The organism is Paenibacillus sp. FSL H7-0940 (assembly GCF_037979415.1).
Classification (GTDB): domain Bacteria; phylum Bacillota; class Bacilli; order Paenibacillales; family Paenibacillaceae; genus Paenibacillus; species Paenibacillus amylolyticus.
This window is the reverse complement of record NZ_CP150280.1, coordinates 4382744-4498086: the sequence shown is the minus strand read 5'-3', so window position 1 is coordinate 4498086 and position 115343 is coordinate 4382744. Positions and strand designations below refer to the sequence as shown.

Genomic DNA, 115343 nt, shown 5'->3' with positions numbered 1-115343 from the left:
CGGTACTCATCCTGATCCTGGACATATGGCATTACAGGGCTGTGATGTTGCAGAAGTTGAACCGCGTCTAACGGGCCGGGAGTATGTTGATTTTTGCCTCGACTTTTGCCGTCGTCATCAGATTGATGTGTTTATTCCACGCTGGAACATGCTGGACATCAGCAGACATATCTCCCTGTTCGAAGAGATCGGTACACGGGTTATCGTATGCTCGGACACGGAATTGCTGGAACAATTGATGGAGAAAGACCGGTTCTATGAATCGGTGCGTGAGAAGGGCATTATGGAGATTCCGGATTATTTCACGGTCAGTAATGCTGCACAATTCCAGCAAGCCTATGAGGCGCTACGTGCACGTGGACACGATGTATGCTTCAAACCATGTAATGGTGAGGGTGGTATGGGATTCCGAGTGATTAATAATGAACGTGATCCGTTGCAGGAGTTGTTCGGATACGCGCTTAACTCCATTTCGTATGAAGATGCCCTGCGTGCGTTCTCTTCTGCTCCGTCCTTTCAAAATGTCATGGTGATGGAGGTACTGGAAGGATATGAATACAGCATTGATTGTCTTTCGGATCGCAATGGGAAACTATTAACGGCTATTCCGCGTAGAAAAGAAAGAGGACGTTTACGCTTGCTCGAAGAAAACGAGGAATTGCTGGCGATTGCCCGCAATGTGGCAGAAGTATATCAGATTCCTTATAATTTTAATATACAGATGAAATATCGCAAGGATACACCGAAGCTACTGGAGATTAATCCGCGTATGTCTGGTGGGTTGCACATGTCTTGTCTGTCGGGCGTGAACTTCCCGTATCTGGCGGTCAAGTCTGCACTTGGCCATGATATTGGACCACTACATCCGAAGTTTGGCATATTGGGTAGTCATATCGAACAACCATTTATAATCGACGTTCAGAAGGTAAGCGGAGTACACCACGTCTAGCTGAGAATTTCCCTCAACATTGACACCTTCTGGATGGTTTTTTTACAATACGGATATGTGTTGTTAAGGCAGGAGGACAAGTAATGTTACGGAAAACGAAGATAGGTATAGGCGCATTGGTCGGTTATGGTCTCGCGGCGATCTCGAGTCCCTTTCTACCGGATGTCATCACGTGGGCAATTCCGGCACTGGCAACTGTGGTCGGAGGATTGATTCCTTCACGTTCCACGCCACGTACACAGGTCCAGGGTTCGTCATCAGCCCCTGTACCCATAACAGATATCGGAAATGAATCATCCCGCTTGAATGGTGGACAAGCACCGAGCACAGTGCCAACAGGGGCACGAGAAGCTTCTCTGGCAGAGCCCCAACCGAGCTCCACTTCCGCACAACATGCGGGCACAGAACAAGCGAAGCCTTCCCGGACTGAACCAGATCCTGTATTTGATCCGGTGATTGAATACCTGGAAGTTCTGGAGGATATGATCATCTCCGAAGGTCAGAAGAACGAGCTGGATAATGAGATCGTGGAGAAATCATTGGCGTTGTTTGCCCGTTTGCAGCGTGTGATTCCTTCCCTTCAGGAGCTGAACAACGGGGATATAAACCATACGGTGCGCAGACTGATTTTGAAAGACCTGAACGGTTTTATTAATCCATTTTTACGTTTAAGTGGAGAAGCCAAACGCAATAATCGGCGTATGCTGCTGAATGGTCTTCGAGACGTGGATTCCAAGATATCGGATATTGTATCAACGATTGAACATAAAGACTTAATGGAGCTCCAGAACAAAGCGGAACTAATACATCAACGGTATAACAGCTCTGAATTATAGGAGGGATTGGCATGGCAACGGAATGGGCTCAGTTGAAGCAGGAAGATGAGCAACGGATTAACCAGGAAGCAACACAGCTTATTCAGAAAGTGTCCCAAAGTGATCCGGCTCACCTGGATACCTTAATGGATGATATCGGCAAGTTGGGCGTGAAAACACAAGAGAGAGCAGGGCAGACTCTCAAGTTGCTTGATCGTCCAGTCAATGAACTGATGTCCGGGAATCGGGCAGAGGTATCCAACATGATCCTGAAGCTCCGTGATGAATGTGAGAGTTTGCAGCAGAGTAAAAATGTGAGTTTTGTCGGGAAGTTGTTACGTAAAAGCCCGCTGAAAAACTACGTATACCGTTATCAATCTGTTCGCACGAACATTGATGCGATCATTAACGGGTTGCGGGACGGCAAGGACAACCTGGAAGAAAGCATCGTGAACATGCGTCAATTGAAACGTTCTTCCATTCAGGAGATCTACAATTTGCAGACCAAAATCTCTTTTGGTAATCAATTGAAAGCATTGTTCGAAACCGAGATCGCCAAGCCTGAGAACGAGAATCGTAAAGCACATCTGGAGCGTGGGTTGCGCAAAGTGGTAACACGTACCCAATCCATGACAGAGATGATCATGCTGTACAATCAGGCGATCGCAGCTACGGACATCATTAATGATAACAATGACAAGCTGATTGATTCAGTGAATAACGCCATTGATAAAACAGCGAATCTGATCACCGTTTCGGCTATGATTGCAATGGCACTTAATGATCAGGAGAAGGTCATTTCTGCTGTGGAAGCTACGAATAAGACGATTGAAGATCAATTCAAGGAAAACGCCAGATTGTTGAAGACAACGACTGAGAAAACAAATGAACTGTTGTCCAAACCGGCCATGTCCCTTGAAGCAGTCAATCAGGCGATGGGTGATCTGATGTCTGCGCTGGATCTGTCCGAGCAGTCTAATCGCCGGATCATCGAGAGCTGTAATGACTATACCAACAAGATGACAACACTTAACGCCAAAATGAGCGATCGACTGGGTCTGGAAGGGCCGAAGGCTGCTGCCATTCCGGAGAAAAACAAACCGGATTCCAGTGCATTAGGATCTTTCCTGGATTAGGGTAGGACTCGCTGCATGTCGTATCGAGATTGCTACATGGTTTTATTTTCAACGAGGGACGCCGAGTGCGTCTCTTTGTTTCATTTATTTGATAGAATGAAGGTAAAATCTGGGGTTGTACAAAGGAGCTTGCTGAACATGCTGGACTTTTCATTCGAGATTATTGATGAGACCAAGATTAATATTCAATACAAATATGGCAGTGAGTTCTTTAACTTTAACCTGTATTATGCAAACGGGGAGTGGACGCTGCATCCATTTGACGGCATACTGATCCAAAACCGTGAAATGTGCAGTCTGATTGTATCGGAGCTGCTCCGTAACAAAGATTTTCATGTCATGTTGGCTAAAGAGAAAATCATCTTATCCCAATTACGCACCAGTGTTAACCTCCAGTCCAATGAGCCGGATGAATGGGTTGCAGATCGAAGAAACGCAGATTATTCCAGTCCTGATGATGAGTTGATGGATTACATAGGGAACCACAGTTTCGAAGACATATTACAGCTTGAGCAAGAACAGATTGAGGCCAGAGTGCAATTCTTCCAACAGATTATTCAGAGAATGTTTATGGAGGGACTTGGACCGGAAGATGCTGATTTTATCAAAGTTCAGGCCGTGATTCGGATATATAAGGAGACATACGATCGTCTTGGTGAGTTGAATGATCATAATAGGGGTGATCGTGGACGCAGAAGATGGTAGGATGTAAAGGTGAAAAAAAGGTTCATCAGCCATAGGCAGATGGACCTTTTTGTTCTTCTGATATTCAAGGGAGATGAATGGTTTGGATATGATCGGTATGCATAATTAAAGAAGTCCCATCCGCTTCTACCAACGCAAGCAAGTGGCTGTCTGCATTTTTCAATAACCCTGCTCGGTAAGGTTTGCAACCGAGGTTGAGTACAACAAGTTCACCTATCATTTTATGAAGTTGCTGATCGAGTGTACGGGAGAGTGACATGGACGAAGGTTGCATAGGGAAATGTTGCTTACTAAGAGAATAAGGTGTGCTGTTAGTAGGGGAAGGAATAATATATTTCAGATGATTAATGGAAACATAGATAGAATGATATAACGGAGAGTAGAACATAAAGTAGTCATTCATAATATTTGTAATATAACCATGCAATGTTTTCCCTCCGATGGAGATTTCACTGAAACGTCCACGGGCGTTCATCAGCATTTTGCGGTAAGAGATGTTGGTGTGATCCATCTCGGGGTCAGGTGTTGGCAAAACTATACTTGAATCATCTGCCGTATTGACATGCATGGATTGAACATGATGAAGTGGAATATACACAAATCGCTGATTTCCATAGACTACAATCAGATCCTGACCTACATCAACGATTTCACCCTGGATCGGTAGTTTACAGCCAGACAGCTCCAATTCGACGGATTTACCCAGCCAATGAGTAAGAAGTTCCACAGTATTCCTCCTCTCAATAGAGAATAGATGTCCAAATATATAGTGAAATTAGGCTAACAATTAGACTTATTGGTATCACAATAAAGGTAACTTTCATATACTGTTTCCAGGAGATTCGAATATGATGGGTCTTTAATATATACATCCAAATTAACGTTGCCAAGGTGCCAATAGGCGTCAGCAAGGCTCCGATATCACTTCCCAGAATGTTGGCAAGATACGCAAGATGCAGTTGAGATTCACTTAGTGGAAGATCTGTAACAGCAAAGGTCCCAATCATGACGGAGGGCAAATTGTTGAATAGATTGGAAAGCAGAGTGAGCATTAACCCCGACACAGCAATGATGCTGGCATTTCCTCCTTCTATTATAGGTTTCATCCACTGAATGATCGATGCGGTCATGCCTGCTCGGTGAAGACTATCCACAATAACATAAATGCTGAAGGCAAAGAGTAGAATGTGCCAGGGCGTTTGTGTTATCACATCTTTGAGTCCAGTCCGGGTGCGATACCAACGCACAGCGAGCATGAGAATAACACCAGTGATTGCAACTACCTCCATACGTATACCGACTTGCTCAGCTAGAAAATATCCTGCACGGATAAATACAACGATACCAATACAGACACGGAACAGCCACCAGTCTACTTTATTCTCGGATTCAGTTGTCTGCAGCGGATGATATCCTGAACCTGATGAAGACTGCAGGGATACAGGGAAATGATGAATAACTTTGGGAATACTTCTACGAAAATAATAGAACAGTAGTACAGTCATCACCATGATCGCAAGCATGGATGGCACAAACATCATCTGAGTATAAGTATTCAGATTTAAGCCAACCATTTGCAAAGCAATCAGATTAGCCAGATTACTAAGTCCAATTGGCGCACTGGAAGCCGTGGCGATTAGAGCACCGGAGATCAGGTAGGGTAACTGTTGATGCATTTTCAGACGAAGGATAGAACAGATTCGAATAATGATCGGAGTTGTGATCAGAATACTGCCATCATTGTTGAAGAAGATGGTCATGAGAAAACAAAGTAATAGAATTAGCCAGAACAATCGAAAGCCGGAACCTCTTGCTTTCTCAATCATATTCAAAGCGATCCAGCGAAAAAAACCGATGCTATCTAGAATAATCGACATGACAATGGTAGAGAGGATTGTTACGGCTGCACCAGATACGATCCCGAAGATTCCAACTATGTGAGCATAGCTGCTCACTCCAGTTAAAATAAGAAGAAGGGCGCCAAGCGAGGTGGGTATAGATTCATTCAATCCGCCAGGACGCCACATCAGGAAAATGACAGTGATGATAAAGACCCCGAAGGTTAACCACAACTGGTAGTCAGGCATTTACTGTGATTCACCTCCCAGGGGGAGAAGTCCTGACGAAGCCTGAAGCAGATGTTCATGGGATGGAGTGGGCCTTCCGGGTGTAACGATCCAGTAAAAAGGCACACCAATCAAGACTAATGCGACGAAGATCAACATGATAATTCCCCCCTTTAAGCTGGTAGATAACTTAAGTTGTCAGTTTATTTTATTTACTTCTTTTTACCGCCGGATTTGTTACCACGGGATTGATTGCCTTGGCAACCTTGGCAACCTTGATTGCCTCGCGACTTGTTGCCACCTGATTTATTGCCTTGGGATTGGTTGCCTTGAACTCGTTGCCCCTGAGAACGATTGCCTTGACTGCTCCGCGACTTGTTGCCGCCGGACTTATTCCCCTGAGCTTGGTTGCCTTGAGCTGCTTGGTTCCCTTGAGAACGATTGCCACGCGACTTGTTGCCTTGAGCCGCCTGATTACCTTGGGCTGCTTGGTTTCCTTGACTTTTATTATTACTGCTGTTGCTGTTGTTGTTGTTCCCACCACCACGTACGAGGGATACAGATTTCACATGTTGCATCGGAATACGAACAATCTCCTGATTTTTCAAAGTCATGATCAATTGGTTCTGGTTGGCATCGGCCAGGATGCCTTCCACTTTTTCAGGTCCTCCCCGGTTAATCTGAACACGGCGGAAGCGGAGTGCTTGCATAACGCCCAAAAACGTGTTGGAAGGAATAGGGTTCCCCATGGTTGCATTTCGGTTACCACCGGAACGGCCTGTATCTGTTATGCTTTTGACATGTGATTCATTAACGTAGACAATCCCTTCTTTGCAGTTCATTGCCATGTAGTCCATGCGTACGTCCGTAAGTGTACCTTGTATTGAATCAGGTCCTCCCCGGTTAATCTTAATCTCTCTTCCCAACAAACCTCTTATTCCTTGACCATTCATAGACATTGTGTTTGACCCCTTCCATGATATAAGTTCAGATGGACAGAAATGGTGGATGTAATTATGATCCCTTCCATTCGTCATTCGTGTCTGTCTGTAGTTTAAGCATATGTGACATGCTTCTTGGAGGGACTAGCCAGTTAACTATATTTATACCATTTCGGCTATAATCTATGAAAATGATGTAAATTTATAGATTAATAACTCGGTTATTCCGCATTATGACAAGTGAATTTGGATGTGATAAGTATCAGGACTGTGCATTCGCCCGTACGACTTTCTGTGCATCTGCATAGGATGATGTAAGAGCCTACGGGCGAATCTTACAGGTATTCGAAAGGCGGATGGAAATGGCTCTACCTGTCTACCATATCAGCTTGTCTCCAACCGAATATCAACAGTTAACGTCCAATATATGGTCAGAGACGTTTGTGAACAGCACGATGCAGATGGACGGTAAGCCGTTTCCGATCCGGCTTCGATACCGTGGAGGACATACACGCGGTTATCCCAAAAAATCATTTGAGATTCGTACATCCAGCCGAACGTATCATTTTAATGCGGAGTATGATGATCCTTCGTTGTTGCGCAATGCACTTTCTTTTCGTTTTTTTGAGTCGATTCGTGTACCCGCACCGTCTACACAACACTGCGTACTCTATCTGAACGGGCAGCTTCTGGGTGTATACCTGAGGATCGAAGGAGTGAAATCCTTCTTTTTTCGCCAACGGAAAATCCCTGTGCGCAGTATCTTCTATGCGGTGAATGATCATGCTGGTTTTATGATAAATTCGAATTCCTCTTCAACAAGTACCGATCTATTGTCAGGGTACAGCTTAATTCGTGGTAAAGATGTGGATCGCACAAGGCTACGTAACTTTATTCAGCAGTTGAACATAAAGTCCAGGCTGGAATTGTTTCGTTTTTTACAGTCGAGGGTGGATACAGACAATTATTTACGCTGGTTAAGTGGAGCTGTGCTTACAGGGAACTTCGACGGATTTCATCAGAATTACACATGGTATGAGAAAATCAAAAGCGGTAAATATGGCATCCTGCCTTGGGATTATGAGGGTACTTGGGGGAGGAACTGTTATGGAACACGAGTTGACCCCAATCTTGTTCGTATTCAGGGGTATAACAGACTTACAGGACGATTGCTGGCATTCCGCAGTCTCCGTCAACAATATAAAAAGCTGATGCGGCAGCATCTGATGAAAGCTTTTACAGAGAAGCGAATTATGCCCTTGGTGAATCGGTTGCACAATGAGATTCGTGAAGATGTCAACAAAGATCCTTACATGAAATGGCCCATGGATGTATTTGCAGGTGAACCGGAAAGAATTCGCGAATATGTGGTGAAACGTCGGGAGTATCTAAGTGAAAAACTACATCAGCTGTAAGCACTTAACTAGCGTGGGGAAGGGAGACCTTCCTTTTTTTACTGCCAAAATGAAGAGAAGTTTATTGTATTGGGAAAAGTAGGGTAATAAGAATAGAAGCGGCATTGTAAAATACGCTATAATAACCATATGTGTACATAGAAATGATTACATATTGGACGCTGTGGAGAAAACAACATGTCTAATGGAGGCTCTGAGCTGGAACGTGTTATCGGTTTAGGGTGCTCCGAGCCGGAGGAATGCTTATGATCAAGCTGTTGTACTACTTGAAGAAGTACCGAGTTGCCGCGATTGCAGCCCTGGTCATGATGTTAATTGAGCTTGCGGTGGAGCTGGCTCAGCCTTATCTGATCTCCAAGATCATTGATAACGGGATTCAGCAGGGAGACCTTTCTGTCGTCTGGTTGTGGGGCGGTGTGCTGGTTGGCAGTGCTGTTGTGGCTTTTGCTGCCGGAATTGCGAGTTCGTTCTTTGCATCCCATGCAAGTCTGGGGTTCGGATACGATCTGCGGGAGAAGTTGTATGAGAAAGTGCAAACGTTCTCTTATGCCGTCTTTAACCGGTTCGCGACGTCGTCCCTGATTACCCGATTAACGGGGGACGTGACCCAGGTTCAGGACACCGTCTTCATGAGTCTGCGCTTCATGACACGTGTGCCCCTGGTGGTGATTGGTAGCATGATTATGGCAGTAATCGTGAACCCGAGGTTGGGTCTGCTGCTGGTTGTCATGGTGCCTGTACTGCTCATTGTTGTAGTGTGGATGATCAAAAAGGCAGCGCTGCTGTTCCGCAATGTGCAGCGCAGACTGGATGCCGTCAATGGAGTCATCCAGGAGAATCTGACAGGCATTCGGCTGATCCGTGTCTTCGTACGGATGAGCCATGAGATCGAACGCTTTGCCGGATTCAGCGGCAAGCTGATGAAAGGCACCATTTCCGCGCTGCGCTTGACGGAGACCACGATGCCGTTCATGCTGCTGATGATGAACGTTTGTATCATCGCCGTGTTATGGTTTGGACGAGTCGACATTGCCTCCGGTAATGCAACCGTGGGTGAAGTGGTCGCGGTGATTAACTATCTGCTTCGCACAATTGGTGCCATGTCTGCGTTGTCATGGATTCTGGTGACCTTCTCGAGAGCAAGCGCTTCGGCGCAACGGCTGAATGAAGTGTTTAATACGGAGGACACGTCGGAGACTGAACAGATGATATCAACGTCTGCACCATCTGCTGGATCTATGAAATCTTCACATTTTCCGCAATCTGTATACCCGGCGAAGAAACAGCGCGCTGTGCAGGGAGCGGTTGAATTCCGCAGTGTAGGCTTCAGTTATCCGAATAGTGAAATTACAGTACTGGATAACATCACATTCACGGCAAAAGCGGGGGAGCGTATTGCCATTATGGGAGCAACTGGCTCAGGCAAATCCTCGCTGGTACAGCTCATTCCGCGGTTATACACAGAAGATCAAGGAAAGGTACGGATTGATGGTGCCGATGCATCAGAGCTGGATCTGTCCATGCTGCGTGGTGCGATTGGTTATGTGCCTCAGGAGGTTGTCCTGTTTACCGGTTCCATACGGGAGAATATTGCCTGGGGTCAGGAAGATGCTACCTTGGATGAGATCGTGGAAGCCGCGAAGCGCGCGCAGATCCATGAAACAATTGAGAATTTACCAAACGGTTATGATACATTGCTGGGTCAACGGGGAGTGAATCTCTCCGGTGGACAGAAGCAGCGACTTTCCATTGCACGAGCACTGGTACGTAGACCAAGAATTTTGATTCTGGACGATAGCACAAGTGCGCTGGATGTGGCTACAGAAGGCAGACTGCTCGATGCGCTGGAGGAATTGTCGTGTACCACGTTTATCATCACCCAGAAGATCAGTTCAACCACTTCGGCGGACCTGATTCTGCTGCTTGATGATGGACAACTCATTGGGCAAGGAAAACATGAAGACCTGATGGAGTCGTCAGAGCTGTATCGTCGAATCCATGAATCACAATACGGGGAGGGTGCACAGCATGTTCAAAGCATTCATTGAGCCTTTCCGTCAGCCACCGCCTCCGATTGATCCGGAGACGTTACGATCAGGTGGTGGTCGCAAACCCAAGGCACGGGCGAAGAACTGGTCAGGTACGCTAGGTCGTATCTGGACCTATCTGGCACGTCGCAAGGTTAAGCTGTCCATGGTACTGTTGATGGTGTTTGCCAGCTCCGCACTCGCTTTGCTTGGCCCTTACATGGTAGGGGTGGCCGTGGATGATTTCATCGCGGGGGAAGCCGGGGCAAGCTGGACTCGGTTTCTGATTGGATTAACCGCAGTGTATGTCTTGTTCTCTCTTACATCCTGGTTACAAAATATATGGATGATCGAAATTGCACAGGAAACCGTGTTCCGCATGCGGTATGATCTGTTCTCCCATCTGCACAAATTACCGATTCCATTCTTCGGTAAACGCCAGCAGGGGGAGATTATGAGCCGGGTGACCAATGATATCGAGAATGTCAGCGGTACGTTGAACAGCTCGGCGATCCAGATCTTTTCAAGTGTATTAACGCTGCTCGGAACGTTTGGGGTTATGCTCTGGCTCAGCCAGTTACTGACCCTGCTTACCTTTATCGTTGTGCCTTTGATGGCCATCGGTATGCGTTGGATTACGCGCAGAACGGGACCGCTCTTCAAGGAGCGGCAGCGCAATCTCGGTGAACTTAACGGTTACATCGAAGAGACTTTATCCGGGCAGCGGATCATTAAGGCATTCTCCCAAGAGGAGCGAGTGATTCGCGGTTTTGAGGAACGAAATACCCGCATCCGGATCTCCGGTTTCTGGGCACAGACGATCTCTGGTTTTATCCCGAAACTGATGAATGGATTGAATAACCTGAGCTTTGCGATTGTGGCGGGCATCGGTGGTATTCTGGCGATTCAGGGTTCGGTTACGGTCGGGGTGATTATTATCTTTGTGGAATATGCCCGTCAATTCACTCGTCCGCTGAATGATCTGGCGAACCAGTGGAATACGTTATTGTCCGCGATTGCGGGGGCTGAGCGCGTATTCGAGGTGCTAGACGAAGATGAGGAAGCGAAGGATGAAGGGGCAGCGGTATCTCTGGACAAGGTAGAGGGAGCCGTTCGTTTCGACAAAGTATCCTTTGGATACGATGAAGGGCGTAACATTTTGCATGAGATCAGCTTTGAAGCCAAACCGGGGGAGATGATTGCCCTTGTGGGTCCGACCGGAGCGGGGAAAACAACATTAATTCAGCTGTTATCCCGTTTCTATGATCCAACAGGTGGCACATTAACGGTAGATGGACGCGATATGACCACCATTCGGCGTGAGAATCTGCGGTCACATATGGCATTTGTACTACAAGATTCATTTCTGTTTCAGGGCACGATTCGGGAAAATATTCGGTTTGGCCGTCTGGATGCAACGGATGAAGAGGTGGAAGCAGCCTCCCGGCTGGCGAATGCCCATTCCTTCATTGTGCGAATGAAGGACGGGTACGACAAAGTGCTCCAGGCCGATGGGAGCGGCATTAGTCAGGGGCAGAAGCAACTACTCGCCATTGCCCGGGCAATCTTGGCAGATCCATCGATACTCGTACTGGACGAAGCGACGAGCAGTATTGATACTGTTACAGAGATCAAAATTCAGGAAGGGCTACAACGCCTGATGCAAGGCCGTACCAGCTTTGTCATTGCCCACAGGCTGAACACGATCCGTCAGGCCGACCGGATTCTGGTGCTGAAGGATGGGCATCTGTTGGAGCAAGGCTCGCATGATGCCCTGCTGGAACAAGGCGGTTTCTACAGCGAGCTGTATTACAGTCAGCTACGTAAAAAGGCGCAGTAGTCATTTTGGATAATAAGTGACATGTATTAGAAAACTTGTAGGTATGTAAAAAGAGCAGGGATGAGGGCACGATGCTCCTCAATTCTGCTCTTTTTGCATATTCCCTTGAAGGAAAATGGAAAACGGAACTGTGATTGTATGTTAAAATAAGGATATATTGGAATAGGTCCGTTTTTGGACGGTTGCCAGCGGTTTTGAAGCATGAGAATGAATTTTTACACGTATGCCTGTAGTCAGTCATGTGATGCATTAAAAGAGAGGAGGGCAATGCGGAATGGAATTCAAATTTGGGAATGCTGCTATTCTTCTACCCCCTGTTCACATTATTATTATCGCAATCATTATTATTTTCATTCTAGTAAGGTGGAGCAAGCAGTTAGAAACAAGACGTTTTACGGTTTTCTTTTACTTTTTGATTAGTACGTTCATTACGCCAATTTATTCTCAAAGTACAACAAATGGTGTCTTTGAGCTATGGATCCCCGCAGGGTTTATTTTGGTTTTCTTTTATTTGATTCGTAGCGAAAGATATCATCCATCTAAAATGAAAGCGAGTATCTTAGGATTTTCAATAGCATTATATCAGTTAATCCTTCAATATGTCGGATGAAGGGACAGGACAGGGTAGGATAGGATAATTCAACAAGAACAAGTAAGCAATAGGTTGAAAACAAAAGAGCAGATCCTGATCACAGGACCTGCTCTTTCTCATTTAACTTCCGATAACTTTCCAGTTATTAGCCTGCTCCACCGTTAACGGCTGGTGTCTGCGGATGTAATCTTCCACCAGTGCGGCCATGTCCGTGGCACCTTCGTGCAGTACCTTTTTGCCCGGATACATTGCATAATCCCCGCCGCCAGCAGCGCGGTAGCTGTTCATCACCACAGAGTACATGCCATTCATGTCCATTGGCTGGCCTTCATGTTCCAACTTCACAACTCGACTGCCTACAGGTTGGGAGATATCCAGCTCGTATTCCATGCCAGCCCACATATCGTAATTATAATGTTGGGGTTTGGGCTCCATATAAGCCGGATTGACTGCCACCTCGCCAGAAGCATTCACTTCAAAGTAACGAGCCGTTTGTTCCAGTGCCTCCCGGATATCCTGACCACTCAGCTCCAGTACCGTCAGAGTATTAGGATAGATGAAGTTGGATAACACGTCCCGAACGGTGATGTGACTCCCGAAACCGCGAGCTTCTTCACTCAGCATGGCGGTATTGGAGAGCTGCGCTCCAGTCGCTTCCATCTGCACTTGATGTACAAAAGCAATGAATGGATGTGCCTTGAGTCGCAGAGCCGTAGCATTGGTGATGGATAAATCCCCAGCCACCTCACCAATGGGTTGATCAAGCCATGCTTGTGCCTCAGTTTCCAGCTCTTCCGTCAGTTTCATGACGGTTGCATTAGGTTCAACCTCATGATGTTCATCCAGAAGTAACAACCGAGCCTGCTTATCTGTAATCTGCCACTTGCCGCCCGATGATTGTTCCAACTGAACGGTTACATGCCCCGCACCATTTCCACTGAATCCCGGCTGAATGACGGTTACACCATGAATATTAGCGGTAAGCTGACGATGCTGATGTCCGGTAAGCAGCACATCGATGCCTTCGATGTCCCGACAGATGGCATAGCCTTGATTTTCTCCAGTTAATCGTTCGGTGGGCTCGCCTGTCTCCAGATCACTCTCAAATCCACCGTGATAACTCACAACCATTACATCTGGTTGTTCATGATCGCGTATATAGCTAACCCATGTACGAATGGTCTCCAAGGCATCAAGGAACTGTAACCCCTCAATATTTTTTGGATGCTCCCAGTTCGGTATGTAGTGCGTAGTTGCGCCCAAGAGGGCTACTTTGACACCCGTAGACAAGGTTTTGATTAGATACGGAGGACCGAAGGTAGGTACATCTGGTTGCTCATCTTTTACAATATTGGCAGACAGCCAGGGGAAATTGGAAGCTTCAACTGCTCCGCGCAACAGATTCTGACCATAGTTAAACTCGTGATTGCCCATCACCGCAGCATCATAACCGAGTTCATTCAGTACCGTTATGAATGGATGAACTTCGTTTTTGGAAACCTGTGAAGCTGCATAGGAGGCCAAGGGTGATCCTTGCAGCAGATCCCCGTTATCCACCAGCATCAATTCAGGAGAACGTTCACGTTCCTTACGAATCAGGGAAGCCAGCAGGGCAAGCCCAGCGGGGCGGTAGGCATTGGTATTGTAATGAATGGGACGGATCGCCCCGTGCAGATCACTGGTATACAGAATATCGAAGCTTGCCGTATGGTTTGTGGATGTCATTTTACAATCTCCTCTAATATATAAGTTCAGATATATGGAATTACTATAAAACGGAGAAGAATGAATAGCTTGAAGAACCGAAGTATGCGCCGTTATCTCCGATGTTCTTCCTATATCTTCAACCATAATGAGCCTATTCTAACAGATACAAGTCGCGCTGACAGCCTGACAGGAAACTTTACAAAACTCCAAATTTCGTTTCACATCGCGCTAATATTTGGCAACTATAGTAGATAAGTACTGAAAAATAGAAACTCTTTGGAGGGTGTTCGTTTGAAGAAGTCTGCTTTATTTTTACCATTGTTGATTTTGGTTCTGTTTCTGAGTGCTTGTGGGTCTAGCAGTAGTACAACAGGTTCGGCTAACGGGGATAATGCGAGTTCGAATGCATCCGGTACGTCTACGGCAGAGACAGAGAAAGTTGTCGAAGGTTATGTGCCAACTGAATTGACGGTTCAATTTGTTCCTTCCCAGAATGCAGATACGCTTGAAGCTAAAGCGAAACCGCTGGAGAAGTTGCTTGGTGACAAACTGGGCATTCCGGTAAAAGTCAGCGTATCCACCGACTACAACACAATTATTGAAGCAATGGCGTCCAACAAAGTAGACGTAGGTTTCTTGCCTCCGACAGCTTATGTACTGGCTAAAGAAAAAGGCGCTGCGCAGGTTATTTTGCAAGCACAACGTTTCGGTGTAAATGATGAGACAGGTGCTCCAACCGAAGAGTTGGCGGATTCCTATAAATCCATGTTCATTGTGAAAAAAGATTCGCCGATTCAGTCCATCGAGGACCTTAAAGGTAAAAAAGTCGCTTACCAAAACGTAACGTCTTCCGCAGGTTATGTATGGCCAGCAGGTCTGTTGCTGGACAGAGGCATTGATCCATTAAAAGATGTAACACCTGTAACGTTGAAAGGTCATGACCAAGGTGTTATCGCTGTATTAAACGGTGACGTTGATGCAGCAGCTATTTTCCAAGATGCCCGCAACACGGTAGCTAAAGACTATCCGACTGTATTTGAAGATACACGAGTACTGGCGTTCACTGAGCCTATTCCTAACGATACCATTGCCGTTCGTACAGACATGAATGCAGATTGGACTGCGAAGATCAAACAAGCCTTCATCGATATCGGTAAAGATACTGAAGGTCACCAGATCATCAAAGAAATCTATACGCATGAAGGTTATGTAGAGTCCGATGATAGCAAGTTTGAGATCGTTCGTCAGTATGGCGAAAAAGTGAAAGGTGAATAATTCTGATCCAAAAGTAGTTTGGGATCTGTTCACTTTGTAGTAGCTTTCTTGGATGGGAACAGCTTAATCGTAGCAATGGACAGGCCAGTTCAGCGTGATCTACGCTGCGCTGGCTTGTGCCATTATAGCAAGGACTCATGTATGGTTGATCATTATGAATGAAAGAAGGATATTGTCATGATTGAGCTTCATAACGTTACCAAAACTTACGCTAACGGTACCAAGGGCCTGGATAATATTAATCTGAAATTTAAGCAGGGTGAATTCATTGCTGTTGTGGGTCTGTCCGGTGCGGGTAAATCAACACTCTTACGCTCCATTAACCGACTGCACGACATTAGTGAGGGCGAGATTCTGATTAACGGAAGTTCCATCACGAAGGCACAAGGCAAACGGCTACGCATGATCAGACGTGACATCGGCATGATTTTCCAGAGTTTCAATCTGGTAAAACGGTCCAGTGTACTACGTAACGTACTCGCTGGACGCGTTGGATATCATTCCACCATGCGTACCATTATGGGTCGTTTTCCAAAAGAGGATATTGAACTGGCATTCACTGCGCTGGATCGTGTGAATATCTCGGAGAAAGCTTATTCCCGTGCAGATCAGTTGTCTGGTGGACAACAACAGCGTGTGGCTATTGCCCGTGTACTGGCACAGGAAGCAAAAATCATTCTGGCCGACGAACCGGTTGCTTCACTTGACCCGCTTACAACAAAACAGGTCATGGATGACCTGAAACGCATCAATCAAGACCTTGGGATTACGACCATCGTCAACCTTCACTTTATTGATCTGGCGAGAGAGTATGCGACCCGTATTGTCGGATTGCGAGCAGGCGAGGTGGTCTTCGACGGCCCGGTAGAAGAGGCAACGGATGAGCGCTTTGCAGAAATTTACGGCAGACCAATTCTGGCTGACGAATTGTTGGACAAGCAGGCTGTGCATGAGCAGGGAGAAGTTGTGGTATGAAGGGGCAGTCCAACGTTCCACTTCAGAATTCAGGCGGAGTGGGGAAGGAACCTGGTTCCAGCCCGGCTCAGGTTGTGAATCGCCCAAAACCGCCTGGGCGTACGAAACATTTGCTCACCTTAGTGATCATTCTGCTCCTTCTGTGGGCCAGTGCCAAGCAGACGGATGCCAGCTTCACGGAGTTGTTTGAAGGTTTTCCCAACATGCTGGATCTGCTGAAGGAGATGTTCCCGCCCCGGTGGAGTTACTTTGATAATATCGTGCAAGGCATGCTTGAAACGATTCGAATGGCCCTGATTGGGACAACCATTGGTGCGATTATTGCGATTCCAGTCTCGATTATCTGTGCCGGTAACCTGATGCCAAGTCGCTGGATCTACTATCCAGCGCGCTTTCTGTTGAACCTGATCCGGACCGTGCCGGATCTGTTGCTTGCTGCTTTGTTCGTTGCTGTGTTTGGTTTGGGGCCAATCCCCGGAATCTTGGCACTGGCTGTGTTCTCGATAGGTCTGATCGCGAAGCTGACGTATGAGACGCTGGAAACCATTGATCAGGGGCCGCTGGAAGCGATGACGGCTGTTGGTATGAACCGAATTCAGCTCATTGTATATGGCGTGGTGCCGCAACTGGCTGCCCAGTTCACATCCTATGTGCTGTATGCCTTTGAAATTAATATACGTGCTGCTGCCATTCTGGGACTGGTGGGAGCCGGAGGGATTGGACTCTACTATGAGGCCACACTTGGGTTCCTGGAGTATGACAAGACCAGCGTAATCATTCTGTTTACCCTCGTCATTGTTCTGGTCATTGATTATGTAAGTACTAAGCTGCGGGAGAAATTGCTATGATGAAAAATGAAATAAGCCGCATCCGGCCTAAACCACGGAAGAACCCGCTACGCTGGGTCATTGTGTTACTGTTAATCCTTGTGTATGTCTGGGCGCTTGCCGGTGTACCGTTTACTGGTTTCAAGGAAACTGCCGCTCAGATTATGAAAGCCATTGTAGCCGGAATTTTCTCGCCGGACTGGGAGTTTGTATATTTGCCTGAGGGAGAAGACCTGCTGCGGGGATTGTTGGATACGCTGGCAATCTCTGTGTTGGGTACCGTGATCTCAGCTGTGCTCTGTATCCCGTTTGCATTCTGGTCTGCCCGTAACATGAGTGGGCATCGTTCCATCTCGGGTGCAGGCAAAATGGTACTCAGCTTTATTCGCACGTTCCCTGAGATTATCATGGCCTTGTTGTTCATTAAGGCAGTAGGTCCCGGGTCGTTTGCAGGGGTACTCGCCCTTGGATTGCACTCCATCGGCATGTTAGGCAAATTGTACGCGGATGAAGTTGAAAATATCGACTACGGCCCATCCGAGGCGCTACTTGCCTCCGGAGCCAATCGTATGCAGCAGTTGTGGTTTGCCATCCTGCCACAGGTTATGCCTGGATTCCTGAACTATACATTGTATCGGTTCGAGATCAATGTACGTTCCGCGACCATACTGGGGGTAATCGGAGCAGGGGGGATTGGTACACCACTGATCTTTGCATTGAGCACCCGGAACTGGCCGCGAGTAGGTATAATCCTGCTGGGTATTATCGTGATGATCACGATTATCGACTTGATCTCGGGTTATATTCGTAAGAAGCTGGTGTAGCGTTAATGTGGCGTTATGAATATATTAGATGATAAATTATGATAAGTTGATAGCGTAAGAAGAGAGGGCTATTCGGTGCCAGAATATTGGCAGGGGATAGTCTTTTTTGGTGTCTGCAAATAAACAACGGTGCATTCTTGTTGCTCAGCTAACCGTTGAGGAATAAGAGTGTTCCAAGAATATGTTTAAAGATGATTGAATTATTTTCCAAATCCATGTAATATTAATAGGTTTCTATATAAAGGGAATTAAGGATATTAATCAATACTCCTCTTAGATATCCATATTAAGAAGTGAGTTTTCAAAAGGAAGGTGACCTATGGAATTATTTCAATATATATGGATTGGGTTTATGGTACTCCTATTACTGTACAGAATGATCTTTCAGAAGTTTAAAAAACATAACAGAGAAAATATTGGACTCAGTGCAATCCTGATCATTTTCACGGGAAGTGGTTATATGTTTGCACAGATGAACTTGATTTTTGTCATTAGTGTCATCGCCGTGGCCGTTTATTGTGCTGTATGGAACAGCATTCTATTTGTTAGAAATGGATATGAGCCTGAACGTTTGAAATGAACCCGTTCTGCATCGGCGATAAAGAATTTAAACAATGTAGCATAGCCTTGCGGGAACTGTGCTAAGGAACCTGAGAGTCCCTATTTAGCCTTATAAGGCATCACTGGAATTCTAACGAATCGTAGTGGCGCTATTTGTTGCGTTTTGCCCGATTTAACCCTTTGGCAACTGAAATGTAGTTAAATAGCGATGCTGAGGTTCGTTAGATTTTAAAATTCGGCCCAAATGGCCGAATAAGATCTGTCAGGTTCTTTAGCACTTAGGAAGTGTCTGGAAAGGCTGAAGCGGCATAACTATCATTAGTGCTGCAAGTGTCTACTTTCTGGGCAGAGGTTCTACATGCACGATTGTCAAAAAAACGTGACTACTTCACCCGTTTCACCGATATATGTGCTTTCAACTAAAAAACCGAAACCATGTTGCCCTGTGAATCAGGCAATGTTGGTTTCGGTTTTTTAGTTGCTTGGTTAAACGTTAGGCTTCTTTACTGAGACTTAACTAGCCAAAGGCAATGCTTTGGTAACTTGAACCGTAATTGTCTCGGTGCTGGTTACGCCTGCAGCGTTGATCAGCTCTGCACGGTACGTATACGTTCCGTTAGCGCGACCCGACAATTCAGTTGTAGCACTTTGGGAAGCTGGTGTTGCTGCGTTCAACGCTTGTGTATCAATCAATACATCATTCTCATAGAGACGGTATTCGGTTGCATTTGTACCCCACCAGAGGTTCATGGATACGTTATAGTTGCCGTCACCATCCCAGTTGTTTTGGGACAATGTAGCTTTGCCTGGAGCAGCATTGGTTACTTGTACTGTCAGAACGTCACTGCGTGTTGTGCCTTTGTCATTGGTCAGCTCAGCTACATAAGTATACGTGCCGTTGGCTTTGCCTGTAATGGCGGTTTTGGAGGACTGAGCCGATGGCGAAGCCGCAGTCAACTTCTGTGTATCAATCAGAACGCCGTTCTCATACAGTTTGTACTCAGAACCATTTTCGCCCCACCAGAGGTTCATGCTTACGTTGTACGAACCTTCGAACAGGCCAGTGGTATATCCATTATCAGAAGAAAGCACCGGTTTACCCGGTGCTCCTGCAGCTGGAGTGGAAGGCACTTCGCCGCCACCTTGCTCTTCAGCAGGTACAAAATCATTCAAACTTCTAGGTTTCAATTGATATACATCTTTGAAAATAGCGGAAACGCCTGTGATATCGATTTTGTCACCAGCAGCATAAGGGAAGGAAGTCTCCGTCACACCTGTACGGGTGTCTACACGGATGTGTGTGCTCGTTCCATCTGCTACTACCGCGTCGAATTCAAAAGATCCAACGGGTGTAGCACTGATGATATTCTCAATCGTTACATTTTTCAATTGAACCAGTTGACCTTGGTTCGCATCTGTAATTGCAGTAACCTCGATTGGAGTAGGTACGGAAGCCGTACCTGTTTTCTCAATCGCAACGATATCGGTAAGCTCGAACTCGCTGTTATAGATGGTTGTTGCTGCTGTTACTTTCACCTTGTCACCAGCATGGAAGCCGCTAGTGTGCTGGAATACGTAGATTCCGGCAGTTTCATCTTGAAGATAGAAGGCTTGTCCACCAAATGCACCTGGCTCTGTCGTCACAACACCTTCGATGGTTACGGTAGTGCCAGCAGCTTTGGTGCGTGCTTCAGCAACTGTGATAGCTGCTGGAATCGGTCCTTCTTCTTCCGGAAGCTGTTCTGCTGGCACATTGCCAACAGTCACGGCATTGGTGATCAGGTTGCTGCCATTCAGACGCAGACGCAAGCTTGCAGCGCCAGTTGTACCCGGTTTGATACGGACGTTCAGATCTTTGATCCCGCGACCTTGGCTGTCCGAGGTTACACTGAATGTGGAGCTATAGCCGTAGGAAGTTGGCCAAGTACCACTTTCATTCTGGATCATGGCTACCTGTGTTCCGCCAGTCAGATAGATACCGGCACTATAACCGGATACGGTTGTGTTCGGAGCCATGTTCTCCACAACTACACGAATCTGGAAGTCTTCTGCATTCGGAAGGGTATCCTGTTTCACGAAGCTGTATGCAGCGTTCGCGCTGGATGCAGGTCCACCGTACGAACCAGCCTTGAACGTGGAACGATCGTACCACTTATATCCGGCAGCAGGCGCGGACCAAGGTTCAGCCTGTGGTTCTGTGGAAGCAGCCGGCTCTTCGAATGGCAACAGCGCTGTAGCTGTGTCCAGTTCAAGTCCGTTCACTTCAGTTAAGCTTGTGTAGTTCTCTTGTGTAGCGAGCCAGTTTACGGTGTTCACGAGCAACACGGCATCATCGGCTTCTTTAAAACCGTCATAAGTTGTTTTGCGTGTGCCTGTCTCTTCACGCAAGTATTTTGGTGATGCATCTTCTACTGGAGAGGAGTCACCGATGAAGGCAGCTTTACCTGCGCCCAGCTTGGATACAGCCACGTAAGGACCTTCTTCAATCCCGCCACCGTTGTAGACACCTTGGTCCACCGCGTTATTCCATTTTGCGTTGGTTTTTGGCAGGTACACAATACCTTTTGCCTTTTCCGGATCGGTGATTGCAAGTGTTGAACCGGCGTGCATGGCTACAGCCGATACCCCTTCTGTGATGCCAAAGGCTTGATCTGCCGGTACAACGATATTGGCGTTGATATCGCCAAGTGCGTTATAGCGGAAACGTACGCCGAAGTTATCGGACAACCAGTCCGAGCCGGTTACATTTTGCATCGCTTCAGAATTACGCTCATCGGTGCTCATACCTTTGGCCGGATCTTCGAATGCTCCCCGACGATAGCCGTTGATGACTTCAGAGCCATCCCAGCGGTTTTTATTACGGTCTGCATTATAGTGATCTCCAACAAAGAAGATGCTGCCGCCCGTTTCAACATATTGTTTCAGTGCTGCTTGTTCGGATGTTTTGAAAGGAATTTGAGGCTCTGCAATAACGAATACGTTATACTCTTTCAGATCATCATAGGTAAATGGAGTTGTCTTGCGAAGTTCTTTGACATAGTAACCATCATTCGCGAGTGCATTCCCGAAGTCGGAGAAACCTCCATCAATGACCCAGTCTGCAGCTCCAGCCGTTTGGCCGTGAGAGTTGTCGAACAATACTTTTTTACCTGCATTTTGGTTCACAACCTTTGCCTGGATGAACGGTGCCGGGTCTGTCGGTCCTTCCGCATGAACCGATGCATCTCCGTTCCATAATCCGACCTGAAGCGGCAAAGCCATGGACAATGCCAGGAGTGATTTTAAAAATACTCCTCGCATACCTGTTAATTTACCCAACCAAATCCCTCCCAAATATTAGTTGATTCATGAGTTCGTCCATATTCTACCACATGAAAATCTCACATAGTCATAACAATTTGTAAAAATTAACTCGATATTTGTAAAATTGGGTCTTTTGACATATACATAGGTATTTCGGTCCCGTCATAATCCATCCAATTCTGCGTGCATATTGATTTTACGCAAATAAAAAGCCATCTCTTATGAGATGACTTTGGCCCGAATCCGATTGACGGCATGGAAGACAGAGGATTTAATCATGCCTTCACTGCGATTCACCAGCTCTGCCGTTTCCTTAATGGAGTATCCATGGATGAGGCGAAGTTCTAATATTTTACGATGTTCGGTGTTGTTAATATGGGAAACAAGATCATGAACACCTTCGCTAATTTCAAGGTGGGATGTATCGACGTGATGGGTAGGTACCTCCAGACGGCTGTCTCGTCTGAGTGTACGGGTTCGCCTGCGGAAGCTGTCCATCGCCAGGTTACGGGCAATGCGTTTGAGATAATAGAGAATGCGATCTTCAGGGATATCCACGGTAACGTTCATTAGTCGAATGAAACAATCCTGTGCCAGATCTTCTGCATCTTGCGGTTGTTTGACGATATGGGATAGATACCTTGTGATTTCTGATTTATAGTTGATATAAGCATCATTAATTTGTGTGCTGTTCATATGATGTGAATCCCCCTTGGATACAGATCAGGCTTGGGTCCGGTCTGGTATGAGTCTCTTTATGATCCAAGTATATCGGGTGGTTGTTTCCAAAAGGTTCAGAGTTGTATCGGAGTTGTAACATTTCGTGCTTCCCTCTATTCAAGCATACCGCTTGGGATACAAAATAAAGGCAGATGAAGGAAATTCATAGAGCAGGGAGATTACGAAAGTATCATGAGACAAAAAGAGATTTTAATTATTGAGGACGAGGAGTCCATTCGCGATATTTTGTCCTATTCGTTACGTAAGGAAGGATTTGAGATCAAGGAAGCAGCTACGGGAAGAGAAGGTCTGGATCTGCTTCGGGATTCGAAGCCGGATCTGATCCTGCTGGATCTGATGCTGCCAGATATGAGCGGTTTTGATGTGTGCAGGCAACTATCTGTGAACTCCAAGATACCTGTCATCATGATCACTGCGAAGTCGGACATGCTGGACAAGGTACTTGGCATGGAGCTTGGGGCGGATGACTATATCACGAAGCCTTTTGATATCCGTGAGGTGGTTGCGCGCATTCGGGCGATTTTTCGCCGGATTGATCTGATCAGCGAGACACTGGAGAATCAGTCCTATGAGGTGGTAAGGCTAGGCAAGCATATTGAGATCCGCAAGGATGAACGGGAAGTGTGGAAAGACGGGGAACGGGCAGGACTCACGAATAAAGAATACGATCTGTTGTTATTTCTCGTGACCCATCATCGCAAGGTTCATACACGTTCTGAACTACTGGACAAGGTATGGGGATTTGATTTTGCAGGGGACACTCGAACGGTGGATATTCACGTGCAACGGATTCGCAAGAAACTGGATAGTGGTGTGCAAGGCATTTCGATGATTGAAACGGTATTCGGTGTGGGGTACAAACTGAATATTCAGGTACAGACATGAAGTGGACGATCCAGTTCAAAATGGTGGTGCTATTCTCGGTCATTGTCTTTATCGGATTCTCCGTCCTGCTGATTCTGTCCAATAAGGTAGCTCAGGAGAATATGTACCGGGAAGTGCATGAGGATATGGTGCAATCCAAAAGAAATCTGGACATCGCGCTGAATCAGTACTTTCTGATACATAACAAACGCATGAGCAGAGACTCGCTCGAAGCAGGAAGTCGCGAGCTCGCGGAGCAGATTGGATCAGCCGTTGGTGGGGAGATTATAGTATATCGCCCCGATGCTTCGCCATACGGATCTGTTGGCAGCGAGGTTAACGTCGCTAAGCGGTCTGACCATCCTGATGTGGAGGAAGCCATACATTCCCGAATTGCTTACACCACAGTTGTGGATAAGGGCCATGTCACAGCCAGTCTGTCCTTCCCGCTCCAGATGGATCAACAATTGATTGGAATCGTACAGATGAAGAAGGACTATACGGAGTTGTTCAAACGCAACCTTCGTTTTCAAAATACGATCAAGTTTTTTGCAGCGGTTATTTTCGTATTTGTATTTATCGCATCCATCTTTATTTCCCGGAAAATTACACAACCCATCCGTGTACTGACAAAACGTTCTGCGGAAGTGGCCCAAGGAAGTCTGAATGCGGACATTCAGATTACAACCAAGGATGAGATCGGTGAATTGGCTTCAAGCTTCACCGTCATGATTGATCGGGTTCGGGAGCAGATTGATGTGATTGAGCGAGAGCGGGACGAAGTGAAGCAAGTACAGGCGAGAAGCAAAGTCTTTTTTGACAATGTGACGCATGAATTGAAGACACCCTTAACGACGATTCTGGGATACGCCCAGATTTTACGGGATAACGGATTTACCGATCAGGACTTTTTTGACAAGGGCATGAATTATATCATCAAAGAAAGCCAGCGTCTCAACACGATGGTTGCGGATATTCTGGAGGTCTCGGTCTCCTCTGCGGTCATTCAGGCATACCGGTTCGAACGTATCGATATATCAGATATTATTCGTGAAGCTTGTGAGGATATGTCGATTAAGGCGAGCAAGTACAATATAGGCATTCACTATGAGCTAGAGGAACATCAGTATTTACAGGGAGATCGGGATAAGTTGAAAGAGGTCTTCCTCAACATCCTGGATAATTCGGTCAAGTACAGTGATGTGAACTCCATTATCGAAGTACAATCCTTCCGGTTAGGTGATTCCATTGCTATTGTGATCCGTGATCAGGGGGAAGGAATCGGTGCAGAAGCGCTCCAACATGTATTTGAACCCTTTTACCAGGATAAAGGAATCAACAGGGCCGAGAAAGGCAGTGCCGGGCTGGGGCTGTCTATTGTGAAGAACATCGTTGAGCGTCATGGAGGAACAGTGGAGATGAAGAGCATCATGCGGGAAGGGACACAAGTGAATATCAGTCTTCCGGGGGAAATGAACGCATGAAACATCCTGGATTTTGGCGTAAAAACCGTGACAGATTGATGCTGTCAGGGTTGTTGATCGCATTTGTCAGCGGAATTTTCGGGATTGGGAGCCTGTTCAGTCTCGGAAATCTCAAACCAAGAACGGTGATTTTGCCAAGTGAGCAGTTCAACAGCCGTCTGGCACCACCACCGAGCAGTACGATTCAGATCGAGTCGGCTACCAAGATTCCAAATGACTTTGCGATCTTTGATTTTGAAGTGTTAGACCGGAATACGATTATATTTAATCAACCGGAATTTTCCTATTCAGGGCTCAAACTGTCTCTCCTGCATCTGGATGATAAGGAAGTGAAAAACATTGCGGCTAATACGGATTACGGTGTAACGATCAGCCCGGATCACAAGAAAATCATTTACTCCCAGTATCGGGCAGGTCAGACGCAGAAGACAACGTATGAGTATATAATACAGAGCGGGGAACGTCGCAAGCTTCCGTACGACAACTCGTATTATCGAGTGTTTGTAGGGAACGAATCCTACATCGGTCAGGATGATCTGTTATTTAAACAAGTTGATCTGAGCCAGGGGACGAGTCATGTCATCTACACGTATGAAGAGCTGATGAGCATGTTCACAGGACCAAAACAAGGGAAAGGTTCGAGTGATACGTTTATCGTTATGGATGTGTTGCAGGTCAGTGAGGATCACCAGCAGTTTTATATACTGGTGATGCTGAAAGACAAGTATGCTATCTATCGTGTATCGCTTGAGGATGAGCATGAAGTGAAGGCGTATGCTGCAATGGAGGATATTCAACAGTACAAGTTGCTGAAAAATGGTGACATGCTCATCCAGGGAACGATGAATAAGGTACAGGGGCTGTATCGGTATCATGCAGCAGAGGAGCAGTATGATCTGTTATTACAAGGTTCGATCTGGAGTTTCGATCTGGATGCAGATGAATCCCGAATAGCTTACTTTTTCCCGATGGACAGTCAGAATCAGAAGAATGAGTTGCATGTTGCCTACCTGAATGACAGCAAGATTTCGTCGGATACGGTGATCTATCGCAATATTGATAACTTCATCAGTCTGAAATGGAATGACGATGAATTATTTGCTGTGAGCAGCTCAGTGGATAAAAGTGAAATGTACCGCTTTAGTTTCAGAGCCTGGTAAGCTGCGGAAGGTATACGAATATAAGACCTTGGTCTGATGGAGCGATAGCTGCTCTGCGGACAAGGTCTTTTTGTTATGACATGTTACAAGTTGGATACAACTCGGGCCAGCCCGGATACATCTCCACCCTATAATGATAAGGGAATGTGCTACGCGAATCTTTTTGAACAACCTCTGTACATATTTAGCAAGTAGAAGGGAAGACATGTAGCAATGCTTCAAGTTGAACAATTATCCCATTCGTTCCGCAATGGCCAGGGAACCGTGCCGGTGCTTCAGGATATCAACCTGACGATTGGAGAAGGCAAGATGGTAGCCCTGCTGGGCAGTTCTGGTTCGGGTAAATCCACACTGCTGAATCTGATGGCGGGGCTGATGAAACCCGATCAGGGCAAGATTCTAATTGCGGGACAAGATATTGTACGTTTCAGTGAAAATCGCCTGGCTGAGTTCAGGCGCAGTCATATCGGGTTTATTTTTCAATCCTATGAACTGCTGTCCAATCTTACGATCCGGGAAAATGTAGAATTACCCTTGGTGTTTATGGGGATAAGCCCTTCGAAACGCAAAGCAAAAGCATTGAAGCTGCTGGAACAAGTGGGACTGGGTGAAAAAGCAAACTTGTTCCCGTCCCAGTTGTCGGGCGGTCAACAACAACGTGTCAGTATTGCACGTTCGCTCATTACCGAACCCTCGGTGATCTTTGCAGATGAGCCAACGGGAAATTTGGATACTGAGACGGAGGAAGAGATTATTGCGATTTTGCAGCAGCTTAACCGGGATATGAATACAACCTTTGTCATTGTGACACATGAAGCAGAGGTCGCGGAGCAGATGCAAGTTGTGCTTACACTGCAACATGGAATATTGGTTGAAGAGGCTGTAAGGGAAGTTTGAGGCAAAAGGAGAGGAAATGTGAGAATACGGGATGTAGCACGTATGGCCTGGGGACAGATCATTCGCAGAAAAATGGTCACACTGCTGTGCATGATGGGGTTGTCCATCGGTTCTGCCGCCATGATCATTGCACTTAGCGTGGGGCAGTCCGTACAGACCTATAGCGAGAAAACATTGAACGACAATTACAAGATGAATGAAATCACGATTACGCCCAATGAAGGCATACGTACTGGGAACGGCAAGGGGAATGGTCAGACATCGAAGTTTGAACGGGGAGCATTGACGTTGGAAAAGATTCAGATTATCCAAAGACTTCCTCATGTTGTTGCCGTGGCTCCCATGTTAAAGCTGGATTCGCTGGAAATGGTGCTTCCGGATGGTCGCAGCACGTATGTTGAGGTCATTGGTACCCAGCTGGAGACCCTGGGCGGGTTTGGATACAAGTATGCTGAGGGACGTGGGGCAGAGGATGGTCGTATGGCGGTAACCAGTTATGGGGCTGCATTTGGACTCGTGGACCCCAAAGTAACTCAGAAGTTATTCGAGCAGTTGAATGCTGATCCATATAACAACGAGCTTTTGGAGCAGTTTACGGAAATGTCAGCGAAGCAGGATCAGTTGGTTCAGCAGCTGGTTCAGTTCCGATATGAAGATTATGCGAATGCGAGCAAAACCAAAATGAGTGGTTCTATACGTGTGTCTGGAGAGTTGACGAAGCCTTCCAACATGGATGAGATGAGCGCTCAAAACGATAAAAAAGTATATCTGCCGCTCGATACAGCTCGTGCATTGCAGGATGAGCTTGGATTACAGCAGGCCGACAGCAGTGTGGCCAAGCATCTTAACTCGGCTCTGGTCAAGGTTGAGGATAAACGTTATGTATCCCAGGTGGAAGAACAGATTAAAAAGCTGACGTTAAACACACAGAGTAATCTGTTCCAAGAGGAAGCGATGGCAGGTCAATTGGCGATGTACCAAAAAGCGGCATTGGGGATCGGTGGTTTTATCATGCTGCTGGCCTCATTATCCATTATTGTAGCGATGATTATGTCTACGCATCAGCGTCGTAAACAGATTGGTGTGATGAAGGTGCTGGGCGCAAATCTGTGGCAGATCCGTCAGATGTTTATTACGGAAGCAGCGATGCTTGGATTAATGGGCGGCGTGGCTGGTGTGGGGATCGCCTTTGCTGCCCTCGGCGGGGTGAACAGTCTGCTGGCGAGTCAGATGGCAGATCAGATGAATGGTCCGATGACCGTCGTTATTCAGCAGTCGGCTCTGCCACTTGGCATCGTTTTTGCTATTCTGGTTGGCATTGTATCAGGTATATATCCGGCAATCAGCGCATCTCGGACCAATGCATTAACTGTGATCAAATCAATGTAATTTTATCAGCGAAAGGGAAATTGGGCACATGAAGAAATGGATTAAAATTATCATCACCGTTGTACTTTTGGCAGGTGCAGTGTACTGGCTGTATGAAAAGTACAAGCCAAAACCGGAGGCGCCTATAGAGATTCCACCCCCGATTACCTTTGATGTGACACAGGAAACGATGACGCAAACGATACAGGTGAAAGGGAAATCCGTATACACCGATCAGACGGATATCTTCGCTCCGTATGCTTCCAACATCAAGCAGTGGCACGTGAAAAGTGGTGAGCAGGTGAGTAAAGGCGATATCCTGTTTACCCTCGATACTTCCACGTTACAAACGGAAGTAGAACAGTTGCAGAGTGATCTGGAGAAAGCTCAGCTGGAAAACAAGATGAATCAGGTTACCCTGGATCAGGCGAATATGAGTGAGACCCTTGGCGTGACGGAAGAGGAGCGCAAGAAGGCATTTGCAGATCGGGAAGGTAAACGCCTGACGAATGAATTGAATCAAAAAGCATTGGTCCTCAAGGAGAAGGAGATACAGAAAAAGCAGGCAGTAATAAGTAAGTCTGTTGTGTATGCTTCCGCTTCCGGTATATTTCAGATGAATGAAGAGGATAGCAAGACACGTGCGGTGACGGAAGGACAGCTGATCGGGTCGATTACAAACATCAGCAAACTGAAATTTATGACGATTGTTGGTGAGGAAGAAATGTTCAGGCTCAAGGTGGGCATGCCAGTTAAGGTGCGAATGACAGCGCAGAAAGACCTGCAATTCACCGGGAAGGTAAGTAAGGTGTCCAAATTCGCCCGCAAGAGTACCGATACGGACCTCAAGCAAGCTTCACAGTTTGATGTGGTCATTGATCTGAAGCCTGACGCCAGAATGTATGGAGGCGTGAGTCTGGAAGGCGATATCGAGACAATGCGGAAGGATAAAGTGACGGTAGTGTCAAGCCTCGCGATCATGCGGGATCAGACCGAGCCTTACGTACTGTTAGACAAAGGCAATGGACAGACCGAGTCGCTGACGATCCAGGCTGGAATGGAATCGGGGGACAAGACAGAAGTAGTTAGTGGCTTGAAACCGGGAGATATTGTCGTTTTGCCTTAGATGTAGGAATATAAGAACAAGACATTATATGTAATGACTAGCTAGACGAACGGTTAATTCGGCATTGTAAAACACGAGGTTCATTGTGGCAGATTGCCACGATGGACCTCGTGTGTCTTTTGGAGCAAGGGATGTCCAGATTCCTGCCTGAATTATGGAAAAAAATATAATTAAATTTATATAATTCAATTTACAGTAAAATTTACATGTCGTATAATCAGAACATAAGGAGGTGGCACCGAACATAATGTTTGTAGATGGATAGGCGAAGACCTTTTTTTTAACCGTTTAAAGAAAGCGCTTACCCAATTTAGGATTCAGACATCCCATAAGTCATTTTTCACACTTCTTCATGTCTAACACACGTTCAACCACACCCACCATATTATACTCATTCACATGATTCGCCCTCACACACCATTTGTTTGCTCAAGATTCCAGTGATACAACCATTTCTTTTGGAGGTGATACAACCAACTCATCCGAACGTTCTCTTCGTGCTAAGCATCATAATGACACAGAGGATCAGACATGAGTACAACCCAATCTAACTAAAGGAAAGGTGGAACTATGAAGACTAAATTGAAAACCAAATCGAGAGGTAAGAAGATCCTGCGCAAAGGTGTAAAGCAAATGTTGGCAGCAACGCTGCTCGCGGCGGGGATTTTCCCTGGACTGTCTCCAGGCTTGGCTCAGGCGGCTGAAGCACATGTGGATAATCCATTTGTAGGGGCAACGGCCTATCTGAATCAGGACTATTCAGCTCTCGTGGATACATCCATTGCACTGACCAACGATGCGTCGTTGAAGGCCAAGATGGAGACCATCAAATCGTATCCAACCGCAGTATGGGTTGACCGGATTGCTGCAATCTATGGCGGTACGGACAACGCTGGTCGCAAAAGTGTAGAGCAACATCTTGATGCCGTTCTCGCTCAAAAGAAACCGGGTACACCAATCACCGCTTCATTTGTTATTTACAATCTGCCCGGACGGGATTGTCATGCACTTGCATCAAATGGTGAGCTTCCACTAACACAGGCGGCACTGCAGACCTATAAAACGGATTATATTGATGTGCTCGCAGATATCTTCGCAGATCCGAAGTATCAGGATATTCGCATTATTGCTGTCATTGAACCGGACAGTCTGCCTAACCTTGTGACCAACCTGAGTACACCAGCTTGTGGTCAAGCCAGCTCAACAGGTATCTATGAGGCGGGTGTGAAGTATGCATTGGACAAGCTGCACGCCATTCCAAATGTGTACAACTATCTGGATATCGGCCACTCCGGCTGGCTTGGATGGGATAACAACCGTTCTGCAGCAGTCGCGCTGTATACAAGTGTTGTGCAAGGGACAGCCGCAGGTCTGAGCAGTGCAGATGGCTTCATTACAAATACAGCAAACACTACACCGCTGGGGGAGCCGAACCTGTCTAACCCTGATCTCAATATCGGTGGACAACCGATTAAATCTGCCAAGTTTTATGAGTGGAATCCTTATTTTGACGAAACCGATTTCACTGCTGCGCTGTATGCCGATTTCGTACAAGCTGGCTGGCCAAGCAGTACAGGTTTCCTGATTGATACTAGCCGGAATGGGTGGGGCGGGGTGGACCGTCCAGCATCTGCTACGGGCAGCAACATCAACGATTATGTGAACTCCGGACGTGTAGATCGCCGGGAGCATCGGGGGAACTGGTGTAATGCCAGTGGCGCAGGTATTGGTGAAGCACCTAAGGCTGCACCAGGACCAGCGCATCTGGATGCTTATGTATGGGTGAAACCTCCGGGTGAATCCGATGGCTCCAGCTCCGAAATTCCGAATAACGAAGGCAAAGGTTTTGACCGGATGTGTGATCCAACCTTCACAACTCGGGATGGTGTATTAACAGGTGCATTGCCTAATGCTCCGGTATCGGGTCACTGGTTCCATGATCAATTCGTGGCACTGGTGAAAAACGCATTCCCTGTACTTCCTGCAAGTAACGGTGGAGGCAATCCTCCGGGCGGAACAACAGCTCCGGCAGCACCAGCAGCATTGACGGCTTCTGCCGGTAACGCTCAAGTCTCCTTGACGTGGACTGCTTCTACAGGGGCTACAAGTTATAGTGTGAAGCGGGCACTGAGTGCATCAGGTCCATTCACAACAGTTGCAGCTAATGTAAGTGGAACATCTTACAGCAACACCGGCCTGATCAATGGTACAACCTATTATTATGTGGTAACGGCAACAAATGCAGTAGGTGAAAGTGTTAACTCTGCAACAGCAACAGCTACACCTGTTGCAGGTGTAACGGCGCCAGCTGCACCGACTGCTCTCACAGCAACTGCAGGCAATGCGCAGGTGAGCCTGACGTGGACAGCTTCTACAGGTGCAACAAGTTATGATGTGAAACGCGCGCTGAGTGCAACAGGTCCGTTCACAACGATCGCGACGAATGTGAGTGGTACGTCCTACACCAACACTTCCCTGACGAACGGCACAACGTATCATTATGTGGTAAGTGCAGTGAATGCAGCAGGGCAAAGTGCCAATTCCGCTGTAGCTTCCGCGACACCTCAAAGTGTCGTTGTACCAACGAGTGATCTTGTCGTGCAATATCGTGCTGGAGATACCAATGCTCAAGATAGCCAGATCAAACCGTATTTCAACATCAAAAATCTGGGGAGTACTGCTGTGAATCTGAGTGATCTGAAGATCCGGTATTACTTCTCCAAAGAAGGCTCGGCTGCGATGGATTCTGCCATCGATTACGCTCAAGTTGGCGGAGCCAATATCCAGCGGACCTTCACAGACTCGTATGTGGAGCTGAGCTTCACATCTGCCGCTGGCAGCATTCAGGCTGGTGGACAGACTGGAGACATCCAGCTTCGCATGTACAAAACAGACTGGTCCAACTTTGACGAGACGAATGACTACTCTTTCGATCCAACGAAAACATCCTACCAGGATTGGAATAAGGTAACACTCCACCAAGGTGGAAACCTGGTATGGGGTATTGAGCCTTAAACTTTATTTGTAACTGTCTTAACCGCGATCCTCAGTGTGTTAGAGGATTGCGGTTTTTTGCTATGCTTTACAAGAGTCATTCTAGATTGAAGTTCTCACATGAAAATGTATTTAGAATCGCTTGAAGATCCGTAATTAGGATGTGAGAGCGGATATATTAAGCTGGGCTGTCCTCTGGCCATGAAAATGATCCGGGAGCAGCCCTCTTTCTTTTCTAACGAACAGAGGGCACGTTATTTAGTTGAGTTGATACAGTTGAAAATTCTAACGAATCGTAGACACGCTATTCAGTTAATTTGGGTGGATTTTGCCCCGTTTAGACCCGGTTTGGTCCAAATAAGGTTGCTGAGATTCGTTAGGATTCGTTGTTGGAGTTTAACGCCCCAATAGGGTGTGTGAGATTCGTTAGAAAAAACTTGGCGGTGAGCTTAAATCCTCCTTCCGACTGAAGCGTCATCGGGTTGATTTTCCATATGACTCCTAAAAACACTGATTATTGATCGTTTTGGTCGGATATTTGCCTAGGGTCTGTCAGGCAGGATGTCTATAATAGAACCCGATGGGCGGGATCGCCTCGCTCGGATTGGAAAGAGAATGGAAGGGGGACCGAACTCTGGTAGTCGGGCAAGCTGATTTCTCTTTTTTAATTTTGTAAGCGTAATCATTTCGGGTCGAAACCTTCTTTCGAAGAAGGCCTCTATGAATTATCGAACGTCTAATCATCATCGACGTGTACAAGCGTTACCCATTCTGTCTCAAGGAGCGTGAAGGTGGATGAACTCAGAAACAACAGCGCCGGTACATAAGGGATCGGTGTCAGGTCGGCAATCCGGTCGCAGGAAGGCTCGTATGCCACTTGCAGCCAAGGTGCTCTCTTCGGCACTCAGCGTAGCTTTGCTCATTGGAGGAACAGCTGGCGTTACGGGAGCGGAAGCTTCGAACGGTAATGGGGCGACGGAGGCTGGCCTGCAATCACATAAGGGGGGCAGTCACGTGAAAGAGATTCAACTGGAATATCTGGATCGGGGACTGGTGGCTGCATCGACATCTGAAGGTGTTTTTCTCAGTTGGAGATTGCTTGGTGACGAGGCCACAGGGTATAGCGACAAAGGGCTGACAGGTACGGACTTCAACGTCTATCGTGATGGCAAAAAGATCGCTACTGTCACCGACAGCACCAACTATGTAGATGCCGCGGGCAAATCGTCTTCCCGTTATGAAGTGGCAGCGGTCAACAAGAAGGGCAAGGAGAGCAAACGCAGTGCATCCGTCAAACCTTGGGCGAACGGCTATGTGGACATTCCACTGCAAAAACCCGCTGATGGCGTGACGCCTGCGGGAGAAGCTTATACGTATTCTGCCAATGACATGAGTGTGGGTGATGTGGACGGGGATGGTCAATATGAGTTTTTCGTCAAATGGGACCCTTCCAACGCCAAGGACGTATCGCAAAAAGGGTACACAGGTAAAACCTACATTGATGCTTACACCTTGGACGGTCAGTTGTTGTACCGGATCGATCTTGGGGTCAATATCCGTGCAGGTGCTCATTATACACAGATGCTCGTTTACGATTTTGACGGAGATGGCAAGGCCGAGATGATGTTTAAGACCGCTCCGGGCACGAAGATTATCAAATATAACAAAAAAGGAAAAGTAACATCCGAGAAGTACATCACGCTTCCCAAGCAGGATCGCAAGGCAGGGTATTCGAACGAAGATGATTATCGCTTGAGTGCTGATGGTTACTACGATCATGTGGTGGATATGTTCAGAAACTGGCATAAGCACGATGAGGTTGTGAAGGGGAACTGGCCTGCGACATTGGAAGAAGCTTTTGGAATCGAGAAAAAATATAATTACCCATTATCTCAGCAGGATGCCGAGAGTCTGGCCGACTACTTCATTGATGTGTACGCTGTAGAACGCAGTAACCGCAATGAGCTGCGCAAGTTTGAAGGTTTTATCGTGGATGGACCCGAGTACGTTACGGTATTTGAAGGTAAATCGGGCAAAGAGCTGGAGACCATCCCATATGAACCTGAGCGTCATGATGATGGCCTGATGTGGGGCGATTATGCGATGGCACGGATCGAACCGGGCAATCGGGTGGACCGTTTCCTGGCAGGCGTGGCGTATCTGGACGGCAAGAAACCGTCTGCAATCTTTGCACGCGGGTACTATACACGTTCAACGATGGTTGCCTACAATTGGGACGGCAAGAAACTGAAAAAGGAATGGAAAGTGGACAGCGGTTGGACGCCGATGAAGAACCCATTTAATGACGGACCGCACGGCGTAGATGGTACAGATCCGCAGTACGGCTCCATTACAACTCAGGGAGCGCACTATTTCAGTGTGGCGGATGTGGATGGTGACGGCAAACAGGAGATTATCTATGGCTCCGCCACGATTGATCATGACGGCAGCGTGCTGTACAGCTCCACAGACCTGATGCCAGCCGAGAGTGCTGCACCGGGAACGATTGCCCGTCTGGGTCATGGGGACGCACTTCATGTGGCAGATATTGACCCGGATCGTCCGGGACTTGAGATTTTTATGGTACACGAGGGTGGGCCTTGGGCGCCATATGGTTATTCCCTGCGTGATGCGAAGACCGGAGAAGTAATCTATGGTGGGTACACGGGGAAAGATACCGGTCGCGGCATGGTGGGTGATGTTGATCCGACTCGCCGTGGGCTGGAGACATGGGCTGTAGGATTATGGACAGCTAAGGGGGAGAAAATCAGTGATCAGGCTCCGGGCACAAATATGAATATCCGCTGGGCTGGTGATATGACGACACAGATCGTTGATGGTGCGATTGATGTTACACCAACCATCAAAGACTGGAATCGTGGCACGGTGCTGACGGCAACAGGCACATTGACTAATAATCATACGAAAGGTACGCCTTCTCTCGTGGCTGATATCTTCGGGGATTGGCGGGAAGAGATGCTGGTGAGAACCACGGACAGTTCCGCGATTCGTATCTATCTGAGTACCGAGAAAACGGACCGCAAGTTGTACACGCTGATGCATGATGCGATGTATCGTGTGGGCATTGCCGGACAGAACAGTGGATACAACCAGCCTTCCTACCCGTCCTTCTACATGGCATCGGATATGGACTGGTCAAAAGTGACGCTGCCTAAGTTCTACACGCCAGGTAAGGGCGGAAAGTAAGCAGGCCGGAGTAATAATAGCTAACAATAGCAACATAACATGTGTTCATGATCAGACTGTAACGTAAGGAAGCATCAGTTTTTAAGAGTTAGTATTAAAGCTTAGAAGCTCTGGAATCCCCATGTGTCTCGGCACATGGAGGTTTCAGAGCTTTTTTACATAAGGATCTGCGGGCAGAGCTTGGCTTGTTCCCAGCCATCTATGTTACGTCATTCTTTTACATCGTTGGAGTTTAGATGCTCGGTAGTATTTATCTAATTAAATAATACAATGAGGCTTCTAACGAAGACAGTTTATATCCAGCCGACAGAATTGTTACAATGGAGAAAAGTGAGGATCGATCGTTGTAGGAATGGAGGTATGGATATGAGCATTACGAAGCACTGGACAGGAAGCCTGTATCAGGAGGCATTGCGAACGGAGGACTGCGGGCCGCGTTTCTACGCGTACTATTACAAGCAGTGGGACAACTATCGTATGTCCTATCACCATCATGATTCCACAGAGATCATGTATATTATTTCGGGAATGTGCCGGGTGGATGTGCAGATGCCGGATGGGGGCTCGGAGCAGGCTGTTTTGAAAAAAGGACAGTTCATTATGCTCGACGCAGGTGTCCCGCACCGTTTGCTGGTGGAAGATGGTGTCCCTTGCCGGATGCTCAATGTGGAGTTTGGATTCTCAAGCTCACCTCCCGGACAGTTATCCATCCGTCAGCTCGCGCAAGAAGAGGAAGAAGTACATGTTTTATTGGCTAATGCTTCGCCATATCTGGTACTGCCTGACCCGGAAGAGGTGTACCACATTATGAAAAGTCTAGTCTTAGAACTCGATCAGCGTGGTCTACTGGAGCAGGGAAGATCAACTGTGCCGATGAGGATTATTCCACCAGAGGAAAGGTTACATTACCGTGAAGCCCGGAATCTCTCGTCACCGGAACAGGGAATACTGGTGCGTACACTGTTTATCCAATTGCTGGTCCGTGTTGCACGTCTGCGCGGAGAAATGAGCCGGAGTGCGCCAGATCATGCGGAACTGTACGTCAAACGAACCATTGAATTCATGCATCACAATATGGATCGCAACATTCAGATGAAGGATATTGCGGCAGCCGTTAATCTGCATCCAGGCTATTTACATCGTATTTTTCGTCAGCACACGCAGCGCACACCTACCGACTACCTGACGATGCTTCGAATGGAGAAGGCCAAAATGCTGCTTCAGCAGACCAATATTCCGATTTCGGAAATCTCTGACTATGTTGGAGTAGGCAGTCGTCAGTATTTTCATATGTTGTTCAAAAAATATACAGGTCGTACGCCGGTTGAATTTCGCTCCTCTATGGAACGACATGTCAGTCAGTACCCGTCCGATGAATGAGCCGATTGCAGTTATTTCGAATACAACTGGATTATTGGAGCTAGCGCGTAAAAGTTAGGATTTTTGACAACAAGATCTTGAACAGGTCATGATTTTGATAACGCTTCCCTATATGCGGTTGGTACAATGATTTCATGAAGAGAGTCATTAACCGAAGCGAAAGATTCGGATTAGGGGAGGACATAGGCATGTCGTTTAAAGTGGCGTTTATCGGGGCAGGAAGTATCGGATTTACACGGGGATTGTTAAGGGATTTGCTCACGGTACCCGAGTTTAACAACATTGAAATTGCGTTCTGCGATATTAACCAACACAATCTGGACATGGTGACTGAGCTGTGTCAGCGGGATATCCGTGAGAATGGATTGAAGATTCAGATTCAGCCAACCACGGATCGGAAAGAAGCGTTGAAAGATGCAAAGTATGTACTGTGTACGATTCGTGTTGGGGGACTGGAAGCATTTGCAACCGATGTGGATATTCCACTGAAATATGGGGTAGATCAGTGTGTCGGTGACACGTTGTGTGCAGGTGGCATTATGTATGGACAACGCGGAATCGCTGAGATGTTGGATATCTGTAAAGATATTCGTGAACAGAGTGCACCCGACGTACTGCTCTTGAACTATTCCAATCCGATGGCGATGCTGACATGGGCTTGCAACAAGTACGGCGGTGTGCGGACGATCGGACTGTGTCATGGTGTACAGCATGGTCATCATCAGATTGCGGAAGCTTTTGGATTGAAAAAGAGTGAAGTGGATATTGTCTGTGCCGGCATCAACCATCAGACGTGGTATATTCAAGCGTCTCATGAGGGCAAAGACCTTACAGGTGATCTGCTCGAAGCCTTCGAGAAACATCCCGAGTACAGCCGCACCGAGAAAGTGCGGATCGATATGCTGCGCCGCTTCGGTTACTACAGCACGGAATCAAATGGTCATCTGAGTGAATATGTGCCGTGGTACCGCAAACGTCCGGAAGAGATTAACGAATGGATCGACCTGGGCAACTGGATCAACGGAGAGACGGGTGGATATTTGCGGGTGTGTACCGAGGGGCGCAACTGGTTTGAGACTGATTTTCCTAACTGGATGAAGGACGAACCGATGCAATTCATTCCGGAAAAACGGGGCGAGGAGCACGGTTCGTACATTATTGAAGGGCTTGAGACGGGACGTGTCTATCGTGGACATTTCAATACCGTTAACAATGGAGTCATCTCCAACCTGCCGGATGATGCGATTATTGAGGCACCGGGATATGTGGATCGCAACGGTATCTCTATGCCACATGTAGGGGATCTGCCACTTGGCCCGGCTGCGGTATGTAATGTGAGCATTTCCGTGCAACGTCTTGCGGTTGAAGCCGCGGTGAACGGAGATGACAAATTACTTCGTCAGGCATTTATGATGGACCCGCTCGTGGGTGCCGTATGTAATCCAAAAGAAATCTGGCAGATGGTCGACGAGATGCTGGTTGCACAGGCCGAGTGGTTGCCGCAGTACGGAGATGCGATTGCTGCCGCGGAAGCAAGACTTGCTGCTGGCGACCTTATTCCAACGAAGGAATATGAAGGTGCAGCACGTCTGAAGGTGAAAACGGTGGAAGAGATGCAGCAGGATCGCGATGCCGCCAACAAAAATGCGGGAGAATCCGATAAAGGGAAAGATCGCGAGAAAGTGCAGCAATAGATAAAAATGCGTAAGGGCCTCTCCAAAATTGGAGGGGCCCTGTTTGTTTCTATTTTTTTTCGACACCACGGATAACAAAGGCAAAAGAGGTGTCAACCAAGGAAACCTGCGAATTTTGAGGGGAAGTCCAGCGGGCAAAGGATCCATAATAATGAGTACCTTTTTCCTGCGCTAACTGGAATGAACCTTCTCGCAAAGAGTTGAGGGTGAGGCAGTTTTGTTTGTACTATGACTTGGAGTAGGATTACAGCCGGATAATATAAGCAAAGTTGAAAGAAATAACAATGGGGTCAATGTTCTTATCGTATTGAAGAATTTTATTTGCAAGAGAGGAATGTTGCTAATGGTGCTCGGTACGATGCATATTTACCATGCGTTACACATTACCTTTACAGACATAGTAATATGTCTTATAGTATACACAGGACGGAAGAAAGTCGGTGAAACTCGCAGATGGATGTGCAAGTGATTAACAGTGATCTGATTCGGGGCAATATTGACCCCATCATTCTGAGTGTACTTATACCCGCTGATAACTATGGCTACAGCATTATTAAGGAGATCTATCGCAAGAGCGGAGAGCAGTTTGAATTGAAGGAACCTACGCTTTATTCCAGTTTGAAGAGGCTAGAGAAGATTGGATATGTGGAGTCCTACTGGGGGGGAGAGACGCAGGGAGGACGACGCAAATATTACCGAATTACAACGCAAGGCCTTGAAGCCTATAGAGAGCAGGTTCATGCTTGGCAAGCAGCCAAGGCACTGATTGATTGCATGATTGTCACTGGAGAAAAAGGAGATGAAGACCTATGAGATTGGATGCTCGCATCACCCGTCATGTGAATCGTTTGTTCGCTCACGCACAAGATACATTAGACAATCGAGAATTAAAAGAAGAGATTCACAGCAATCTCGCTGCGCGGATTGACGATTATATCTCGCAGGGTATGAGTGAAGAGAAGGCGTTCCAGACCGCCATTCAGCATATCGCTGGTATGGATGAAGTGATGAGTGACCATCGAAGGGTACAACGTGTTCCTTACTGGACAGCGTTGTTGCAGTCTGCTCTGATTTATAGCCTCATAGCCTGGATCATTACCATTCCAATGAGAGTGCTGATGCAAGGCTCCGCCATAAACAATCTGCTTATGATCGTGAGTCTCATTGTTGGTGGCATGTATGTATTGTATCTGTTGATCAACAAGACGAACGATTCTGCAACCTCCGTGAAAACCACGGTTATTCGAATCCCTGCCTTAGTGCAGTGGAATCGCAGGATATGGTGGTTGTGGGCAGCATTAATACTCGTACTATGGGGAACGCAGGCAGCGTTACGATTCGGAAGCAACATCTGGTTTAATCGACCCATTCAGGTGGATGGACCCTATCAGTTTGCAGTGATCGTCATTGCCTTTGCCATCCCATTACTAAGTGTTATTATTCCTTTGGTTGTGCATCGCGCGTATCGGATCGTTAGTAAGTATGAAGTGAGTGATGCGTTATGAGAATTAGAAACATATGGATTATAACACTTGTTGTGTTGGGCATCAGTGGCTTAGTGATTGTTGAGGGCTTCGTTAATCCGAAGATCGAGGCGAAACAGGCTCGGTACGAGGAAGAGCAGCAGAATCCGCTGACACATGATTTTGCCGCTTTAGCCAAATATCGCAGTCCCTACATGGGTGATAATTCAAACCTTAGTCATCTGAATCAGGCTTTACCTTTACGTGAAAGATTGAATGGTTACCAACTGTATCCGGAGACCTTCACGGTCCAAGTGAATTATAGCTTGGATACGCGTGAGATGGATACAGAGGAACTTGAGCGGATACTTGTATATAATGCGGTTTCGAACTTTGTTATGATCGATAATCTGGAGCAGATCGTCTACCAGTTTGAGAATACCAGCCATACCTTACGTCGTGAATCTGCCCAACAATGGACAGGTACGGAATTAAAGGAACTTCAGAACCCGGAGCTATGGAATTCGACTGTACGCGAGAAGCTGGTAGAACCGGCACAAGTGAAAGAGGCTTTTTCACAGATTGTTGACAATTAAACTGCATGAAATAGAAGGAAATAGGCAAGAGACTCGACTCTTCTCCCATGCTATGTTATTATAAATCTCTGATAACGTGGTAACGAACTAAAGCGTTTGGGTTTTGGTTATAGACATGGAGGGGTTCGAGAGATGAGAAAAAAAGCGATTCTACTATTATTCATTAGCATATGTGTATTGATTGTGGCTGGTTGTTCCAGTTCCGCAAGCAAAGACGATAACACGATTGTTGTAGGAATTGATGACAAGTTTGCTCCAATGGGTTTCCGGGACGAGCAAAATGAAATTGTTGGTTTTGATATTGATTACGCAAGAGCTGCAGCGGAGAAAATGGGTAAAGAAATCACATTCCAGCCAATCGACTGGTCTTCCAAAGAATCAGAGCTGAACAGTGGCCGGATCGATATGATCTGGAACGGGTACACCATTACGGATGAGCGTAAAGAGAAAGTGCTCTTTACGAAGCCGTATCTGGAAAACAGTCAGGTAGCTATTACCTTGGCAGACTCGCCAATCACAAAGCTGGATGAACTCGATGGTAAAAATGTGGGATTGCAGGCACTATCCTCCGCGGCAGATGCACTAGCAGCAAGTCCGCTGAAGGATAAAGTGAAAGCTTCCGAATTTAAGGATAACGTGCTTGCACTGACGGATCTGAAGACAAAACGTCTGGATGCGGTCATCATTGATGAAGTGGTAGCGAGATACTACATGTCCAAAGAAGAGGGAACATTCAAACTGATGGATGAATCTCTTGCACCGGAACAATATGGCATTGGTATTAAAAAAGGCAATGAAGAGCTTCTGAATCAGCTGCAAAAAGCGTTGGATGAGCTGAATGCAGACGGAACAGCTGCTAAAATCTCCACCCAATGGTTGGGTGAAGATAAGGTTTTGAAATAGGCAGGTTACACACCTGATATATAGTTAGAAACAAAACGGACCCCGTATTCCATGCTGGAGCGATTCATGCCCCAGAGGAATGCGGGGTTAACAGATTAGAGGAGACAAAACAATGAGTTGGGATTATTTATCGACCATTTTAAAACCTATGCTAGAGGGTGCACAGACCACCATTTTCATGTTCTTGCTAGCGATCGTGTTATCTGTACCGCTTGGATTTGCGGTCACGCTTGCGATGAGAAGCCAGATTAAACTGCTGGCGTGGATTGCCCATACGTATGTATATGTGATGCGAGGAACACCGCTACTGCTCCAAATTCTATTCTTCTGCTTCGGTTTACCGTTGCTTCCGGTGATTGGAGAGTATCTGGTGTTTGATCGTTTTGTTGCAGCGGGGATTGCGTTCATCCTGAACTATGCGGCGTACTTCGCTGAAATCTTCAGGGGTGGACTGCTTTCCATTGATAAAGGGCAACATGAAGCAGCGAAGGTACTGGGGTTAACGAAGTGGCAGACGATGACCAAAGTCATTATTCCTCAGATGATTCGTGTAGTATTGCCTGCAACGGCCAATGAGTCCATTACGCTTATCAAGGATACGGCACTGCTCTATGCCGTGGCTGTACCTGAGCTGTTGTATTACGCCCAAGCGGCGGTAAATCGCGACTTACAGCTGACACCTTTCTTCGTGGCGGCGGTTATGTATCTGCTCATGACACTTGTACTCACGGTGCTGTTCAAGGCACTCGAGAAGCGGTTTTCATTTGAATAAATTAAATCTGATCAATCAAAGGACTGTCTGCATATGACACATATAATAGAAGTAAATCAATTGAGAAAATCATTCGGTACACTTGATGTGCTGAAACAGGTATCCTTCAACGTGGAACCAGGCGAAGTGATTGCCGTGATTGGGCCTTCGGGTTCGGGGAAAAGTACGATGCTGCGCAGCCTGATTCATCTGGAGGATATTTCGGGCGGAACAATTCGCATTCAGGATCAGACGTTGGTTGATAATGGCCGTTACGCGGGTGCCGCAGATATTCGCAAGATGACGGATCGTATGGGTATGGTGTTCCAGCATTTCAATTTGTTCCCGCATCTAACTGTACAAGATAATTTGGAACTTGCACCGAAGACTTTGAAAAAAGAAAGCTCAAGCGTCATTCGATATCGTAGTCTGGAATTACTCGGCAAAGTAGGGCTGTCGGACAAGGCCGATGTCTACCCTGGTAATCTGTCCGGTGGACAGAAACAGCGTGTAGCCATTGCTCGTGCACTGATGATGCAACCAGACATTCTCCTGTTCGATGAGCCGACATCGGCACTCGATCCGGAGCTGACAGGGGAAGTGTTACGTGTCATCAAACAACTGGCACAGGAAAATATGACCATGATGATTGTCACGCATGAGATGGGCTTCGCCCGTGACGTTGCGGATCGTGTATTTTTCATGGATAACGGGGAGATTGCAGAGGCAGGTCCACCAGAACAGATCTTCGGCAATCCGAGGCTCGCACGTACCCGGACGTTTTTACAGCGGGTGAAAGTGGAAGGATAGAAGACATTCCAAGTCTAAGAAATATCAAAAGAACGCAATCCTATGAGTAATAAGGGAGTGCGTTCTTTTTGCTTTTTAAAATAATAGCTTATGTCCAAAGGTATATGTTCCAGATAATCAATACCAGGGTCAACACGATATAAGTTACTACATTCCAACGTGTTCGAATTCGATAAGTGGTGTAACTCATGATTCCAAACAAAACAATACTAAAACATAGTACAGCTACATTATTTCGATAAAGAGCAATAGGTAGAAGCATCACAATCATAAGTATGTTCATTACTTTATCGATTTTCATCGTAGTGATCCCCCATAGATATTCAGAAAAGTATTACAACTATAATAATATCTATATGTTAGAGGTATTCTTGATTTGTAACATCACACGGATAAACGGTTCTTAAATTCAAATCCTTGAAGTACAATTTATAAGCTTATGGATTTATATGTGTGTCCGGGGATGATGGGAATAAAATAAATCTAATATCAATTCATAATTAACATAATGTGGATATTATTTTTCCTAATAATCTATTATAATGAACATACTTAATAAACAGGGAGGATTTACCTTGGAACATCGCGAAAATGATGTGGATCGTTATTATAACGACACATTGTCACCACCGCCTTATGTAGTACCAAAGACCAATAGTAAGTCGATTGTATCACTAGTTTTGGGGATTCTGTCCGTCACGATTCCTTACGTGGGAATTTTAATGGGAATCGTCGCGATTATATTTGCATCTTTAGCCTTCAAAGAGATCAGAGTTCGCATGGAGCAAGGCAGAGGATTGGCCATTGCTGGACTTGTTTGTGGAATCATCGGTACAGCGATGTATGTATTACTTATTTTGCTCGTGCTATTGTTTAGTTTCGCTATCTCAAGTTCTGAAATTTACTCTACATACTAGAAATATGAAGTTAGCAAACTTAGATTGTATCTAAAACTAGAAAAGCAAAGGCGTACCTGCCTACACCTCCTGTTGACCAGAAGAGAGTGAGGCTTAGATACACGCCTTTGCTTTTTACTTTACTTTTTTACAGGTGAAGTGAGACTTCACTGCTGACGTTTGCGTTCTCCGTGGTATGAGGCATCAGGAAATACGTTAAGGTTCCTCCCAGGCCAATCACGGCGAAGATGCACAGAATACCAATCTGATCCCAAGCCACACCGAACTGTCCACTTGAGATAACTGCTTTATAACCTGTTACCGAATAGGTCATAGGCAGCCATGGATTAAACACTTTCAGCCAATTTGGAATCAGTTCGAGCGGGAAGGTGCCTGCGCTGGTGGTGAGCTGGAAGATCAGCATCAGAATCGCGAGGAATCGTCCCGGATTCTCTAGCCACGTCACTAGCGCCTGAATGATGTACATGAAGCTTAGGCTGGTAACAAAGCTGAATAAGAGGAACAATGGAACGCTCTGAACATCCAGACCCAAGCCGTATAAGACCAGCCATGAAGCAAGCAGGGACTGCGCTGTACTCATGAGTGTGAAAGCCAGCGTTTTACTCACAAAACGATTCCAGCCACTTGCCTCACTAACCGTGCTGCCGCGTGTTGGCACTACCAATGTGGCAATCAATGCGCCGACAAAGAGCCCAAGTGACAGGAAGTATGGCGAGAATCCTGTACCATAGTTGGGTACCTCATTATATTTATGCTCATCGACCTGAACAGGCTCTGCATACATGGTTACGAGTTCATCGGTCTTTTTTACACTACCCGTCTGCTCAGCCGCTTCATTCAACTTGGTGGCAAGTTCGCCAGAGCCGTCTGTTAGCTTAAGGGTACCTTCTTTTAACTGACCAGCACCTTCATCCAGCTTATGTGAGCCATCTGCAAGGGTTGAGATTCCATCAGTGAACTGGCTTACACCCGCAACCAGCTTGCCTGCACCAGCATCCAATTGACTTGAACCATCCGCAAGTTTGGCTCCTCCAGCGGCTGCTTCGGATAATTTGGAATTGAACTGTTGTAAACCAGTCGCAAGCTTTTCTTGTCCGACGGATAATTGCGTGGCTCCTTGTACCAGTTGTTGTTCACCCTGTACCAACTGGCTGCTGCCTTGATGCAGTTGTTGCTGTGCAGCGTACAGGTTTTGACTGCCTGCGACCAATTGCTGTCCGCCTTGATACACTTGTTCGCTGCCAGCAGCAACTGCCTGACTTGCTGCCAGGAGTTGCTGCACAGCTGGACTTGCGGTAAGCTCGGGACTCGCTTCGGCCAATTGAGCAAGACCTTGCGCAACGGCCTTAGCACCTTCGCTTACTTTGCCACTGCCCTCAACAGAACTTTGCAGCCCAGCAGTCAGCTTTGCACTGCCTTCCTCGGAAGCCGCCAGTCCTGCATCCAGCTTAGCTGTGCCTTCCTGAACAGATTGAAGGCCAGCCTGTAACTGTTTGCCACCCGCTTCAGCCTGCAATGCTCCATCACCCAGCTTCGTGCCTGCTGCTGCCAATTGAGACAGGCCACTGGACAGGGCACTCGCGCCAGTATGAAGATCACCTATGCCATGGGCGAGCGTAGTCGTACCTTCTTTTAACGGAACTACGCCCGTTTCCAACTTGTCGGTGCCTGCCGACAGTTTGGACAGGTTCTCTTTTAATGTAGCAGCACCCTCATCCAGCGTGATCGCACCATCATGAATCTGACCTGCCCCATCCCCGGCATTCGCCAAACCGCCAGAGATTTTTTCGACCTGATCCAATAACGTTTCGGTATACGATTCTGTGACTTTGGCAGCGACTTTGGAGCGAATTTGTTTGACCGCCGTGCCGCCAATCTGACCTGCGAGGAAGTTGTATCCTTCATTGGGTTCGTAGATCAGGTCTGCCGGCTCAGGGTGCTTATCCATCAGGGTTGTTGTTTTGGTGGAAAAGTCCTCCGGAATCACAATCGTCATATAATACGTGTTGTCTTGCATACCTTGTTCTGCTTGTTCACGAGTCACGAATTGCCAGTCAAAATCATCACTTTTCTTCAATTCATCGACCAGATTCTGACCGACCGCCAGTGATTTGTCATTGTAGACTGCACCCTGATCCGTGTTGACCACGGCTACAGGTAATTCATTCATTTTGCCATACGGGTCCCAGAATGCGTTCAGGAACAGGCCACTATACAATACCGGAATGAACAGTACAACGAGGATCGGAATAAATACTTTTGGTTTCTTGAAGGCGGACTTCAGATCCTGCCCAAATACGTGGAATGATTTCATCATGTTCTCTCCCTATCCTTACGCTAATCCGTTTGTTCTATCTCTATTATGTTTTGAATCAAGTGATACACCTTTCTCTATGTGGTGGGGGATAAACCATTCTTGAGAAAGAGGCCCACAAAATCCTTGATCTGATCTTTGTGCAACGTAGGATGCGCTTTGTTCCAATCTGAGGTTAAGGTGACATACAGCTTCAGCAGGACAAAAGAAACCAGCATGGGATCGTCTCTGCGAATCTGCTCTAATTCCATGGCACGGCTCACCTGACGCTCCAGATATTCAAGAATGGCTGTCTCCACTTTCTGCAAACCTTCCTTGGCCTGTGGCGTACCGAACTCGTTGACCTCCTGAAAGAGTTTGATCAACAGCTCATGTTCCTCCCGATACTCCAGCAAAGAATCCATACTCATATGCACGTTATCCAGAAAGGAGTTCTCTTCCTTCACAGTCTGCTCTGTAATCTGTCTCATATCCGCAATGATCGAGCGCAGAATCTCGCTGAACAATTCTTCTTTATTTTCGAAAAAAGTATAGATCGTTCCCTTGCCCACATTGGCAAGTCTCGCAACCTGCTCCATCGTTGTCGCCTTATAGCCAAACAGGGCAAAGGATTTCTCGGCAGAATCCATCACCTGTTGCCTTCGATCTATCGTTTTCATCGCATATACACCTCCTTATATGTTGAAAGGTAATGGGTAAGGTTAGTTATCTAATGACCCATTTACTGTTTCGGTCAACTGGTCGTTAACAAATGTAGCACTTGAACAGGGAAGATGGATGTGATCATTGTCATAATGTGGGCTGGAGGATGAAAACAATAAATGAGTAGAGGAAGTACGGATGAGGAGTTACTATAATATGGAAAAGTGCTAAATATATCAGTTATAGAGTTGAATAGCTATAATAGCAAAGGGTGGCGAAGAAACAGTAAATATTAAAATACAGCAAAGAATGAGGAGTATGTATGGAACACGTTTTATGGACGATCTATCTTGGATTACTGGGCACAGCATCACTCTCGTATCTTATTAAAGGAAAGTATAAGTCGAAACTTAGCAAAATCGATTTTGTCGTATCCGTTATAACATGGATAGGGCTGCTAGGATATGTAACGGAAACAGCTATTTTAAATCCTTCTTTGTGGAAATTTATTACTGTGGCAGCGCTGTTATGGGATGTATTATTCGCAATGCTTTTAAAGGATAACGAAGGGGAAGAGATTTTGGATGGATTACCAATTATGACGAGGAGAGTTTGGATGTTGATAACTTTAGTTATCGCGATTGGACCTCTATACTATGGGCTGTTTAGATATGCTTTCTCTTAAGCGGAGAACTTCGTATATATTTTATTAACAATGTAACTTAATGGTACAATTCTGCGTCCAAAATCTAAGAGCCAAATTATATATTAGAATGAGAGGAGGTCTACCTTGAAATATTTCTCCTACATCCTGATGATGTGTCTTGTCCTACTCGGTTGTTCCGATTCATCATTGGAAAGCAACGATACAGCAGACCGGATTCAAAGAGAGGGACAGACGATGACGGCAACCAGACAATTGGGTGATTATGAACTCCGATTAAGTGTCCAACAATCTGGTGATCACGACTTCACTTTTCAACCGGGAATAAGGTATATAGGACAAGATGTCAACCACGAGATTTTCCATTCGAAACAGCTTTTTGATATCGATCTGCAAACGGATGGCAAGACGCTTCTCCCGCCGAGGTCGAGTACCAGTGAAGAATTGGTAACGAGATTAACGAAAGATAGCTGGTATTCAGAAAAAGTTGAAATAACCCTTACACCGGAGCAGGTTCAATATATATCGAATAGTGAGGCCGATCTTATTCTTAATGCTGGATTTCGATCCGAACAATCCGGCTACAATGATGAGAAAAAGATGATGATAAGAGCAGAAGAAATACTGTCTGTTAAATGATACCGGGAAGGTATAGAGCCTACCCTGGTAACAACAAAAAACCAAGGCTTTGAGTGTAATCACTCATGAGCCTTGGTTTTTTTTACTGTGTCGTATTGCTTCTATTCTGCGCGTACTTTAAAGAATGAGATCAGTTCTTGCAGTTGCTCGGATACAACCGAGAGCTCATCGGAGGCACTCACAATGGCTGCCATGGAGGCTTCCTGCTCATCAATTGACTGCTCAATTTGTTTACTGCTGCTTGCTGCTTTGCTGACATTGGCAGAGAGTTCATCTGCCGTGGCAGACATTTCCTGTGTGCTTGCCGAGATCTCTTCAGTAGAACTGGAGATATCCTGAATCTGGTTTGCAACTTTATTCGTAGCAGTCAGAATATTCTCGAAGAATACACCAGTTTCTTGGGTAACTTCCAAGCCTTTGGTAACTTCCTTGGAACCCAACTGCATCGCTTCGGAAGACTGCATAATATCCCGTTGAATTTCTTCAATTAACTGTCGAATTTGCTTCGCTGATTCCTGCGATTGCTCTGCCAGGTTACGTACCTCGCCGGCAACCACCGCAAAACCTCTTCCTTCTTCACCTGCGCGGGCTGCTTCGATTGAAGCGTTAAGTGCAAGCAAGTTGGTTTGTCCGGCAATCTCCGTAATTACGTTAACAATGTTGCTAATCTGGTTCGAGTTATTTTCCAAAGACTGAATCGAGTTTGACGTATTTTGCACCGCACCGGAGATCAGGCGCATCTGCTCAATGACTTGTTGCATCACCACATTACCTGTGCTGGAGCGCTGCTCCATGCTGAGTGCTTCATCTGCCACATCGGCTGAGCTGCTGGCGATCGTCTGCACTACCGTTGACATCTCGGTCATGGCACGTGCGTTCTCCACAGTGGCTTTGTCTTGTGACACCAGTCCAGTAGATATTTCTCGAATATTGGTGCTGATGGATTGAATGTTCACATTATTTTTCTCGGAAATGCCCAGTAGTTGTTTGGAAGATTCCGAGAGGTGATGCGAAGTATTCTGTACTTTATAGATGGTTGTATTGAATCGATGGATCATCGCATTAAACTTCTCGTTGATGATACCCAGATCATCTCGTCCGGTATCGATGGTTACGTCCAGATTACCCGTGCTGACTTCTTCGATACCTTTCATCAGATTGCGGATCGGAAGCAACGTTCTTTTCAGCAAAATGAATTGCAACACCATGAACAGGATCAGGAAACCGACCAGGAACATCAAACCGTACGTAAGTAGTTTGTTCAGGCCTTTTGGAACGGCACTTGCATCTACATCGAAGTAAAGAGCAGCGTACATGGAGCCATCTGCGTTATTAATCGGATAGATCAGAGTGGTCCAAGTTCCGTACTCATCCGTGTAGAAATCACTGAAGGCAGGCTTTCCGTCCTTTTTCATCTGTTCCAGCACTACGACGTTATTCTGAGGCAACGGGTACATGGCACCTGCGGGCAGGTTACCTTCCTCGAATGGTTCCAACAGGTTCGTTGGAATCGCGATGATGGACGTTCCGTTTCCTTCCTCAAGTTCTGAACCGAAAATGTACGCTTGCGCGATGTTTGGATAGAATTCATGGATGGAATCGAGATAAGTTTTCATTTCCAGCTGTACAGGACCGGAGTAGCTTTTTTCCTTAGCCGCTTCTGCTACTTTGGCAGTGTCGAGATCGTCATACCATTTCTGGGTGATGACGGTAGCCTGGTCGTGCAACTGTTCAACCAAGATATTTTTTTGCAATTGATACGCGGCAGTAATCAGGATTACACCGATCAACATAATGCTGCCGAATGAAATCACCAAATTTTTGATAAAGAAAGGCATGGTACTCCAGCGAAGCTTATTAAACAAGATGGTTCACTCCTTCTACGATTGTGACGAAGGACTTACCCTGGGTGTTGTACACGCTATGTAATTGTTGACTTAAAAACTGTGAAATCGTCCCTAAATATCCTGTCTGATCAAATTCTCTTTTGTTTCTAAAAGTTTTTCGTAATGGATTTTGCTATTCACGTATATGAACTCCAGGTAAGTTCTACTCTTCAGATATATCGTTATATAGGCATATTAATATTAGATATTTGCATCAAAATAGGACTTATGAACCGGTTCCAAGGTTATAATTGCGCTTTTTTTCATTATATTTCTTGTATATCCATGAAAATTTCATAGTGATACATATCATTTTTGATCGCGTTTAAGATTCACTAAAGGTTTGTCCCCTACCATGGTTACATAAGCCTCAGTTGCTTAACAGAAACCCAAGAAGGAGGATTCATCATTTGAATATTTTATTACGCAAAGCTGCAGTAACGGCATTATCCGTGACGATGGTAACGACATCTTTTGGCCTGATCGGAAGTCCGAATGCGGCATTTGCCGCAGAAAGTACAGCGACAACCACGAGTGTAGGTGTGACGCAAGCTTATGAATCGTTGTTTCAGACGGATAACGTCATTGATGTGAATGTAACGATTGATGATGCAGACTGGAAGAGCATGCTCGAAAGTCCGCTGGATAAGGATTATAAGAATGTTAGTGTGGAAGTGGACGGCAACAAGCTGGACAATGTCGGTTTCTCCACCAAGGGCAATCTGACCCTGAAAGCTGTAGCCTCAATGGAAGATTCGGACCGTTACAGCTTCAGACTGAAGTTTGATAAATACGACAAAACACAAACCCTACTTGGACTGGACAAAATGGTACTGAACAATAACTACGCCGATCCATCGTATATGCGTGAGGTACTTCACTACGAAGCACTGCGGAGCATTGGCATGGATGTACCGATGACGAACTATGTTAATCTGTACGTTAACGGCGAGCTTGTTGGTTTCTATACTGGCGTTGAAGCGGTGGATGATAGCTATCTGGAGCGCAACTACGGTGAGGATTACGAAGAAGGTGTCCTCTATGATACGGATGAGAAGAGTTATCTTCAATATGAAGAGGACAGTGACTACAGTACAATCACCAAAGATTTGGGTACGGATAAGGACAAAGCCAAACTCAAAACCTTCATCCAAACGCTTAACGAGATGCCAGAAGGTGAAAAAGGTGATATTGAAAGTGTACTGGACGTGGATTCAGCGCTTCAATATATTGCAGGCAACATGGTTTTTGGCAACTATGACAGCTATAACGGCGACAAAGGACATAACTACATGCTCTACAGTGATGCCGCGGGCAAGTTCACCGTTGTTCCTTGGGACTTCAACATGTCCTTCAACGGGTACTCGGGTGGAGGTGGACGTGGCACAACAACCGGATCAACCACGACCAACACCAACGCAACAAATGTATCTGTGGACGAGCCGGTACTAGGCATTAACATGGAAAATGTACCGATGATTAATAACCTGCTTGCTGTGCCGGAGTATAAGGGAAAATATTTGAGCTACGTCAATGAACTGACAGACTATATGGAAGGCATTCAGGATCGTATCACTGGCCTTGCCAATGAGATTCGTCCTTATGTGGAAGCAGACCCAACGAAGTTTTATACGACAGAACAGTTTGAATCCAACATCGCTTATTCTGCAAATGCAGACGCGGCAGGTGGTATGGGCGGTACACCACCAGCAGGATTTGAAGGCATGACCCCACCTGAAGGCATGGAAGGTATGACTCCTCCAGATGGAACAACACCTCCAACTCAGCCGGGTGCTGCAACTGGAAACGGTACAACAGATGCAACAACGGGTACAGATAATACGCAGACACGCCCTAGTGGTAACTTTGGCGGTGGGGGTGGAGGCATGGGCTCCATGGCAGCCGGGTCACTGACGACATTTGCACTGAACCGTCTTGCGAATCTGCAAGAGCAACTTGGACGTGAAGTAACGCCTTTGCCTGAGACTTCGGAAGAGACAGGTTCGAACACTTCATCCGGAACAACTGACAAAACCATTACCGTAACACTCGATGGTAAATTGATCACATTCCCGGATCAGGACCCGCTGCTGCAAAGTGGCCGAGTGATGGTACCTGTGAACGCAATTCTCGAAGCACTAGGTGCAGAAGTGACTTGGGACAAAACGGCGAAGACGGTAACAGCTGTTCTGAATGATCAGACCCTTGTGCTCAAGATCGGGAGCAGCACCGCAACCGTAAATGGAGATACACTCGAAATTGATGCACCAGCGATCATTCAAAACAGTCGCACACTTGTGCCTGTACGCTTCATCTCAGAAGGACTGGGACTTACCGTGGACTGGGATCAAACCGCTGCACAAGTAAGCCTTACATCCAAATAAGAAATATCTCCTGCAGATCAACGTTATTGTATGGGGAACGAGAAAAGGGATTCGATGGTCAGATCGAATCCCTTTTTGTTCTGCTTTTCAGGTTAGACGGAGCGAACATCCAGCAAAATCCGGCCTCGTCCATGTCTGGCCTCACTTTTGGCATGCGCTTGATTCGCTTCACTCAAAGGGAAGATGGAATCAATCTCTGAGCGGAGGGAACCGTTAGCGATTAGCTGAGCGATTGTGTACAGATCCTCTGATGTCGGGAATTTGGAATTAAACTTGGCTGTAACACCATACTGCGCTGCTTTTTCGGCAGAAGGCAGTTGAGTTAACGATACCAGTCGGCCCCCAGGTTTCAGAACACCCCATGAGCGATCTTCGATCTCTCCACCAACAGCTTCAACAACCAGATCTACATTGCTTACCAGCTCTTCAAACAAGGTTGTCTTGTAATCAATCACTTGATCGGCACCCAATGAAGTAACAAAATCAACATTGGCACCAGACGCGGTAGCAATAACATGAGCGCCTTTCCATTTTGCCAGTTGCACTGCGAATTGTCCGACACCGCCCGCAGCAGCGTGGATCAGAACGGTTTGCCCGGCTTCCAACTCACCTTCGGTGAACAGTGCTTTCCATGCAGCTTCAGCTCCGCCTTTAATGGTCGCAGCATCCTCAAAACTCAGGTCGTCTGGCATATGCACCAAATCCTGAGCAGGAGCCATACCATACTCGGCATAACTACCCTTCACATTACCAAAAACACGATCTCCCGACTGAAAGGTATCAACACCTTCTCCCACGATTTCAACGATGCCAGACATGGCCGTTCCGGGTGTATAAGGCAGCTCTTTGACAAACACGTCCTGCAACCAGCCGTTACGAATCTTCCAGTCCAGTGGAATGGCTCCAGCATACTGAATGCGTACCAGAACTTCGCCGGCAGCTGGCTGGGGCTTATGGACTTCCTGTTCGAACTGTAATGTATCGGGTCCTCCGTATTGATGAATCTGAATAGCTTTCATTTTAGATGTATGCATTGTGCACACGCTCCATTCGTTAAGCAAATTTAGGATAGGGATGAATCAATCTGTGCAGCAATTTTCTGTGAAAGAGATAACAGTAAGTTCTTTTCTTCCTCGGAGAGGCCAGCTGTGGTGATCTGCTCCACTTGGCGCCAGGCGTTATTCACTTGCTCCTCCAGTGCGCGTCCGGCTTCTGTTAGGGATACAATGGTCACCCGTCCATCTGTTTTGGAACGACTCCGAGTAACGAGACCGGCATCTTCCAGACGGCGAACAGACTTGGCTACGGTTGAATGATCCAGGCGAAGTGTGCGACCCAATGAGTTTTGGGATTGATGGTCTTGTGCATATAACTGCATCAGCATAATCTCTTGACCGGGAAAAAGCCCGGTATCCCGAATCAACTGCGCAGCAAGACCCTTGTGAGAGCGTGCCAGAGCAAAAATGCTAAAGCTGATGGGATACTGCGCTACTGCACTGAATTCCTCATTATTTAATTCCTGGAGATTATCAGGCTTTTTGAAATCATCTTTGGCTGTCATCATGTACCTCAACTTTCTTAATTATGTTGTCGGCAACATAAATATAACACTTGGATATGTGGTTGGCAACATAAATTGAACTAAACACTTCTACATGAAACGTAGAGGACAGAAAGAACCTGAAGAAGCGGAGCGTTCGCCTAAAAGCTTTCTGAAAGAAAACTTCATTGAAAGGTTGTTCTGTCATCGGAGTATCCAGTGTATATATTCTTTAGTTCAACTTATATAACTCCTCTAAATTTCCAGACAGCAGATCATTCTCACATAATTACGGAGAAAGCGGAAAAACTTTGATTTTTAATTTTGATTACCGTGATAAAAGTCACTGAAATATTATAAATATTGTGAACACTCCTACCGATAAGACTATAGTGATATTCGAAACGGAATCGAAATTGGCTTGAATATCCCCACAATTACATAGGGAAAAGGGTGGCTCACACACATGCGAAGCATGAGCATCGGTACCAAAATCAGTTTGATCGTTATCAGTATATTTATCGTCTTCTCTTCAGCCGTGGCGGTAAGTGTAATCCTGGAGATGAGGCAGGGGATCACGACATTTGCTACAGAGAAGGCAAAGCGAGATTTGGAGATGGCGAATAGTATCATTACATATAAGCATCCAGGAGATTGGGCCATTAAGGATGGACAATTATTCAAGGGCGATACCGCGTTGGAGGGTAACTTCGAACTGGTGGATGAGATTGGACAAGCGTCTGGGGACACGGTGACGATCTTCCGAGGTAACGAACGTGTTGCAACAAATGTCATGGTGGACGGAAAGCGTGCTGTCGGCACGAAGGTATCGGACGAGGTCGCCCAGACCGTTTTGCAACAAGGGGAAAAATACTTCGGTGAAGCCGTGGTTGTGGGTCAGAAATATCAGACGGCCTATGAACCAATCAAGAACGCATCCGGAGAGATTATCGGAATTTTCTATGTTGGCGCTTCTCAATCGTTAATTGATGTGATTATCTCCTCGTTCCTCAAGACATTCCTGATCGTATTCCTGCTTGCAATGTTAGTCGCAATTACCCTGATCCTGCTGTACGTTCGCAGGGTGAGAGTAAGAATCGAACGGGTATCCGTAGCGATTAAACGTGCGGGTACGGGCGATTTCACACAGCCAGTTGTGGACAACGTCCAAGACGAGATTGGCATGCTGGGCATGGGATACAATGAGATGAGAAGTAATCTCCAGGTCATCATTCAAGGAGGACTTCAAGCTGCGGAGAAAGCAGAGCATTCGACTGGGCTGCTACTGAAGATTGCGGACCAAACGTCCAAAGAATCGGCGCAGATTGCATCCTCCGTTGAACAAGTCGCACAAGGAGCCGAGAGTCAGACAATTAGTACGGAAGAAAATCTGCAGGCCATGGAAGAAGTGGCGATAGCCGTACAACGCATGGCGGACAAGGCCTCCAGCATCTCGGACTCTGCTTTGTATTCACGTAAACAGGCTGAAACCGGAGGTGAAGCGGTGCAACTTACCGTTCAGCAGATGTCTACCATTGAATCTTCCGTTACCACAACGGATGAAGTCATTCGTATGCTGGAAGGGAAGTCGGCACAGATTAGCCAGATGGTTTCCGCCATTCATGAGATTGCAAATCAAACGAATCTGCTTGCTCTCAATGCATCCATTGAAGCAGCAAGAGCAGGGGAGCATGGCAGAGGATTTGCCGTCGTATCTACCGAGGTTCGTAAACTGGCTGAACAAGCCGGAGACTCTTCAGATCGTATTGAAGAACTGGTCGAAGCCATGGAACAAGATATGCAGCAATCGCTATCGGCCATGTCGAGAGTGAAGGACGAAGTACAGGAAGGACTGCGCTTGACCCGGGAAACGGAGCAAAACTTCAGCCTGATCCGGGATACAAATCTGCGTATGGCTACAGAGATTGAGGACATGGCCGCGACAAGTGAAGAGATGTCCGCAGGCGTGGAGCAGATTGTAGCTTCTGTGCATGAGATCGCTCGCCATGCGCAAACGGCTAGTACCAATTCACAACAGGCTGCCGATTCTGTCCATGAACAGCTCAAGTCGGTAGAGCAGATCAAGGCATCTGCGGCTATTTTGTCTGATGTGTCGACAGAGCTGCAGACCTCACTTAGTCCGTTTAAGATTTAATATCTGTTACAATAGGGAAAAGGAGGGACTACAATATGGCCCCTGATAAAACAAAACTTTTCCCGAATGAGAATATCCGTACGGTATGTTACATTCAAAACCTGCCGCCGCGCTCCAACGTGGACATCGGTGATTATACGTATCATAGTGATAACACAAATCCGCCAGAGCAATTCTATGACCGGATACAGCATCATTATGACTTTATTGGTGATCGCCTGGTCATTGGAAATTTCTGTGCAATTGCGGAAGGTGTGACATTCATTATGAATGGTGCGAATCATCGGATGGAGGGGATGACCACGTATCCGTTCAACATTTTTGGTGGAGGATGGGAGCGTGTGACACCTACACTGGAACAACTTCCATATAAGGGTGATACGTTACTGGGGAACGATGTATGGCTTGGACAAAATGTGACGATCATGCCTGGTATCACGATTGGAGACGGGGCAATCGTTGCCTCCAATTCAACCGTTGTTAAGGACATTGAACCCTATACGATTGTTGGTGGTAACCCAGCCAAGACTGTTAAAAAGCGTTTTGACGAAGAGACGATTGCACTGCTGCTGGAATTGAAGTGGTGGGATCAGGATGAGGAATGGCTGGATACGCATTTGGAACGACTTGTCTCTACATATGATCTACAGATCTTGCGCGAACTTCTGAACAGCAAATAGGATGGATGTGCATTGTGCTTAAAAGACAAATAAGCTGGTTCCTGACGGAGCCGGCTTCCAAGCAAATCAGGCCCTGGACCGTTTTGAGCGGATCAGGGCCTCTGGTTGTCCAAGATGAAATGTAATTTAACGGGTGGGTGGTCGTAGGGTACAATCAGACTTTGTTGATGGGGGCTTCAAATGAGTGTGATTTTCTGTATGATCCGAGTTTGTCTGTTTGCCTGAATAAAAGTTAATGATATCATCAACGGTAGTAAACACGACATTTAAATCCATATTATCATTGTGTGTTTGAATAAAAACCTCTTTTCAATAAGTTGTTGCGTTGTTTAATTTAAAGCTTCTTTCATGCTTAAGCCTGCTGTGAATACAGGAACTTTACCTGCAGGTAGTTGAATTTCTTTGCCTGTTTTCCGGCTTCTTCCCGTTCTTGCCTCACGCTTCTGCACTTCAAATTTCCCGAATCCGACCAGTTGAACTTCTTTGCCTTCTTTGAGAGCTTCGAGAATCGAGTCCAGTACAACGGTTACAGCTTTTTCAGCATTCTTCTTGGAGAAACCGCCAGCCTTAGCTACTTCTGTGATCAATTGTTCTTTATCCATGGGGAATACCTCGCTTTCAATCTTGGGATGTGAAATCTTTTCTTTACTGTGCAACATATGTGTAAATAAAAAGCTGCCTTATTAATAAGGCAGCTTTCATATAATTAAAGTTTAGTAACGTTCTCAGCTTGTGGTCCACGGTTACCTTGAGTTACTTCAAATTGAACGCGTTGACCTTCGTCCAAAGATTTGTAACCTTCACCTTGAATTGCACTGAAATGAACGAATACATCTGTTCCTTCTTCAGTTTCGATAAAGCCGAATCCTTTATCCGCGTTGAACCATTTCACTGTACCTGTTTGCATGTGATTCCTCCAAAAAATAAGTTTTTAGCCGATCATTATGACGAGTATAATTTAAAATTGACACTCACCTGGTGCATTTAAACCACGAACTTGATGTCCGCTAATGTATCGATTAATATGATAATACCATGTCCGCTAATATAAGTCAAGATTTGGAGGTATTTTCTAATGAATCAGTCATCAGGGGTTTCGGTGCAGCGGGAACCGACAGTAGAGGAATTCATACATATGCTTGCTAAAGAGGGGGAATTGCATCCCAAAACCGTGAAGGAATATGCAAGTGATCTGAAGCACTTTATCGAATGGTACAAGGAAAGCACCATGCTCAGCGCAGAGTTTTCACTGCGAATTGAAGATGTGGATACATCCACTTTAGTCAGTTATCGTGAAGATGCTCACCAAGTTATGTTATTGAAACCAGCCACCATTAACCGGAGATTGATTACGCTGAAGCGTTTTTTCAAATGGGCTGTCTTGGAATCCAGGCTGAGTCATGACCCTTCCAAACCATTAAAATTCATTCCGGAAGACAAAGTAAGTCCACGTCGAATGACATTTGAAGAAGAGCAGGCATTCCTAGCAGCAGTGGAGTATGGTAATTCACTTCGTGATCAGACCATCCTGACCCTTATGTTTCACACAGGCTTGCGAACGATGGAGGTATGCAACCTCAAGCCTCATGATATCGAACTTGGTAGACGAAGCGGTCACTTGACAGTGAGAGCCGATAAACGCAACGTGCAACGTAAGATCCCTATGAATATGCAGTGTGTTGTCATGTTGAATCAGTACTTATCTGATCTTGCTACCGATCGTGCGTATCTTTTTCCTTCAGAGAAGACAAATGATCGTTTAACGGAGAGAGCATTGCGTCACCTGATTAAAAAAGTAATGATAACAGCAGGGCTGGAAGGACTGAGTTCACACGACCTGCGTCATCGTTTTGGCTACGCCATGGCTGAGCATACGCCACTGCACCGTTTGGCCGAGATAATGGGACACACCAACCCAGATACAACAATGATTTATTTTAAAGCATTAAGTACGAATCATCGTAAAGAACAAGAATGAAGTCTGAATTATAGTCAGAATGAAAACACCTCTTATTAGAAGTACTTCGAAATTTTCCGTGTTTATATTACTTTAACCTACCTTTACCATTCATATACGATCCTTCACATTTCACTTAGGCACTGCCCGACAGGGTTGCCTTACCTCTAACAAAGAAAGCGATTACATATCCCTGATAATATTGTATATTATGATGGCAACCTTGGAACAGATCAACATGAGCCTTTGCATTTTGCTTCAATTCGGTGAGCAATATGAAATCAAATGATTCACAATGTTACATATATATTCGTTGATAGGGCTAAGGCCGTCATCAAAAGGGAGGAATCCAAACGTGTACCGGGTACTGCTGGTGGATGATGAAGAAGATGTGCGTGAAGGACTTGTTGTAGAGGTCGATTGGGAAGCGCTCGATCTGCGGATTGTCGGTTTGGCTGAGAATGGGCGGGAAGCATTGGAGATGGCGGAGCGGGTGGAGCCGGACATTGTGGTGACGGATATCAGCATGCCATTCATGAATGGTCTGGAACTCGCACAAAGATTGAGGAAGCGTAATCCACTCGTGAAGGTGGTCATTTTGACTGGATATGATGAATTTGATTATGCGAGGCAAGCCATCTCGTTAAGTGTGGATGAATATCTGCTGAAGCCGTTCTCGGCAGGGCATCTCACCGAACTGCTCACAAGATTGCGCGCCCAGATGGCGTCTGAAGTGGCTGAGCGTGAAGATGTACAGCAGCTGCGTGAGCACTATCATACCAGTTTGCCTTTATTACAGGCAGATCTGATGGCGACTTTGCTCCATCGACAGAAATCCTCAACATATATTCATAGTAAAGCCAAACAATGCGGATTAAATCTGACAGGGGAACGCTATGGGGTGTCCGTATTGACACTGCATATGGATGGAGATGTGCAGAAGGAGAAGTCTGAGGGAGTATTCAGCGAGCCCCCACAGCGACATAACAAAACATCATCCGAGGTAGCGGATCAGTCTGAGATATTCATTCCCGGAGGTTCCTTGCGTCAATCTGAGGATGCTGAACTGAAGCGTTTTGCTGCACTTAACATTGCGGCAGAAGTTTGGGCGGAGCATGGGGCTGGTCATGCTTTTATGCATCAGGAGACGATTGTCCTGCTCTATGTGGATCGCACGGGCGGTACAGATGGAGCGAAACGGCAACAGAAAGCGTTGGAAAATGTGATGCGCAGCATCAATCACTACTTACGTATCCCGGCTACAGTGGGATCTGGTCAGATTGTGGATACACTCGCGGATGTGAATCATGCCTATGAAGATGCCCTGCTGGCGTTGGATTATCGGCTTGTGCCCGGGACAGATTCAATCATATACATTGCGGACGTGGAGCGACAGACGGCGGGCAAGCTGCGTTTTGATGAGTTGAAACAGCAGACGCTGACACGTTGCCTGAAGGCAGGTACACAAGCAGAGCTGGAGGAAGCACTTGCGATCATTTTCCGGGAAATTACAGTGGAACACGGGCGAAGTGATATTCAGCTCTATTTAATTGAAATATTAACAACAGTATGGAAGGCAGCACAGGCATCAGGAGAAGCGATGGAAGACATCTTTGGTGCAGGGTTCCAGTTGTATGCGGATTTGTTCCGACTGCCGGGACTCACTGAGGCACAGAAGAAGGTACAGGAGGTCTGTCTACTCGTGCAACATCGCATTGCGAGCGGACGCCAGCATGTATACAAAGATATTGTCGAGCAGGCGTTAGTCTTCACGAAAGAGCATTATGCCGACCCTGACCTATCCATTCAGAAGGTGTGCGGCCATCTGCATATCAGCTCCGGTTATTTTTGTGGCATTTTCAAAAAAGAAGTACAACTTACCTTCCTGCAGTACCTGATGCAGATCCGAATGGAGGCAGCGCGTGAGCTGCTTCGCTCGACCGAGCTGAAGTCGTTTGAGATTGCGGAGCAGGTTGGCTTTGCCGAACCCAATTACTTCAGTTTTTGTTTCAAAAAACATATTGGTGTCTCGCCCAAAGAATATCGTAAACAGGCTTCCCAGGCGGCAAGTGAAGGTTCGATCCGATGAAGTTCTTGTCCAGATGGGTGAAGTCCATGGGACCCCAATTACGCTCTCGTCTGCGTTCGTCCAGAGTCAGCAGTATCCGGTTTATTATTACGTGGTCCTTTTCCGTCTTCATCGTCTTGGTGCTAACCATCATGGCGATGCTTCTGCATGACAAGTTCACGCAGGCTGCCGAGCGAAGTGCGGAACTGACGACGAGACAGATTGTGGATCAGGTTAGTTATAATCTGGAGGATTACGTCCGCAGTATGTCGCATCTGTACCGTGCCATTGAGGAACACATGCTGCGTGACGGGACATGGGAAGGGGAACTGGTGGACAAACAGCTTGACACACTGCTCAGCAGTCGTGAAGATATCATCTCGATTACTTTGCTTGATTCCACGGGGAAATTGCTCAAGAACCGACCTACAGCCGAATTAAAAACCAGCGCCCATGTGACACAGCAAGGGTGGTTTCAGTCTGCGCTTCGTGTGCCGGATCACCTGAGTTTCTCGTTACCTCATATTCAGAACATGTACACAGGCCCATATAAATGGGTCGTTTCCATGAGCAAAGGCATAACGATACGGCAAAATGGTCAGGATCGGCAGGTTATTTTGCTGGTCGATATCAATTTCAAACAGATGGATGAACTGAGCCGTCGGGTCAGTCTGGGGCAACGGGGATATGTCTATATCATCGATGAGAGTGCGGGCAATATCGTGTACCATCCGCAGCAACAATTGATGTATATGGGACTCAAAAGCGAGAATATCGAACAGGCTTTGGTGGCTTCCGGCAGTTACGAAGATGAAGCAGATGGGCAGAAAAGGCTGAATACCGTGAAGTCCGTTGCCAATATCGGGTGGAAAATCGTCGGTGTTGCTTATCTGGATGAGATTATGACCACTCGCCAGGAAGTGAACGGATATCTCATTCGTGTATTGGTCGTTGTACTGGTACTGGTCATTCTCGTATCCCTGTTTCTTTCCTCCAGTCTGACTCGTCCGATCCGGCGAATGGAGCGCAAGATGAAGGCCGTGGAGCGCGGGGATTTCAACGTGGAGTTGCCTATTGAAGGGCCGCTGGAGGTGGAACGACTATCCCGTCGCTTCAACCTGATGGTCAATAAAATCCGAACCTTGATGGATGAGATCATCCATGAACAGGAGCAGAAGCGGCGTCTGGAGCTGGAAGCCTTGCAGGCCCAGATCAATCCACATTTTTTATATAATACTCTGAATTCAGTAGTGCGCATGGTAGGCATGAGCCGCAATGAGGAAGTGATTACGATGATCACGTCTCTCTCTCGCCTGTTCCGCATCAGTCTTAGTCAAGGCAAAACGATTATCACGATCAGGGAAGAGCTGGAGCATGCGCAGCATTATTTGACGATTCAGCAGATGAGGTTCAAGCGCAAATTCAACTTTACGATTAAGGCAGATGATACGCTTCTGGATTGCCTGACATTGAAGCTGGTGCTCCAGCCCTTGATTGAGAACGCCATTGTTCATGGCATCGAGTACCACATGGACGAAGGAAGTATTGAGGTTGATGTTTATCGTGAGGACAACAAGCTGGTGTTTCGCATTACAGATAATGGGGTCGGCATGACGGAAGAACAGATGTCGGGATTATTGAGTGGCAGTCCGGTTGTCAAAAGCGGTGCAGGCTCCGGCGTAGCGGTACGCAACGTCCATGACCGAATTCGGCTTTACTACGGGGAGGGCTTCGGACTTGAATTTGCAAGTGAGTTGGAAGAAGGAACCACGGTCTGGATTCGGATTCCCATTCAATCGCAGCAGAAGGAGGGCGAGCCTAATGACAGACAACCAAGTGAATAGGAACGATGCCCATAGAGGTAAAAGATTGAATATTCGTACGTTTTGGAAAAAGGTTGCTGCGAGCTTTCCTGGAATCCGGAAATGTCGGTTAGTAACCCAGACAGCTGCAAGCTGCTGTCTGCTCATATGCAGCGCCTGTGGCTTATCGAGTCCCGATGCTACGACAGTACCGCCACGTATCGCGCTGATTACGCCAGCTGGGACAGGGGAACTTGCGGAAGCTATCCGGCTTGGTGCCGAAGCGGCTGCCAAAGAGAACGGGGCCGAACTGATTACCGTGGAAGCATACCCTTCCGATGGTGATGTGTACACGCCTGCCATTCTGGACTCTGCTAGAAGTCAGATGCAGGTCAAACAGGAAAATATCAACAGCCATACGTTGTCTCGCAGTGGGCGAGAGCAGGCTCAAGTGGAGGCCGCCGCATCGGCTCTGAAGCAGGGAGCATCAGCTCTATTAGTCGATCCTTTGAGCGAGAAGGCGCTTAGCGACATTGTTCAGGAGGCGCAGGCAATGAATTCAGATGGAGCCATCATTCCGGTCATAGTGCTTAACGATGAATTTCCCGTGAAAGGCATCACCAGCGTCATCTCCATGGATAATGTGGAGGCTGGAAGACAGGCCGGCCAGGCTATGGCGGAGCTTCTGGAAGGGAAAGGGCATGTGGCTTTATTGGGCCCCGATCCTCTTAATTCGGGTCTGATTCAGAGAGAGCAGGGAGTTATGGAAGCCTTGGTACAGTATCCTAATATTCAAGTGGAACCCAAATCGATATGTAATACACGGGATGGATGTTGGCAGACTGCGAAGCAATTGCTGGACCAGCAGGAGGTAGATGGTTTCATTACTCTTCAGGAACCGGCTTCTCTGGGAGCAGCAGATGAACTGAATCGACGCAACTCTGCGGACAAGGTAAGGATTGTTGGATTCGGCAGTGAACAACAACAACTGGAGCAATTGCAAGAAGGGGTCTTTGATCATCTCATCGTCCAGAATGGATACAGTGCAGGTTATCTGGGATTGAATCAAGCCGTTGCGCGGCTGAACAATCAACAGGTGCAAGCGAGAGTGTTACTTGAGACCAAGCTGGTTAGTACAGACAATATGTTCTGGATGGATAACCAGAAGCTGTTGTTTCCTTTTGTACAATGAACCAATGCTGGAACGAGTGCCGGAACGAATACTGAATGAAGAAATGAAGGTGTTTGTTAACTTGAGGAAGATTTCGATAGAACAGGTGAAGATATTGTATTCGAATTTAATGTAAACCCTTTCATAATAAAGACATCGGTGAAGCCGAATGAACTTGGGGGAGGTCATTAGGATATGAAGAAGACATGGATGACACTGTTGATTACGGCATGTATGGTTGTGACGGCGGGGTGTAGCAGCGGCGGAGACAGTGCAGGTGGAAGTACGGGAACAGATACAGGAGGCCAGACAGCAGCCGGTACGGAAACGCCAAAGATTGGTGTTGCCATCTACAAATTTGATGATACATTCATGACGGGTGTACGTAATGCCATGACCGCAGCAGCGGAAGGTGTTGCGACTCTGGATATCGTGGATAGCCAGAATGCACAGCCGACCCAGAATGAGAAAGTGGACCTGTTTGTGTCTAAGAAATATAACGCAATGGCCGTGAACCCGGTGGACCGGACGGCGGCGGGTGTCATCATTGACAAGGCCAAGGCAGCGAACATTCCAGTGGTATTCCTCAACCGTGAGCCGGTGGCGGAAGATATGAACAAGTGGGATAAGGTGTATTACGTAGGAGCCAAAGCGGAGGAGTCCGGTACGATCTCCGGTCAGCTGATTGTGGATTACTGGAAAGCACATCCGGAAGCGGACAAAAACGGCGATGGCAAACTGCAATACGTCATGCTGAAAGGGGAACCGGGTCACCAGGATGCAGAGCTTCGGACCAAATATTCGGTTCAGGCGATCCAGGATGCCGGAATCGAAGTGGAAGCACTGGCGGAAGACACGGCGATGTGGGACCGGGTGAAAGGTCAGGAGAAAATGCAGGCGTTCCTGGCTTCCCATGGTGACAAGATTGAAGCCGTTCTCGCAAACAATGATGACATGGCCTTGGGAGCCATTGAGGCATTGAAAGCAGCCGGATACTTCAAAGATGGCAAATCCATGCCGGTGGTAGGTGTGGATGCAACAGCTCCAGCCATTCAGGCTCTCCAGGATGGCACAATGCTGGGCACGGTGCTTAATGATGCCAAGAATCAGGGTGCAGCCACGGTGGCACTGGCTTCCGTACTTGCCAAAGGTGAGACACCAACAAAGGAAAATACCAAATACGATATTACAGATGGTAAATATGTCTGGATTGCATACAAAAAGATTACAAAAGACAACATCGCCGACGCCCAATAACAGCACGAGACAGGGACGTCCGACATTCGGGTAGCGTCCCTTTTTTGCCGGTCATATGGAAGGGAGGAACCAAGATGGAGTCACCTTACCTGCTGGAGATGAATGGAGTTTCCAAAGCATTTCCGGGTGTGCAGGCACTAAGTCAGGTCACATTGAAAGTGAAACCGGGGACGGTTCACGCCTTGATGGGAGAGAATGGAGCGGGGAAATCCACACTGATGAAATGTCTGTTCGGCATGTATCACCCGGATGAAGGAACGATACGTATCGAAGGAAAGGATGTGGATATTCCGAATTCCAAAGCGGCACTTCAGCAAGGCATATCCATGATTCATCAGGAGCTGAATCCGGTCCCGCATCGTCCGGTGATGGAGAATATATGGCTGGGTCGTTTTCCGATGAGGGGGATACTGGTGGACGAGAAACGCATGTATACCGATACACTGGCGCTGTTCAAGGACTTGAACCTGGATATTGATCCGAAGGCTCAGGCGGGAACACTGTCTGTCTCCAAGATTCAATCCATGGAAATCGCCAAGGCCGTCTCTTTTCAATCCAAAGTCATCGTCATGGATGAGCCAACTTCTTCCCTGACAGGCAAGGAAGTGGATCAGCTCTTTACCATTATTAATGAACTGCGCAGTCGCGGTGTATCTATTATCTATATTTCACACAAGATGGAGGAGATCCTGACGATCTCGGATGAAGTGACAATCATGCGTGATGGCTTCGTTGTCGGGACATGGGATGCTGTGGATCTAACGACAGATCTGATCATTACGCGTATGGTTGGCCGTGATCTGGACGAACGTTTCCCGGAACGGACGAATGTGCCCGGTGAAGTGATATTAAAAGCCGAGGGTCTGACATCAAACCAGTCCAAATCGTTCTGTGATGTATCCTTTGAGCTGCGAAAAGGTGAAGTGCTTGGCATTGGCGGCCTGGTTGGAGCACAGCGGACAGAACTGATTGAGTCCTTGTTTGGACTGCGTGGACTCGCTTCAGGTACGATTTCGATTCATGGGCGCAAGGTTAAGATTAATTCCCCCGCAGCAGCGAAGCGTCATAACATTGCGTTGCTCACGGAAGAACGAAGAGTCACAGGAATCTTTCCGGTGTTGTCGGTGTATGAGAACACGATCATTGCCAGTCTGGGGCGCTACCGAAATCGTGTGGGCTTGCTGGACGAGAAAAAGGGCCGCGAAGAGGCACGTGAGCAGACGCAGAAGTTCAGAACCAAAACGCCTTCAGTTAACACGCTGATTCGCAACCTGTCTGGCGGCAATCAACAGAAAGTTCTGCTAGCGCGCTGGTTGCTGACCGACCCGGAGATTCTGTTGCTGGATGAACCGACACGTGGAATTGATGTAGGAGCCAAGTTTGAGATTTACACCATTATTACGGAACTGGCTCGTCAGGGCAAAAGCATTATCATGATTAGCTCGGAGATGCCCGAACTGCTGGGCATGTCGGATCGCATTATGGTGATGAGTGAAGGGCGTCTCACCGGAATCGTAGATGGAGCCGAGGCAACTGAGCAGAATATTATGAGGCTGGCCGCGCAGCAACGGATGGCTTAGTCAGGAGGGAAACAGATGAACACACAGATGATTAATCAAGTGAAACAATATGTAACACAACGCGCCATCTTTATTGTACTGATCCTGCTCATTATTGGTATTGCGATTGCTGATCCGAATTTTCTGGCCTTCTCCACACTGCGGGACATCTTGCAGCAGTCCTCCACACGGGCCATTATTGCGCTCGGTGCAGCCTTTATCCTTGTCACGGGCGGGGTCGATCTATCCGCTGGAAGGGTGGTTGGTCTGACAGCGGTTGTATCGGCATCGATGCTGCAAATTGATGAATATGCAAATCGCTTCTTCCCCGATCTGCCCCACTTATGGGTGGGTCTGCCGATCCTTGTCGGGATTACCGCAGGTCTGTTTGTGGGATTGGTAAATGGACTCATTGTCGCCAAATTACATGTGCCACCTTTTATCGCAACGCTGGGTACGATGGTTGCCGTGTACGGACTGAACTCCATTTATTTTGATACGGAACCCAACCAGTCACAGCCGATCGGAGGATTGAGACCCGATTTTACCGTCATTGGCTCTGGATACATTGATCTGGGCGGGGGTTATTCCATCCCGTATATTGTCCTCATTGCTATTACGGTGGCATTAATCTGCTGGGTGATCTTTAACAAAACACGTCTCGGAAAAAACATGTACGCGATCGGTGGCAACATTCAGGCAGCGCATGTATCCGGGATTCATGTGGCTCGCAACCTGGTTGCGCTGTATGCCATTGCGGGTGCGTTGTATGGTCTGGGTGGTGTGCTTGAGGCAGCACGCACAGGTGGAGCAACAAACAATTACGGTAACATGTATGAACTGGATGCGATTGCCGCATGTGTGGTAGGCGGCGTATCAACGGCGGGTGGTATTGGAACAGTACCTGGGGTAATGGCGGGTGTACTGATCTTCGGGGTCATTAACTATGGTCTAACGTTTATCGGTGTAAGTCCATACTGGCAGTTGATTATCAAAGGATTGATCATTGTTGCTGCGGTGGCTTTTGATATCCGTAAGTATATGGCAAAGAAATAAGATTAACGTGAAAGGTTACACCGTTGTACTCCGAGTGCAGTACCATCTTCCGATCGCCCTTATCCCCTGGTTTTCTTGATTCCCTATATTAATAGGGGAAAATCCGGTGATAAATGCGAACGCTCTCGCTTCTTCAGATTGGTTCTGCACTCTACGTTATGGTGTAAAAATTCCATTCATCTTATATGGAAAAGCAGCAAAGAAGCCAGCCCTCGGGATATAGAGAGCTGGCTTTAATTGTTATGCATTTACAAACCAATCTACGACAGTAATTATAGGGCCAATAATGCAAAACACTAGCATAAACGCAGCCACGTTACAGGCAACACTTGAGCCATAATGTGAACGATTTTTTTTGGCTATCCAGATGGTAGGGATCCAGAAGATTGCTGTGGCTACAAAGGGGATATGAAGTCCTTGATCTCCGTTACTATAAATAGGCAAGTTTAATAGTTCGAATAGTCGATAACCTAACCTGAAATTTTCTTCTCCCCACCCGTAGTTAAAAGCGAATCCCATAGCCAGTATGAGCAGAGATAGAGTACCCAGACCGAAAGGTTTTCGTTGTGTTGTCATGTGATATCCTCCATAAGAAAGTATTTATCCTAAATTAATCCATTAATGTATTGTACCACAATAATGATTTATGCGAAGAGGAATTGATTCACTTTTGTTGATTACAATTACATCATATGTCCTATTGCCTTCATAATTTATACATTCGTGCGAATTTGACGAGCCTCCACTAATCGACAACATCAGCTAATCATAATCGATATAATACATGTACATAAGTTATTTGATGTGAGTTTTATGTCAAAGGGGGCGAGGCTGTTTGCTTAGTTACACGATGAAAATGGTGATATTCCCGCTAGGTTGTCTGCTTGTCATTCTGTCCTCTTATGTTCTCAGGCTTACCCCTAATATGGCAATAATGTCACTTTCGGCGACATTATTGGTAGCAAGTATTTATGGGGAGAGACGATATCCTGTGCTGCGAAAATTTCAGTGGATTTTTCTAGGGATATTCCACTATTTCAGTGAACTGAACTGGTGCAACATGCTGTATTATATGCTCATTATTTCAATGATCCAGGACAAACCAAGGTTGACGCAGACCTTGCCGATTTCGTTGCTGCTTATGTTGCAATATACGTTGATTCGGCTTTCGTATGTGCCTGTAGATACATATGCTTTGCTGGTTTCGTTATTTGACCTGTTAACCTCGGTTGTTATCATTTTTTTGTATCATACCTTAATCAACAGTGAGGTCGAGAAGCGCAGGCTTCGGGAAAAAAATCGGTTCCTGACCCTGCATGATCCGCTTACTGGACTGTTGAATTACGAAGGTTACATGGAGGTGTTACATAAGACAGTAGAAGAGCAACGGTCTTTTTTGCTTGTCCTTTTGAACGTCAATAACTTTAGCGGCTTTAAAAAAGAGTCAGAAGATCCTTGGTGTACGGTAATCACAGGTACAGGTCAGATGATCAGCAATCATTTCACCGAGGCCTATGGCATATCCCGGTATGCAGGAGACCGATTTGCAGTCGTTTTGCCAGAGATACAGGATGTGGAAGAACGAATGTCGTCACTGTTATCCGTGCAGCTTCAAGGACTCCAGGTAAGCTACAGCATCTCCCTGTACCCGGAAATGTCGGATTCGTTGCAGCACTTTATGACGGTTGCCGAAGATAGGCTTCTTCAACAACAGCGTAGCAAATGGCTGAAAAATGAAGAAGAAGTATTTCGTTCCGAAAGACTAAGGGCTGTGGGTGAACTGGCCGCAGGTATGGCTCACGAAATTCGAAATCCGCTTACCGCAATTCGGGGATTCCTGCAGCTGTCCCGTGGACAAGCCTTTAATATCGCGCCATGGTATGAAGTGATTATGGGTGAAGTGACGAGAGTAACCGATCTGACGGCTGAATTTTTGCAGTTTTCCAAACCACATGCGAATCACATGAAGCCTGAACATTTGGGTCACTGCCTTGAACGAGTGATGTCTTTGACCGAGTCAGATGCGGCATCCCGAGGGCATCAAATTACGCTTGAAATGACTAATGAGCCAGTTGTGATCATCATGGATCGAGATAAAATTGTGCAGGTATTGATCAATCTGATTCGTAACGCTTTTGAAGCAATGACAGACCCTGGTGAGGTTCATATGGATTTGTTGCAGGACGGGGACGCAGTACTCATTTCAATTACAGATACAGGAAGTGGCATTCCGGAAAATTCGCTATCCACAATCTTTAATCCATTTTATACAACCAAAGAAGAAGGTACGGGACTTGGACTTGCGCTCTGCCAGAAAATTGTTCAGGATCACAAAGGTAAAATTACCGTCCATAGCGAAATGGGGGTTGGCTCCACCTTCACGCTTCATCTGCCCATGGAGACGTAAATCATATAACTGACCCAGAGATAGCAATTAAATAGTCCATTAGACAAAAACATAAAAACGCCGCATGGGTCCTGAAGAACCCCATGCGGTGTTTAGTATTTCGATTAATAAGTTGATGTGTGGAGACTACATTGGTTCAGATCATTTTAGCTATATAAGAGTGTGTCTGCAAATTCAAGGTAAGCGATATGATGATGGAGGTCAGCATATAAAAGTCTGAAGTTCAAGCCGGTTGATCCTGGCGAATGGGTAGTCGATGTTCTAAGGAACATAGGACGTCTTATTTGGCCTTCAAGTCCTTACTTTAATTTGTAAGAAACTTCAGACACGTTATTTCCCAACATCCCATGAAAAAACGCTGAAAATGGCTGTTTATTTGGATATAACGTGTCTCAGGTTCTTTAGATTTCTGAGGGAGCTTCAAAAGCTTGAATAAGGCGCCTCAGATTCGTTAGTTTACGCTCTTGCTCTGTTCCAACCGCGAGCTGGACGATGTCCTCAAGCCCGCCCGGCACGGAGTGGAGCTTTTCATTTGGAATAGAGAAAATCCACTTTTGTGGCATATTGATCGCTTGTTCGCACGCGAAGGACATGTTCTCCCACATTCAGGATACAGCACATTCGCTTGCTCCGTACGCGCTAAGGTCCACTTCGGCATGGATTAACTTTGCAGAGTCGCTTTAGTTCGACTTATTGAGCTGTCCCTGATGTAACTGATAGTAGAATCCTTGTTGCTGCATCAACTCGTCATGGCTGCCCCGTTCAGCGATCTGTCCATCATCAATGACGAGAATCTGATCGGCTTCACGAATCGTGCTCAGTCTGTGGGCGATGACAAAGCTGGTACGGTCTTTCATTAAAGTGCGCATCGCTTCCTGGATCTTCATCTCTGTACGCGTATCAATGCTGCTTGTTGCTTCATCCAGAATAAGAATGGCCGGATCAGCCAGAATTGCCCGGGCAATGGTCAGCAGTTGTCGTTGTCCCTGACTCAGGTTGCTTCCCCCGGAAATGATAGGGGTATCGTAGCCCTGTGGCAGTTTGCGGATGAACGAATGTGCATTCGCCAGCTCAGCTGCTTGCCTGATCTGTTCATCCGTTGCGTCGGGCTTACCGTAGGCGAGATTGTCGCGAATGGTACCCGAGAACAGGTAGGCATCTTGAAGTACAATGCCGAGTTGCCGACGGAGTTGGTCCTTCTCCAGTTCCGAGATGTCACATCCATCGATGGTAATCCGTCCGCCTGTAATCTCGTAGAAACGGGGCAACAGGTTGATAATGGTCGTTTTACCTGCGCCGGTGGGTCCAACAAGTGCAATCATCTCACCAGGTTTTACAGTAAAACTGACCTTCTTAAGAATGTCTCGATCCGCACTATATCCGAAGGAGACGTCTTCAAATACCACTTTGCCTTGAATCTGATCCAGTTGTTTCTTCTGTTCCTCCACGTATTCGCCAGGCGTATCCATAATGTGGAACACACGTTCAGCACCTGCGATTGCAGCCTGAATCAGATTGTACTGATTGGCCAGATCGTTGAGCGGCCGCTCAATCTGGCGGGAGTAAGCGAGAAAGCTGACGATTAGTCCGATGGATGTCAGATCATGATAAGCCATCCATCCACCTACGGAAGCCAGTATGGCAAACCCGATATTGTTCATCACGTTCATCGTAGGTCCAACCAAACCCGAAACGGTCTGGGCCTGTGTGCTGGATGTGCGCAGTTTCTCGTTCAAATTCTCAAAATGTTGATGTGCCTGATCCTGACGGTTATAAGCCGCTACGACTTTTTGTCCAGCAATCGTTTCCTGAGCATACCCATTAAGCTCACCAAGCAATTTCTGCTGGGCGGTGAAGTGTTTACGTGTTCTCGAAGCAATCAGGCGAGTGGCGATGGTAATCAAGGGTACAGTCACCAGACTGAGCAGGGTAAGCCGAACATCCAGTGCAAACATGATCGATAAGGAACCAACGAGCAAGATGGCACTGGACATCAATTGGGTTACGCTTTGGTTCAGCGTTGTAGATACGTTATCGATATCATTGGTCGCCCGGCTCATCAGATCCCCGCTTTGATTTTTATCAAAAAAGCTGACAGGCAGCTCTTGTAGTCGGGAGAACAACGCATGTCGCAGATCCTTAACGGTCAGTTGGGACACACCAATCATGACATAGGATTGAGCCCACATCAGGAGTGAGCCAAGGACATAAACACTCAGCAAGAGGAGACATTCCTTCAGCAAACCCGCTGTTACTTTGGGCACGATATGTTCGTTAACGGCACGGCCGAGAAGGTAAGGTCCTGCCAGATTGAGCAGTGTTCCAAGAGCCGTCAGCACTAATGCAGCAATGACTCCTTTGCGATGACGTCCCATGTACGACGATACCCGGATCAGGGCATGGCGAGCATTTTTGGCTCTGACTTTGGGAACAGGTCCTCTGCCTGCTGGTCCGGGTCTTCCGATGGGAGGCACGACCGTTTGTTGTATGGAGGAAGATGCAGGTTTAGCCAAATTGAACATCCTCCTTCCGTTGCTGCGAATAATAGATGGCTTGATAATGTGATGAATGAGCCATAAGGTCATCATGTGTGCCTCTGGCAACGATCTGTCCTTCATCAATAACATATATACAGTCTGCATCCTTCACGGAGGAGATCCGCTGTGCAATCAAAAAGGTCGTGCTGTCTTTCATCAAGGACTGCAAAGCCTTCTGAATACTCGCTTCCGTACGCAGATCAACAGCACTGGTGCTATCATCCAGAATCAGCACTTCCGGTCGCATGAGCAGGGCGCGTGCAATGGATATCCGTTGTTTCTGTCCACCGGACAGATTGACCCCGCGTTGACCCAGCTCCGTGTCATACCCATCTTTCAGTTTCATAATAAAATCATCCGCTGCCGCAGCTTGTGCCGCAGCACGCAATTCAGCATCCGTTGCACCGGGCCGGCCGAAACAAATGTTATCCCGGATGCTGCCGCTGAACAGGATGGATTCCTGTAGCACAATGGACACACGGCTGCGAAGATCCTGAAGATCCCAGTGGCGAACGTTCACTCCATTCACGAGCACTTCACCCTGCGAAGCATCGTATAGACGGGGAATCAGCTGCACCAGCGAGGTTTTGCCTGAACCTGTTGAACCGATCAGGGCCACTTTCTCACCCGGGCGAGCCTTCAGGTTAATGTCAGTGAGTGCATGGTCTCCGTCATAACGGAAAGATACGTCTCTGAACTCCACTTGACCGCCTGTGTGGGAGGGAAGAGAAGACGTTTGTTTTCGGGACTGATCACGAGTAGACGGGGATGACTGTACATTCCCGGAGTTATCGGTTCCCGATTGAATATCCGGCTGTGTATGTAACACCTCGTTGATCCGTGCAGCTGATACCTTGGCGCGGGAGAAACTCATCATCATCATGCCGATCGACGTGAGGGACGAGAGTACAACCGTGACATAGTTGATAAAAGCAATCAGATCCCCGGCAGCAATATCGCCTCCCACTACCTGGAAACCTCCAAACCACAGCACCGCTACAATGGTAGCGTTCAGCATCAGGCTGAGTACGGGTGCATTCAGTGTGACAATACGCCAGGCTTTGACGGCAGTTGAGGTGTAATCTTCATTGGATTCTTTGAACCGCTTTTTCTCCAGACGCGCACGTGCAAACGCCTTGACGACACGAATGCCGGCAAGATTCTCCTGAAGCACAGCGTTGACCTGATCAAGCTTGCTCTGCACACTGGCGAACAGAGGATAGGAGGCTTTTATCAGAATAAATAAAATAATAAACAGCACCGGTACAGTGGCAATAAGAATTAAAGCCAGCTTTACACTGATCGTAAACGCCATGATGATACTACCGATGATTAGCATTGGTGAACGGATAAACATCCGCAGCAGCATCTGTACAAAGGTCTGCATCTGGGTAATGTCACTGGTCAGACGAGTGATCAGAGATCCTTCCTGAAACGTATCCAGATTGCGGAAGGAGAAGGTTTGAATATGGTCAAACAGTTCCTGGCGCAGATCCGTGCCGTATCCAACGGCAGCTTTACTTGAATAGAGTGTACAGCCTGCACCGCCAACCCAGCCGATTAACGCAACAAGTAGCATGATCAGACCTGTAGTTATGATATGGGGCAGATTCCCTGCAAGTACACCATCATCCACGATGCTGGACATCAGCTTGGGCTGGAGCAGGTCCATGGTAACCTCAAGTACCATGAGCAGCGGGGCGACGATTGCCGCCGACTTATACGGGGTCAAGAATCGTTTTAACGTCCACAATAGGGAATCACCTCAATCTTCATAGCATAAGTGAATCAATTTCATAATACCTTTAGCTGCTTCAATCGCGAATCTGCATCACCTCAAGATTCACGCAGGTTTTGGAGCATACGATGTGCAAGTGCAGACATGATCTCGGATTCTTCCGGTGTAAAATCTTTCTGGGCTTGCTGTTCCAATTCCTGAATCACTTCTCTCAATTCTTGTAGCGCGGAGCGCCCCTGATCCGTCAGGTATACCCGCAGACTGCGCATATCTTTTGGGTCTGCTTCACGTCTCACATAACCGGATGATTCCATGCGCTTGAGCATCACGGTTACCGTTGCGGGACTGCGCTGAAGTTGTTTGGCCAGGTTTTTCTGGGATTGGCCATCTTCCCGTTCAAGCTGGAACAGCAAAGGGGGCTGCCCCGGGTATAACTCGGGGTGGTTCACAAGTTTCTCATGAACCTTGTAGCGTTTCAGTTTCACGAGTTCGGATAGCTGTCCCATTAACCGATCATTTTGGACTGGGTTCATATCATCTACTCCTATCCTTTTAGTTAGTCGACTAAATAAATCTTAAGTTTGATTTGACATATCGTCAAGTGAATACAGATCATTTATTTTAGACTGGAAATATTGACCTGACATAAAATGATGTGATAAATTGATATTATCTAATTGTTAATAACACAATGTTAATAACAGAATGGAGTTTGTATATTATGACTTACGAAGGTTCCTCTGGAGGAAAAACACTCGATTACCGGGAGCATCAGGATCAGGTACATACCAGTGAACAACAGTTTCTGGAAACGTATAATGCTGGTGATTACGAACGTCCTTCCGTCACCGTGGACATGTTGGTCTTTACGATTCGCAGTGAAGCTCAGGAGAATTATCGCAAGCTCGCTGAACCCGAACTCCAGTTACTACTAATCCGGCGGGGTGGTCATCCCTATCTGGGCCAATGGGCGTTACCGGGCGGATTTGTCTCCATGCAGGAATCATTGGAAGATGCTGCTCGGCGGGAATTGTTGACGGAGACAGGGCTGGATGATATTTATCTGGAGCAACTGTACACCTGGGGAGATGTGGAGCGAGATCCGCGTACACGGGTCATCAGTTGTTCCTATATGGCGCTGGTCGATAGCAGCGAGCTGGAGCTTCAGGCTGGCGATGATGCCAGTGAGGCCAATTGGTTTCGGGTGGAGCAGCGGCTTCTGGAAGAGAAGCGCCATATCCATGAGCGTGGACGTGTGACAGAACGCAGATTGCAGTTGATTTTGACCAATGGAACAGAAGAGTTATCGGCAATTGTTGAAACGAAAGAAACGATAGAAGGAAAAGTACGAAGCCATCGTTTGACGTTGGGGGAGGTTCAGGGGATTGCATTTGATCATGCCAAAATCATTCATTATGCACTTGAACGTCTGCGATCCAAGATCGAGTACACGGATATTGCATTTAATCTGATGCCGGAGACGTTTACGCTGACTGCACTTCAGAAAGTACATGAGATCATCAGTGGCAAAAAACTGCTGGCTGCCGCTTTCCGGCGTAAAATCGCCGATTGGGTTATTGAGACGGGAGAGTATGCGAGCAGTGCCGGTCATCGACCATCACGTTTATACAGATTGGACCCCGAGAGGCAGACACCCTGAAAAGGGGAAGAATCAATGAAATAGGAGAAGTGATTCAAGCCATGGGCGGGATCGCTGCAACCATGAGGAACAAGTAAAGAGGGGATATGGATGGAAAAGTTTACGTTTTTCTGGCGGACTGTATCTCCGTTCTCACAGTGGCACCCGGCGGATTTTACCGTGAACGGGGTTCACTACACGAGTGCGGAGCAATACATGATGCACAAGAAAGCGCTGCTGTTTGGCGATCAGACCATCGCAGACAAGATTCTGAAGGCAAGCTCTGCTTCGGTACAAAAAAAGTTGGGCAGACAGGTCACGGGTTTCGACCAGACTTTATGGGAAACGGAATGCTAGCGCATTGTCTACGAAGGCAATTGGGCCAAATTTACACAAAACAAAGAACTGCTAACCACGCTGCGCGCCACTCGTGGAACGACCCTTGTGGAAGCAAGCCCAGATGATCGCATCTGGGGTGTGGGACTGGCGGAGGAAGATCCGCGTATTCGGAATAGAAGAACATGGCGGGGAACCAACTGGCTGGGTGAGATTCTCACCCGTCTAAGAGAAGATATAGGAAGTGATTCAGATGAGTGATAAGCAACAGTATAAGAACAATAGCAGTAATAACAAGAACAGCAGTGGACGTTACAACAACAACAGTACACTTGATAGATCAACGGGTATTACCGGCTCCAATCCACGTACCATGCGGGCCAGTATCGCACAGCAGACGCTGGCTATTTTGGATGAAGGACAATACGTGAATGGATATAATCGCAAGGTTGAGATAGGTATCGATGTGCAGCAAGCCATTCGAAATTCGGTATTATATCGTCCTTCGGAGCTTTCCACACTCAGGGGGAAGTTCCGTACAGAAGCTCACGCAGAAACTCATTCGGTAGCCTCATCAACTGAAGCTGAAGCTGCATCTGTGTCAGTGCGCATTGAGGTTACTGGAGAGACTACACTTGGAGCGGCTTCACGTTTGACGGTAGCTGAAGGAAGAGAAGATGTGGTCTGTCTGAACTTTGCATCGGCGAAAAATCCTGGCGGCGGTTTCCTTGGTGGAAGTCAGGCACAGGAAGAGAGTCTGGCCCGAGCGACAGGACTATACCCGTGCATCGCCCAAATGGATGAAATGTACGAGTACAATCGCAAACAGCGATCAGGTCGCTATTCGAATTATATGATCTATTCTCCGGATGTTCCGGTGATCCGTGATGATGAAGACCGACTGCTGGACCAATATTATGTATCATCATTCATTACTGCGCCAGCGGTGAATGCGGGTGTGGTGAAAGAGCGTGGAGAAGCTGATGATCTACAGATTGAGTCCGTGATGAAGGAACGCATCCGTTATATTCTGGACGTGGCTGCTACGAATGGTCATCGGACGATTGTTCTCGGTGCATATGGTTGTGGAGTATTTCGTAATGAACCGGCAGTGGTGGCGAAGTATTTTCATGATGTGTTAGTGGGAGAGGGATTTAAGGACTCCTTTGAACGAATTGTATTTGCTGTATATGATCGATCCTCAGGTCAGCGAACATTAAAGGCATTTCAACGTTGTTTGACAGAGGCCTAATAAAAAAATAAGGGATCTACATAGTTTGAACTAATCATTTGCACGATAACGGAGAGGACAGAAAAAACCTGAAAAAGCAAAGCGTTCGCCTTTATCCCCGGATTTTCCCTTCTAGAAAAAGGGAATCGAAAAAATCTGGGGATAACAGCGATTGGAAGGTTGTTCTGTCATCGTAGTGTCAGTGTAAATAATCTTTAGTTCAACTATTAAATGAGAGCGCTTGATAAAGGAGAGGAATGCGATGCAGTTTCATGAGAGAGAACAGGATTTATTTGAACTGGGGGATGAGTACACGCTTGCACACTGCATATCAGCCGATGCAAAGATGGGGAAGGGCATTGCGGTACAGTTCCGGGAGCGATTTGGTTTGGAAAATCTTCAAGAGCAGGCCAAACAAGAGCCGCTTGAGATTGGACGATGTTATCCGGTAGGACGGACGATGAATCTGGTCACCAAGGCAAAGTTCTCCAATAAGCCGACGTATCAATCGTTGACTAATGCGGTAGAATCCATGCGGGACGTATGTATGAAGGATGGCATTACGAAACTGGCTATGCCCCGAATAGGATGCGGGTTGGACAGGCTAAAGTGGGAGAAAGTCAGTCCGATTATCCAGGAGGCTTTTGCCGATACGGATGTTGAGATCATTGTCTGTACACTGTGAGCGCACTTGGTGGAAGAGGATGGACTGCAACTTGCTGGCAGACCCAAAGCAAAAAACCTCAGCTTTGAGGGGAATAGAGTGTAAGTATGATTCATACAAACGCTGTTCCGATTTCAAAGTGAGGTTTTTTTGGTTATTTTTTGGAGAACATTTCTTTGGCTTCATCCATGGCCATTTTATTACCGATCGATGAGTAATCCAGCCAAGGCTGTGCACCAATCGGGTAGACATGGCCGGCTTTGACTGCTTTCAGGCCTTGCCAGATCGGATTGTTTTGCAGTTCCTTGAACATGGTCTGGGCTTCATCATCCGAATTCACAACTACAAAGATCGCATCTGCATCATAGTCCGGCAATATTTCACGGGAGACGACTTGATACGGTTTAGTCGAATCGATATCTGTGATCCCTTTGGCAGGAGTCAGACCGAGATCCTCATACAAAATGGGACCCATGGGACGGCGTGTACTGAATACACGTAATTCTTTGGCAGTAACACGGATTGCCATCACAGTACCATCACCAATCGTATCATGAATCAGAGATTTCACTTCTTCCGTTTCGGTTGCGTAGTCCTGAATGTATTGCTCGGCTTCCTTCTCGCGACTCACGAGTTTGCCAATGTCTTTCAGATGGTCGCGCCATGTACCGTCATCCAGATTGAAGACATGCACCGGAGCAATTTTTTCAAATTTGGCAAGATCACCACCGGAAAATTCTTCGTCCAGATAGATCACATCCGGTTTCAGGGCAAGCAAAGCTTCCATATCCGGGTCTTTAACCGGACCAAGTGGCGTTGTATTTTGAAGTTGATCAGCAACATGGGACAGGAAACCTTTGGCTTCGCCACCGATAACGGAACCAACCGGAGTAATGCCAAGAGACAGCAGATCATTGGTCAAGTGAATCGACATGGAGGCAATACGTTGCTCTCCCGAATTTGCACTGTTGTCTTGATTGTTGCTTGAAGTATCCGTGGACGAACCACCAGAAGCAGATGATGAATTATTGGTCGTTCCACAGGCTGCAAGCACAAGCACCAGACAGATACTCATGACAAGCATAAGATTTTTCTTTAACATGGGTAGTCACATTCTCCTTGAACATCTCTTGGATGTCTTTATTGTTTTTTGGAAAAAAGATCACTTGCTTCGTACTAACAGGTACAAAAAGTAAGGTGCACCAATCGCGGCAACCACCACGCCTGCCGGAATGGCATTAGGCTGAAAGATCGTTCGCCCGATCGTATCAGCGGTCACCAGAATAACCATACCGATGAGCCCGGCGGCTGGGATCAGATGCCGATGCATCGGACCCACAAGCCTACGCGCCAGATGTGGCGCCGCCAGACCGATAAAGCCGATTCCACCAGCCATGGATACACTGACGGCAGACAAAGCCACGGCACAGAGCAGCAAAATAATACGCTGGGATCGGACAGGTGTCCCGATACTGGTTGCGGCAGCATCTCCAAGATTGAAGGCATCGAGCGTTTGGGATCGACTCCAGATGTACGAGATACATAACACCACCCAAGGAAGCAACGCTTGCACATGAATCCAATCCCGGCCCCAGACGCTTCCTGCCAACCAGCGAGCGGCAAAGGAATAGGTGTCTTCATCCAGACGCAGGGATAGGTAGAGTGTCAAGGCATGGAACCCGGCCGCTACCGCGATTCCCACCAGAATCAGCTTAATGGGTGATACGCCGTTATGGCGATCATAAGATAACAGCATGATGATCAGGGCAGCGGCCACACTGCCTGCAAAAGCAAACAACGGGATCAGCAAGGCCACAGAGCCATCCATCGTAAAGGAGAGACTAACAAACACCATTAGTCCAAATGCAGCCCCTGCATGTAATCCCAGAATGCCCGGGTCCGCCAATGGATTGCGGGTGATCCCTTGCAAGGCTGCTCCGGCAATACCAAGTCCAGCTCCGGCCAGTACAGTTACCAGGATGCGAGGCAGTCGGTAATCAAACAGTACAATCTGATCATCCGAACTGCCATTACCAAACAAAGTCTGTAACACAGCCGCTGGGGAGAGACGAATGGTTCCCGTGTTCAGGCTGATCACAATAACGGCAATCGCGATGCAGAGCAGCGTGATACTGACAACTATCGAACGTTTACCTCGAGAAGGTGTATTAAAATTCATCGCTACAAGGCCCTCCTTTCTTTACGGGCCAGATAGAGGAAGAACGGTACACCGACAAAAGCGACCATAATGCCTACCGCGAGCTCCTCGGGCGGGTTCACGATGCGTGAGCCCAGATCGGCGAGCACCAGTAATATCGCTCCAAGTAGAGAAGACATCGGAATGATGAGTCGATAATCCACACCCACCAGTTTGCGGGAGATATGAGGGATGACAAGTCCGACAAATCCAATCGAGCCTACTGCCGACACGGACACACCAGCCAGCACAACAACCGCTGCGAGGGCGAGAAACCTCGTCCAGCGCAAGTTGATCCCGAGATTAATCGCTACTTCTTCACCGAGTGACATAAGCGATACACGCCGGGCGAGTGGCATAATCAGTACTAGTGTGGCGAGCAGTACGGGGAGAATTAACTTCAGATGCCGCCATTCTATTCCGCCAAAACCTCCCGCATACCAGAAGGCCAGATCCTGACTCAGGTCAAAATAAATGGCAACTCCTGTGCTGAGCGAGGTTAACATGGCTGCAATAACGGCTCCGGCAACGGTCAGTCTGATGGAATTCAGACCACCAGGTGCTGCCATTCCAAGCAGGAAGATAAGCAGTGTGCCCAGAACAGCCCCGAGGAAAGATAAAAACATAATCCAGCCGTATGGCAGTCCGGGCCAAAAGGCAAAGCTCAGTGCTACGACAAAAGTGGCTCCAGCATTGATGCCCAGAATGCCCGTGTCTGCCAGCGGATTACGCGTAATGCCTTGCATTAAAGCTCCTGCAACAGCAAATGCAGCGCCGATAATAACCGCGGCAAGGACACGAGGCAGCCGCAGCTCATGGATAATCTGATGTGGTGTCAAAGCTGGGTTGTACTGAAATATGGCAGCCCATACGGTTTCCAGCGTTAACCCTTTGGCACCTAAAGAGATTGCGACAAACATACTTAGCAGCAGTATGGCTATGGCAGACAAAAACGTCAGCCCAACGGTCACTGCAGATTTTCTTGAATTAGACGGACGATGTGGCAGTCCCGGATGTTGAATACGGGTCACTCCTTTGGTACCAACAACGTATTTCATTGTTATTGATTATCATTATCAATTAGTGATCATTATAGAATCTTAATTCAGGCCCGTACATGGCTTAAATTAAGATTCTGGAGATGGACATTTTTTAGATTACAAAAGTGAAGGTTTGTTCGTCAACATAGAGAGCGCTTCATCGAGCTGGATGTTGATGGAATATGGAGCATATACGACCCATGAGTTCCAGTCGATGAGATGTACACGTCCGTTTTTTACCGCAGGATGGCTGTTCCACAGTGGATTCGAAGCCATCTCTTTCAACAGTGTTGCCTTTTCATGCATAGAATTAATCGCCAGTACCAGCACATCTGCCTCAAGTCCGTCCCATTCTCCTGGTGTGAAGGGCAGCCAGTTGAATCCAACGCCGGGAGATTTGCCAGCCAGTTCGGTCTGAATGCGCTGAGGAGCGGCCAATTGCAAGGTTCGATAAAAGACATGTCCAAAGTTCCGATGGCTGTACATCCGTGGACCTTTAGGTGTTAACGTGCCAACGGCAACGGTGATGTCCCCGACGAATTCCTTGATTTTTTTGCGTGCACGCTCTGCCTTGCGTTCATGTCGATCCAGCCAATCTGTGGCTGCTTGGGTACGATCCACAATGGATGCAATCTGATGCATATGACCGAAGACGTCTGTCTGGTTCCAGGGAATCGTGATGATGGGCGCGACATCGCCAATATGCTCCATCGCTTTGGCAACTGCATTGTCCTTGGTCAGAATCAATTCAGGATTCACATCAAGAAAAGCCTGACGTCCCTGTTCCCAAGGTTCATAGGCGTGGAAGGGCAACGTCAGCGATTTGGGCATATGAGGAAGATGGCCTTGGATCTGAGCTGCGCATGGCGTGATACCAAGTGTCATCAGGTGGTCCGTGTATGGATAGGAGAGCGACACGATATTTCGGTGGACCTGCTTCGAATAGGAAGTTGGCGCATAACCGGCATGGTTTCGGAAACGTCGGCTGAAATAAAATTCGTCACGGTAACCCACTTCACGAGCTACATCACGGATACGCAGATCTGAAGTAAGTAGCAATTCCTTGGCTCGGTTCATACGCAGATGAGTGATGTACTCAATCGGATTTTTCTGCATGCGGCTCTTGAATAGCTGCGAGTAATAGGACGGGTGCATGTCAGCCAGTTCAGCCAGCTTCTCCAGCTTGATCTCGTGCATATAGTTTTCGCGCATGTATTGCAGGGTGGACCTGAGCCACTGTTCGGGTTCATCCTGCCCAGCCCCCACGTCAGTCTGGTCTTCTTGAGGCCAGAGCATATGTAACAGTTCCGTCAGGAAGAGCTGTGCTTTCAAGCCCCTTTCCAAACCTTCATTGCTTAATTGTGTAAGCTGTGCGGCAATGCGCTGTATACCGTAAAATGGGCCCTGAATCCAGCCTGTAACAGGTGAACTGAGCTCACGTTCGTAGATTCGTCTGGCTTTTGTTTTCTCCGTAGCCCGATACATATCAAAGTGAATGATATACAGTTCAATATCATGGTCTTCATCACTAAACAGTTCAATTGCAGTTCCTGGTAGGGACAGACAAGCTGATTTGCGAACCACGTGAGATTGGATTCCATTCATGATCAGTTGGCCTGTGAATTTGTGCATGTATATGAAGGTATGATGAGCTAACTCAGTTGTGGACCAGCGCCATTTCTCACGGGTTATAATATGTTCTGCCTGACGAAGTTCGATCAGGGTATCATTCAAGAATGCATCCAGGTCTGCTCGAGTTGAGGATTCCTTTTCTGCATTGGGACTTGTCTGCTGGTGCAACGTGTGTGGATTCATGCCGCTGTGGGCGGTACCCGGGATGGTAGTCATGGTTGTTATGCGTCCTCCTCTCTTTTGAACAGTTTAGGTAATGATTGAATATGGAACACACCATATTTTCTCGGACCTGAGCGTCTTTCTTGAACGTCTCATCTATTGAGGCGTTTTGCATGATGTAGTGAATACTGGCTGCCTTGTCAAAAGCACGTTTGCAGTATAGCCAGATGTTTTATGAATAGCACAGGGTATATGATCCCGTTATCAGATGTGATCGATAGTTTAACCAGATTGTCGCTAGTTACAAGTATGTTTACGGACAAGACTTCTTGGCCCTAGTCTGCTGATAATCTTAGCAAATCTACTGGAGAATTGAAATGTACACAGATATGTTCGAGGCCCTGATGAGCTTGAAGTCTATTGAAAGCACATAATCGAAATCGTTTTCTGACGTAAGCGTTTCTTTTTGGTAAAATAAAGGGGATAACATGTTGGCCTGATCTGAATCATGAACCTTTTCAACTCAAATTGCAGTAGGGAGGCTTTAATATGACAGAAGTAGTGGGACGGGACAAAGTACGCTGGGGCATTATGGGCACGGGATGGATTGCATCCCAGTTTGCAAGGGATTTGGAGCATGCGGGAAACGCTGTGAAAGCAGCGGTAGGTTCACGGACAGCGGGAAGTGCGGAGAAGTTTGCAGCTGAATATGGTTTTGCACGCGCTTACGGTTCTTATGATGAAATGCTGCAAGATCCTGAGGTAGATATTATCTATGTGGCAACACCTCACCCTGTGCATAAGGAGAATGTAATGGCTTGTCTGGAGGCAGGCAAGGCGGTGCTATGTGAAAAGCCGTTTACGATGAACGCGCGTCAGTTGGAGCAACTGGTGGAGACGGCACGGGAGCGTAACCTTTTCCTGATGGAAGGGATGTGGACACGCTTTTTGCCACCGATCGCTCAAGCCAGAGCATGGATTGCAGAAGGACGAATTGGTGAAGTACGTTTGCTCCAGGCAGACTTTGGATTCCGTGTCGGCTGGGAGCCGGAAGGTAGGTTGCTTAATCCGGATCTGGGTGGAGGCGCATTGTTGGATGCAGGGGTGTACCCGATCTCCTTTGCATCGATGATCTTTGGTGAACAGCCCCAGCATGTATGGAGTACGGCCAATATCGGTGAGACGGGTGTGGACGAGCAATTTTCCGTGTTGTTGTCCTATTCCGAGGGACGTTCTGCATCACTGAGTGCTGCCATTCGTCTGAACCTTAGCAATGAAGCGGTCATATACGGTACGGAAGGCAAGATTCGTCTTCCTTTATTCTTGGCGGGTAAAGAAGCCTATCTGCATGTGAATGGTCAGGACGAGCCGGAGAAGTTCACGGATGATCGAACATGTATTGGTTATGCTTTTGAGGCAGAAGAAGCGGGACGTTGTATCCTCGAAGGTCGGACGGAGAGCAACACCATTAAACTGGACGAATCCTTGGAAATCATGAAGCTGATGGACACGATTCGGGGCCAGTGGGGATTACGTTACAAATCGGAGTAAACAGACAGGAGCTGACGTGTGATGGTGAAGATTCTGATATCCGGGTTTGAACCTTTTGGCGGGGATGCGGTGAATCCGACGGGGGCATTAATGGATGCTCTTGCAAACGAAGTGATCGAGGGTGCTGAGCTAAAAACAATACTGTTGCCCGTGCACTTTGATGAATGTGCAGACCTGCTAATCGCAGAGATGGAAGCCTATCGGCCAGATGTCGTCATCGCCTGTGGGCTGGCCAAGGGCAGAACATCCATCACACCGGAGCGGATCGCCGTGAATGTCAAAGATATTCCGCCAGGCTCCTACGCGGATAACCAAGGACAGCGTCCTGTGGACGAGCCAATTGTAGACGGCAGCCCGGACGGTTTGTTCTCCACGTTGCCCATACGTGCCATGGTGAATGACATGTCCGCAGCGGGTATTCCAGCTACCGCGTCCAATACAGCAGGTACGTATATATGTAACAACACGATGTACCGGGTACTGGATTACATTCGAGTAGGGCAACTTCCGATCCGTGCAGGATTTGTACATTTTCCAGCCTCCACAGAGATGGCGGTGTTGCAGCCTTCCGTCCCTTCGCTACCTATTCCCATGATGCTGGATGCGCTGCGGATCATGATCCGCACGGTTGTGGCTGATTCGTAGGGGATGGTTGCGATCGTTCGGCTGCGGTTGCAGCAGATCGTAGGTGACGGTTGGTTAGATTCGTAGACCGCAGTTGTGAGAGGGAGAGCAGTGGGGTGGGATGATGGAGTACAGTAGGGTTCAAGATGAAGTGGAGAGCGTGGAGTTGCATGGGTTTCCTTCCGCTTCGATCTGGGGTTGAGTAGAGTGATAGATATGAAGTTGAACATAGAGTGAAAAAAGAGCTGTCCCATCGTCTTAAGTCTGACGTTAGGGGACAGCTCTTTCTATTTGTTGTGTCATGTGTAGTGTAGTCCAACATGGTTAGTGAGGTCACTAGTTTGCAGCAAGTATCTTGATGAAAGTTTTTTGCCTAGGTAAAAAATAGACTCTAAAACCGCAAACCGCAAACCGCAAACCCGAAACCCGAAACCCGATAAGGCTTATATAACTTTTGCTGGAAAGTAGAGATTCAGCGAAATAGGTACAGGGGGAGTTAAAGGGCAGACTCCGATTCGTAAAAGCCTACTGAGTACCAACCTATATTAACCCTAAGTAACCAAGCCTTAAAAAAACAATACGCTAGGACACCGCCATCACCCTGGCTAGCTAAGTGGTTTGTATCCACGAAAACCCCGAATAGACTACGAAGCTTACTCCTCAGAACACCTTGGAACGGACTCAAACGAATCGAGCACACGCTATTCGCCGAGAATCCGCACACACCAATTTCTAACGAATCGTAGGATCGCTATTGGGTGGAGTGAAGCGAATTTGTTGGTGATATGACCGATTTCTAGCTGAATAGAGTGTCTGGGATTCGTTAGAATTTTCGTAGCATGATATTTGGCTAAATAAGGTGCACTGGGTTCGTAAGAGAAAAAACAGCGAATTTGTAGCACCCTAAGTCTACTTTTACAAACCATTTAAAGTTCGAATACCTAGGATAGACTTCTACGAAGCTTACTCCTCAGAACACCTTGGAACGGACTCAAACGAACCGAGCACACGCTATTCTAGGAAAATCTGCACATACCAATTTCTAACGAATCGTAGGATCGTTATTGTGCTTGAGTGTGAGAGTTATCGGCAATTTGAACGAGATTTAGCCGAATACGGTGTCTGAGATTCTTAAGAATTCTCATACCACGTTATTCGGCTAAATAAGATGTGCTGTGTTCTTTAGATATAGAGCGAAGTGAAACTAACTCAAATTAAATCAAAGCTAGATTCGCAACAGATCAAGGTCGAACTCGGGAACGAGTCCTTCTTTCATGGCGCGGCCAAGCAGTGCAGTGATTGCACCGTAACCATCATCACCCAGGTTGGCGCTGAACTCATTAACGTACAGGCCGATATGTTGTGCAGCTACGTCAGGGTCCATTTCTTGGGCATGTTCCATAACGTATGCTCTCGACTCATCCGGGTGCGCCCATGCATATTCAACGGAGGCGCGTGCCCATCCGGCGAGGGCATGAGCATCTATGTTGCGACGTGCGATGATCGCTCCAAGCGGGATCGGAAGGCCTGTGTCGCTTTCCCACCAGTTCCCGAGATCTGTCATTAGTTTGAGATCATAATTCTGGTACGTGAAGCGTGCTTCATGGATGACAAGTCCGGCATCGATCTTGCCGTCACGAACAGCAGGCATGATCTGGTCGAATGGCATGACAACAATCTCGCCTACACCGCCCGGAACATTTTGCGCTGCCCACAGACGGAATAATAGATATGCTGTCGAGCGCTCGCTTGGTACAGCAACCCGTCGTCCAGACAGATATGCTGGATCGGTCGTGCCATTTGCGGTCAGAACCAAAGGACCACAGCCTCTGCCAAGTGCGCCTCCAGCTGGAAGCAGAGCATAGTCAGATAACACGTATGGCAGTGCTGCATAAGATATTTTCATCACTTCAGGTGTGTCGGGTCCATCCGGATTTGCTGCCAGACCATTGGTAATATCAATATCAGCATAACGGACATCCAGCTTAGGTGCGCCCGGGATTAACCCGTGCACCCACGCGTGAAAGATAAATGTATCGTTTGGACAAGGGGAAAATGCAATTTTCATGATGTAATAACCTCCCGTAAAATGGAACTTGCGGCCTGGAGCGCATCGAGGGCATCCTTGATGCGCCAAGCGTCGCGGTCGCGTGGACCGACCGCGTTGGATATGGCCCGCAGTTCGAGTGCTGGCACGCCGAACTGTTGGGCAGCTGTTGCCACGCCGAAGCCTTCCATACCTTCGGCGGCGGCATCCGGCACGCGGCGCAATAGCTCTGCGGCCGTCTCCGCTGTTCCGGTCGCCGTGGACACGGTGACCGCAGTGCCTCCGCTGACAGCGAGCCCAGCCCGCTGCAGCTCATGGCGCAGGCGAGCGGCAAGCTCTGCGTCCGCCGCCACAATGGACGAGCCGAATCCGAGCTCGTCCACACTAAGGAAGCCGTCTGGCGTCTGCGAGCCCAGATCGGCAGCAACCATGGCGTCGGCTACCACGAGGGAGCCGACGTCTGCCCGGCCGGGGAACCCGCCGCCGATGCCGGCACTGATCACCAGCATGTAGGCTGATGAACTACCGGTCCCGGCAAGGGGCCCCGGCCTTGAAGATGTGGCACATGTCTGTGCCACATCCGATGGGCTTGGCGCAGTGGAACCCTGCGCCAACGCCCTAGTGCTTGCAGCCGCTACGGCATATGCCAATGTAGCGGCTGTTCCTGCTGCGGCCGAGGCTGGGCCAACACCCGCAGCGATGACGTCAAATCGTTCCGCGGCCGTATTTCCCAAACCACGGAGGACCGCATCTTTCTCCGCATCAACCGCGGTTACAATTAACACACGTTGTGATGAATTTGCTTGTACCGGACTAGTATCTGAAGTCGTTGTTGCCCCGCTTAATTCTCCCTGTTGGTCACTAGTCTCGAATGAGGCGTTCGCTTTATTATTCTGATCTTTATCCTGTCTATGTTCATTCATCTCGGATTCTCCTTATGAGGTATTAGAAGTGTAACATATGCCTCCATAGTATCTTTCTTACAGCAAGCTTCTAGTTACACTTCTTAGGGTTACTACTTACTTCTATATTTTCGTGTAAATGTATAGTTCAGCTTATATAAATGGAATTCGGGCATATATTTGTCCACTACAAAAGGACATTTATCTTGATTTTGTCTTTCAAAGAGTGGACACTTTTTCTAAAAAGATACTATATCCATCCATGAATATGAAACACTACATATAGATGTTTTCAGATATAAAATTAAAAATAATCTATATGTAGGATATCAATTCCGAAGTGCTTTCTCATGTCCGTGTTCACCCTTTGAAAGACATATCTACAATATGTATGCTCAGTGCGGACAGCACGAGTTGGCCCTCCAAACGAACAGATAAACGATTCAAAAGGCTGGAGTCTGCCCGACCCATCCAACGCGAATCATATATAGCCTTAGGATTTTAGACCAACAAGCCAAATGAATAACGGTCCAGTCTACACTCGACCACTGCATAGTAGCTTATTTGTGCAAACCCGAATTTTAAGCAAATACACAGTTTTGCTAACTCTGATATAGCTGCCCACTTTACGGCCTACCGTTTGTGCAGAAAATAGATCTATAACACAAAACAACACAAAACAACACAACTAACGCATAACAGACCTAACAATCAATCAGATTAAACGCGCACAAAAAAGTAACAAAGATACAGTGATTATTGAACAATATTTCATCTCCATCATAACGGAAGGGGAAAGACCTGAACAACCTTTGCATGTAATTCTGTCAAAAGCGGTCAAGCAAAGGTTGCGGGTAGCCGTATCACTTCAAGTAGCCACATCTAGCCACATCGCTTCAGATAGCCGTTTTGCCTCATCCCATGTGAACGCCACCCTGATCGAGCCCCGTCGTAAGCCAGAATGAACCTGCTTCCCCAAATTATATATGTCATTTAAACCATATAACCTATCTTTATTAACGTACTCCCAATAAAACAAGAAGTCAAAGTCAACGGTTGACAATTCGTTTTAACTGTATTAATAATAGTAGTACAGTTAATACACCTAAGAGTTGAATACGTACAGCTGTACAGCTTAGGTAATGCCTTTTTACACCCAGATAACTACACATACCTCAGATACAGTCATTTAAACCCATAGGTTATTCACACATTTACAGAAAGGAGGTGCGGGATGTTCGAATTAGATGTACGCAGCCGTAAGGCGATCTACGAGCAACTAGTGGACAAAGTCAAAGAAATGATCGTATACGGTATTCTAAAGCCCGACGAGCAGCTTCCTTCCGTTCGTGCGTTATCCACGCAGCTGACCGTGAATCCAAATACGATTCAGAAAGCGTATCGTGAGCTTGAACGTGAAGGTTACATTTATTCTTTGCAGGGAAAAGGGAGCTTCGTATCATCGTCAGTGGAACATCCGAATGAAGCCATGAGAGATGAGATCAGAGAGTCTCTGGTGAAGTTGATTGCAGAAGCTTCGTATTCCGGTTTGACCAAAGCGGATATGACGCTTTTGTTTGAGGAAGCGATGGCCCGTATAGAGAAGGAGGAGCCTCATGATTGAGCTGAATCAAGTCGTCAAAGCATTTGAACAGGAAAAGGCAGTGGATGGCGTAACGATGCACATACATAAGGGGTCGATCTATGGTTTGCTCGGTTCCAACGGGGCAGGAAAGACATCTCTGCTCAAAATGATGGCTGGTATTTACCGTCAGGACAGCGGGACTGTTCGTATCGAAGATAATGAGATTTATGAAAATATGGATCTCAAAGGCCGCACAATTTTTATGGCAGATTCACCCTACTTTTTCCCGCAATCTTCAATAACTCAGATGGCTGCATTTTATCGTTCGGTATATCCGCGCTGGAATGAGGAACGATTCAAGCAACTGGCTACCGTGTTCAAACTGGATGTAAAACGCAAGCTGCATCGCATGTCCAAAGGCATGCGCCGTCAGGCAGCCGTATGGCTGGGACTTAGCTGTATGCCTGAAGTGCTGCTGATGGATGAGCCGATTGATGGCCTTGACCCGGTCATGCGTCAGCAGATCAAAAACTTGCTGTTCCAGGAAGCAGCTGAGCGTCAAGTAACTATTGTCATCTCGTCCCACAACTTGCGTGAGATCGAAGATCTGTGTGACCATGTGGCGATTATGCACAAAGGCCGAATTATTGTAGAGAAAGATCTCGATGATCTGAAGGCGGATACGCATAAAATCCAGGTCGCTTTCCGCCACCCGGACCATGCCAAAGCCATGGATGAGCAGATTGATATTTTGCATGAAGAGAAACGGGGAAGTGTATCCCTGTACATTGTCAAAGGTAACCGACAACAGGTAACGGATCAATTCCGTATACATGATCCGTATCTGCTGGATATACTGCCTTTGACGCTCGAAGAAATCTTTATTTACGAAATGGAGGACGCAGGGTATGATATTCAACCGATTGTTCTGTAACCGGGGCATCCTGATCCAAAATTTCAGACAGCATGGATGGATAGGCATTTTATATCTCATCACATTGTTGTTCTCACTTCCGTTATATATCGCTACCGAGTACAGGGATGTGCCACAGCAGATTATAAGTTTGTTTCAGGCCAATGGTGAAGTGCAGATTCTGTTCGCTATCACACTGCCCGTAGCGGCTGGAATCTTTCTTTTTCGGTACATTCAATCTGGTGCACCTTCGGATCTGTTCCATAGTTTGCCGTTACGTCGTAAACATCTATTAACGGTGAATCTGTTGACCGGATTTGTCATGATCCTGATTCCAATCTGGATTACAACTGCGATTACCGGCTGGGTATGGGCGGTACTGGATCAACCTGCGTTTCTGTTTGATGGCAGTACAATCTGGATGTGGGGCTTGAGCATGAGTATCTACTCGCTGTTTATGTTCATGCTAACTGTGGCAGTGGGCATGTGTATTGGTCAATCTGTATTGCAGGGACTCACCGTGTACGCACTCGTCTTGTTACCTGTTGTCGTATGGTTCATTATGTCACTTCATCTCCAGCATTATTTGCTCGGATATGCTTTTGAAGAAGTGGGCTTTAATGCGGAGAAACTCTCACTTGTCCTGCGTGTGGGTTCGATCAGTAACCTCCCTGTAATCCGTCAGGAGTTAATTATCTATGCGATATTTGCAATCCTGTTTATTCCTCTAACCTATGTACTTTATGCGAAGAGACAGGTTGAATCTGCTACCCAAGCAGTTACGTTTAAGCTTATAAAACCTATATTTCGCTTTGGATTGATGTTTACATTGGTTCTGATTGGCGGAGGTTACTTTACAATGATTGCTCCAAGAGGATCAGCTGGATGGGGAATCTTCGGATATATCCTCGGCGGAATTGTAGGTTATATCGTTGCCGAGATGATTATTCGCAAAACATGGCTGATCTGGAGCAGCAGGCTGCTACCCAAGCTGATTCTATATGGTATCATCGCTGGTCTGATACTGTACGTACCTATTGCCGACTGGAATGGATACGCCGCTCGAGTGCCTGAAATGAGCAAGGTGAACAGTATCAAGCTTGGTGGGGAGAGTTATACCTACAGTAACGGTGTCAGTCAGAAAAAGGACGATGCTCACCTCTATTCTAATGATCCGGAATACATGGGGGCAGTTATCGCTCTTCATCAAAAAATTGTGAATTCCGATCTTCCTTTACTGGATGATCCGATTAATACAGGTATGCGTAATGATGAGTCTATATTAATTAACTACAAGCTGGATAACGGCAAAGTGATGAAACGTAAATACTACATTCCAGAAGCCGAATTCCATCAGGAATTAAAGGCTCTGAAACAGTCCCAGGATTACAAAAGAGTCGCCTTTGAAACGTATAAGCTGGATGAAGATGCGTTAAGTTTCGGCATTCGTTCTGCCATAAGTTCATACCGGAAGGTTTATATTAGCAATCCGGAGCAAGTCCGTGAGTTCAAAGCATTGTTGAAACAGGACATTTTTGATCAGACCTATGAAGAACAGCGCTCCCCGTGGCAGTCGTTTGCTTACGCGGAGATGAATCAGGACTCTACTTCGAAAGATCCATTTCAACCGAGGGAGATGTGGAATTTTGAGATCAAACCTAGCTATGATCGGGTATTGGCTTGGCTGAAGGAGAACAAGTTATACGACCAGTTGCTTGTCCAGGCAGATGAGATTGTCTCCGCTCAGTTTGCGAAGCAGGAGATTAACAGTCCGGGTTCGCTTCAGTGGACTACTCCGCAGCCAGAATATATCGATGGAAATCTAAGTGGTAATAAACAGATAGCGACTAAAAACAAAGAAATCATTAGTGATTTGCTCAAACGTCAACGGTCTGGTTATCTAACAGAGAAAGATACCATTTATCAGATCAAGTTGAATGTAACTCGTGGCGAGAACATCTATATGATACTGAAAGAAGAGGATCTGACCGAGGAAATGAAAGCTATTTTGGTCAATCAATAAGCTGGGCTGTATCAGTTGTTAACTATATTCGGGAAGGGTTCTCCCGTTGATTGAAAGTTCTATTCAACCAGTGAAACCAGATTTACTTGACCAGACACGGTGAATGGAATATATTAGAAAAAGGGAAGGTTCGAGCGACTCGTTCAATCGAATCTCATATGGAACGGCTTATGAGGGAAGCACCCGTAAGAGCAGGCAAATGCCTGACTTGCGGGTGCTTTTTTGTCGTTCGCTGATTTCGTTGGCTATTCTGCTAAATATTTTAGAAGAAAGGGTGTAGAGACGCATGCAAACAGAAGCATGGAAGGAAACGATAAATGAACAGGAGGCCATGGTATGTTGTTCCCTATTGGAACGATCAAGCTCTCATAACTTCATAGAACATCACGGTTTAGTAGAAGAGAAGAAGGGGCGACAGCATATTGAAGATATATCTACAGAAGAAATAGCTTTAATGGAGACGAGTGACATACTATACCCTTCTCCAATAGCAGGTAGCCCTAGTCAGATGATGGGACAAAGTGACGTCCGGCGGCGTCAATTGCCATCATTCGCTCATCTTATTTTCGGATCACGCCTGCTTATAGGGCTTGTGATTCTGTTCAGCGCAGGCACGATCTATTTTGCTTCTTCAGTGGAGGCTGCGGGCATAGATCTTGGCGTAACAGCGCAGAAAGCCTGGGATTCCGTTTTGAACAAAGCCGACGCACAAACCAAGTTAACGTTGAAGCAAGCGTACGATAAAGTGGGGAACTGGAAGGCTCAAGAGCAGGTTTGGGAACAAAAAATAAAGACACTTCATGCCGCCAATACCGCGGAATTGGAGCGATTACGTGTAGAAATAAGACAAACCGATGATGCGAAGGTCGCAGCTCTAGCTGAAAAGGTAAAGCAAACCCAAGCCCGATATGAACCACTATTCGCCCTCTATAGTTCAGTCAATAGACAGTTGGATGCAGCCAAAGCTATCAAAAATAAGGAATGGAGTGCAACAATCCGCACTCAGGCAGAGACGTTGAGACCCGTTGTGAAGCTTGCCAGAGAAGACATCCGGATCAAGAAAAAGGAACTTGCTGAAGCACGTAAACGGAAGAGCGCTGAAATAAAACGTTTACGAGCTATGCTAGCAGGGGCCGACTCCGCGAAGAAACAGATTCAAACGGCTAAAAAACAGGCGAGTCTGGCAAAAGAACGATATTCCAAAGCTCTACAACAGTTCAAACAGAGTACAAAACAAAGCCAAACGTCACGTGTACTCAGCTCATTGAACACCTTGGCGTCTGCAGCAGAGAAGTGGGCAGGAACAAAACAAAGTATTCATACACTGGAGCAAAACGTATCCACTACGTATGTGAAAGTCAGACAGGAAATCGCCAAGAGACCCAAATAAGAGGAAACCCGGTCCTCTCTGCAACGTACACAACTTTAGATGTAAAGACGCTTCGATGATGATGGAACGAGGTGGAGCTATTGCAGTCCGAGTTGGAAACGAAACGTACGGGGAAAAAAGGTTTTAAACGTAAACGTTACTGGATACCCAGCGTTGTACTAATTTTGATCATAGGTTTTATTGGGATTGGCACACAATGGACACCCAAAATAACGGTGTTTTTATTAAAATCATTTATTGAGATTGCTAATCCAGACGCGAACAGCAAGGACAGCATGATCTCGGAAGGCGTAACTCGTGTTGCGGATGTACCCTATGCAGACGAAGGGCGTAATGACAGTACGCTGGATATCTATTATCCTTCCGTAACATCGGAACCTTTGCCTGTTGTGTTGTGGGTTCATGGTGGTGGATGGGTCTTGGGTGACAAAAAGGATATCGCAGATTATGCCGTACAATTAGCCAAACAGGGTTACGTTGTGGTCAGTATGAATTATGCGCTCACACCGGATACGAAATATCCCATTCCCGTGATCCAGACGAATCAGGCTTTGACTTACGTGAAGAACCATGTCAGTGAGTATAAGGGTGACCCGGAAAACATATTTCTCGCAGGCAATTCGGCAGGTGCCCAGATTGCAAGTCAGACTGCGGCAGTGGTGACAAATCCTTCCCTCGCCAAACTGATGAATGTAACACCAGCCGCCCAGCCAGAAGACTTGCGTGGGGTTCTTCTATTCTGTGGTCCATACAATCTAAGCACAGTAGCCGATACAGGCTTTCCACTCATACGGACATTTCTCTGGTCATATACGGGAGTCAAAACATTCGAAGACTATCCACGTCTGCATGAAATGTCGACCGTGCTTCAGGCCACAGCAGCGTACCCGCCTGCATTTATTACCTCAGGCAATGATGACCCGTTGACCAGTCAATCTATTGAGCTGGCACAAGTATTGAAGCGCCTTGATGTTGAGGTGGAAACCTTGTTTTTCTCAAACTCATCAGAGAAGCTGGGACATGATTATCAATTTAATCTGGAGAGTGACGCTGGACAACAGGCGATACATTCGGCAGTACGATTCATGCAACAGTATAGTCGATGAGCAGACAAGTCTGTGGTACACTCGAAGCAAATGAGGGCGCAGGAGGAGAAGTATGGCAGACAAAGAAGATTTGACCCGGTTCGGGGTGGCGTTTCCTTCACCTCTGATTGAGCAGTTTGACCAGTATATTGAGGAACAGGGATACAAAAACCGATCAGAGGCTTTCCGTGATCTTGTTCGCAAAACATTACTGCAACCTTCTGCATTACAATCCGACCAGGATGTGGCAGGCACCATTGTGATGGTCTACGATCACCATATCAGTGATCTTCCCATTCGTTTGATGGAGCTCCAGCACGAGGCGCATCATGACATCATTTCCAATATGCACGTGCACCTGAACCATGACCAATGCCTGGAGGTAATTGCCGTACGAGGGAATCTGGGACGATTGCGTCATTTGCATCAACAGATCCAGGTGCAAAAAGGTGTTTTGTATGCGGAGCTGTCTGTGACTTATGTTGATGAACTCAACAAACTGGCTCATGCTCAGAGTCATCAGGATGGCAATCCGGATCACAATCAAAGTGCGGGTCAGCATGGTCACAGCCATCATCATCGCTATACGGAGTAAGACAAATACGAGTGTAATTTCTATGAAAATATAGCAAATCTAAAAAACAGACTATTGGTTAGATGCCAACCGTCTGTTTTTTGTTTGTTTGTTATAATACCTGACTTTATAGAGCGCTACAAATGCTCGGTTATACAAATTTTTATTTATTAATTCTGGAATATGAAAAAATATGGATTACGAAGTTAACTTTGTTGACATATGATTTGTGTTTTGTGCTACAATTTCTCTAAAAAGTAACACGAAAAAAGGGAGTGCAGCACATATTTAGAGGGGGAACGACCAGAATGGGCAGATTTTCATGGAGATGGGGAAAACGAAAAGGTAGAACAGGATTAGGTATTTTGCTTGTATGTTCCATTGGTTTATCTGGTTGTGCACAGGGCACAGCGCCAACAGCTTCATCAGCAGAGAATGGACAGTCAGTTCCAGCCTTAACCAAAGACGAATTGGTGCTGGCCGTTGGCACCGAGCCGGAAGGTGGATTTGATCCAACAACCGGATGGGGTCAATATGGGTCGCCGCTTTTCCAGAGTACCTTGATGAAGCGGGATGCCAAGTTACAACTGGTTAACGATCTGGCTACGGCATACTCAGTAAGTGAAGATGGGCTGACCTGGACGGTTACACTTCGGAACGATGTAAAATTCTCTGATGGGGAGCCACTTACGGCTGAAGATGTAAAATTTACGTTTGATACGGCTGCCCAGAGTGGGTCTGTGATTGATTTGACGAATATGGCTGATGTGCAGGCACCTGATAATAGCACGGTTGTATTTACACTGAAGTCGCCGCAGTCTACATTCATCAGTCTGCTGACGACACTTGGCATTGTGCCTGAACACGCCTATGGTGCCGATTATGCAGAACATCCGGTCGGTTCGGGACCGTACAAGCTGGTTCAGTGGGACAAAGGACAACAGGCCATCGTGGAAGCGAATGAAGAATATTATGGTAACAAGTCTGCATTCCACAAACTCACCTTCCTCTATCTGGATGAAGATGCAGCCTACGCCGCTGCACAGGCAGGTACAGTGGATATCGCTGCTATCCCGGCAGCGTTTAGCAAACAACAGGTGAATGGCATGACATTGGAGGCCGTGAAAACCGTAGATAACCGTGGCATCATGTTCCCTATGCAACCTGCTGGTGCCAAGTCGGGCGAGGGTCTTCCCGCAGGGAATGATGTGACATCTGATCTGGCGATTCGCCAAGCGGTGAATGTTGTGATTGATCGTGAGGCTTTGGTTGAGGGTGTACTGGAAGGGTACGGTCGTCCAGCGTATTCCGTCAGTGATGATCTGCCTTGGAGCAATGCAGAAGCTGTATTTACAGATGCCAGTCTCGAAGAAGCGAAGCGCATTCTGGCGTCTGGTGGCTGGGTGGATGCGGATGGTGATGGTATCGTCGAGAAAAACGGCGTTAAGGCCGAATTCAATCTGCTTTATTTTGCAGGTGATTTAACAAGACAATCTCTGGCACTGGCTGCTGCGGATATGGTAGCTCAGGCGGGAATCAAAATCAATGTTGAAGGCAAAAGCCGTGAAGAGACAAAAAAGATGGCTTACTCCAACGCTGTATTGTTTGGGTGGGGCAGTCATGATCCTTTGGAAACCTATAACCTCTATAGCAGTACTCATAAAGGAGAAGGGTATTACAATGTGGGGCTGTACAGTAATCCTGTCGTGGATTCTTGGATGGACAAAGCCCTTCAGGCCACCAGTGAAGAAGAGGCATTACCATTCTGGCAGAAAGCGGAATGGGATGGAACAACAGGTTTCAGTTATCAGGGTGATGCGCCATGGGCGTGGCTTGTGAACATAGATCATCTGTATCTGGTTACGAATGGCCTGAACATTGGTGAGCAGCAGATCCACCCCCATGGTCACGGCTGGCCGGTGACAACCAATCTGGAGGAATGGTCCTGGGATAACAGTACAAAGTAGGAAACGTACCGGTAGCTTTAGCCTGAATTGGGGAGAGATTGGATGACAGGCAGGAATGGATGGGCCAGATTTGTTGGTTTTAAAATGTTGCGACTTGTATCTCTATTGGTTGGAGTCAGTGTGTTGTCTTTTATATTAATGCAATTCTCTCCTGTTGATCCGATCGAAGCCTACATTGGTGGAGACATGATCAGGGTAAGCGCCGAACAGCGCAGTTTAATCGAAGAACGTTGGGGATTGAATGAATCTCCCGTCGAACGATTACTAACCTGGGGACAAGCGCTTATTCAGGGAGATCTGGGAACTTCGATGATCTACAGACAACCTGTAGCGGATATTATCCAGGAACGATTCATGAATTCTGTCGCACTTATGGCTGTAGCTTGGATATTATCCGGCATCATTGGTTTCACTCTTGGTGTAGTTGCTGCCATGAGACGGAATTCGAAGCTGGATCGCCTGATCTGTTGGTATTGTTATACGCTGGCCTCCACGCCGGTATTCTGGATTGCGCTGTTGCTGCTGATGGTATTTGGGGTGTGGCTCGGATGGCTTCCAGTTGGCCTTGGGGTACCCGCAGGAATGTCAGCTGATCAGGTGACCTGGGGAGATCGGGCTATTCATATGATTCTACCAGCGTTGACTCTCAGTTTGACTGGGGTAGCTTCTATTGCTTTGCATACCCGGCAGAAGCTCACGGATGTGCTCGAGTCAGATTATATTCTGTTTGCGAGAGCGCGGGGTGAGCGTGGATTTCAGCTGTTCTGTCGACATGGGTTCAGACATGTTGTTTTGCCAGCCATAACACTACAGTTTGCTTCGTTCAGTGAAATGTTTGGTGGGGCTGTGCTTGCAGAACAGGTATTTTCATACCCCGGCCTTGGTCAGGCAACGGTTCAGGCGGGGTTACGTGGTGATGTTCCACTGCTGCTTGGACTTGTGATGTGCAGTGCAATTTTTGTTTTTACAGGTAATATGGTTGCCGACATTCTGTATCGTATGATCGATCCACGGATGAAGGAGGAGCTGATGTCATGAAGCAGACGGTAGAACGCTCCTCCGAGCAGACGACAGAAACAGCCAAAATACAGAAAGTGAAAACTGCGAATCAAGAGGTACGGTACAACATTAATACCGGGTCTCTACAAGCTGGGAATGGAACAGGAACATCACGCCCATCGAGAAAAGATTATACGGCTGCCAGAGACCAAAATTTCCGCAACCCTCGCCAAAGAGCGGTGATCTGGGGAAGCCTCGCGGTGATCTGGATTGCCGTTGTGTGGTTGACGGGCAGGTTGCTTCCGGCTGGTTCTACGCTGACTTCACTAATGGATCGGAATTTGGCTCCAACCTGGGCGCATCCATTTGGCACAGATTGGCTCGGAAGAGATATGTTCATGCGTACGTTAAAAGGATTGGCAACCAGCATTCAAGTGGGATTGCTTGCTGCATGTGGTGGCGGATTGATCGCACTGCTATTGGGTTTGGCTGCCGCTTCAAGCAAGGCTGCTGACCGGGTAATCTCATGGATTATCGACCTGTTCCTGAGTGTACCTCATCTGGTATCGCTAGTTATGCTGGCCTTTGTATTCGGTGGAGGTCTGACAGGAGTGGCGGCAGCGATTGCGCTGACGCACTGGCCGAATCTGGCCCGGATTGTAAGAGCGGAGATGATTCAACTGAAATCCTCAGAATATATTCAGATTTCACACAAGTTGGGCCAATCGAGGTTACAGGTTGCGATGCAACATATGCTGCCACATCTGGTCCCGCAGCTGTTCGTGGGCATATTGCTAATCTTTCCCCATGCGATTCTGCATGAGGCAGCCATTACGTTTCTGGGGCTGGGGTTGTCCCCGCAACAACCGGCAATCGGAATTATTTTGTCAGAGTCGATGAGATATTTATCTGCTGGCATGTGGTGGCTCGCCTTTTTCCCGGGACTGTCATTGTTGCTGGTTGTTCGTGCGTTTGATGTATTGGGCAACAGTCTGAAGACATTGACGGGTACAGGTACTTCAAGGGAGGTGAGGTAATATGGCTCTGCTTGATATTGAGGGAGTGTCGGTGTCATTTCGGCGCGCTCGTGGTTGGTTTGGGCACGAACAGACTTACGTCATTCAGAATCTGGATCTTTCCATAAACGAGGGCGAGATCGTGGCTGTTGTAGGCGCAAGTGGATCGGGTAAAAGTGTTCTGGCGCAGGCTATTATGGGCATTCTGCCTGCCAATGCCAGGTTAGAGGGACGTATTAGCTATAATAGCGAGCCTTTAACCCCAGAGCGGCAGCTTCATCTGCGTGGTGATGAACTGGTGTTGATTCCGCAATCCGTTAGTTATTTGGACCCCCTGATGAAGGTGGGGAGGCAAGTTCAGCCGGTAACCCGAGATTTGGGAAGGAAGCGTAGATTTATGAATCAAATCCACTTGAAAAAGACGGAGCAGGAGCTGACGGATCGTTATCATCTTCCTCAAGGAACAGCCGGGAAATACCCGTTTGAGTTGTCCGGAGGTATGGCAAGGCGGGTGTTAATGGCTACAGCGACCTCAGGTCAGCCAAAGCTGATCATTGCGGATGAGCCAACACCAGGAATCCATCCCGAAGTGTTGGCCGAGACGATGAAGCAATTTCGCGAGCTTGCAAATCAAGGCGTAGGTATCCTGTGGATCACCCATGATATCACGACAGCCCTGACGGTAGCGGATCGCATCGCTGTATTTTATGCGGGTACCAATGTAGAGACGGCGCAGGTGGATGATTTTAAAGGGAATGGAGAACGTATGCGTCATCCATATACTAAAGCGCTCTGGAATGCGTTGCCGCAGAACGGATTTCAGCCACTCCAAGGCTCCCAACCGTTGGCAGGTCAAGAGATCACCACAGGCTGTTCATTTGCTCCCCGATGTAATGCAGTAACCGCTGTATGTACCCGCGAACGTCCAGAACTTCGTAAGGTACGGGGCGGAGAAGTGAGGTGTTTCCATGTCACTTGAAGCACGGGACGTGAGTTACCGTTATGATCCGAAATCGTGGGTGTTCCAGCAGATGAATATGCAGGTGAAACAAGGCGAAGTCGTTGGCTTGTGGGGACCAAGTGGCTGTGGAAAAACAAGCCTTGGACGCATCCTTGCAGGATATGCCGAACCTGTGGCAGGACAAGTGCTTCTGGATGGGAACCCACTCCCACGTACAGGAGTATGTCCGGTTCAGCTGGTATTCCAACATCCGGAGAAAGCTGTGAATCCACGCTGGCGAATGCGTCGTGTACTTCAGGAGGCGTCTGTGCAGGATGAACAGTTGCTCGAAGCTTTGGGTATTCAGCAGACCTGGTTGGACCGTAGGCCGACTGAATTATCCGGTGGAGAACTGCAACGTTTCTGTGTGGCGCGGGCGCTTGGCACAGCGACACGTTATGTGATCGCAGATGAGATGACAACGATGCTGGATGCAATCACTCAGGCACAGATCTGGCATACCGTGATGGAAGTGGCTCGCCAGCGTGATCTGGGATTACTGATCATAAGCCATGATCGAGATTTGTTGAACAGGTTGTGCGACAGAATTACACCGATGCCGATATCGATGTCACTGTAATTTTAATTATGTTCGAATAAATAAAATGATCGAATGCAAAAAGGGTGACCCTTGTGAAGTCATTGACCATGAATATGAGTCATGGACTTGACTACGAGGCCCCCCTTTTTCTATTTTGACAAATATTCACCATTTAACAAACAGTACACGTTTTGTTCGCAACGTACACAGATGTAACTGGACAGCTTATTTGCCCGACACATTGCTTAACAACACAGATAACCTGCGCATCGCCTCTTCAACCGTGGAACGTGGACAGGCTACATTAATGCGCATGAACCCTGAGCCCTCTGTTCCAAAGAAGCTCCCGTCATTGAAAGCAAGCCCTGCTTCATGAAGAAGCATATTGCATAGTTGTGCATGTGGGATATTCAGCTCCCGGAAATCCATCCATAACAGATAGGTCGCTTCGGGCAGATGCATCTTAATCTGAGGCATATGTTCCGCAACATATTGCTGTACATACTCCATATTTCCACGGATATAGGCAAGGCACTCATCCAGCCATTCCTCGGCATCATTGTAAGCAGCTTCGGTTGCGACAGCCCCCAGTGTGCTGATATTGGCAAGTCCCATCGTTTTTACACCCTGAGCGAACGATTCCCGTAACTTAGCATTGGGGATAATGATGTTGGATGTGCAGAGGCCAGGAATGTTGAACGTTTTGCTTGGAGCCGTACAGATGATACTTAGATCAGAGACGGCGTCCGAGATCAGGGTCAGTGGTGTATGAGTTCCGCGCTGATGAACAAGATCGGCATGGATTTCATCTGAAACCATCAGTACGTTGTATTGCAGACACAATGACGTAAGCCCTTCAAGCTCTTCACGAGTCCATACCCGTCCAACCGGGTTATGAGGACTGCACAGAATCAGCATTTTGACCCGACCGGTCTGTAAGCTGGATTCCAGTTGTTCCAGATCCATCGTGTAATGACCGTTATTCTCTACCAAAGGATTGGTGATCAGTTCACGGCCCTGACCACGTACTACTTCATAGAAGGGAGCATACACCGGAGTTTGGATGACCACTGCATCTCCCGGCCCCGTGAATCGTTGTACAGCAATGCTGAGTGCAGGCACAATACCTGGAGTGAATACAATCCAGTCATCGTTAATTTTCCAGTTGTGGCGCCGTTCCATCCAGCCTGCAACAGCTGCATGATACGCCTCAGTCCGTACTGTATAACCAAAAACCCCGTGCTCCATCCGTGTTTTCAGGGCCTGAATGACGGATGGTGGGGCAGCAAAATCCATATCGGCCACCCACATCGGAAGCGCATCAGCGGCTCCGAAGATATCCTCAAGCGCATCCCATTTTTCTGATCCGGTAGAGATCCGGTTAATAGGCTGGTCAAATGTGCTGTTATTGTTGTTCATCGTATTTAATCCCCCTTGAGTTCCGTTCCTTCGACCACAAATCGACAAATAATTATCTAATACATTGGTTAATTTCGCAACTATTGTGCGTGTATGATTAGCTTCATATGTATGGTCCGGAATTCAGGACTTTATTCATATAAGAACAACTTAACGAGCGAGAGTACAGCGGGCATACGACAAAGACTATTTTTGTACGCCCTTGGTCCTGTTTTGTCCATTTATCGTTTACAACCTCTTGTCAGATGCTATTATATTGCTAACATTTGGTGGAACAACGGGCTGTTATCTGAATAAGCTCGTACCCATACATGATGAGCATAACTACATGAGTCTTTCGCGTACATCGAGCGATCGTCTTGAATCGTATTATGCATAAGGCTGACATTTGAACTCAGGAGGCGTTTAGAGATGAAAAGCAAAAAGTGGTTGGTTGCTGCGGGTGTGTTTGGCATGGTGTTAACCGGATCGGCAGGTGTATATGCAGGTACACAACTGGAGACAATCAAAGCTTATCTGAACCATGGGCTCGCCATCGAAGTGAACGGACAGAAATTTACACCGACAGGTGACCAGGGCAAAAAGCTTGCGCCAATTACATATCAAGGCAGTACATATCTCCCCGTTCGTTCGATTGCCGATGCGTTAAAGACCGAAGTGAAGTATGATTCCCAAAACAATAAAGTAAGCATCGGTTCTTCAAGCTCTTCTGGTGGGTCAACATCCACAGGCAACAGCGGATCGACATCGCCCTCAACAGGTACAAACACACAGGCGGCAGGAGTAAAGTCCAAGTATCTTCCGGCTGATTTCCCATTACCGAAGGATGCGAAGGCAACAAGTCTCATTGAGAACATAATGGATGGTGACAAAAAAGTAGTGCTCACGTACACAACCAAAGAAACGTTGCTAACCGTTGGAACATCCTACAAAGACTACTACCAGACCAAAAACTTGAGCCAGAACACTCAGGATATCCAGGCAGATGGCTTCAGCATTGTGGGTCGTGAAGATGGCAAATATGCCGTAACCATCACAGGTTCGGTGTCTGCAACCAACAAGGATCTGAATGAAATCACCGTAGTGTGGGGCGAAGAGTAATCTTTCCTTCCATAAAAGGTGAACAGCCAAAGCCGCCCGTTGAAATCATAACAGATTTCATTGGACGGCTTTTAGGGTTGTATCCATATCTGGTTCTATAATCTGAACTAATAGTCTAAATATTAGTCCGTTACAGGTACTCGTTAAACCATCCGGCAATATGCTCCAGACGGCGTACCCTCAGATGAGGATGACCTCCACGGGACAACTCATGGTTGGCACCTGGGAAACGAACAAGCCTGGTGGTCTGCTTGCGCCGTTTCAGCGCAATGAACAATTGCTCAGCCTGTTCAATTGGACACCGCAGATCCTGTTCGCCATGCAAAATGAGCAGCGGGGTGTTCACGTTACCGACATAAGCGAGCGGGGAATGTTTCCATAATTTTTCCGTGTCATCCCACGCGTTACCGCCAATCTGGTCTTCCGTGAAGAAATATCCAATGTCACTTACACCGTAGAAGGATAGCCAATTGGAGATGGAACGCTGGGTAACAGCCGCCTTAAAGCGGTCCGTGTGTCCAACAATCCAGTTGGTCATGAAGCCACCATAACTGCCCCCGGTTACGCCCAATCTGGATTCATCGATAAACTCATACTGGGACAGGGCATAATCCACACTCTCCATGAGATCGCGATAATCGCCACCGCCATAATCTCCGCGACAGGCGTCTACAAACTGCTGCCCGTATCCGAGGCCACCGCGTGGATTGATATACACAACAGCGTAGCCTTGTGCGGCGAGAATCTGGAACTCGTGCATAAATGTAAAACCATACATCATGTGCGGGCCGCCATGAATCTCCAGAATGGTCGGAATTTTGGCCCCGTCGACCATGCCATGAGGTTTCATGATCCATCCTTGCAGCCGTAGGCCATCTGAGGAATTGAACCAGAAGGTCTCAGGTGTACTTAGATGGATCTCATCCTCAAGCTGTGGATTGCTGCGGGTGAGCTGAATCGGTTCTACCCCGGGATTTTCCGCTTGTTCATATATATAGAGATCACCAGGATTTAGTGTATCGGCTAAAGCGGCAACGATCTGCCCGTTTTCCAACTCGGCAAATTGATAAATCTCCCGTTCGTCAGGCCATATATAGTCGGCACTGCTGCCGTCTCGAGCGAATTTGGCGATGCGTACACTACCATGGATGGTCGCCAGACAGAAGATTGAAGAACCATCTCTGCTGAATACAGGCCCCGTGGTTGTCAGATGTGAACGCATGTCGCCAACAATGCTGTGATTCAACTGTACGTCCCAATCCGTGCTCAGACATACGAGTTCACCACCTGATATCTGAAGGGTGTACAACTTCAAAAGTGTGGCATTTCCATAGGAACGGTCACTGGCGAGCAGTGCAAGAGATTGTCCATCCGGTGCAAAGGCCAGTCGGCTGAACGTATATCCTTCCGGGGTCAACTGCTTCACATCCGATCCGTCTGCTTTGGCAAGGTACACATGATTAGTCAGGGTGTAATCATTATGGTCCTCGCCTTCTTCAGGCATCTGCGCAATCCAAGCGATGGATGTTCCGTCCGGGGACCAGGCGTAGTCTCCGACGTCATAATGACCTGTAGTTACAGGAATTGCTTCCGCATCGATCGGTGCGAGAGCGAAAAGGTGGGAACGTCGACCGTTCCACAATCCACTGGCATCTGACTTCATGCGAATCCGGTCTACGACATGTTCTTGCAGCAGTTTGGGTTTATCGTCTATAGGATCTGTATGTTCTGATTCTTCATTTCCGCTCATATCCACGGATGATTTCACAAGCAAAGTATGACCGTCCGGTGACCAGAGCAGGGAACTGACGCCATGTTTCAGGTGACTGATTTGCTGTGCTTCTCCGCCATCTGATGCGATAATCCACACTTGGGATTTCCCATCAACCTCTCTTAAAAAGGCAAGCTGAGACCCATCGGGCGACCAGGCAGGGGAATGATCCTTCTCACCAGAGGTAAAGGGCCTGTCCTTCTGACTCCCCAGATGCAGCAGTCTTAGGTGAGAACAATAACCGTCACGTGCTTCATTCGTTTTCCGGCTTACATATACCAGTTGTCCGCCTTGAGGGGACGGAGTTGGATCATTAACCCATGTAATCTGATAAAGATCTTCCGATGTTATGCCGCGCTGACTCATCATTGTTTGTCCTCCCACCATGAATTAGAATCGGTTAATTTCCTAACCTTTCCATTTATATTAACGGAAAGCTAGGGACAGGACAATATGACTAAGGATGGGAGGGGAGACTTTTATAACAGCGATCGGAAGGTTGTTCTGTCATCGGAGTGACCCATGTGAAAATTCTTTGTTCAATTCATATAGGTGTGTTAAAAGGATTTGCTCGAAGGATGACGAATCCTAATGTTGAATAAGCGCAGAAATGACGAAAAATGGTCTTAATTTAATGTTTAACATTGGTTAATTTGGTTTAATGTACAATGCAATTCCTGTTCTACATTTCAGGTATTTGGTTCTTAGCCATTCGTTTATATAGAACTTGTATGATTCAGTCGCAATGGAGGAGGAACGTCACGTTGAGCACATCCTATGAGCAGCATGTGGAATATCCAAACCGGAAACGAATGGCGTGGCTCACGGCAGGGGCAGCACTTTTTGTGGCAGCCGGATTTTTTTTGATTTTTGATCGTTCTTCAGTTACGAATGATTCCATTCTTTCGGATGTGATTGGACTTCTATCCATTTTGTTTTTTGGGCTATGTTTCTGCTACAGTCTGGTAAAGATGATTAAGAAGGAACCTTCTTTTGTAATCGATGAGGATGGGTTTGTGGATGCATCTTCTTATACCGCAGGAGGAGCCGTGGCCTGGAGAGACGTTGAGAATATTTTTATGTATGAATTGATGGGACAGAAAATGATCGGGGTCAAGTTGCGGGACGAGAAAGCCTTTCTGGATCGCCAGAACGGGATGAAACGCAAATTGATGACGGTCAACAGCAATATGGTCGATGCAACCATCAGCGTTGCCCAAAGTAGCCTCACAGTGCCGCTGGATCAATTGTATATCATGATGATGAGCCACTGGAGACATGTGTGTGATAACATGATTTATGATTCGTATAATCGTCGTTAGAGAGGTCAGAATGTCCATAAGTCTTCAGAATGGAGGAGTATAGATGATGCATGGTAATCCAACACGCACGATTCTACTTCCGGATGGAACTGCCCTGCCTGCGATAGGACAAGGCACATGGAACATGGGAGAGAAGCAATCCAGCCAGCAAGAAGAAGTACGAGCACTTCGTTCCGGTATTGAACAGGGAATGACCGTGATTGATACAGCGGAGATGTATGCAGAAGGCGGGGCAGAAGTTGTTACGGGAAAGGCCATCGCGGGCTATCGTGATGAAGTTTTTCTCGTATCCAAAGTGTATCCCCATCATGCGGATCACAAGCAGATGATTGCCGCTTGTGAGCGTAGTCTCACGCGTCTTGGTACAGATCGTCTGGATCTGTATTTGCTTCACTGGCGTGGAGGAGTACCACTCGAAGAGACGGTTGAGGCTTTGGAACAATTGAAGCAATCCGGTAAAATCATTCGCTGGGGTGTATCAAACCTGGATACAAGGGATATGCAGGAGTTATGGAGTCTGCCGGAGGGGTCTCAGTGCATGGTGAATCAGGTGCTCTACCATGCAGCTTCGCGTGGTATTGAACATGATCTGCTTCCCTGGATGCGGGAACGGAGCGTTCCTGTAATGGCGTATTGTCCACTGGCACAGGGTGGCAGACTTCGAAGTGAATTGTTGGAGCATCCAGTCATTCAGAAGATTGCGCAGGATCGAGGAGTTACGACTTCGCAGATCGCATTAGCCTGGGTGATCAGGGATGGAGATGTGCTGGCGATTCCCAAGGCGGTACAGCTGAATCATGTGGCAGACAATGCAGCAGCAGTGAATATCGTTTTGACACAAGAGGAACTCGCCCGTTTGGATGAGGCATTCCCTGCACCTAAAGGCAAAGTACCTCTAGATATCGTGTAGCTGGCTCTTTTTTATTGGATAAGCATATGAATAAGGTAACAATACGATTAATAAAGTTATGCAGAGCAGATCTTCACGATCTGCTCTTTTTTTTGTATGGATATCAATAGTCGAAGCTGGCCCATCAATTGAGCGAATATATATTTTAACAAATGGGCTTTACAACACTATTTCACTAGTGTACTATGTAACTAACACACCAGTACAGAGAGGAGCGAGAGCTTTGTGACTATAGAATTTGATAACAATTTACCAATCTATCTGCAGATCATGCAGTACATCAAGAGACAGATTGTAACCGGGACACTTCAGGCAGGTGACAAAATTCCTTCGGTTCGTGAACTGGCAGCTGAACTACAGATCAATCCAAATACAGTACAACGGACATTTCAGGAGCTTGAGCGGGAAGAAGTGGTCGAAACCAAACGGGGCTTGGGCAGATATGTGACCAGTGAGGAGCGGAAGATTATGACGATCAAAAAAGAGATGGCCGGTGAATTGCTGGAACGCTTTCTGACCGGAATGCAGGAACTGGGGATCGAAGAGCAGGATATCTTATCCATCGTAGCCGATGCCGTTGCGGAAGGAAAGGGAGGAACAACGCATGAGTAACATCCTTGAACTGAACCAGATCAATAAAACATATGGCAATAAGAAAGCGCTAAGTAATATTACATTGGATATTGCACCGGGACGAATCGTAGGTCTACTGGGGAGCAACGGTAGTGGAAAAAGTACGCTCATGAAGCTGGTTGCAGGTTTGTTGCATCCGAGCAGCGGAACGATTCAAGTCACAGGTAAGCCTGTTGGGCTGGAGACGAAGGCACTGGTTTCGTTCATGCCGGATCGTCCATTAACCGAGAAGTGGATGAGAGTGCGGGATGCGATTGCGTATTATCGCGATTTCTATGCTGATTTTGATGAGGAGAAGGCGCGGGAGATGCTGGACTTCATGAACCTTGTCGAGAGTGACCGGGTACGGCATCTGTCGAAAGGTATGAATGAACGACTACAATTAACACTGGCACTTTCTCGTAAGGCTCGTCTGTATTTGCTGGATGAACCGATTGGCGGAGTAGATCCGGTTGCGCGTGGCAAGATTCTGGATGCGATCGTCAAATTCTATGATGAAGACAGCAGTCTGATCATCTCCACGCATCTTGTGAATGATATCGAACGGATTTTTGATGAAGTTGTCTTTATTCGCGAGGGCGAGCTGGTGATGCGGGAAGAAGTGGAAACGCTCCGTCTGAAATATGGGAAAAGTGTGGATGAGATGTTCAAGGAGGTCTATGCGGAATGATGACATTATTGAAATATGACTTTAGAAGGAACTGGAATACACTGTTGGCGGGGCTAGTTATTTTGATTATCGCGCAAGTGGGACTTTCCCTTTTCGTGTCTGAGGTCACAGGGATTGTGCTTGGTATTATGGGATATGTTGGAGTAGGTGTGGCTATTTATGTGAAAATGATCAAAACATACACGTCCAATATCCGATCATATAATCGCCGCCTTTTACCCGTAACGGGCCTGTCACATGTGTTGTCTCCCTTGATCTTTGGAGCCCTTTGCGGGTTGGGGTTAGTCATTATATTCGCGACTCATGCCTACATCTATATCTCAATGAAGCTACGAATGAACATGGCTACCAATATTGATCTTTCGGGTCTGCATGTCTCGGATTATATTAGTTTGTTGCTGTTTAGCGCATGGGTTATGGTATTCATGACCGTCATTATCTTCCTTTCGATCTCGATTGCAGGCAGCTTCCGTTGGAGAACGGGGCCATGGATTGGAATCGTTGCATTCTTTGTCCTCGTTAATCTGCTTGGCTGGTTGGAAAATATCATTACGACAGGACGTTTTAGTCCAAATGAAATGTTCCGGTACACGGAAGAAAGTACAGGGATCTCGATCACAGCCAATGGCGTATTATGGTCGGACGGCATGTGGGGAAGCATTGTATTTGAAGTTATTGTGGCGGTCATCTTGGTGTGGGCTACCATTTACCTGAACAACAAAAAAGTCGAAGTTTGATAACAGGATAATTTGAACGTGATGCGAGCAACCAGGGTTGCTCGTTTTTTTACATCCAGTAATAATCCACTTTTTGAATCCATTACCATTAATTATACGTATATATAGATATATTGTGTGCTCGATGCGAGATTAGGTTAAAGAGAACAAAAGGATATGTAAGGGAAAGGAGAAAGCGTTATGGAACTATACTTCAGGGATAACTTTTTTAACGCAGGTTACACCGAGATTATGAATCCAAATCAGGAACAGGCAGGGCATCTGGATTTGAAAAGTGTCTTTGGTTCTTCGCTCGATGTATCGGATAACAGTGGATTGGTCTGCAGCGGTAAATTTCGCATGTTAACGAATCGTTGGGATATCACTGCAGCAGATGGGAGACATCTGGGTGTGTTGCGGGCGAGATTCAGTTTTTTTAGTAAAAAGTATGAATATGACGCAGGATCACGAGGTACATATGATGTGTCTGCTCCAGCATTTTCGCAGGAATATGATATAAGTGGCAGTGGTGGCCGCATCGTGGCCAGTTTCCGTCGCACCAGCGGCTGGTTTAGTTCAGGCGCATTTGTATTAGATAACCAGTCTGAACAACTGGACACGTATGAATTAATTGCAGTGGTCATGGGCGTGCACGCGATTAACAAAAGACGGAACTCGGCAGCTAGCAGTGGTGGAACCTAGTTTAGGCGCATGTATAGCAAAAAGGTTTGGATGAGATCATCCAGACCTTTTTTTTCGTATATGGATATGGATATGGATATGGATTTGGCTTTTGAGCAATAGTTATGGTTAACCCACTCTTACAAAATCATTGACCATCGGCTTTCGCAAGAGAGCCTTCCTCGCGTTGGGGGTGCTGAACTTCATTGGAGTGTTTGGGATGCATATCAGGATCTTTTTCTATATAACGGGCCAATGCCTTGGCAGCTGTTTCGGACATCCGCTCCCGCAGCATCGTGTGGTCAGCGATTCGAACCCGTTTGCCTAGAAAACGCATCTTGGATAAGACATAATCCATCTCATTCCGCGGAACGGTCAGCTCGATTCGATACGTCTGCTCGGCTTCCAGGTACTCGACCTGTTTCTCGAAGCAGGAGAAGGCATAGAGGATTCGGGATAACTCCTGATTGAACTCGGGCAGAACCTCGATGGTGATGGTCGTTTTGCGTTTCTCTGTTATCGCAGCAATTCGAGCAGTGTAACTCGAAGCGGTATCCGGCTCAACGGGTTGGGCTTCCACGGTAACGATGCTGTGCAGCTTGGTGGACATGAGCTTGTCGAAGCGAGGCGCGTACCAGAGCACATACCATTCTTTTTTGACCATGGAATACTCCAGTTTATACGGGAAACCAAATTCATCATGGCTTGTGCGTCCATTACGGACGCGACCCGTCATGCGAAATCCCTGATGATGCAAAATGATTAGCCGTAACTGTCTAAGCAGTGGATGAGAGACACTGTTTTCTTCGCTTTTGGCTTTTTCGGTCAGGTAATCTTGAAGGTTCAGGTCCTGCTCACCATTCAGCATGTTGTACATTTTATCCAACGTTACAGCGCTCAGCGCTTCTCTCGCAGCAGGGTGATTCAGCATCATGCGAAGCCAGGCCCGTTCCTGTGAGGTCCAGGTGAACAGTCCGGTTTCATTCAGTCGTGTCATCATCTGGTAATTGAACATCTTCTCGAACAGGTTCATAATATTCGGCAATCTCCTTCCATTCCTTAATCATCTCCTGGCGTAGTCTCTGAGGTGCGATTATTTCGCAGCTTGAGCCAAAACTCCGTAACCACGGTTTGATCTCGGTGGTACCGTTGACCTGGATTTCGTAGAGAAAGGTATGATCCGTTTCGGGTATAATTTTGCCCCATTGACCTTGCAGGCGAACCCGATCCAGAATAAAGTTGCGCTGACCACGCTCCGGGTAGAAAAAGCGAGCTTGAACCGTCACGGTATTTCCCGTATCCACGAGCCAACTGTAGCGACTAATGTCGGTCCACTGCTGCTTCAGTTCGAGCATGTATTGCTCTTCTACTGAATCTTGTTCCTCCAACTGTGTTATGCCTTCCATGCGGAATTTCACAAAGCCGCGCCGGCCCTGATATCCAATTACATACCAACGACCATACTGATGGTCATAGATCACTTCAAGGGGCACGATCCGGTTGGATCGTCCGCCTGCTTCCCGTTCAAAGCGTGGATTCGTATTCTGTGAACTGTAGCTTGATGGTTTTTTCGGTGAATAGTATAGGAACTGCACACGTTTACGCTGACGAATCGCACTAAGCAGTGTGTAGAGATGAGCTTCGTCCAGGATACGAGAATAATAGTGATACTTATAGATATAGGGTTCGGTAGCTTCTTCTTGCGGAAAACTTGCCGTAATGGCTTTCTTCAAACTGTCCCGCAATAAGTACCCCTGTACGGAAGGAACTTGGGTGTTCGCCATCATATCCACAAAATCATACAACTCCAGCTGTTCCTCCACTGTCAATTCGGTAAGGACGTCCTGTTGTAAAGCATATCGATACGGTCTGCCACCCGGCTCTTTTCGGATAACCCCAACCTCTTCCAGATACTTCAGATCGGAACGAATGGTTTTCTCGTCAGGTAACGCCAGATCCTCCGGCAGATCAGCACAGCAGGCGTCCAGCAGTTCCATCGCGGTCAGGGTTTTATGTTGTAAGGTATGCAAAAGGACAGAAAGCCGCTGAACTTCAGTCTCTTTCATCGACTTGGCGCGGAAGAGGAAGAGCAACATAGGCTCTGCCGACTCCCCGTATTGGAAGCGGACGAGATCTGCCATTTCCCGGCCTGCTTCGGCACTTGAGCGTTGGTCGGCGACGGTCTGCATGATTTCTTTTAATCTGCGATTGGTTTTATCAAAGGTATGTACGGATATGCCAAGCCGCTCGGCATATTGTTTGCGGTTATATGCACCGCTTGTTAGGGATAACATGCGTAAGAACTGAATTTCTTTGTCAAAACTCTCTCTTGCCATGAACATTCACTCCTCGTTATCCCTTCATTGTAGCAGGATGAGCGGAAGGTTTCATTTTAAACTTATGAAGGTCGTCATACTTTTACCATGTTCGCGTGTAGATGTGTGAGGCATAATGAGGTTGTGAAGCGGGGCAGCAACAAGCGCTGTGGATCAAGGTTCCGAGGCGCCAGGGAGGGTTACTTCGACTGTTAATCGACCAGGTCATTGGTTCGAATCCAATCGCCGCCGTACATGGCGGTGTAGCTCAGCGGTAGAGCGGGTATTATACCTTCCCACCTTTTTCCTCGGAACATTTTATTATGAAAGAACAGCAAATAGACTCACACCGGGAGGTCATGAGTGATGAGCAGAGCAAAACAATTATTTAATCAACCTCAACCAACGACACGTAATCATGGGGGCTACGGAGCCTATGAGCGATTGGTGGAGGAACAATATATACAGATGTTGATGACCAATACATTGAACAATACTTTTTATGCAGATACCCAGCAACTGATGGACGATGCGATGGTCAGTCATCAGGAGATGGCTGAGGTCGATGCAGGGTTTATGGCGCGGGCGCTGGTCTATGCTCGTAATGAAGGTTTGATGCGGTTACAGCCTCTATACGGGCTGGCACTGCTGTCCAAAGTGGACCCGGATCAGTTTGCGAAGATATTCTCCAAGGTGGTACAGACACCGGCTGATTTGGCCGATTTTCTGACCATTCTGAGAGGATTGGGTCGGGGGCAGGGCGGCCGAGCGGTGAAACGTCAGGTAAGTCAATTTTTGAACGGCATTACTGAATATTGGGCGATCAAATACAACGGGCGTGGGCGTGGATACAGTCTGGGCGATATGATCGCTACAGCACATCCCAAGCCGATAGATCTGAAGCAGCAAGCCTTATTCCGTTATTTGCGCGGGCATGAGGTGGATCTTACGGAACTACCGCAGTTGCAGGCGCTTGAAAAGCTGAAAGCTACTCCAAACCCGGCAAGCCGGATGCATCTGATCGAGAAAGGTAAACTGCCGTATTCGGTGGTCACCTCGATCATGCAACCGACACGTACGGTGTGGGAGGCGTTAATGTCACAGATGCCTACTTTTGCGTTGCTGCGCCATCTGAATGCAATGGATCGTGCGGGAGTTTTTGAAAAATCGAAAAATATCGATTACGTAACAGGTCGTCTAACGGATGCAGAAGCCCTGCGTAAGTCGCGCATCTTACCATTCCGATTCGCCAGTGCATATGAAATGATTGCGAGGGAAGAGCTGCGGGATGCTTTGCGACAAGCGGTAGAGATATCCATTGGCAACCTACCAACGCTGCCGGGAAGAACGGCTATTTTCCTGGATCGCTCCGGTTCCATGCAAGGGGATTATTTACGGATTGGTTCGGTGCTGGCACTGGCGCTTTATAAACAAACAAGAGGTAACGCACTGTTCTGGTTATTCGACCATATGGTTGAGGATGCTCGTCCCAAGATGGATGAGAGCATCCTTTCCCAAGCTCACCTTATTCGCGCACAAGGTGGAACAGACACCGGTCGACCGGTGCGGGAACTTCGGGATATCGGAGAAAAAGTGGATCAGATCATTATGATCACCGATGAACAGCAGAATGAAGGCAGCCCGTTATATGCTGAGCTTGAGCGATATCGGCGGATGATGAATCCGGAGTTGAAGGCATTTATTGTGGATATAGCACCTTATCGGCAGGCCATGGTACCGCCACGGGATGGCAAAACCTTTTACATCTACGGTTGGAGTGAAACGGTATTGACGTATATTGCTGAGACTGTAGCAGGATATGATACACTCGCGAACCGAGTGAGAGAGATAGAGATTTAAATTGGGGAATTTGGAGGCAACTGACGATGACCTATGTTGATGAAGAAATGAAAGATAC

The 115343-nt window shown here is 47.1% G+C and carries 96 protein-coding genes and 1 pseudogene (2 of these 97 running past the window's edge); 69 read left to right on the top strand and 28 right to left on the bottom strand.

Annotated elements, in window-relative coordinates; translation table 11 throughout:
- The 4 genes from MHB71_RS19930 to MHB71_RS19915 form a co-directional block, all read left to right on the top strand.
- Nucleotides 1-949, top strand: partial view of an ATP-grasp domain-containing protein gene (locus MHB71_RS19930; protein WP_339197437.1) — the 3' portion only. It extends 101 nt beyond the left edge of the window; only the last 949 of its 1050 coding nucleotides appear in the window; its start codon lies beyond the left edge, outside the window; its stop codon occupies nucleotides 947-949.
- Nucleotides 950-1032: 83 nt separating this feature from the next.
- Nucleotides 1033-1785 (top strand): hypothetical protein, encoded by a 753-nt coding sequence (locus MHB71_RS19925; protein ID WP_340027375.1) that lies wholly within the window; start codon nucleotides 1033-1035, stop codon nucleotides 1783-1785.
- An 11-nt stretch (nucleotides 1786-1796) separates the two neighbouring features.
- On the top strand, nucleotides 1797-2900 hold the full coding sequence (locus MHB71_RS19920; RefSeq protein ID WP_036606281.1) for a toxic anion resistance protein: 1104 nt from the start codon (nucleotides 1797-1799) through the stop codon (nucleotides 2898-2900).
- A 138-nt stretch (nucleotides 2901-3038) separates the two neighbouring features.
- Entirely contained in the window at nucleotides 3039-3605 is a 567-nt protein-coding gene (locus tag MHB71_RS19915; protein ID WP_036606283.1) for a hypothetical protein, read from the top strand.
- Between the two features lie 64 nt (nucleotides 3606-3669).
- On the opposite strand, the gene MHB71_RS19910 is transcribed toward MHB71_RS19915, so the two are convergent.
- Genes MHB71_RS19910 through MHB71_RS19895 form a run of 4 tightly spaced genes read right to left on the bottom strand, consistent with a single transcriptional unit; the run spans nucleotide 3670 to nucleotide 6630 of the window.
- Nucleotides 3670-4332, bottom strand: a complete 663-nt coding sequence (locus tag MHB71_RS19910) for a DUF2642 domain-containing protein (protein ID WP_340027373.1) — start codon at nucleotides 4330-4332, stop codon at nucleotides 3670-3672.
- A 13-nt stretch (nucleotides 4333-4345) separates the two neighbouring features.
- Complete coding sequence (locus tag MHB71_RS19905; RefSeq protein WP_036606287.1) at nucleotides 4346-5692, bottom strand: arsenic transporter; 1347 nt, start codon at nucleotides 5690-5692, stop codon at nucleotides 4346-4348.
- Nucleotides 5693-5830 (bottom strand): hypothetical protein, encoded by a 138-nt coding sequence (locus tag MHB71_RS19900; RefSeq protein WP_155985018.1) that lies wholly within the window; start codon nucleotides 5828-5830, stop codon nucleotides 5693-5695. It abuts the gene before it with no gap.
- A 53-nt stretch (nucleotides 5831-5883) separates the two neighbouring features.
- The gene (locus MHB71_RS19895) at nucleotides 5884-6630 is read right to left on the bottom strand and encodes a hypothetical protein (RefSeq protein WP_340027372.1); all 747 of its coding nucleotides are present in this window, start codon (nucleotides 6628-6630) and stop codon (nucleotides 5884-5886) included.
- Between the two features lie 344 nt (nucleotides 6631-6974).
- Between MHB71_RS19895 and MHB71_RS19890 the strand changes: the two genes are divergently transcribed.
- The 4 genes from MHB71_RS19890 (at nucleotide 6975) to MHB71_RS19875 (ending at nucleotide 12504) form a co-directional block, all read left to right on the top strand.
- Nucleotides 6975-8027 (top strand): CotH kinase family protein, encoded by a 1053-nt coding sequence (locus MHB71_RS19890; protein WP_340027371.1) that lies wholly within the window; start codon nucleotides 6975-6977, stop codon nucleotides 8025-8027.
- Nucleotides 8028-8272: 245 nt separating this feature from the next.
- Nucleotides 8273-10075, top strand: coding sequence for an ABC transporter ATP-binding protein (locus MHB71_RS19885; RefSeq protein ID WP_340027369.1), 1803 nt, complete (start codon nucleotides 8273-8275; stop codon nucleotides 10073-10075).
- Nucleotides 10056-11894 (top strand): ABC transporter ATP-binding protein, encoded by a 1839-nt coding sequence (locus tag MHB71_RS19880; protein ID WP_340027368.1) that lies wholly within the window; start codon nucleotides 10056-10058, stop codon nucleotides 11892-11894. Before MHB71_RS19885 ends, MHB71_RS19880 begins: the two co-directional genes overlap by 20 nt.
- Nucleotides 11895-12168: 274 nt before the next feature.
- Nucleotides 12169-12504 carry a hypothetical protein gene (locus MHB71_RS19875; protein ID WP_076253380.1) on the top strand — a complete coding sequence of 112 codons (336 nt, stop codon included), beginning with the start codon at nucleotides 12169-12171 and terminating at the stop codon, nucleotides 12502-12504.
- A 102-nt stretch (nucleotides 12505-12606) separates the two neighbouring features.
- Here MHB71_RS19875 and MHB71_RS19870 read toward each other — a convergent pair whose 3' ends face one another.
- Complete coding sequence (locus MHB71_RS19870) at nucleotides 12607-14211, bottom strand: bifunctional UDP-sugar hydrolase/5'-nucleotidase (protein WP_340027367.1); 1605 nt, start codon at nucleotides 14209-14211, stop codon at nucleotides 12607-12609.
- Nucleotides 14212-14484: 273 nt separating this feature from the next.
- Between MHB71_RS19870 and MHB71_RS19865 the strand changes: the two genes are divergently transcribed.
- The 5 genes from MHB71_RS19865 to MHB71_RS19845 all read left to right on the top strand — a co-directional run bounded on the left by MHB71_RS19865 (nucleotide 14485) and on the right by MHB71_RS19845 (nucleotide 18674).
- A complete protein-coding gene (locus MHB71_RS19865; RefSeq protein ID WP_036606301.1) occupies nucleotides 14485-15468 on the top strand; it encodes a phosphate/phosphite/phosphonate ABC transporter substrate-binding protein in 984 nt (327 codons plus the stop codon).
- Nucleotides 15469-15645: 177 nt separating this feature from the next.
- Nucleotides 15646-16443, top strand: a complete 798-nt coding sequence (gene phnC / locus MHB71_RS19860; protein WP_076253378.1) for a phosphonate ABC transporter ATP-binding protein — start codon at nucleotides 15646-15648, stop codon at nucleotides 16441-16443.
- Nucleotides 16440-17291, top strand: coding sequence for a phosphonate ABC transporter, permease protein PhnE (phnE, locus tag MHB71_RS19855; RefSeq protein ID WP_036672541.1), 852 nt, complete (start codon nucleotides 16440-16442; stop codon nucleotides 17289-17291). The genes phnC and phnE (MHB71_RS19855) overlap by 4 nt, the downstream gene beginning before the upstream one ends.
- Nucleotides 17288-18094: a phosphonate ABC transporter, permease protein PhnE gene (gene phnE / locus MHB71_RS19850; protein WP_127547295.1), complete on the top strand. Its 807-nt coding sequence runs from the start codon at nucleotides 17288-17290 to the stop codon at nucleotides 18092-18094. Before phnE (MHB71_RS19855) ends, phnE (MHB71_RS19850) begins: the two co-directional genes overlap by 4 nt.
- 319 nt (nucleotides 18095-18413) lie before the next feature.
- Nucleotides 18414-18674, top strand: a complete 261-nt coding sequence (locus MHB71_RS19845) for a hypothetical protein (RefSeq protein WP_339189499.1) — start codon at nucleotides 18414-18416, stop codon at nucleotides 18672-18674.
- A 494-nt stretch (nucleotides 18675-19168) separates the two neighbouring features.
- Here MHB71_RS19845 and MHB71_RS19840 read toward each other — a convergent pair whose 3' ends face one another.
- Nucleotides 19169-21916 (bottom strand): DUF5689 domain-containing protein, encoded by a 2748-nt coding sequence (locus MHB71_RS19840; RefSeq protein WP_340030205.1) that lies wholly within the window; start codon nucleotides 21914-21916, stop codon nucleotides 19169-19171.
- Between the two features lie 261 nt (nucleotides 21917-22177).
- On the bottom strand, nucleotides 22178-22654 hold the full coding sequence (locus tag MHB71_RS19835; RefSeq protein WP_036606312.1) for an RNA polymerase sigma factor: 477 nt from the start codon (nucleotides 22652-22654) through the stop codon (nucleotides 22178-22180).
- 216 nt (nucleotides 22655-22870) lie between these two features.
- Between MHB71_RS19835 and MHB71_RS19830 the strand changes: the two genes are divergently transcribed.
- From MHB71_RS19830 to MHB71_RS19750, 17 genes are all read left to right on the top strand, one after another.
- Nucleotides 22871-23584, top strand: coding sequence for a response regulator transcription factor (locus MHB71_RS19830; protein ID WP_340027366.1), 714 nt, complete (start codon nucleotides 22871-22873; stop codon nucleotides 23582-23584).
- The gene (locus MHB71_RS19825) at nucleotides 23581-25047 is read left to right on the top strand and encodes a HAMP domain-containing sensor histidine kinase (protein ID WP_340027365.1); all 1467 of its coding nucleotides are present in this window, start codon (nucleotides 23581-23583) and stop codon (nucleotides 25045-25047) included. Before MHB71_RS19830 ends, MHB71_RS19825 begins: the two co-directional genes overlap by 4 nt.
- Nucleotides 25044-26207: a hypothetical protein gene (locus MHB71_RS19820; RefSeq protein WP_340027364.1), complete on the top strand. Its 1164-nt coding sequence runs from the start codon at nucleotides 25044-25046 to the stop codon at nucleotides 26205-26207. Before MHB71_RS19825 ends, MHB71_RS19820 begins: the two co-directional genes overlap by 4 nt.
- A 213-nt stretch (nucleotides 26208-26420) precedes the next feature.
- Nucleotides 26421-27104 (top strand): ABC transporter ATP-binding protein, encoded by a 684-nt coding sequence (locus tag MHB71_RS19815; protein ID WP_091015773.1) that lies wholly within the window; start codon nucleotides 26421-26423, stop codon nucleotides 27102-27104.
- 18 nt (nucleotides 27105-27122) lie between these two features.
- On the top strand, nucleotides 27123-28493 hold the full coding sequence (locus MHB71_RS19810) for an ABC transporter permease (RefSeq protein ID WP_340027362.1): 1371 nt from the start codon (nucleotides 27123-27125) through the stop codon (nucleotides 28491-28493).
- A 28-nt stretch (nucleotides 28494-28521) separates the two neighbouring features.
- Entirely contained in the window at nucleotides 28522-29598 is a 1077-nt protein-coding gene (locus MHB71_RS19805) for an efflux RND transporter periplasmic adaptor subunit (protein WP_340027360.1), read from the top strand.
- A 570-nt stretch (nucleotides 29599-30168) separates the two neighbouring features.
- On the top strand, nucleotides 30169-32613 hold the full coding sequence (locus MHB71_RS19800; protein ID WP_340027358.1) for a glycoside hydrolase family 6 protein: 2445 nt from the start codon (nucleotides 30169-30171) through the stop codon (nucleotides 32611-32613).
- Between the two features lie 849 nt (nucleotides 32614-33462).
- The gene (locus tag MHB71_RS19795; protein ID WP_340030204.1) at nucleotides 33463-35799 is read left to right on the top strand and encodes a rhamnogalacturonan lyase; all 2337 of its coding nucleotides are present in this window, start codon (nucleotides 33463-33465) and stop codon (nucleotides 35797-35799) included.
- Nucleotides 35800-36165: 366 nt separating this feature from the next.
- On the top strand, nucleotides 36166-37179 hold the full coding sequence (locus tag MHB71_RS19790) for an AraC family transcriptional regulator (protein ID WP_340027356.1): 1014 nt from the start codon (nucleotides 36166-36168) through the stop codon (nucleotides 37177-37179).
- Nucleotides 37180-37367: 188 nt separating this feature from the next.
- On the top strand, nucleotides 37368-38873 hold the full coding sequence (locus MHB71_RS19785; RefSeq protein ID WP_076329420.1) for an alpha-glucosidase/alpha-galactosidase: 1506 nt from the start codon (nucleotides 37368-37370) through the stop codon (nucleotides 38871-38873).
- Between the two features lie 453 nt (nucleotides 38874-39326).
- A complete protein-coding gene (locus MHB71_RS19780; RefSeq protein ID WP_340027355.1) occupies nucleotides 39327-39686 on the top strand; it encodes a PadR family transcriptional regulator in 360 nt (119 codons plus the stop codon).
- Entirely contained in the window at nucleotides 39683-40378 is a 696-nt protein-coding gene (locus MHB71_RS19775; protein WP_076329422.1) for a permease prefix domain 1-containing protein, read from the top strand. The genes MHB71_RS19780 and MHB71_RS19775 overlap by 4 nt, the downstream gene beginning before the upstream one ends.
- Entirely contained in the window at nucleotides 40375-40932 is a 558-nt protein-coding gene (locus MHB71_RS19770; protein WP_076329423.1) for a DUF4825 domain-containing protein, read from the top strand. The genes MHB71_RS19775 and MHB71_RS19770 overlap by 4 nt, the downstream gene beginning before the upstream one ends.
- A gap of 132 nt (nucleotides 40933-41064) precedes the next feature.
- Complete coding sequence (locus MHB71_RS19765; RefSeq protein WP_036606344.1) at nucleotides 41065-41835, top strand: amino acid ABC transporter substrate-binding protein; 771 nt, start codon at nucleotides 41065-41067, stop codon at nucleotides 41833-41835.
- Nucleotides 41836-41947: 112 nt separating this feature from the next.
- Nucleotides 41948-42607: an amino acid ABC transporter permease gene (locus MHB71_RS19760; protein WP_047841829.1), complete on the top strand. Its 660-nt coding sequence runs from the start codon at nucleotides 41948-41950 to the stop codon at nucleotides 42605-42607.
- A gap of 33 nt (nucleotides 42608-42640) precedes the next feature.
- Nucleotides 42641-43396, top strand: coding sequence for an amino acid ABC transporter ATP-binding protein (locus tag MHB71_RS19755; protein ID WP_076319410.1), 756 nt, complete (start codon nucleotides 42641-42643; stop codon nucleotides 43394-43396).
- Between the two features lie 575 nt (nucleotides 43397-43971).
- Entirely contained in the window at nucleotides 43972-44313 is a 342-nt protein-coding gene (locus MHB71_RS19750) for a DUF4190 domain-containing protein (RefSeq protein WP_340027354.1), read from the top strand.
- Nucleotides 44314-44440: 127 nt separating this feature from the next.
- Here MHB71_RS19750 and MHB71_RS19745 read toward each other — a convergent pair whose 3' ends face one another.
- Nucleotides 44441-46627 carry a YhgE/Pip domain-containing protein gene (locus MHB71_RS19745; protein WP_340030203.1) on the bottom strand — a complete coding sequence of 729 codons (2187 nt, stop codon included), beginning with the start codon at nucleotides 46625-46627 and terminating at the stop codon, nucleotides 44441-44443.
- A 77-nt stretch (nucleotides 46628-46704) separates the two neighbouring features.
- A complete protein-coding gene (locus tag MHB71_RS19740; protein WP_076253362.1) occupies nucleotides 46705-47286 on the bottom strand; it encodes a TetR/AcrR family transcriptional regulator in 582 nt (193 codons plus the stop codon).
- A 305-nt stretch (nucleotides 47287-47591) separates the two neighbouring features.
- On the opposite strand from MHB71_RS19740, the gene MHB71_RS19735 reads away from it, so the two are divergent.
- Nucleotides 47592-47954, top strand: a complete 363-nt coding sequence (locus MHB71_RS19735; RefSeq protein ID WP_076253361.1) for a hypothetical protein — start codon at nucleotides 47592-47594, stop codon at nucleotides 47952-47954.
- 105 nt (nucleotides 47955-48059) lie between these two features.
- Complete coding sequence (locus MHB71_RS19730) at nucleotides 48060-48572, top strand: hypothetical protein (RefSeq protein WP_340027352.1); 513 nt, start codon at nucleotides 48060-48062, stop codon at nucleotides 48570-48572.
- 101 nt (nucleotides 48573-48673) lie between these two features.
- On the opposite strand, the gene MHB71_RS19725 is transcribed toward MHB71_RS19730, so the two are convergent.
- Nucleotides 48674-50410, bottom strand: coding sequence for a HAMP domain-containing methyl-accepting chemotaxis protein (locus tag MHB71_RS19725; protein ID WP_340030202.1), 1737 nt, complete (start codon nucleotides 50408-50410; stop codon nucleotides 48674-48676).
- A 458-nt stretch (nucleotides 50411-50868) separates the two neighbouring features.
- Here MHB71_RS19725 and MHB71_RS19720 point away from each other — a divergent pair, with 458 nt between their 5' ends.
- The gene (locus tag MHB71_RS19720; RefSeq protein WP_340027351.1) at nucleotides 50869-52842 is read left to right on the top strand and encodes a CotH kinase family protein; all 1974 of its coding nucleotides are present in this window, start codon (nucleotides 50869-50871) and stop codon (nucleotides 52840-52842) included.
- A gap of 92 nt (nucleotides 52843-52934) precedes the next feature.
- On the opposite strand, the gene MHB71_RS19715 is transcribed toward MHB71_RS19720, so the two are convergent.
- On the bottom strand, nucleotides 52935-53876 hold the full coding sequence (locus MHB71_RS19715; RefSeq protein WP_339189459.1) for an NADP-dependent oxidoreductase: 942 nt from the start codon (nucleotides 53874-53876) through the stop codon (nucleotides 52935-52937).
- 29 nt (nucleotides 53877-53905) lie between these two features.
- Nucleotides 53906-54406, bottom strand: a complete 501-nt coding sequence (locus MHB71_RS19710) for a MarR family winged helix-turn-helix transcriptional regulator (protein ID WP_339189456.1) — start codon at nucleotides 54404-54406, stop codon at nucleotides 53906-53908.
- Nucleotides 54407-54848: 442 nt separating this feature from the next.
- Between MHB71_RS19710 and MHB71_RS19705 the strand changes: the two genes are divergently transcribed.
- Both MHB71_RS19705 and MHB71_RS19700 read left to right on the top strand, forming a co-directional pair.
- Nucleotides 54849-56537 (top strand): methyl-accepting chemotaxis protein, encoded by a 1689-nt coding sequence (locus MHB71_RS19705; protein WP_340027350.1) that lies wholly within the window; start codon nucleotides 54849-54851, stop codon nucleotides 56535-56537.
- A 35-nt stretch (nucleotides 56538-56572) separates the two neighbouring features.
- The gene (locus MHB71_RS19700; protein WP_340027349.1) at nucleotides 56573-57217 is read left to right on the top strand and encodes a CatB-related O-acetyltransferase; all 645 of its coding nucleotides are present in this window, start codon (nucleotides 56573-56575) and stop codon (nucleotides 57215-57217) included.
- A 329-nt stretch (nucleotides 57218-57546) separates the two neighbouring features.
- Here MHB71_RS19700 and MHB71_RS19695 read toward each other — a convergent pair whose 3' ends face one another.
- A complete protein-coding gene (locus MHB71_RS19695; protein WP_036606368.1) occupies nucleotides 57547-57819 on the bottom strand; it encodes an HU family DNA-binding protein in 273 nt (90 codons plus the stop codon).
- A 104-nt stretch (nucleotides 57820-57923) separates the two neighbouring features.
- A complete protein-coding gene (locus MHB71_RS19690) occupies nucleotides 57924-58124 on the bottom strand; it encodes a cold-shock protein (RefSeq protein WP_017690333.1) in 201 nt (66 codons plus the stop codon).
- A gap of 168 nt (nucleotides 58125-58292) precedes the next feature.
- Here MHB71_RS19690 and MHB71_RS19685 point away from each other — a divergent pair, with 168 nt between their 5' ends.
- The 7 genes from MHB71_RS19685 (at nucleotide 58293) to mglC (ending at nucleotide 68087) form a co-directional block, all read left to right on the top strand.
- Complete coding sequence (locus tag MHB71_RS19685) at nucleotides 58293-59195, top strand: tyrosine-type recombinase/integrase (RefSeq protein WP_340027348.1); 903 nt, start codon at nucleotides 58293-58295, stop codon at nucleotides 59193-59195.
- 334 nt (nucleotides 59196-59529) lie between these two features.
- A complete protein-coding gene (locus MHB71_RS19680) occupies nucleotides 59530-61263 on the top strand; it encodes a response regulator (protein WP_340027347.1) in 1734 nt (577 codons plus the stop codon).
- Nucleotides 61264-61289: 26 nt separating this feature from the next.
- The gene (locus MHB71_RS19675) at nucleotides 61290-63086 is read left to right on the top strand and encodes a sensor histidine kinase (protein ID WP_340027346.1); all 1797 of its coding nucleotides are present in this window, start codon (nucleotides 61290-61292) and stop codon (nucleotides 63084-63086) included.
- Nucleotides 63064-64236, top strand: coding sequence for a substrate-binding domain-containing protein (locus tag MHB71_RS19670; RefSeq protein ID WP_340027345.1), 1173 nt, complete (start codon nucleotides 63064-63066; stop codon nucleotides 64234-64236). Before MHB71_RS19675 ends, MHB71_RS19670 begins: the two co-directional genes overlap by 23 nt.
- A gap of 174 nt (nucleotides 64237-64410) precedes the next feature.
- On the top strand, nucleotides 64411-65472 hold the full coding sequence (locus MHB71_RS19665; protein WP_105600894.1) for a galactose ABC transporter substrate-binding protein: 1062 nt from the start codon (nucleotides 64411-64413) through the stop codon (nucleotides 65470-65472).
- A gap of 74 nt (nucleotides 65473-65546) precedes the next feature.
- The gene (locus MHB71_RS19660) at nucleotides 65547-67052 is read left to right on the top strand and encodes a sugar ABC transporter ATP-binding protein (RefSeq protein ID WP_340027344.1); all 1506 of its coding nucleotides are present in this window, start codon (nucleotides 65547-65549) and stop codon (nucleotides 67050-67052) included.
- 15 nt (nucleotides 67053-67067) lie between these two features.
- Entirely contained in the window at nucleotides 67068-68087 is a 1020-nt protein-coding gene (gene mglC / locus MHB71_RS19655) for a galactose/methyl galactoside ABC transporter permease MglC (RefSeq protein ID WP_340027343.1), read from the top strand.
- A 240-nt stretch (nucleotides 68088-68327) separates the two neighbouring features.
- On the opposite strand, the gene MHB71_RS19650 is transcribed toward mglC, so the two are convergent.
- Nucleotides 68328-68663: a hypothetical protein gene (locus tag MHB71_RS19650; protein WP_036672474.1), complete on the bottom strand. Its 336-nt coding sequence runs from the start codon at nucleotides 68661-68663 to the stop codon at nucleotides 68328-68330.
- 415 nt (nucleotides 68664-69078) lie between these two features.
- Here MHB71_RS19650 and MHB71_RS19645 point away from each other — a divergent pair, with 415 nt between their 5' ends.
- Nucleotides 69079-70494: an ATP-binding protein gene (locus MHB71_RS19645; RefSeq protein ID WP_340027342.1), complete on the top strand. Its 1416-nt coding sequence runs from the start codon at nucleotides 69079-69081 to the stop codon at nucleotides 70492-70494.
- Nucleotides 70495-71174: 680 nt separating this feature from the next.
- On the opposite strand, the gene MHB71_RS19640 is transcribed toward MHB71_RS19645, so the two are convergent.
- The 3 genes from MHB71_RS19640 to MHB71_RS19630 form a co-directional block, all read right to left on the bottom strand.
- Nucleotides 71175-73016 carry an ABC transporter ATP-binding protein gene (locus tag MHB71_RS19640; RefSeq protein ID WP_340027341.1) on the bottom strand — a complete coding sequence of 614 codons (1842 nt, stop codon included), beginning with the start codon at nucleotides 73014-73016 and terminating at the stop codon, nucleotides 71175-71177.
- Nucleotides 73000-74784, bottom strand: a complete 1785-nt coding sequence (locus MHB71_RS19635) for an ABC transporter ATP-binding protein (RefSeq protein ID WP_340027340.1) — start codon at nucleotides 74782-74784, stop codon at nucleotides 73000-73002. Before MHB71_RS19635 ends, MHB71_RS19640 begins: the two co-directional genes overlap by 17 nt.
- Nucleotides 74785-74867: 83 nt before the next feature.
- Complete coding sequence (locus tag MHB71_RS19630) at nucleotides 74868-75302, bottom strand: MarR family transcriptional regulator (protein WP_340027338.1); 435 nt, start codon at nucleotides 75300-75302, stop codon at nucleotides 74868-74870.
- A 188-nt stretch (nucleotides 75303-75490) separates the two neighbouring features.
- Between MHB71_RS19630 and MHB71_RS19625 the strand changes: the two genes are divergently transcribed.
- From MHB71_RS19625 to MHB71_RS19610, 4 genes and pseudogenes are all read left to right on the top strand, one after another.
- Nucleotides 75491-76429 (top strand): NUDIX domain-containing protein, encoded by a 939-nt coding sequence (locus MHB71_RS19625; protein WP_340027336.1) that lies wholly within the window; start codon nucleotides 75491-75493, stop codon nucleotides 76427-76429.
- Between the two features lie 90 nt (nucleotides 76430-76519).
- Nucleotides 76520-77005, top strand: a pseudogene (locus MHB71_RS19620) (NADAR family protein).
- Nucleotides 77006-77117: 112 nt separating this feature from the next.
- On the top strand, nucleotides 77118-77996 hold the full coding sequence (locus tag MHB71_RS19615) for a TIGR02452 family protein (RefSeq protein ID WP_340030201.1): 879 nt from the start codon (nucleotides 77118-77120) through the stop codon (nucleotides 77994-77996).
- A 241-nt stretch (nucleotides 77997-78237) separates the two neighbouring features.
- Nucleotides 78238-78660, top strand: coding sequence for a macro domain-containing protein (locus MHB71_RS19610; RefSeq protein WP_340027335.1), 423 nt, complete (start codon nucleotides 78238-78240; stop codon nucleotides 78658-78660).
- Between the two features lie 133 nt (nucleotides 78661-78793).
- Here the strand turns inward: MHB71_RS19610 and MHB71_RS19605 are convergent, their stop codons facing one another.
- The 4 genes from MHB71_RS19605 to MHB71_RS19590 form a co-directional block, all read right to left on the bottom strand.
- Nucleotides 78794-79741, bottom strand: coding sequence for an iron-hydroxamate ABC transporter substrate-binding protein (locus MHB71_RS19605; RefSeq protein ID WP_340027334.1), 948 nt, complete (start codon nucleotides 79739-79741; stop codon nucleotides 78794-78796).
- 60 nt (nucleotides 79742-79801) lie between these two features.
- Complete coding sequence (locus MHB71_RS19600) at nucleotides 79802-80818, bottom strand: iron ABC transporter permease (protein WP_340027333.1); 1017 nt, start codon at nucleotides 80816-80818, stop codon at nucleotides 79802-79804.
- Nucleotides 80819-80820: 2 nt separating this feature from the next.
- Complete coding sequence (locus MHB71_RS19595; protein WP_340027332.1) at nucleotides 80821-81894, bottom strand: iron ABC transporter permease; 1074 nt, start codon at nucleotides 81892-81894, stop codon at nucleotides 80821-80823.
- A gap of 99 nt (nucleotides 81895-81993) precedes the next feature.
- A complete protein-coding gene (locus MHB71_RS19590) occupies nucleotides 81994-83724 on the bottom strand; it encodes an AraC family transcriptional regulator (protein ID WP_340027331.1) in 1731 nt (576 codons plus the stop codon).
- 495 nt (nucleotides 83725-84219) lie between these two features.
- Between MHB71_RS19590 and MHB71_RS19585 the strand changes: the two genes are divergently transcribed.
- Both MHB71_RS19585 and MHB71_RS19580 read left to right on the top strand, forming a co-directional pair.
- Nucleotides 84220-85221: a Gfo/Idh/MocA family oxidoreductase gene (locus MHB71_RS19585; protein WP_036672452.1), complete on the top strand. Its 1002-nt coding sequence runs from the start codon at nucleotides 84220-84222 to the stop codon at nucleotides 85219-85221.
- A gap of 21 nt (nucleotides 85222-85242) precedes the next feature.
- Complete coding sequence (locus tag MHB71_RS19580) at nucleotides 85243-85866, top strand: pyroglutamyl-peptidase I (protein ID WP_340027330.1); 624 nt, start codon at nucleotides 85243-85245, stop codon at nucleotides 85864-85866.
- Nucleotides 85867-87070: 1204 nt separating this feature from the next.
- On the opposite strand, the gene MHB71_RS19575 is transcribed toward MHB71_RS19580, so the two are convergent.
- Nucleotides 87071-87913, bottom strand: coding sequence for a 1,4-dihydroxy-6-naphthoate synthase (locus MHB71_RS19575; RefSeq protein ID WP_340027329.1), 843 nt, complete (start codon nucleotides 87911-87913; stop codon nucleotides 87071-87073).
- The gene (locus MHB71_RS19570) at nucleotides 87910-88815 is read right to left on the bottom strand and encodes a futalosine hydrolase (RefSeq protein ID WP_340027328.1); all 906 of its coding nucleotides are present in this window, start codon (nucleotides 88813-88815) and stop codon (nucleotides 87910-87912) included. Before MHB71_RS19570 ends, MHB71_RS19575 begins: the two co-directional genes overlap by 4 nt.
- A 1213-nt stretch (nucleotides 88816-90028) precedes the next feature.
- On the opposite strand from MHB71_RS19570, the gene MHB71_RS19565 reads away from it, so the two are divergent.
- The 11 genes from MHB71_RS19565 (at nucleotide 90029) to MHB71_RS19515 (ending at nucleotide 101926) form a co-directional block, all read left to right on the top strand.
- Nucleotides 90029-90418 (top strand): GntR family transcriptional regulator, encoded by a 390-nt coding sequence (locus tag MHB71_RS19565; RefSeq protein WP_036606399.1) that lies wholly within the window; start codon nucleotides 90029-90031, stop codon nucleotides 90416-90418.
- Nucleotides 90411-91313, top strand: a complete 903-nt coding sequence (locus MHB71_RS19560) for an ABC transporter ATP-binding protein (RefSeq protein ID WP_076251238.1) — start codon at nucleotides 90411-90413, stop codon at nucleotides 91311-91313. Before MHB71_RS19565 ends, MHB71_RS19560 begins: the two co-directional genes overlap by 8 nt.
- Nucleotides 91288-93315, top strand: a complete 2028-nt coding sequence (locus MHB71_RS19555) for a hypothetical protein (protein WP_340027327.1) — start codon at nucleotides 91288-91290, stop codon at nucleotides 93313-93315. Before MHB71_RS19560 ends, MHB71_RS19555 begins: the two co-directional genes overlap by 26 nt.
- A gap of 286 nt (nucleotides 93316-93601) precedes the next feature.
- Nucleotides 93602-94705, top strand: a complete 1104-nt coding sequence (locus MHB71_RS19550; RefSeq protein WP_340027326.1) for a hypothetical protein — start codon at nucleotides 93602-93604, stop codon at nucleotides 94703-94705.
- Between the two features lie 80 nt (nucleotides 94706-94785).
- Nucleotides 94786-95811 carry an alpha/beta hydrolase gene (locus tag MHB71_RS19545; RefSeq protein WP_340027324.1) on the top strand — a complete coding sequence of 342 codons (1026 nt, stop codon included), beginning with the start codon at nucleotides 94786-94788 and terminating at the stop codon, nucleotides 95809-95811.
- 52 nt (nucleotides 95812-95863) lie between these two features.
- The gene (nikR, locus tag MHB71_RS19540; protein ID WP_340027323.1) at nucleotides 95864-96385 is read left to right on the top strand and encodes a nickel-responsive transcriptional regulator NikR; all 522 of its coding nucleotides are present in this window, start codon (nucleotides 95864-95866) and stop codon (nucleotides 96383-96385) included.
- A 287-nt stretch (nucleotides 96386-96672) separates the two neighbouring features.
- Entirely contained in the window at nucleotides 96673-98331 is a 1659-nt protein-coding gene (locus tag MHB71_RS19535; protein ID WP_340027322.1) for an ABC transporter substrate-binding protein, read from the top strand.
- A gap of 42 nt (nucleotides 98332-98373) precedes the next feature.
- Complete coding sequence (locus tag MHB71_RS19530) at nucleotides 98374-99369, top strand: ABC transporter permease (protein ID WP_340027321.1); 996 nt, start codon at nucleotides 98374-98376, stop codon at nucleotides 99367-99369.
- The gene (locus MHB71_RS19525; protein WP_340027320.1) at nucleotides 99366-100367 is read left to right on the top strand and encodes an ABC transporter permease; all 1002 of its coding nucleotides are present in this window, start codon (nucleotides 99366-99368) and stop codon (nucleotides 100365-100367) included. Before MHB71_RS19530 ends, MHB71_RS19525 begins: the two co-directional genes overlap by 4 nt.
- Nucleotide 100368: 1 nt before the next feature.
- Nucleotides 100369-101325, top strand: a complete 957-nt coding sequence (locus MHB71_RS19520; RefSeq protein WP_340027319.1) for an ABC transporter ATP-binding protein — start codon at nucleotides 100369-100371, stop codon at nucleotides 101323-101325.
- A complete protein-coding gene (locus MHB71_RS19515) occupies nucleotides 101315-101926 on the top strand; it encodes an ATP-binding cassette domain-containing protein (RefSeq protein ID WP_036672435.1) in 612 nt (203 codons plus the stop codon). The genes MHB71_RS19520 and MHB71_RS19515 overlap by 11 nt, the downstream gene beginning before the upstream one ends.
- A 186-nt stretch (nucleotides 101927-102112) precedes the next feature.
- Here the strand turns inward: MHB71_RS19515 and MHB71_RS19510 are convergent, their stop codons facing one another.
- Nucleotides 102113-103306 carry a MalY/PatB family protein gene (locus MHB71_RS19510; RefSeq protein WP_340027318.1) on the bottom strand — a complete coding sequence of 398 codons (1194 nt, stop codon included), beginning with the start codon at nucleotides 103304-103306 and terminating at the stop codon, nucleotides 102113-102115.
- A gap of 411 nt (nucleotides 103307-103717) precedes the next feature.
- Between MHB71_RS19510 and MHB71_RS19505 the strand changes: the two genes are divergently transcribed.
- Complete coding sequence (locus tag MHB71_RS19505; protein ID WP_051449838.1) at nucleotides 103718-104407, top strand: stalk domain-containing protein; 690 nt, start codon at nucleotides 103718-103720, stop codon at nucleotides 104405-104407.
- 130 nt (nucleotides 104408-104537) lie between these two features.
- On the opposite strand, the gene MHB71_RS19500 is transcribed toward MHB71_RS19505, so the two are convergent.
- On the bottom strand, nucleotides 104538-106547 hold the full coding sequence (locus tag MHB71_RS19500) for a S9 family peptidase (RefSeq protein WP_340027317.1): 2010 nt from the start codon (nucleotides 106545-106547) through the stop codon (nucleotides 104538-104540).
- A gap of 395 nt (nucleotides 106548-106942) precedes the next feature.
- Here MHB71_RS19500 and MHB71_RS19495 point away from each other — a divergent pair, with 395 nt between their 5' ends.
- The 6 genes from MHB71_RS19495 to MHB71_RS19470 all read left to right on the top strand — a co-directional run bounded on the left by MHB71_RS19495 (nucleotide 106943) and on the right by MHB71_RS19470 (nucleotide 111131).
- Nucleotides 106943-107500, top strand: coding sequence for an STM3941 family protein (locus tag MHB71_RS19495; protein WP_340027316.1), 558 nt, complete (start codon nucleotides 106943-106945; stop codon nucleotides 107498-107500).
- 43 nt (nucleotides 107501-107543) lie between these two features.
- Nucleotides 107544-108410: an aldo/keto reductase gene (locus MHB71_RS19490; RefSeq protein WP_340027315.1), complete on the top strand. Its 867-nt coding sequence runs from the start codon at nucleotides 107544-107546 to the stop codon at nucleotides 108408-108410.
- Nucleotides 108411-108635: 225 nt separating this feature from the next.
- Entirely contained in the window at nucleotides 108636-109022 is a 387-nt protein-coding gene (locus MHB71_RS19485; RefSeq protein WP_036606428.1) for a GntR family transcriptional regulator, read from the top strand.
- Entirely contained in the window at nucleotides 109015-109713 is a 699-nt protein-coding gene (locus MHB71_RS19480; RefSeq protein ID WP_017690291.1) for an ABC transporter ATP-binding protein, read from the top strand. The genes MHB71_RS19485 and MHB71_RS19480 overlap by 8 nt, the downstream gene beginning before the upstream one ends.
- Nucleotides 109710-110450, top strand: a complete 741-nt coding sequence (locus MHB71_RS19475) for a hypothetical protein (RefSeq protein WP_036606429.1) — start codon at nucleotides 109710-109712, stop codon at nucleotides 110448-110450. Before MHB71_RS19480 ends, MHB71_RS19475 begins: the two co-directional genes overlap by 4 nt.
- 180 nt (nucleotides 110451-110630) lie before the next feature.
- Nucleotides 110631-111131 carry a hypothetical protein gene (locus tag MHB71_RS19470; RefSeq protein ID WP_036606430.1) on the top strand — a complete coding sequence of 167 codons (501 nt, stop codon included), beginning with the start codon at nucleotides 110631-110633 and terminating at the stop codon, nucleotides 111129-111131.
- A 127-nt stretch (nucleotides 111132-111258) separates the two neighbouring features.
- On the opposite strand, the gene MHB71_RS19465 is transcribed toward MHB71_RS19470, so the two are convergent.
- Nucleotides 111259-112143, bottom strand: coding sequence for a WYL domain-containing protein (locus tag MHB71_RS19465; RefSeq protein WP_340027313.1), 885 nt, complete (start codon nucleotides 112141-112143; stop codon nucleotides 111259-111261).
- Nucleotides 112091-113446: a WYL domain-containing protein gene (locus tag MHB71_RS19460; RefSeq protein WP_340027312.1), complete on the bottom strand. Its 1356-nt coding sequence runs from the start codon at nucleotides 113444-113446 to the stop codon at nucleotides 112091-112093. The genes MHB71_RS19465 and MHB71_RS19460 overlap by 53 nt, the downstream gene beginning before the upstream one ends.
- Before the next feature lie 345 nt (nucleotides 113447-113791).
- Between MHB71_RS19460 and MHB71_RS19455 the strand changes: the two genes are divergently transcribed.
- Together MHB71_RS19455 and MHB71_RS19450 are read left to right on the top strand one after the other, a co-directional pair.
- On the top strand, nucleotides 113792-115285 hold the full coding sequence (locus MHB71_RS19455; RefSeq protein WP_076251271.1) for a TROVE domain-containing protein: 1494 nt from the start codon (nucleotides 113792-113794) through the stop codon (nucleotides 115283-115285).
- A 26-nt stretch (nucleotides 115286-115311) separates the two neighbouring features.
- Nucleotides 115312-115343, top strand: the beginning of a protein-coding gene (locus MHB71_RS19450; protein ID WP_340027311.1) for a nucleotidyltransferase domain-containing protein. 769 nt of this gene lie beyond the right edge of the window; the window shows 32 of its 801 coding nt (coding positions 1-32); its start codon is at nucleotides 115312-115314; the stop codon falls past the right edge of the window.

Bases quoted from the DNA above. Each gene is read 5' to 3' on its own strand.
- MHB71_RS19880 (WP_340027368.1), top strand. From the start codon at position 10,056: ATGTTCAAAGCATTCATTGAGCCTTTCCGTCAGCCACCGCCTCCGATT.
- MHB71_RS19760 (WP_047841829.1), top strand. From the start codon at position 41,948: ATGAGTTGGGATTATTTATCGACCATTTTAAAACCTATGCTAGAGGGT.
- MHB71_RS19555 (WP_340027327.1), top strand. From the start codon at position 91,288: ATGATATTCAACCGATTGTTCTGTAACCGGGGCATCCTGATCCAAAAT.
- phnE (WP_036672541.1), top strand. From the start codon at position 16,440: ATGAAGGGGCAGTCCAACGTTCCACTTCAGAATTCAGGCGGAGTGGGG.
- MHB71_RS19785 (WP_076329420.1), top strand. From the start codon at position 37,368: ATGTCGTTTAAAGTGGCGTTTATCGGGGCAGGAAGTATCGGATTTACA.
- MHB71_RS19770 (WP_076329423.1), top strand. From the start codon at position 40,375: ATGAGAATTAGAAACATATGGATTATAACACTTGTTGTGTTGGGCATC.
- MHB71_RS19475 (WP_036606429.1), top strand. From the start codon at position 109,710: ATGATGACATTATTGAAATATGACTTTAGAAGGAACTGGAATACACTG.
- MHB71_RS19695 (WP_036606368.1), bottom strand. From the start codon at position 57,819: ATGGATAAAGAACAATTGATCACAGAAGTAGCTAAGGCTGGCGGTTTC.
- MHB71_RS19650 (WP_036672474.1), bottom strand. From the start codon at position 68,663: ATGACAACACAACGAAAACCTTTCGGTCTGGGTACTCTATCTCTGCTC.
- MHB71_RS19550 (WP_340027326.1), top strand. From the start codon at position 93,602: ATGCAAACAGAAGCATGGAAGGAAACGATAAATGAACAGGAGGCCATG.
- MHB71_RS19925 (WP_340027375.1), top strand. From the start codon at position 1,033: ATGTTACGGAAAACGAAGATAGGTATAGGCGCATTGGTCGGTTATGGT.
- MHB71_RS19665 (WP_105600894.1), top strand. From the start codon at position 64,411: ATGAAGAAGACATGGATGACACTGTTGATTACGGCATGTATGGTTGTG.
- nikR (WP_340027323.1), top strand. From the start codon at position 95,864: ATGGCAGACAAAGAAGATTTGACCCGGTTCGGGGTGGCGTTTCCTTCA.
- MHB71_RS19480 (WP_017690291.1), top strand. From the start codon at position 109,015: ATGAGTAACATCCTTGAACTGAACCAGATCAATAAAACATATGGCAAT.
- MHB71_RS19795 (WP_340030204.1), top strand. From the start codon at position 33,463: ATGCCACTTGCAGCCAAGGTGCTCTCTTCGGCACTCAGCGTAGCTTTG.
- MHB71_RS19700 (WP_340027349.1), top strand. From the start codon at position 56,573: ATGGCCCCTGATAAAACAAAACTTTTCCCGAATGAGAATATCCGTACG.
- MHB71_RS19660 (WP_340027344.1), top strand. From the start codon at position 65,547: ATGGAGTCACCTTACCTGCTGGAGATGAATGGAGTTTCCAAAGCATTT.
- MHB71_RS19455 (WP_076251271.1), top strand. From the start codon at position 113,792: ATGAGCAGAGCAAAACAATTATTTAATCAACCTCAACCAACGACACGT.
- MHB71_RS19775 (WP_076329422.1), top strand. From the start codon at position 39,683: ATGAGATTGGATGCTCGCATCACCCGTCATGTGAATCGTTTGTTCGCT.
- mglC (WP_340027343.1), top strand. From the start codon at position 67,068: ATGAACACACAGATGATTAATCAAGTGAAACAATATGTAACACAACGC.
- MHB71_RS19900 (WP_155985018.1), bottom strand. From the start codon at position 5,830: ATGTTGATCTTCGTCGCATTAGTCTTGATTGGTGTGCCTTTTTACTGG.
- MHB71_RS19595 (WP_340027332.1), bottom strand. From the start codon at position 81,894: ATGAAATACGTTGTTGGTACCAAAGGAGTGACCCGTATTCAACATCCG.
- MHB71_RS19895 (WP_340027372.1), bottom strand. From the start codon at position 6,630: ATGTCTATGAATGGTCAAGGAATAAGAGGTTTGTTGGGAAGAGAGATT.
- phnC (WP_076253378.1), top strand. From the start codon at position 15,646: ATGATTGAGCTTCATAACGTTACCAAAACTTACGCTAACGGTACCAAG.
- MHB71_RS19460 (WP_340027312.1), bottom strand. From the start codon at position 113,446: ATGGCAAGAGAGAGTTTTGACAAAGAAATTCAGTTCTTACGCATGTTA.
- MHB71_RS19835 (WP_036606312.1), bottom strand. From the start codon at position 22,654: ATGAACAGCACACAAATTAATGATGCTTATATCAACTATAAATCAGAA.
- MHB71_RS19610 (WP_340027335.1), top strand. From the start codon at position 78,238: ATGCAGTTTCATGAGAGAGAACAGGATTTATTTGAACTGGGGGATGAG.
- MHB71_RS19745 (WP_340030203.1), bottom strand. From the start codon at position 46,627: ATGAAATCATTCCACGTATTTGGGCAGGATCTGAAGTCCGCCTTCAAG.
- MHB71_RS19805 (WP_340027360.1), top strand. From the start codon at position 28,522: ATGAAGAAATGGATTAAAATTATCATCACCGTTGTACTTTTGGCAGGT.
- MHB71_RS19465 (WP_340027313.1), bottom strand. From the start codon at position 112,143: ATGAACCTGTTCGAGAAGATGTTCAATTACCAGATGATGACACGACTG.
- MHB71_RS19800 (WP_340027358.1), top strand. From the start codon at position 30,169: ATGAAGACTAAATTGAAAACCAAATCGAGAGGTAAGAAGATCCTGCGC.
- MHB71_RS19845 (WP_339189499.1), top strand. From the start codon at position 18,414: ATGGAATTATTTCAATATATATGGATTGGGTTTATGGTACTCCTATTA.
- MHB71_RS19780 (WP_340027355.1), top strand. From the start codon at position 39,327: ATGGATGTGCAAGTGATTAACAGTGATCTGATTCGGGGCAATATTGAC.
- MHB71_RS19710 (WP_339189456.1), bottom strand. From the start codon at position 54,406: ATGATGACAGCCAAAGATGATTTCAAAAAGCCTGATAATCTCCAGGAA.
- MHB71_RS19690 (WP_017690333.1), bottom strand. From the start codon at position 58,124: ATGCAAACAGGTACAGTGAAATGGTTCAACGCGGATAAAGGATTCGGC.
- MHB71_RS19520 (WP_340027319.1), top strand. From the start codon at position 100,369: ATGGCTCTGCTTGATATTGAGGGAGTGTCGGTGTCATTTCGGCGCGCT.
- MHB71_RS19915 (WP_036606283.1), top strand. From the start codon at position 3,039: ATGCTGGACTTTTCATTCGAGATTATTGATGAGACCAAGATTAATATT.
- MHB71_RS19640 (WP_340027341.1), bottom strand. From the start codon at position 73,016: ATGTTCAATTTGGCTAAACCTGCATCTTCCTCCATACAACAAACGGTC.
- phnE (WP_127547295.1), top strand. From the start codon at position 17,288: ATGATGAAAAATGAAATAAGCCGCATCCGGCCTAAACCACGGAAGAAC.
- MHB71_RS19600 (WP_340027333.1), bottom strand. From the start codon at position 80,818: ATGAATTTTAATACACCTTCTCGAGGTAAACGTTCGATAGTTGTCAGT.
- MHB71_RS19535 (WP_340027322.1), top strand. From the start codon at position 96,673: ATGGGCAGATTTTCATGGAGATGGGGAAAACGAAAAGGTAGAACAGGA.
- MHB71_RS19740 (WP_076253362.1), bottom strand. From the start codon at position 47,286: ATGAAAACGATAGATCGAAGGCAACAGGTGATGGATTCTGCCGAGAAA.
- MHB71_RS19605 (WP_340027334.1), bottom strand. From the start codon at position 79,741: ATGTTAAAGAAAAATCTTATGCTTGTCATGAGTATCTGTCTGGTGCTT.
- MHB71_RS19530 (WP_340027321.1), top strand. From the start codon at position 98,374: ATGACAGGCAGGAATGGATGGGCCAGATTTGTTGGTTTTAAAATGTTG.
- MHB71_RS19840 (WP_340030205.1), bottom strand. From the start codon at position 21,916: ATGGCTTTGCCGCTTCAGGTCGGATTATGGAACGGAGATGCATCGGTT.
- MHB71_RS19670 (WP_340027345.1), top strand. From the start codon at position 63,064: ATGACAGACAACCAAGTGAATAGGAACGATGCCCATAGAGGTAAAAGA.
- MHB71_RS19580 (WP_340027330.1), top strand. From the start codon at position 85,243: ATGGTGAAGATTCTGATATCCGGGTTTGAACCTTTTGGCGGGGATGCG.
- MHB71_RS19820 (WP_340027364.1), top strand. From the start codon at position 25,044: ATGAAACATCCTGGATTTTGGCGTAAAAACCGTGACAGATTGATGCTG.
- MHB71_RS19585 (WP_036672452.1), top strand. From the start codon at position 84,220: ATGACAGAAGTAGTGGGACGGGACAAAGTACGCTGGGGCATTATGGGC.
- MHB71_RS19890 (WP_340027371.1), top strand. From the start codon at position 6,975: ATGGCTCTACCTGTCTACCATATCAGCTTGTCTCCAACCGAATATCAA.
- MHB71_RS19505 (WP_051449838.1), top strand. From the start codon at position 103,718: ATGAAAAGCAAAAAGTGGTTGGTTGCTGCGGGTGTGTTTGGCATGGTG.
- MHB71_RS19790 (WP_340027356.1), top strand. From the start codon at position 36,166: ATGAGCATTACGAAGCACTGGACAGGAAGCCTGTATCAGGAGGCATTG.
- MHB71_RS19590 (WP_340027331.1), bottom strand. From the start codon at position 83,724: ATGACTACCATCCCGGGTACCGCCCACAGCGGCATGAATCCACACACG.
- MHB71_RS19575 (WP_340027329.1), bottom strand. From the start codon at position 87,913: ATGAAAATTGCATTTTCCCCTTGTCCAAACGATACATTTATCTTTCAC.
- MHB71_RS19560 (WP_076251238.1), top strand. From the start codon at position 90,411: ATGATTGAGCTGAATCAAGTCGTCAAAGCATTTGAACAGGAAAAGGCA.
- MHB71_RS19830 (WP_340027366.1), top strand. From the start codon at position 22,871: ATGAGACAAAAAGAGATTTTAATTATTGAGGACGAGGAGTCCATTCGC.
- MHB71_RS19815 (WP_091015773.1), top strand. From the start codon at position 26,421: ATGCTTCAAGTTGAACAATTATCCCATTCGTTCCGCAATGGCCAGGGA.
- MHB71_RS19920 (WP_036606281.1), top strand. From the start codon at position 1,797: ATGGCAACGGAATGGGCTCAGTTGAAGCAGGAAGATGAGCAACGGATT.
- MHB71_RS19525 (WP_340027320.1), top strand. From the start codon at position 99,366: ATGAAGCAGACGGTAGAACGCTCCTCCGAGCAGACGACAGAAACAGCC.
- MHB71_RS19705 (WP_340027350.1), top strand. From the start codon at position 54,849: ATGCGAAGCATGAGCATCGGTACCAAAATCAGTTTGATCGTTATCAGT.
- MHB71_RS19490 (WP_340027315.1), top strand. From the start codon at position 107,544: ATGATGCATGGTAATCCAACACGCACGATTCTACTTCCGGATGGAACT.
- MHB71_RS19500 (WP_340027317.1), bottom strand. From the start codon at position 106,547: ATGATGAGTCAGCGCGGCATAACATCGGAAGATCTTTATCAGATTACA.
- MHB71_RS19755 (WP_076319410.1), top strand. From the start codon at position 42,641: ATGACACATATAATAGAAGTAAATCAATTGAGAAAATCATTCGGTACA.
- MHB71_RS19765 (WP_036606344.1), top strand. From the start codon at position 41,065: ATGAGAAAAAAAGCGATTCTACTATTATTCATTAGCATATGTGTATTG.
- MHB71_RS19825 (WP_340027365.1), top strand. From the start codon at position 23,581: ATGAAGTGGACGATCCAGTTCAAAATGGTGGTGCTATTCTCGGTCATT.
- MHB71_RS19470 (WP_036606430.1), top strand. From the start codon at position 110,631: ATGGAACTATACTTCAGGGATAACTTTTTTAACGCAGGTTACACCGAG.
- MHB71_RS19715 (WP_339189459.1), bottom strand. From the start codon at position 53,876: ATGCATACATCTAAAATGAAAGCTATTCAGATTCATCAATACGGAGGA.
- MHB71_RS19515 (WP_036672435.1), top strand. From the start codon at position 101,315: ATGTCACTTGAAGCACGGGACGTGAGTTACCGTTATGATCCGAAATCG.
- MHB71_RS19875 (WP_076253380.1), top strand. From the start codon at position 12,169: ATGGAATTCAAATTTGGGAATGCTGCTATTCTTCTACCCCCTGTTCAC.
- MHB71_RS19905 (WP_036606287.1), bottom strand. From the start codon at position 5,692: ATGCCTGACTACCAGTTGTGGTTAACCTTCGGGGTCTTTATCATCACT.
- MHB71_RS19735 (WP_076253361.1), top strand. From the start codon at position 47,592: ATGGAACACGTTTTATGGACGATCTATCTTGGATTACTGGGCACAGCA.
- MHB71_RS19725 (WP_340030202.1), bottom strand. From the start codon at position 50,410: ATGCCTTTCTTTATCAAAAATTTGGTGATTTCATTCGGCAGCATTATG.
- MHB71_RS19630 (WP_340027338.1), bottom strand. From the start codon at position 75,302: ATGAACCCAGTCCAAAATGATCGGTTAATGGGACAGCTATCCGAACTC.
- MHB71_RS19570 (WP_340027328.1), bottom strand. From the start codon at position 88,815: ATGAATGAACATAGACAGGATAAAGATCAGAATAATAAAGCGAACGCC.
- MHB71_RS19675 (WP_340027346.1), top strand. From the start codon at position 61,290: ATGGGACCCCAATTACGCTCTCGTCTGCGTTCGTCCAGAGTCAGCAGT.
- MHB71_RS19565 (WP_036606399.1), top strand. From the start codon at position 90,029: ATGTTCGAATTAGATGTACGCAGCCGTAAGGCGATCTACGAGCAACTA.
- MHB71_RS19870 (WP_340027367.1), bottom strand. From the start codon at position 14,211: ATGACATCCACAAACCATACGGCAAGCTTCGATATTCTGTATACCAGT.
- MHB71_RS19885 (WP_340027369.1), top strand. From the start codon at position 8,273: ATGATCAAGCTGTTGTACTACTTGAAGAAGTACCGAGTTGCCGCGATT.
- MHB71_RS19625 (WP_340027336.1), top strand. From the start codon at position 75,491: ATGACTTACGAAGGTTCCTCTGGAGGAAAAACACTCGATTACCGGGAG.
- MHB71_RS19510 (WP_340027318.1), bottom strand. From the start codon at position 103,306: ATGAACAACAATAACAGCACATTTGACCAGCCTATTAACCGGATCTCT.
- MHB71_RS19615 (WP_340030201.1), top strand. From the start codon at position 77,118: ATGCGGGCCAGTATCGCACAGCAGACGCTGGCTATTTTGGATGAAGGA.
- MHB71_RS19685 (WP_340027348.1), top strand. From the start codon at position 58,293: ATGAATCAGTCATCAGGGGTTTCGGTGCAGCGGGAACCGACAGTAGAG.